Source organism: Micromonospora sp. B9E7 (genome assembly GCF_039871815.1).
Lineage (GTDB): Bacteria > Actinomycetota > Actinomycetes > Mycobacteriales > Micromonosporaceae > Micromonospora.
Window position 1 is genome coordinate 57,672 of sequence record NZ_JBDPLX010000012.1, and the last position, 115,343, is coordinate 173,014.

Sequence of the window (115,343 nt, forward strand, 5' to 3'; positions counted from 1 at the left end):
CTATGTCGGCCGCCATCCAGGACTCCAGCGATCGCTGGTACGTCTCGCCGTCGGCCGACGCCGCGGAATCCTGGGCGCTCGGGGTCGGGCGCCCGTGGTAGGCCGCCTCGGCGTCGAATTCGGCCGCCCCGGGCAGCTCGGCGAGTTCGTCGAGGCGCCCCTCGACGGCGGCCGCGCGCGCACGGAGAAGAAATGCCTCCGCGTCCTGGGCACCCGCCTGTTGCAGGAGCGCCGCCCGCCGGTACGCCACCCGTAGTTCGAGCAGGAGCAGCGGCAGAACATCGCGGTCGAAGTCCAGTTGCGGCGTCCGGGTGCGCAGCCCGTCGACTGCCGACCGCGTGAACGCGACCGGCTCGTACGACACGACTGACGACGGCGCGGGTCGCGCGCGATACGGCAGGCCGGAGCGGGAGAACACGACGATGCGGGGCTCACGACCGCTCGCCACATACCGCTCGGGTAGGACCGTCCGGTCGAATCTGCCGCCCCGCCCCACCGTCAGCGCGAGGATCGCGTCCGTTGCCGTCAGACCGAGGCCCGCGATGGCGACGGTCTCGGACGGCTGTACGGACGCGAGTTGTCCAGGCAGCGGGTACGGCGAACCGATCAGTCGGTCGGCAGAGGCATCCTGATCGCGCTGCGGTTGGGAGGGGCGTTGGCCGACTGTCACGAAGACGTGATCCGCCTCGACGCGGTCACCGTTGTCGAGACACAGGATCGAGGTGTCACCCTTCTGCTGGAGGTCCACCGCGTTGGACGCGTGCCCGATCAGGCGCACGTTGTCCGGAGCGTTGTCCCGCAGATACTGTTGAAACCACAGCAGATACTCGCCGAAGACCCGCCGCGGCAGGTTGTCGTTCGGCCTGACCGGGCGCCCGTCGGCTCCTACCGTGAAGCCGTCGGCTGCCACCCGCATCCCGCGTTCCCGCGCCCACTCGAAGAGGTTCGGGCCGCGCATCGCGGGCGCGTGCGAGACGGATCTGGCGGAGGGAAACATCGAGGCGTACGCGCACGCGTGATTGAGCAGAAGATAGTCCGGCTGATGAATGTCGTACTGCCGCGGCTGGGCCGGGTTGGAGTCCACGAGGTGCAGGTCGAACGTCAGATTCTGATCGGCGAGGGCCGCGTGGCTGATGAGACGCTCCAGAACACTGAGCCCTCGGACACCGAGGCCCACGATCGCAACAGTGACCGATTTTCTCCGTTGGTCCGGCGCGTAGTACTCACCCATCGAAGACCCTCCAGGTAGGCAGTGATGGGCCAACGACCGCATACCGCACCGACGGCCCTCACTGACGATTTCAGTCCCGCACGACCTGTCACACCTTCGCGATTGCCGCCGTCAGCTCCGCTGATCGCGGCAGAATCGTGACTACGTCCCCAGATCAGCGGCTATCCGCCCCAGCACCACCGGGGAGTTCTCGAAAATCGCGAAGTGATCGCCGTCCAGCACGAGCTGCGCGTACCGGTCGCTCGTCTCCTGCTCCCATCCGGCGACCTGGTCCGGTGCCGCGAAGTGGTCACGTGTGCTGGCGAAAGCCGTGATGGGGATTGGCAGGCGGGGTTCGGGGTGGTAGCTGTACATCTCGTTGACGTGGAAGTCGGCGACGAGCAGCGGCTGGATCAGCTCCAGCATGAACGGCTCCGCCAGGATCTCCTCGGGTGTCCCGCCGAGCCGGCGCAGCACCACCGCCAGCTCGTCGGCCGGCAGCCCGGCAAGCTCGGTCCTGATCATCGGCATGCTCGGCGGACGCCGGCCGGCGACGAAGAGGTGGACCGGCAGCGGTCCGTTCAGACGACGGATCTCCCGCACGACCTCGAAGGCACACAGGGCGCCGGTGCTGTGGCCGAAGATGGCGTACGGCGGTCGCACCGTCCTGATCACCTCCGGGGCCAACTGCCGGGCCATCTCCACCGCCGACGTCAGCGGTTGTTCGGAGCGCCGGGTCTCCCGCCCGGGCGGTTGGACGGGGCAGGCGGCAACCGTCGCCGGCAAGCCGCGACCCCAGGCCCGGTAGACCGTCGCACCCGCACCGGCGTGCGGCAGGCACAGCAGGCGGACCGAAGCCTCCTCGCCCGTCTCGAACGGGAACCACGGGTTTCTGGGACGTACCCGCCCGGTGCTCCGCCCCGCGCCGCTACGCATGGCGAGGCCCGGCGGCAGCGGCAGCGGGAATGTCGGTGGCCTCGTCGGCGTCGAGCCGCGGGCGGGTGACCGCGAGCGAGGTGCCGTCCGCTTCAGCGCTCACGGCCGCGTCCCGATCTGACTCGACCGGCGGGCCGCGACTGCCGGGCGATCTCGTGCAGTGCCGCGCGGTCGACCTTGCCATTGGCGGTCACCGGATACTGCGCCAGGCCGCGGACGATCTGCGGCACCATGTACGCGGGCAGCAGTTGACGCAACTGGGCGTGCACGCCCAGGGGGTCGTCCTCCGGTGGCCCCGACGGATGCGCGTCCGATCTCGGGACCTGATACACCAGCGCCAACCGCTGTGGCAGGCCCTCCAGGTTGGTCATCGGGAAGGCGATGCAGTTCCGGACGCCCGGTAGCGAGCCGGCCACCGACTCGATCTCGGCGAGCTCGATCCGTTGTCCGCTGATCTTGATCTGGCGATCACGCCGGCCGCGGTAGTGCAGGACGCCGTCGTCGTCCCAGACCCCCATGTCGCCGGTGCGGTAGAGACGCACCAGAAGCCCGTCGAGGTCGATGGTCGGGAACTTCTCCAGGGTCAGCTCGGGCTGCCCGAGGTAGCCGGTCGCCAGGCCCTGGCCGGCGATGCACAGCTCGCCCTCCTGACCGGGTTCGCAGCGTTGATCGCTCTTGTCGAGCAGCACCACGCTCGTACCCTGCACCGGTGTGCCGACCGGAATCCCCCCCGGCACATCGCAGTCCGCGGGCACCAGCCGCCGGAGAGTTGTGATCATGCAGCTCTCGGCTGGCCCGTACGCGTTCCAGAGCGGGAGGTCGGGATGGCGGCTGAGGAAAGCGCGCATGTGCTCCGGCGACGCCTTCTCGCCGCCGGTGTAGACGCGGGCGAGGCCGCCGAAGCAGTCCGGGGCCTCGTCGACGAACATGTTGAACACGGACGTGGTGATCCACAGCGTGTCGACGCCGTGCCTCGACACGATCTGGCGCAGCGTGTCGGGTAGCAGGTAGTTCTCCGGGATCAGCACCACGGTGCCGCCCGTCGTGAGCTGCCCCCACAGCTCGAAGGCGTACATGTCCCAGGCCAGCGCCGCTACCTGCGGGGTCGTGTGGCCAGGCCCAAAACCGTCGAGGCCCGGGGACCCGAAGAGCCGGGTCACCGCCTGGTGCGGTGACAACACACCCTTCGGTACGCCCGTCGTGCCGGACGTGAAGAAGACGGTCGCCGGCGCGTCCGGTGGCACCGGTGCCGGGTGGAACGGTCGTGCGCGCCGGGCCGCGCCGTCGATGCCGCCATCCGACGGTTGGTAGCGGTCGAACCGGCCGTCCCACTGGTTGTCCGTGCTGACGACCACCGCGGGCGCGATGAGGTCGAGGATGATCCTCTGCCGCTCCACCGGCCAGTTCGGGTCGAGATTCGTGTAGGCCGCCCCCGTCTTGAGCACACCCAACTGGAGCGCCACCATGTCCGGCGACCGATCCAACAGAATCGGCACGACCTGCCCCGGCCGGACACCGCGATCATGCAGGTCTACGGCGTAGTCGTTCGCGGCCGCGTCGAGCGTGCCGTAGCTGATCGTCCGGTCGTGCCAGACGAGTGCGGTGGCGTCCGGGTCACGCGCGGCCTGCCCGGCCACGGCGGCGTGGATCAGCGGCTGAGGGCTGGGATGACCGGTCATGCGTCGGCTGCCAGCTCTGGGCGCCAGCCGCGTCCGTCACGGTCAACCAGCTGTTCCGGATATCTGCTCATGGGGTTCCTCCGAGATAAGGGCGCGAATCCGCGCTTCGGCAACACGACAGCGAGAGGTGCTTCCATCCGTCATCGTCGGAAGGCGCCCCCGCCGGTGCTACTCACCCGTTGCGGCCGGCCCGACCCGCTCGCCAGTGGAAACATCGCTCAGGTATTCGTTGACAGCGCCGACCGAGGGGTTGCTGAAGAACTGTTTGAGAGACAGCTCCACGCCGAAGCGCTCGGTGATCTTCGCGATGAGAACCGCTGCCAGCAGAGAGTGGCCGCCCAGATCGAAGAAGCTGTCCCCGACTCCCACCTGGTCGACACCCAGCACCTGCGCGAACAACTCGCACAGACGCTCCTCCTGCGGCGACGCCACCCCGTCACGAACTGGAGCGCCGGAGTCCGGAGACGGTGACGTCAGCTCGTCCAGTTGCCCCGCGAACTCCAGGGTCCCGTCCGGACGCCACCGCACCAGGTCGCCGGTCCGGTACATCCGCTCACCCACGCCGAACGGGCACGCCACGAACTGCTGGGCCGTCCGCCCTGCCTGGCCCAGATATCCTCGCGCCAGCCCCGCACCCGCCACGTACAGCTCTCCGGAAACACCCGGCGGGACCGGCCGCAAGAGGTTGTCGAGCACGAAGACGCGCGTGTTCCAGATCGGACGTCCCATCGGCACGACAGCACCCGACTCATCGCCGACGCGGTGCGCGACGCTGCCGACGGTGCACTCCTCCGCTCCGTACTCCCGGTGGATCTCCGCACCGCCGTGCGACCAGTCGCGCGTCACCGAGGTGGGAAGTGTCTCGCCACCGATGACCAGCACCGTCTTTCGGTCCGCCGCCCGGTCCTCGTGCCCGGCCATTGCCCGCAGATCCGACGGCTTCAGCCGCACGGGAGACACCGGGCCCGCCGCGCCGTCCAGGAAGGCGGTCAGCGGCTCGCCGCCGACACCCTCCGGGATCAGCACGACCGTGCCCCCGGCCAGCAACGGCAACAGGATCGAACTGATGGCGAGGCCGGACGACAACCCGGGGCGAACCGGGGCCGCACTTTCCCCGTCGACCCGATAGGTGGCGCTCGCCCAGGCGCAGTAGTTGATGACGCCCCGATGGGTGACGGTAACGCCCGCAGGGGCACCCGCCACGCCAGAGGTGTAGACCACGTACGCCGGGTGGGTGTGCCGCAGCGCGGCGGTCCGCTCGTCGTCGCAGAGGGCAGTCCCCGGCACACTCGTCAGGGCGTCGCGCGTACCGGCGGCATCCAGGATCATGACCGGGGGGCCACCGGCCGCGGGCAGCCCGGCAGCAGTGGCGTGGGTATCGGTGATCACCACCGTCGGGCGAGCGTCAGTGAACATGAACTCGACCTCGCCCGCGGGCCGGTCCGGGTCGACCGGCAGGTGGGCCGCACCGGCCTTCAACACCGCCAGCAGCGCGATGACCAGAAGCTCACCGTGCGGCAGTGCGATCGCCACCGACTTCTCCGGGCCGGCGCCGAGAGCGACCAGATGGCGAGCGAGCTGGTTGGCCCGGTGGTCCAGCTCGGCGTAGGAGAGCTGGTTCCCGCCGCAGACCACCGCCGTGGCATCCGGCGTCCGGGCCGCCTGTTGTTGGAACAGCTGCGGCAGGGTGAGCCCGGGCACCGCCCGGCCGGTGTCGTTCCAGTCGTGCAGGATCCGCTGCCGCTCGTCATCCGCCAGCACCTCGTATTCGCCGACCGGGCGGGACGGGTCGTCGACGACCTGGCGCAGCAGTCGCGTGAGTCGTTCGGCGAGAGCCTCGACGGTCGATTCGTCGAAGAGGTCCTGCGCGTACTCGAAGGTGCCCCGGATACCCGCGGGCGAGCCGTCGGCGTCGTACAGCGGGCGGACGAAGAGCGACAGGTCGAACTTGGTCGTCTCGTGACCGAGCGGCGTGGGCTCGATCCGCAGGCCGGGCAGCTCCCACCTGCCCGTGTCCGCGTTGTCGGAGACGAGCATCACCTGGAACAACGAATGCCGGGACACCGAGCGGGCCGGATTGAGGATCTCGACCAGGCGCTCGAACGGCACGTCCTGGTTGGAGTAGGCGGCGAGGTCGGTCTCGCGGATGCGGGCCAGCAGCTCGGCGAAGGTCGGGTCGCCGCTCAGGTCGGCTCGCAGCACGAGGGTGTTGACGAAGAACCCGACCAGATCGTGGACCGCCTCGTCGGAGCGGCCGGCAACCGGCGTGCCGATCGGGATGTCGGTGCCCGCGCCGCAGCGGGACAGCAGCGCCGCCAGCCCGGCATGGAGCACCATGAACAGGGTCGTCCTGTGTTGGCGCGCCAACGTTGCCAGGTCGCTGTGCAGTTGGGCGTCCAGTGTCACCACGACCATGCCGCCGTGGTCGGTCGGTTCGACCGGCCGCGGGCGGTCGTACGGGAGTGCCAGTTCGTCGGGCAGGTCACGCAGAGCCGACGTCCAGTAGTTCACCTGTCCGGACAAGATGCTGCTCGCCTCACCGCTGTCGCCGAGCAGGCCGCGCTCCCACAGGGTGTAGTCCGCGTACTGCACCGGCAGCTCTGGCCACCCTGGCGCGTGGCCGCCCGTCCGGGCCCGGTACGCCTCGGCCAGATCGCGCACCAGGATGCCCATCGACCATCCGTCACAGGCGGTGTGATGGGTCATCAGCAACAGCACATGCTCCTGCGGCGCCAGCCGGAACAACCAGGCCCGGACCGGCAGCTGGGTCGCCAGGTCGAAGACGTGTCGCGTCGCCTGCTCCAGAAGGCTGGGCAGGGTCGCCTGGTCCGTCTCCACCACCGTCAGTTCCGGCGCCGCCTCGGCGGCGTCCACGATCTGCTGGTACGGCTGACCGGCCACCACCGGAAAGATCGTCCGCAGCGACTCATGTCGCCGGACCACGTCCCGCAGCGCCGACTCCAGTGCGCCCACATCCGGCGAGCCCTCAAGCCGCCAGGCGAACGGCATGTTGTAGACCGGGCTCGGCCCGCTGAGCCGGTCCAGGAACCACAGTCGCCGCTGAGCGAACGACAGCGGCAGACGCTCCGGCCGCGTCGTGGCCACCAGCCGGGGCCGGGAGTTGCCGGCCTCGTCCAGGGCTCTGGCCAGCTGCGCGACTGTCGGATTCGAGAACAGCGTACGGACCGCGACCTCCACGCCGAGCACCGCGCGGATGCGGCTGATCAGCCGGATGGCCCGAAGGGACTGGCCGCCCAGGTCGAAGAAGCTGTCCTCGACCCTCACCCGGTCGACGCCCAGCACCTGCGCGAACAACCCGCACAGGATCTCCTCCCGCGCGGTGGTCAGGTCCCCCAGTACGCCACCGGCGTCGAAGCGATTTGCCATGCTCATTCCCATCCTGGCTGGAACGAATCGATCCGCGCCGGCCACGCCATAGGTGGAATCAGCTGCCCGCTCATCGCGCGCAGCACTCTGGGAGCGTCACAGCCGCGCTACCGACGGCCATCTCCGCTCTTGCTCGACGACCGCCGCGCCGACCACTGTGGTGGGAAGCGTGGCCGGGCAGCGTGGCCGGGCAGCAAGCGCGAAGACGCGGCAAGCCGGCCGACCTGGAAATGTCGGCATAGCCGCTGATTCCGATATCGGCCCCTATGACGCAGCGCGGCCGCGGGACGCCTGCTAAGGAGAAACTCGATGGAGATTACGCAAGCGCCGCCCAGGGACGAGCTGGTCCGTCGCGCCTCTGAGCTTGTCCCGCTGCTGCGGGACAAGGCCGTCTGGATGGAGGAGAACCGACGGATCCACGACGACGTCGTCGACGCGATCACCGACGCCGGCATCCTGAAGATGCGGGTCCCGGTGCGCTACGGCGGCTACGAGTCGGACATGCGAACTGTCGTGGATGTCGTGGCGGAGCTCGGACGCGGCGACGGCTCGACCGCGTGGACGGTCGCGGTGTGGTCGATCAGCACCTGGATGACGGGGCTGTTCCCGGACGAGGTGCAGGACGAGGTGTTCGCAACCCCGGACGTGCGCATCAGCGGAATTCTCAGCCCCGGCGCGGTGGCCGTTCCGACCGAGGGCGGCTTCGTCATCAACGGTCGGTGGTCGTTCAACACCGGGGCCCAGCAGAGTACCTGGAACACGAACGCCGCTGTCACGCCGACCGGTGACGGCGGCTTCGCACCGATCATGGCGGCCATCCCGATCGCCGACCTGGAGATCGTCGACGACTGGCACACGTCGGGGCTGCGCGGCTCCGGCAGCATCACCACGATCGCGAAGGACGTCTTCATCCCGGCCGAGCGGGTCCTCCAGATGGGGCCGGTGCTGCAGGGTCAGCACCAGTCCCGGCTGAACGCCGACGCGAGGATTTTCAAGGCCCCCTTCATGCCGACCGCCTGCGCCACCATCAGCGCGCCGGCCCTTGGCCTTGCCAGGGCGGCGAAGGACGCCTTCCTCGAGCGACTGCCCGGCCGGAAGATCACCTACACCGCCTACGAGAACCAGGCCGAGGCACCGGTCACCCACCTGGAGGTCGCCGAGGCGATCACCAACATCGACGAGGTCGGCTTCCACGCCCACCGCGCGGCCGACATGATCGACAGCAAGGGCCAGGCGGGCGAGCCGTGGACGCTCGAGGAGCGGGCCCGCATACGGCTCGATCTGGGCGCCGCCTGCCAGCGGGCCAAGGAGGCGGTCGACATCCTGCACGGCGCGAGCGGCGGTTCGTCCATTCACACGGACGTGCCGATCCAGCGCATCCAGCGGGACGTACAGGCGCTCAACCTGCACGCCATCCTGCACCCGAAGACCAACCTGGAGCTGTACGGCCGGATTGTCTGCGGACTGGACAGCAACACGCCCTTCGTCTGACCGTCGCGTTCACCGGGGCCCGCACAGGGTGGCCGGTGACCGCGACCAGGAGCACCGCTCCGGAGTGCCGTCCGCAGCTCACCCACGAGGCCTGCGGATCAACCGTGGACAGCGGACGGCCTCCGGAGGCGTTCCCCGGCTCGGCCAGCCCAGTGTGCGTTTCCCCTGACTTGGGTCCGACGGTGGCTGGTCGACGATCCGGTGTCCCAGGCGTGCTCGACCCGCCGCTGGGATCCGGCTGAGGACTTCATTCATCAGGATCGGCCGCCTCAACCGCCGGTCATACTCGGAAAGGCGTCGTCGTGATGCTGGCATCAGTGTGTCCCGCAGCCGGTCAGACCTGGGAGTTGACCGAGGTTCCCAAGCCCGTGCCGGGTCCCGGCGAGGTGCTCATCCGCGTGCACGCGAGCGGTCTGTGTCGCAATGATGTGTGGCTCACCGACGGTACGTATCCGTTTCCGCCGATCGAACCGGTCATCGTCGGGCACGAGCCTGCCGGTGAGGTCGCCGAGGTCGGTCTCGGGGTGACCGCGCGCAAGGTCGGTGACCGGGTCGGCGCCACCTGGATCCAGAGCGGCTGCGGCTCGTGCGATCACTGCCGGCTCAACCTCCCGGTCACCGGCATCACCGGCATGAACTGCGACAACCCGGAGATGACCGGGCTGACCAGGGCCGGTGGCCACGCCGAGTACCTGGTGGTACCCGCGTCCTCCACGGTGCTGCTGCCGGACGAGCTGCCGTACGAGATGGCCGCGCCGCTGCTGTGCGCCGGGTACACCTCGTGGTCGGCGTTGCGGGCCGCGAATCCCCAGCCACACGAACGGGTCGCCGTGCTCGGCATCGGCGGCCTCGGCCACCTGGCCGTGCAGTTCAGCAAGGCCTGCGGCTTCGAGACCGTGGCCGTGACCCGTACGCCGGACAAGCACGAGGTCGCCCGCGAACTTGGGGCCGACCACGTGGTGTCCGACGGGGAGGCTCTCGCGGGCATCGGCGGCGCGGACGTCGTCGTCGTCGCAGGCACCTCGTACGAGGCCGCCGCCGAATGCCTCACGGGCCTTCGGGTCAATGGCCGCATGGTGCTCGCGACAATCGACCCGTCGGGTTCCTTCGCCATCGACCCGTCGCGACAGTTCTTCGCCAAGGGTCAGTCGATCCTCGGTGCCACCCACAACGGTCTCCCCTATCTCGTCGAGGCCCTCGACCTGGCAGCTCGCGGGGCCGTCACCCCCCATATCGAGGTCTTTCCCAAGGAGGAGATCGCCGAGGCGGTCGACCGGGTGGCCGCTGGAGAGGTTCGTTTCCGCGCCGTCGTCACCTACTGAGCGGGCGGCCGTTCCCCGCGCGGTGACCTCTCGGAACGTCGATCAGAACAGCATGCCCGCAACGGCGGACCACCACGCCTGCGGCAGCATTCAGCAAGAGGTGTCCCCGGGGCAGGTCATGCCATCGTCATCGATGAAGGTCGGTCATTTTCCGGCACGAGGCTGGTCTCACTGAGCAGCGAGGACGGCGTTATGCAGAACGAAGACCCTCCGGTTGTCATCGACACGTCCGGTGCCGATATCCACGGGGAGAATGCGCAGATTCGCGAGCGCGGGCCAGTCGCCCAGGTCGAGCTACCCAATGGCGTACGGGCGTGGTCGATCACCGGCTACGAAGCCGGTAGGCAGGCGCTGGGAGACCCGCGGATGTCCAAGGACGGGCATCAGCACTGGACCGCGTTCGTCGACGGCGAGGTCGACCCGAGCTTCCCCCTCATCGACTGGGCGCTCATGGACAACATGAACACGACGTACGGACAAGCGCACAGCAAAATGCGTGGGCTGGTGGCAAGAAGATTCACGCCGCGACGGATCGAGGCGATGCGGCCGACGATCGACGCGGCCGTCGCGGGCCTGTTGGCCGGTCTTTCCACCAGCCAGACCGGCTCGATCGTCGACCTCAAGGCGAGGTACGCGTATCCGCTCGCCGCCCACGTGATATTCGATGTCCTCGGTATTGCCGACGCGGCCCGGGGGACCATTCTGGGCGACGGCGAGGCGCAGGTCGACACGACCAAGACCGGCGAGGAGATAGCGGCGAGCGTCGAGCAGGGCCTCATGGAGATGGCCGATCTGGTCGAGGCAAAGCGCGGAAACCCGGCGGACGATCTCATGAGTGATCTGATCGCCGCCCAGGAGAAGGATGGCTCAGGGCTGCGCGACGCCGAGATTGTCGGCACGTTGTCGTTCCTGCTGGGGACCGGCACCGAAACCGTCACCAACCTGGTGATCAACTCGATTCTCGCACTACTCACCCATCCCGACCAGCTCGAGCTGATCAGGTCCGGGAACGCCTCGTGGCAGGACGCGATCGAGGAGACACTTCGCGTCGAGGCTCCGGTGGCACATCTGCCGTTTCGCTTTCCCACCGAGGATGTCCAGCTCGGCGACGTGACGATCGGCGCGGGCGAGCCGGTCCTCATGAACTTCGCCGCCATCGGACGCGATCCCGCCATCCACGGCGCGAGCGCCGGCTCCTACGACATCACCCGGCCGCGCAAGGACCACCTGTCCTTCGGTCACGGCGGGTACAGCTGCATTGGCAAGGCCCTGGGGCGGCTGGAGGCCGAGATCGCGGTCCCTGCGCTGTTTGCCCACTTCCCCGATCTTGCTCTCGCGGTTCCGGCGTCGGAGATCAAGCCGCAGAGCACATTCATCATGAACGGTCGGGACGAGTTGCCAGTCCTGCTGTCCGCGCCCGCTGCCGAGTCAGCGTGACTCCACCAACCACTCCCCTGGTGCGGGACCGCCTACGGGCCGCGGTGACGGATGCCGCGGCCCGCACGGCCGACCTGTTGTCGACGTTGCCCGCTCCCGCCGACCGCAACCCCGACCAGCAGAGCCGAGCCAGTGCGGCACACGGACACGCGCGCGCAGCGAGGCGCCAACTGCTGGACGCCCGAGCGGACCAGCTCTGTCGGGACATCGTCGGAGAGAGCCCACAGCGGCGGTCCCTGGCTGACCTGTCGTACCGGCTGGCCGACCTGGTTCCCGGCTTGACGCCGAACCGGGCGGAGATGGAGCGGGAACGTGGCCGTCGTCAAGCCGCCAAGGAGGGCTTCGAGATCGACCAGGGCATCGCGTACTCCGCGCTGCTCCGATCCGGTGCGGGCGGCGACCTGCTGCGCTCACAGCGACTGCCGACGGACGAGGCCCGCTCGCGGCTGCCGAAGTTCCAACGGACCGGCGTGGTCGAGATGCCGGTGGTGTCCGTGCGACGTACGGACGGGGTCGCCGAGATAACCGTCGCCAACCAGCGCTATCTCAACGCGGAGGACGAGCCCCTCGGTGAGCAGTTGGAGGTCGCTGTCGACCTGGCCCTCCTGGATCCGGGCGTACGCGTGGGCGTCGTGCGGGGCGCCGTCATGGAGCACCCGAGGTACGCCGGCCGTCGGGTCTTCAGCTCGGGAATCAACCTGACACTCCTGTGCGCTGGGCAGATCCCCTTCCTGGGCTTCGTCATGCAGCGGGAGATGGGCTACCTGAGCAAGATCCAGCGTGGCCTGTGGGACCCCCGGCAGGAGGTCGATCCGACGGCTCGGGGCGGCAAGCCATGGGTCGCCGTGGTCGACGGGTTCGCCATCGGCGGCGGCATGCAGCTGATGCTGACCTTCGACTACGTGATCGGCCTGGACACGGCCTACTTCACGTTGCCGGCGGCACGGGAGGGCATCGTGCCCGGTGCGGCCAATCTCAGGCTCGGCCGCCTCCTCGGCCCGAGGCTGGCTCGACAGGTTCTCCTGGGCGGAAGGCGGATAGCGGCCCGCGACCCGGTCGCCGCGCTGCTGTGCGACGTCGTCGTGGCGGAGGACGGCGTCGACGACGCGGTCGACGACGCGGTCCACGCCATGGACAACCCGGCCGTGGTGGCCAATCGGCACATGCTCACCGCCTTCGAGGAGACCGAGGACCAGTTCCGGGGCTACCTCGCCGAGTTCGCGGAAGTCCAAGTTCAGCGGCTGTACAGCCGGGACGTACTGCATCGGTTGGAGCAGCAGTGGATGCAACGGCAACGCTGATCACCGGGACGCACCTGCACGCTGATGATCTGCATCGCAGCGTGTCCAGCCGACAGGTCGCCGCCATGACCTTCCTCAACGAGATCGTGGCCGAGTTCCCCGACGCCATCTCGTTCGCGCCGGGCGCCCCCTACGAACCGTTCTTCGCCGACGTCGCGGTCGGTCCGCTGCTGGACACCTTCGTCGAGGCCCGACGTGCCGCCGGTTTCAGCGAGGAGGCGGTGCGCCGACACCTGTTCCAGTACGGCCCAAGCAAGGGGATCATCAACGACCTGGTTGCCGCCGCACTGCGGGCCGACGAGGGCATCGACGTCTCCCCGGAAGCGATTGTCATGACGGTCGGGTGTCAGGAGGCGCTGTTCCTCACCCTGCGTGTCCTTCATCCGCCGGGTGCCAGCCTGGCGGTCACTGATCCGTCCTACGTCGGCGTGGTCGCGGCGGCCGGTTCCCTGGACATCGCGGTTCACCCGGTGCCGGACGATGGCACCGGTCCCGACCTGGCGGCCCTCCGTACGGTGTCGGAGCGGGAGAGGGCAGCCGGCCGTCGCCTCCGCGCGCTGTACGTCTCCCCTGACTTCGCCAACCCGTCGGGAAACCGGCTCTCGCTCGCCGCCCGACATCGTCTGCTGGCGGAGGCGTCTGCCCTCGACCTCATCCTGATCGAGGACAATCCGTACGCGTTCACGGCCGCTTCGGACGACCGGCTGCCCAGCCTCAAGGCGCTCGATCGCGACGGTCGGGTGGTGCACACCGGCACCTTCGCGAAGGTGGCGGTGCCGGGTGCCCGGGTGGGCTACGTGGTGGCTGACCAGTGGGTCGAGTCGCGCTCGGGTCCGCCGGTGCGACTGGCGGCCATGATCGCCGCTGCCAAGAACGCGGTCACCCTGAACACGTCGCCTCTGGCTCAGGCCCTGATCGGCGGGCTTCTCATTCAACATGGGGGTTCCATCGCCGCCCTGGGCCAGCGAAAGGCGGCGCACCTGCGCGGCAACCGAGCCGTCCTCCTCGATCGGCTTGTCCACCACTTCGGCGAACCCGATCAGCCGAGCACCAGGGTTCGCTGGTGGGCTCCCGAAGGCGGCTACTTCGTCCAGGTCGAGCTCCCGGTCGAGGCCGATGACGCGCTGTTGCGGCATTCCGCGGAGACGTACGGCGTGCTCTGGACCCCGATGCGCGGCTTCCACCTCGGCGGGGGCGGCGAGCGCCGAATTCGGCTGTCGTGCTCCTCGCTCGAGCATCAGGAGATCGTCGAGGGCACCGGTCGGCTGGCTGACTTTGTCAACGCGTTGTAGAGGACACGCCGATCGCGCTCGGCGCGAACATGCCGCTGGGGCGGTCACTCCGGTCGCTCGGTTGCCGCGTCGATCACGACACAGGCGCCGAGGCTGGCGACGACAGCCGGTGACGGCGACGACCGGCGCCCAGGCGAAGGAGGAGCAATGAGCAACGACGTCTCGTCATCCGAGCGGCGGCCGACCGCCAGCCAACTCGCGTTGTATCTTGCCGAGCAGACGGCCTTCTGGGCCGGCGGCCTGCAACACTGCCGGGCGGTCCTGGTAGCGGGTGACGTGGTCCTTGCCGCCCTGGCCGCCGCATGCGCAGATCTCCAGCGTCGACACGCCGTGTTGCGACGCCACTTCCGTGACGTCGACGGAGAACCGCTGCTGGTTTCCAGCGATGGATGGCCGGTGGAGTTCATCGCCGGTGCTCCACGATCGTTGGGCGCCGCGCTCAGGGTTGCCGCGGTCGACGCGAGCCGTCATTTCGACCTGGACGACCGACCTGCGATCAGGGTTGGCGGGTATCCGGTGGAGGGCGGCAGGACGCTGGTGGTGCTGACCATCCACGCCGCGGTGGGCGGCCGGTCCGTGGCAGCGCGGCTGCTCGACGAGCTGGGTGAGCGGTATCCGTCAGCACTCGCCGGCCCGCCCTGGCCGTCGAACGACATGCCTGCCGTGGAGCAGGGCAGCCCGGGCCGCGTCGTCGGGAGTGTCGCCACGCTCGACGGCGTCTCTCGTGCCGTGCTGGCACACAGGCCGATCACGTGGCCCGTCAGCCGTGGCCGCGGGCGCGGTCATGGCCGGTCGATCACGACGGCCTGGTGGCTGGAGGAGAGTCACACCGCCCTCCTGCGGGCGTTTGCCGACCGCGTGGGCGTCTCCGTGGCCACAGTCCTGCGGAGTGCCCTACGCATCCTTCTCCTCCGGGAGACCGGCGAGCGGGACATCCTGCTCGGCTCACCCAAACCCACCCGCATCGGCGACGTTGCTGTCGCAGCCGACGACATCCAGATCTTGCGACACGCTCTCGACCCGCACACCTCGGTCGTCGACACGCTCCAGGCCGAGCACACCATGGCGGCGCAGCCGGTCGACCACCCCGACGTGCTGAACGCGGTGCTCTCGCGGGCGCTGCGACCGGAACAGAGCGACGGGCTCGAAGTCCAGGTCGGCTTCCGGTGCGACACCGGAGCCGAACCGCCCACCACCTGGGCCGGAATGGTGGCACGGGACATCGACCTGCCGGTGGCGCACTCACCGTACGAACTCGAATTTGCCGTTGCCGTCGGTGACGACGGCATTGTCGGCGAGTGGCGAGGCGCGGTCGGGCTGTTCGACGAGCAGACCCTCGATCGGATGGGGCGCAGCTACTCGACCCTGCTGCATGGCCTCGTACAGTGCCCGGCCAGGCCGATCGGCGAACTCGACGTGATCCATCCGACCGACCGGACGCGGCTGGCCAAGTGGGAGGCCCCGACCTCGGGCGCCAGCGGTGAGGACACGCTTGTCGAGCTGGTCGGTCGTTGGATCCGGCGGACGCCCGACCGGCCGGCGGTGGTGATGGCCGACGTCGTGCACACCTACTCGGAGCTGGACGCCGCGGCGACCCGGATAGCAGCCGCGTTGGGCACGCTTCGACTTCCGCCCGAATCACCGATCGGCATCCTCGTCGCCCGTCGTGTGGAGCTGCCGGCGATCCTGCTCGGAGTTGCCCGAGCCGGTCTGGCCGCCGTACCCATGGATCCGGACCATCCCACCGAGCGCCTGTCCTACATCGTCGGCGACAGCGGATGCGGCGGGGTGATCACCGATGACGCCCTGCCGATCGAACGGGTGACAGCGCTCGGCGTACCGGTGGTGTCGCTGTCCGACCTGCTGGCGGCCGACCCGGCACCGCCCGGCCGACCGCCGCACCCGGATTCACTGGCCTACGTGCTGTACACCTCCGGATCCACCGGACGTCCGAAGGGCGTCGCGGTGACCCATCGCGGCCTGGCCAACTGCCTGGTCGCCACCCGGCAGCTGCTCGACTTCCAGCCGGCCCAGTCGCTGCTCGCGGTGACCACGATCTCCTTCGACATCGCGATGCTGGAGACGTTCCTCGCCCTGACCAGCGGCGGACGGACGATTCTGGCGACCAGCGCCCAGGCACGCAACGGAGCGGAGTTGCAGGCTGTCCTGGCACGGCATCGGCCCGACGTCATGCAGGCCACGCCGATGACCTGGCGCATCCTCTTCGCGACGGGTTGGCCCGGCGACCCGGAGTTGATCGTGTCGTGCGGAGGCGACGTCGTCTCGCCGGAGCTGGCCAGCCGGTTGGTCAGCTGTACGAAGGAGTTCTGGCACACCTACGGGCCCACGGAGGCCTCGATGTACGCGGTGTGCGAACGGCTGCCGCGAGACCCGCAGATGTCCATCGTGCCGGTCGGTCGCCCGTTGCCCGGTGTCTGGCTGCGCATCCTCGATGCCGCAGGTTCGCCCGTGCCGCCTGGTGTGGTCGGCGAGCTCTATCTCGGCGGTGTCGGTGTGGCGCGGGGTTACATCGGTGCCCCGGCGCAGACCGCCGAGCGCTTCGTGCCCGATCCGACCAGCGAAGGCGGCCGGCTCTACCGCACCGGTGACCTCGCCCGGTGGCGCGCCGACGGTCGGCTGGAGCTGCGAGGACGCAACGACCGTCAGGTCAAGATACGCGGGCATCGCATCGAACCGGACGAGATCGAGAGCGTCCTCAGCGGGCACCCGGACATCGCGTTCGCCGCGACCGTGGTGGCCGGCCACGATCGCGACAGCAGGAACATCGTGGCGTTCCTCCAGCCACGACAGTCAGGGGCCGTCCAGGACCTGGTGAGCCGGGTCGCTGCGCATGCCCGCCAGGCGTTGCCGGCGTACATGGTGCCGTCCTCGTACGCCCTGCTCAGCACGATGCCACTGACCGCGACCGGCAAGATCGATCGGGCGGCACTGGCCCGTATCAAGCCACCACGACGCAACGTCGTCGAGAGCGATCCGGAAGCACGCTGGATGTCCGAGGCATGGCAATACGTTTCCGGGGGCAGCGCCAGCCGCGACGACGACCCTGGTCAGCTCGCCGGAGACCTGCGACTCGCCTGGAAGCTTCGCGCCCACGTACGGCGCGAGTTGGGCGTCCAGCTTCGTCTGGACGACATCGTAGCCGCGGCCACCGCAGCCGATCTGGCACAGCGGATCCGGCAGCTTCGGCTCGCCGCCGGCGTACCGCCGCTGCGCTGGTCTGGTCGTGCGGATCGGTCCGCGCTGGTGCTCCTGCAGGGTGACGAGGCCTGGCCGGCGCAGGCCGTGGCGGATTTCGAGCGCTGGTTCAAGGTGTCGATCCTCGACATCGCCGACGGGCGGTGCCCGCAGGACGTGCCGGCACGGCTGGCGACGATTGATGCTCCGGGCGCGGCCGTGCTGGCAGCGCGCGGTGAACTGGTGACAGTGGCGGCCGACATCGCCCACACCGTCCGCGAGCGGATCGGCGTCGGGCCGAAGGTGCTCGCGGTCGAACCATCCGCGCCGAGCGAACCGCACCCGCCGGGGCATGCGCCGCAGTGGGTGGTGAGCCGCGACCACGCCCTGCTCCGCTCCTGGCGGGCGGCGGCAGAGGACACCGACCTCGTGCTGTTGGCGGTGGAGCCGGATGCGCCGACGGACTGGACGATGCTGGCATCCGTGGTCACCGGAATGGGTTGATCTGCACCGCTGACGCAACCTCCGGCAGCGGCGTCGCGACCACGACAATCGGCCGGGATCAGGCAACCGCGAAGTGGTCGACGGCGGCACGGAGGGACGAAGGTGGAGGCGTGGAGGCGACCAGTCGTCCGCGTTTCGAACGGATGGGCGGAAGACTCCCTTCACCCCCGTACGAGGAACTCCGCACCATTACATCCGGCAGCGGCGATCGTCGGTAAACCAGAGATGGATGGTCAATGACCGCGAACATGAAAACCGCCGAACCCGACCTCCCCACTCCGCCCGAACCGGGGCTCACGCCGGATCAGGTGATAGCGAGGGCCGAGGCGATGGTGCCCGAACTCGTGAAACGCCAAGGTGAGGCGGAGGAACGCGGTTTCTACGCCGAGGACATCCACGAACGCTTCGCCCGAAACGGCTTCTACCGAATTCTGGTGCCCCGTCGTTACGGCGGATACGAATTCGGCGTGGAGACCTTCCTGCGCGTCGCCATGACCCTGGTACGGGGATGCGCCTCGACCGGCTGGATGTACAGCCTCGGGGCCTCGCACGCGCTCATGGCCGCGACGTTGTTCGACGAGCGGGCGCAGGCGGAGCTCTTCAGCGGCGGCGACTTCATCTGCCCCAGTACCGCGGTCCCCAGCGGATCAGCCGTCCCCGCTGCCGGTGGCGGATGGACGGTCAACGGCACCTGGTCGTACTGCTCCGGAGCGCCGTACGGCACCCACTTCATGGCACACGCGATGATGCCCGCGGACAATGGGAACCCCCCGGAGACGCTGCTCTTCGTCGCGCCGCAGGACCAGTGGGTGCGACTGGACGACTGGGGACAGCTCATGGGCCTGCGGGGCAGTGGCTCGCACAGCATCACGATGAGGAACAGCCACATCCCCGACCACCTGGCGCAACCTGGCGTGCGGATCGTCGACCACGACGCGACGTCGGGCACGCCGGGCCGGACCCTGCACGGCAACCCGGAGTACGGCGGCACGCAGCATGCCTTCATCAGCCTCCTCAACTGCTCCATGGCGGTAGGCATGGCGCGGGGAGCGCTGGACACGTACGAGGACCTGCTCCGCGACCGGACGACCCTGGTGCCACCGGTGGTGCCCCGCTATCAGGACCCGGACTACCAGATGTGGTACAGCGAAGCCGTCGGGATGATCGGCACCGCCGAGGGCGCCCTGCTGAGCGCGATCCAGCAGTGGCATCGCACGGCGGCCCAGGGTCCGGCCGCGGCGACCAGGGAGTCGGATCTGCGCCTCTCGGCCGTCTGCCGACACGCCGCCAACCTGTGTTGGGAGGCGATGTCGAAGTACATCATCCCCACGGCGGGCTCGAGTGCGCTGCGGCAGGGTGAGCGCCTGGAGCGGGTGTGGCGGGACATGTCCACGCTGCGCACCCACGCCGGGCTCTCGATCCTGTTGCCCACGGTCGCCCTGCGCGAGCTCGCCAAGAGCCTGGCGAGCTGACACCCCACTGCCGCTTCGCCCGTCCGCACCGGTGACGCCGGGCGGACGGGTCGTCCTCCGCCCAGCACGGACGATCCCCGCTCAGCGCGTGGAGGGTTGTTCGAGCGTGCCACCGCCGCCGTTGGGGCGCGCCCGAACAACCTCGCGGTGTCCGCTGGTGGGAGTGGTCGGGTGCGGGCCACGGCATGCAGGGGTCGACGGCCGCCGGGCAAACCCGGCTTCGCGGCGAACCCGACGTGGTCGGGGACGCCGGCGGCGAAACCGTCGGGCCGGTCGCATCCACGACGCCGTCGGCAGGTCGAGCCGACGGCGGTCCACGCGCTGGCAGACAGCCCTCGCACGATCTTCGAACGGCCCAAAGCCGCCCCTGGCGGCCGCGCCGGCGGAGCGCGGGAATGGGTCAGCACCGCCCGGCGGGAAACTCCCAGCGCCTGGCGGTGCTGTCCATCGAGGTCAGAGTCGGACGCGGTCGGTTTCAACCGCAGGCACCTGATCAGGATCTCCGGCCGCCCCCGCTGTGACAGCCACGATTGTCAGCCCCGGTCACGACGTCCCCCGTTCAAGTCGCTCGGGCCCGTCGCGGATGATGTCGAGGAAGTGTTGCTGGATGTCGTCGACAAGGCTGGCGTCGTGCTTGTCGGTCCGCACCTGGAAGCCGATGTGAAGCCCCTCCGGAGTCGGCGTCACCATGAGCATCACGACGAAGAAGGTCTTCGTGGCAAACGCGGTGCCCTCGGTCACGAGTGCCCCGTCAACGCCACCGAGGCTGAGGCTGGGTGTCGAGTTGTAGTTCAGAGCGACCATCCGGTCGAGCGGGATCACTCCCTCGGATCCGCTGAGCGCGTCTGCCAGATCCTTCGGGGCGACGAGAGCGTCGCGGGCAGCCATCGCCTGCTGATACGACCCGCGGACTCGCGCGAGGAGGTGCGAGCCTGACCGGGACGGGGCATTCGGGCGCAGCAGAATCGTGCCGACCCGGTTGGTGATGGTCCTGTCGATCACCTCGCCGGAATTGTTCGCGATCGGGACCATCACCGCGAAATCTGGCGACGCACCCGCCCGGACGAGGGACTCCACGTACACCGCCGCGATACCCACGGATGGCGGCATGCCGTTGGCCCGGGCGTAGTCGTTCCAGGACCGCAGGTCCGACTCCGGTACCCGGAAGCTGCGCAGGACGGCCGGACCTGCGGCTGAGTACCGCGAGCCGTCATGCATGAGGGGCACCGTCACCGCCCCGTCGCGATGGCTGGGAAACTGGCAGGCCGGTAGTTCACGGAGCTCGTCGCGCCAGTACTGGCGCTGTGCCTCGATGTCCGACGACGCGAGCTGGTGCCGGAAGTCGCAGGCCATCTCGGCCAGCGAGGCGGTTCGGCCCGGCCACTGCGGCGCCCTCCCGGCCACCCGCGCCGCGTAGGCAACCGGCAGCTCTCCGGTCAAGATGTCCCACGAACGACCATCGAACCCCGAGTGGTCCACGGCCACCCCGAACAGGGTGCGCCCGGTCTGCCCGTTGCGTACGAGCACGCACCGCCAGACCTTCCCCTCGTCGACCCTGAGCGGCGTCCGCATCGCCCGCCTGAGCGCTTCGGTCGCAGCCTTGTCACTGGCCTCCTCGGCCAACCGGTGAAACTCCACCCGTCCCGGATCGGCCGGCACTTCCGCCAGGCCGAGATCCGGCCCGCTGAGGTACCGGGCGTGCAGCGCCTGGTGACGGCGATGGACATCGGTCGCGGCACTCTCCAGAGCCGCCGCATCGATTTCGCCGTCGAACCACCAGGCAATCTCGACCACGATCTTCTGCGGAACAGACTCCGCCTGAATCGGCGAGATGGCCACGAGTTCGTCGCCTTCGGCCCCGGAAGGCCCGGCGGGGACGTCCTGCTCGTTGCTCACCGAGCCGCGAGCGGAGTCGATCCACGCTGCGAGCTGGGCAACGGTGGGAGTCCGGAAGACCTGGGTGAACCTGACACGTACCCCGGTCATCTGCTCCAGCCGGGCACAGGCGACTGTCACCCACACCGAGTCGAGTCCGAGATCGAAGACGGAGGCCGTGCGCGGCAGGCCGGGGACATTGAGCATCTCGGCGAAGAGGCGCTCGACCATGACCTCCGTCTCGCCTTGCGGGCGCTCGTCCCCGACAACGCCCGACCACGGAGCGGTGTCGGAGGTTTCCAGGGCTTCTTGCTGCGTCATTTCCACTCCTCGGAGGGGATAGGAAGGGCCGGCAACCACGGTTGCCCAGAGGCTGAGGATCGCTCCACCTGCTGCGGCCTCGCACCTCTCTTGTTGCCCAGCGGCCTGCACCGTGCGGTCGCTGACCGAGGCGAGGGCAATCCCTGAGGTGCACCCGGTCGAACCGACTGCCACGTTGGGTTCCGCAAAGCACCTTCAGCTCCGGGCTCACGAATGGGGAAAGGTATGGATTCCAGCTCCGCCCGGGAACAGCTCGCCACGCAAGCCGCTCAGGCACCGTGCGCGGAGTTGCCCGAACCAGTATTCGCCAACCCGTCGGCCTACCGGGCGCCCGGTACGCGCCGGCAGGAGACGCTCTGTTCGCTGTTCGCGGAGGCCCTCGGCGTGACGAGGGTGGGATTGGACGACAGCTTCTTCGACCTCGGCGGCCAGTCACTGAACGGGGTCCGGCTGATCAACCTCATCAACAACGCCCTCGGTTTGGAGCTGACGATCGACGAGTTGTTCGACTTTCCCACCGTCGCCGAGTTGGACCAGCACCTCGGGGCCGATCCGGATCGAGCCCCCACTCAGCAGCAGATCGCGACCAGCAGGAGGCAGGCGTGACGACAACCGACGCCGAAGGTCAGGCCGTGACCGTCCCGTTGTCACTGAATCAGGAGTTCAACAGCCTCTTCGACGGGGGCGGCGACGACGGCCCGTTCGGTTGCCGCAACCACGCCGTTTCCGGCTGGCGCATCACCGGTGGTCCCGTCGACAGCGACGTCCTGCGCGATGCGCTGCTCGACGTCGTGACCCGGCACGAGGCGCTCCGGACGCGCATCGCCGGGCCGCCCCACGACCGGTACCAGGAGATTCTGCCGCCCAGCCCGGTCCGGCTGGATGTCCGTGACTTCCCGGCCGCTCCCGAGGCGTCCCGCGCGGAGCTGGCCGAGGCGCTGATCCACGAGATCGAGACGGAGACGATAAGCGCGTACGAGGCCCCGTTCCTGCGTGCCACGCTGGCCAGGTTCGATGAGCGCGATGCGGTCCTGATCCTGATGGCGCATCACATCAGCGTCGACGGACAGTCCCTGACGGTGATCATCCGGGACCTGGCCAATCGCTACGCCGCCCGGATCGGCCACAGCGTTCCGGACCTACCAGCGTCCCCGCAGTACCGCGAGTACGGCGTCTGGGAACGTACGGCGGCCGAATCGGCCGCGGCCCGCGAATACTGGCAGCGCCAACTTGACGGCGCCCTCTTCACGGCGATCCCGACCGACCTGCCGCGCTCGTTGGGCCTTGCGGAGTCGACCGCCCGGCATCGCTTTCTGATTCCGGGCGACGTGGTGTCGGCCATCGACCGCATGGCCAGGTCGAACCGAGCCACGCGCTTCATGGCCATCGCCGCGGTCTACCAGCTGCTCCTGCATCGGCTGACCGGCGTCACGGACGTGGTGATGGCGACGTTCACTCCGGGCCGCGGCGGAGGGCTCTTCGACGAGACTGTCGGTTCGCTCTACAACTTCATCCCGCTGCGAACGGACCTCGCCGGCTGCAAGACCTACGAGGACGTGCTCCAGCGGACCCGCCGAACGTGTCTCGAGGCCTTCGCGCACGACATCCCGTCTATTCAGATCTTCACCGAAGCGCCCCAACTGATGGGCCCGGTGATGACCGACAACGCGACCGCGATGGTGCTCCAGAGCGTCCCCCTGAACCCCATCGTCGACGCGCCGGGTGACCTGAGATTCGTGCAGATCACCCGACTGCTGAAATCGCAGGAGCTGGCGTCCGCGGTGCCGGACGGCGCGCTGTGGGACATAAACAAGGATCCGTCGGGCGATGCCATCGGCTCCGTCGCCTACAAGCGAAACCTCTTCCGCGAGGACACCATCGTCTCAATGGCCGCGGAGTTCGGCGAGATAGCGCGCCTCTTCAGCTCGTCCCCTGGCGCTTCGGCGGGTCTGCTCTGACCTCCGGCCGGGGGACACCTCGGCCGTGTCTTCCTCGCTCACGACAACGACAGCTTCGTGCAGGGCGAACCGGCACGATGCCAGGAGAGGACATGCTTCGTGACCAGTAATCCGCACAGCATGCGGTTCGGCATGTTCATCCCCCAGGGGGGTGATTTCGAGCTCGCGGGCATACCGACGACCGAGCAGTGGAACGTGCTGCGTGATCTTGCCCAGGCAGCCGACGCCGGGCCGTTCGAGTCGATCTGGGTGTTCGACCACTTCATCACCGACCCGCCGTCCGACGAGTCGACGTTCGAGGCATGGTCGATGATGGCGGCGTTCGCCGCCTGCACGTCGCGGGTGCGGCTGGGGCAGCTCTGCACGTGCATGGGCTACCGCAACCCGGCCTACCTGGCCAAGGTGGCGGCCTGCATCGACGTCATGTCCGGCGGCCGGCTGGATGTCGGCATCGGCGCCGGTTGGTACGAGCACGAGTGGCGCAGTTACGGCTACGGCTTCCCCAGCCTCGCCGACCGACTGGACATGCTCGACGAGGGCGCCCAGATCATGCGGCAGATGTGGAAGACCGGCACGGCCACCCTGATGGGGAAGCACTACCAGATCGACGGTGCGATCAGCCGTCCGCTGCCCTTGCAGGAGGGCGGGATCCCGTTGTGGATCGGTGGTGCCGGCGAGAAGAAGACCTTGCGGACCGCGGCGAAGTACGCGCAGTACACGAACTTCGGGGCCTCACTGGACGGGTTCGAGCACAAGTCCCAGGTCCTGGCCGCGCACTGCAAGGATGTGGGCACCGACTTCGACGCGATCGTCCGCTCGGTCCTCCTCAACGTGACCATCGGTGAGACCGAGAAGGAGGTTGCCGACAGGTTGGCCTGGGTGCGCGCCCACTACGAGCCGCTGCTGCCGGCCGCGCAACTGGAGCCGCTTCTTCGTTATTGGACGGAGGGCCTGATCGGCACGCCGGAACAGATCGTGGAACAGCTGACCAAGGCCGGTCAGATCGGCGTCGGGTACGTGATCGGCAGGTTCATCGACGCGGCCTACGACCGGAGGAGCATGGATCTGTTCGCCGACAAGGTGATACCGGAACTGACCCGCTGACTCGTGGGTGGAACGTGGGTGAGGTTATTCAGGCTGACGCCGGGCACGCGCCTGACCTACGGCGATGGCATCACCTGAGTAACCTCGCCCACCCGAGCACCCACGGCGCACGCGCTCGAATCGGCAGGTCGTCGCGGTCAACCGCGAACAGCCCTCAGGATGCCCGTTCAACGGCCTGAGGACGACCGGTCGCGCGATTCGCGCCGAACGCGCCGGCGTCCGTCGGACACGGCCGACGTCGGGCGAGGGCTGCTGCCGCCGTAGGCCTGGTCGTCGACGCCCTGCCGCCCTGACGCCGTGTGGCACGTGGCCGCGGCCCTCTCGCTGATCGGGATGCTGCCAACCGAAGATTTCCGGCACAGCGGCTATCATCCATAGCTGCTCCGGCCTCGCCATCCCAGGTGGATCGTGCGGTCGGACGGGCGAGCTGGGTCTTCGATTGAGTGGGGTGAGGGGGCGGCGCGTGTCGGCTGGCGGGTTTTCGGCGAAGCGGCTGGTCCGGGTACGGGACCTGCTCGAGCGTCTCGTTGGCTCCGGCTTCGTTCCGGGCGTCCTGGTAGCCCTTGCCCGCCACGGTGAGGTGCGTGTCGAAGCCACGGGGACCCTCGCGTTCCAGGGTGCGGGCGCGGGGATCCCGATGGCCGGAGACACCATCGTTCGGATGGGGTCGATGACGAAGCCGATCGTCGCCGCGTGCGCGATGACCCTGGTCGAGGAGTGCACGCTGCGTCTGGACGACCCGGTGGACGACCTGCTGCCGGAGCTGGCGGAAATGAGAGTGCTCGCCGATCCCGGTGGGTCGCTGCAGGACACCGTTGCGGCGAAACGCCCCGTAACGCTGCGGGATCTGCTGACCTTCACCCTGGGCACCGGTACGGTCATCGCCAAACCGGGCACGGTTCCGATCGCCGAGGCGCTGGACTCGATCGGCAGGCCAGACCTGGACGGGTGGGTGCGCGGCCTGGGCGCGCTGCCGCTGGTTCACCAGCCGGGTGAGCGCTGGATGTACGACACCGCCGCGGACGCGACAGGTGCGCTCATCGCCCGGGCCACCGGCAAGCCTCTCGGGCAGGCCCTGCGCGAGAGGGTCTGTGATCCGCTCGGGATGAGGGACACCGGTTTCAGTGTGGACACCGCACGTCTCGGCCGGCTCGCGACGGCGTACGCCCGTGACGATGGCCCGACCGGCGAGGCGGTCGTCGAGGACCCTCCGGACGGACGGTTCAGCGGGCCGGTGGCCTTCGAGGGCGGTGGTGGTGGACTCGTCTCGACCGCCGACGACTACCTCGCCTTCGCTTCGGCTCTACTCGCCGGCGGCACCCATCACGGCCGGCGGTTTCTCTCCCGGTCGTCGGTGACCCTGATGGCAACCGACCATCTGAGCCCCGCGCAGAAGGTCGTCTCTGGATTCGAACCGGGATATTTCGACAATTTCGGCTGGGGTTTCGGGATGTCGGTCGTCACCCGGCGTACGCACCTCGGTCCCTCGGTCGGCAGCTACGGATGGCCCGGCTTCTACGGCACCGCCTGGTACAACGACCCCGCCGAGGACATGGCGACGGTCGTCGTCATGCAGCGGGCGCACATGGGTAACCAGAAGCTGCCGCTGTGGAGCGACGTCTGGACCACCATCTATCAGGCCATCGACGACTGAGTCGGTGATCGGCGAGAAGGCCTGGAGAGTGGGGCGTGACCGGCTCCCACGAACCGGGCCCGCAGCTCTCGTCCGCCCCGGCCGGGTCATCCGACCGCCACGGCAGCCCGTTGGCGACCAGCCGACACAGCCGCTCGGCAGGGTGGTGGTTGATCGGTACTTCCCGATCGATCGTGTTAGCGTCTCCCAACCACTTTCGTTATGCGATCAGTTTCGGAGGGCTGATGAAGCCGAGCGAACGCATCGACCGGCGCTACAGCGACGACGAGGGCCGAGTGGTCCCGTGGGCCGACGCCGAGGCGAGGTTGGCAGCGACGGAGCTCGCCTGGGTGGTGACCGTGCGGCCGGACGGCCGTCCGCACGCGACGCCGATGGTGCCGGTGTTCCATGACGGAAAGGTCTACTTCCACACCGGCAGCAAAGAGGTGAAGTACGCCAACATCCAGGCCAATCCGCAGGTGCTCGTGCTCGCTGGCGACACCGCCTGGCAGCAGGGCCTCGACGTGGCCGTCGAGGGGACGGCCGTGCCGGTCACCGACGACGCACTGCTGCGCAAGCTCGCCGAGCTCTACCGCGACCGCTGGGACGGCCGCTGGCAGCTCGACATCAAGGACGGCGCCATAGTCTCCGAGCTGCCCGACAGCGAGGTCGTGGCCTTCGAAGTCACACCCAACATGGCGTTCAGCCACTCCAAGGGCGACCCGTTCAGCCAGACCAACTATCGCCTCTGATCCGGCGACGTCGACGCGACCGGGCAGGGGCATCGTCCGGCTCCTTCCCACGCCGGAAGCACCGACCTGAGCGCCCAGGACCGCGGACGCTGTCGGTCAGGCCGATCTGCCGGCGCCCCCGGACACACCGAGCCACTGGTGGAGTCCCGAGGCACCGGCAGAAGTCTGTGGGCCGAGCCCGGCGCCATTCACCCGCACTGCGGGTAACCGCTCCTCGACGAGATGGTCGCGCTGCTCCGCGATGTCGTCCGCTGCGTACGGTTCTGCGGGTTCGGCAAGCCTGCCCCGGCAGCCACGAGGATCATCTTCCCGAATTCCGCGGACTCGGATTGCTGTTGCGCGCCTTCAACCCTTTCCGGTGACGCCTCAGCTGGCCTGACTCCGACGTTGGCCCCGGTGTCGGGGAATTTCAGCTGACGCCCGGCAATCTCCAAGATGCCGCGTCCACGGCTCGAGCCGCATTGTCGTAGAACGAGCACAATGCTGCTTTGGCCAAGCACGCCAAGGTGGCTGAGATGCGGAAGGAAGATCTGCGCGTGACCGTTGACATCGCCAACACCCAGAGGCCATACGATCGGGCACTGGCGGCAGAGTTTCCCATTCTCCCACCCACACCCTACGAATCCACGATTGTCGGGGTGGGCACGGCCTCGTCCGCCTCGTCCTTCTCCCAGCAGGACCTGTTGGACACCTTCGCGATCTCCGATCCGAAGATCCGCTCCGTCTTCCTCAACAGCGCGATCCGTCGGCGGTTCCTCGAGCTACCGCTCCCGGCACCTGACGGCACTCGTTCTCCGGAGACACAGGCGGACCTCCTCGATCGGCACAAGAGGCTGGCCGTGGACATGGGGATGCGCGCCCTGCAGGCGTGCCTGGACGACGCTGGTGCGACGATCTCCGACATTCGCCACCTGTGCTGCGTGACATCCACCGGATTTCTCACGCCGGGGCTCAGTGCCCTCCTCATCCGTGAGCTGGGCATCGACCGGCACTGCAGCCGGACCGACATCGTGGGGATGGGATGCAATGCGGGGCTCAATGCCCTGAACGTGGTGTCGAGCTGGTCCGTGGCCAACCCGGGCGAACTGGCCGTGGTCTTGTGCACCGAGGCTTGTTCGGCTGCCTATGTCCTGGACTCGACCATGCGCACCGCGGTCGTGAACAGTCTGTTCGGCGACGGCGCCGCCGCGTTGGCCGTGGTCGGCCGCCCCGCCGGCGACTCCCTGGGCACCCCTGGTCGTCCGCGCATCCTCAAGTTCGCCAGTTGCATCATCCCCGACGCCGTCGACGCCATGCGCTACGACTGGGACAGCGTCCAGAATCGGTTCAGCTTCTTCCTCGATCCACAGATCCCGTATGTCGTCGGCGCGCACGCGGAAATCGTCGCGGATCGTCTGCTGGCGAACACCGGCCTGCATCGCAGCGATATCGCGCACTGGCTCGTGCACGCCGGCGGCAAGAAGGTCATCGACGCGGTGACGGTCAATCTGGGACTGAACCGTCACGAGGTCCGGCACACCACCGGTGTCCTCCGTGACTACGGCAACGTGTCGAGCGGCTCGTTCATTTTCTCGTACGAACGTCTCCAGCAGGAGCTAGTAACCGCCCCGGGCGATTATGGAGTACTGATGACCATGGGTCCTGGTTCCACGATCGAGACGGCGCTGATCCAGTGGTGAGCGCCGAAACCGTCCGGAGAGGCCGGGGCGAGCATTACGCCGCTGACGGCACGCGAAGTGACGTCACGCTACGCATCGACGGCTCGAAACCCCTGACGATGGAGGCCGTCGCCGCGGTGGAGGCCGCCTGCGCGGCGGCCGAGTCGGACGAGTCCACCACGATGCTTCCGGTCCAGGTCACCGGTACGCCCGGCAAGGACTGGACCCACGGCTTGGACGTGTCGCTGGTCAGCAAGTGGGAGCGGGCACTGCGCCGGCTCGAGCGTCTCAACGTCACCACGGTCGCGGTGGCCTCCGGCGACTGCGGGGGCCTCGCCCTGGACGTCCTGCTGGCGACGGACTATCGCATCGCCACACCCGACGTCCGGCTGTCGTTGCTCGTCGACGCTGAGGCCACCTGGCCGGGCATGGCGGTCTTCCGACTCGCCCAGCAGTCCGGCGGCTCCCGGCTGCGCCGGGCGATCCTGTTCGGTGCTCACCTGGATGCCCAGGAAAGCGTCGACCTGGGCCTCGTCGACGAGTTGACCGACGACCCAGCCACGGCCCTGACCGCCACAGCCAAGATGGTGACCGGTCTCTCCGGCAGAGAAATGGCCATCCGCCGACAACTGATGTTCGATGCGACGACCACCAGTTTCGAGGATGCCCTCGGTCGCCACCTCGCGGCCTGCGACAGAGCCCTGCGGCGGTCCGCCGACGCCGGGACGCCCTAGCGGATCCCCCGTCCCGCGTTCGCGCCGGAACTCCGGGTGATCGGGGCCGTGGCTCGCCGGCAGCCACGGCCCCAACTCCCTCGCCATCGCGCCACCGAGGTGGGGATCCCTGCGAGAGCGAGTAACGCGAGCCGTCACCGCTCCCTACTGCGTAGCCGTTTCACAACGACCCGATCCGAGGCGGTCGACTCTCGATCCGCTGATCCAGGGAGTCCCGCTCCTACAGGGCAGGTGGCTGGGCGTCGGCCTACTCGGCGTGCGCGTCCGTGACCTGCTCGAGCAACGGGGCGGACGCGGGATCCCGTTCGACGTCGCAGCGACCCGGACCAGCGCCAGGACCACCTGTCGACGTGTCGGTAGGCCGACCCCAGTGAAGCCGCACCTCGGGCAGGACCGCGTCCCGCAGCAGCTTTCCGGCAACGGCGTTGCCCGCCGCACCGAAGGCTGCCCCGACCCGGGAGAGCAGCGAGAGTGGACCGGCGCCACCACCAGACGGTACGAGCCGCGGGAGCGGGCAGCGAGGCCGACGCGGCAGGGCGTGTTGACGGATCGCGGAGCGGCAGGCCAGGACGGCCCCAGCTGATCGACAGTTTCGCCGACAGCGTCCACGACGGGCGGACATCACCTTGGATCGCGAGCAGGGTGACAGCGTGGCAGGCCAACCGACCGCAAACCGACCACCCCGCGGCCGGTCCGGTGACAGCCACCGGTCATGCGACGGGCGACCGGCGCTCTGGTGAGCACCGGTCGCCCGTTGGTCGGTCAATGAGCTCAGTCGCGCGGACAGTTCTGGTACACCGCCAGCTGCCACCGGCCGTCGCGCTTGACCAGGATCCAGGACGCCCGGATCGCGTCCCGGTCGGCCAGTTCGGTCTCGCCGGGCGCGATGACGCCGCCCGTGGTCAGCAGCGCCACGGCGCCTGCCGCGAGAGGCTTGAGGCCGATGGGCGTCCCGGTGACGCGCGTTCCCTGGTAGGGCCCGGCGTACTGGCTCGCCATGAACTCCCGGATCTCGTCGCGGCTCTTCTTGTACACCCCGGGAAGGATCAGCGTTCCGTCCTCGGTGAACAGGTCGGCGAAGGCGTCGGCGTCGTGCGCGGCCCAGGCCGCGACCATCCGCGCGGGTACGGCCGCAATCTCGGCCTGTTCGGCGTTGGGATCGGTCGGTGCGGTTGTCGGGGAAGAGTTCGTCGACATGGTTGTCTCGCTTTCGTGGTGCCGATAGGACGCGGTGCCTTCACGGTCGGTTGGTGCGGACGCTCGCGGGCGCCTCGCCCCAGGGCTGAGCGTGGCGCAGTCAGCGCGAGAGGGAACGGGCGAACGTGCGGATGTCGTCGACGAGAAGCTGTGGCTGCTCCAGCGCCGCGAAATGCCCACCGCGGTCGAACTCCGACCAGTGGGTGAGGGTCGGCATGATCTGTTCGGCGAATCGGCGTACCGGCCGCACCGCGTCCCTGGGGAAGGACGCGACCCCCACCGGCATCGCCAGCGGCCACGGCCCGGCCCAGGTCCGGACGAAGTCGGCATCCAGGTGGCTGGATTCGTAGTACAGCTGGGCGCTGGACCCGGCCGTCGCCGTCAGCCAGTAGATCGAGACCGCGGTGAGGATGTGGTCGCGGCTCACCGCGTCCTCGGGCACCTTCGCCGAGTCCGTCCATTCCTTGTACTTCTCGGCGATCCAGGCGAGCTGCCCCACCGGCGAGTCGGTCAGTGCGTAGGAGAGCGTCTGCGGACGGGTGGACTGGATCCGCTGCCACCCCGTTCCGTCCTGCATGAACCGGCCGGTGAACTCCAGCCGGGCCAGGTCGGCCTGGTCCAGACCGGCCATCGCCGCCGGATCGGGCGGCGGGAACGCCACGCACATGTTGAGGTGGATGCCCGCGACGTGCTCGGGGTCGGCCAGGCCGAGCCGCAGCGAGATCGGCGTTCCCCAGTCGCCTCCCTGAACCGCGTACCGGTCGTAGCCCAGGCGGCCCATCAGTTCCTTCCAGGCGCCGGCAACCCGGCCGGTGTCCCAGCCGACCTGACCGGTCGGACCGGAGAACGCGTACCCAGGAATCGACGGGATGACCAGGTGGAACGCGTCGGCCGCGTCACCGCCGTGCTTGACGGGATTGGTCATCGGCTCGATGACCTCCAGGAACTCCGCCACGGTGCCCGGCCAGCCGTGCGTCATGATGAGCGGCAGCGCGTCGGGTTCGGGCGACCTGATGTGCATGAAGTGCACGTTCGTGCCGTCGATCTCGGTGATGAACTGCGGGAACTCGTTCAGGCGTGCCTCGGCTGCCCGCCAGTCGTAGCCGCTCTGCCAGTAGTCGGCCAGTTCCTTGAGGTACCCCAGAGGTACGCCTCGGTCCCACCCGACCCCGGGCATCTCGTCCGGCCAGCGGGTGTTGGCGATCCGCTGCTTCAGGTCGTCGAGCTGGGACTGCGGAATCTCGATACGGAATGAGCGCATGCTGCACCTCCAGAATTAGTCACGGACCACTGCGAGCGGCGCGGGAGCCGGCGCCCGACGACCGGACTGCCGCAACGTCCGAAGAACCCTGCCGGGACGGAGGAGAGCCGTCGGCTCGTCGACGAGGCCAGCGACCCTCATGAAGGCGTTGGTCAGGCTGTCGTCGTGCACCGCCGCCCGCTGGAGCCGAGCGACGTAGCCGTTGATCATGCGGACCTTCGCCGTTCGGCGGCCCTCGACGCCCCGGTAGCCGAGGTCCGCGGTCGCCGCGAAATCCCAGGGTGAGTCGATCTCGCGGGAGATCGCCTGGAAGAAGTCACGCGCCGGTGGCAGGTGAGCCTTCCGGAGCTGATCGGCCAGGACCTGTGACTCGATGGCGGCGACAGCCATGCCCTGTGCGTACACCGGGTTGAAGCTGCACACCGCGTCCCCCATGACCAGCAGGCCTTCCGGGAACCGGGTCAGCCGCTCGTAGCGACGGCGGACGCTCGCCGGGAAGCGGAACATCACCGGGTCGTCGATCGGCTCAGCCTCGCGGATCGACTCGTAGATCTCCGGGACGGGCAGGGAGCGGACGAAGTCGAGGAAGCCGTCCGGGTCGGTGGGCGGGTGGTCGCCGAGTACGCCGGTGAGGGACAGCTCGACGCGGCCGTCGTCCCCGGGGAGCCGATAGTAGAAGGCACCGCGCGGATGCGAGGGCGTCGCCGCCGCGATGATGGCGATGTCGCTGCCGAACGGATCGCGAGGTACCCGGTAGTGCCGCGTGGTGTAGGCCAGATCGACCTTCACCCGGTCTTCGGACGGCCGGGAGTAGCCGAGCTCCTCCAGCCAGGCCGGTGTCCGTGAACCCCGGCCGGTGGTGTCGATGACCAGGTCGGCATTCAGTACCTCGGGGCCTGCACTCCCGTCGCGGGTCTGGATGCGCACCCCGGTGACCCGACCGGCGTCGGAGGTCGTCTCCAGTCCGACGATGTCGTACTGCTCGATGAACCGAACATTGGGGACCTTCTCCACCCTGCCGCGCACGAACCGCTCGATGACGGGCCGAGTGCACGGCACCGAGAGCAGGCCCGTCTGCGCCGGGCGAAGTTGCATGCCGTTGAAATACCAGCGAATGTCGCCGCTGAAGTCACCCGGTCGGACACCGGCGGTTTCCAGTTCCTGCATGAGGCCGGGGAACCGCTCTTCGAAGATCTGCTGGCCGCGGCCGACCAGACCGTGAGCGTGGCGGCCGTGCGGCACGCCGCGCCGAGGGCCCTCCACCCCGGCCAGTTCGTCGCGATCCACCACGAGTACTTCCGCGTAGACCTCGGCGAGTACATCGGCGGCGAGGAGGCCAGCCAGGCTCCCGCCAAGTACCACCGCCCGGTTACCGAGCTGATCAGGCATCGAGATCTCTTCCTCCCCTGTGGGCCCAGAAGCGTGCGCCCTCGCGTACCGGCAGCCGCTGCGTCGGGCCGGCGAGGGTTTCCCTTCGCCTCATGGCCGCGGCAGAGCCAGAGTCAGAATCGAGGATGGCGATGGGCCGGGCACCTTCCGCTGTGCTACGGAACCGGGGCCGGACACCGCCCCGCGAGGGCTCCTGATTGAGCACCGCCGGACAAGGATCCGGACGCTGGTCGGCGAAGGATGGTCGTCGACGACGGCCAGTCGGGTCGATCATGAGCCGGCGATGACCTGGCGGTACCGCTCCCGGGTGGTGGTCAGCCCTCGGGCGGCAGGGCCGCCGGCCGCATCGGCGGCGCGAGTGCTTGAGGGAGCGGCATGACGCATTCGGGCGACGAGCGGATTCTCCGGCGGTTGAGCGGTGGCGACACCGATCCGATCCTGGTAGCCGACTTCCAGGCGATGTCCATGTCCCCGCGCATGAGCGAGATGCTCAGCAAACGGATTCCGGACCGCGCGGTCTTTCAGATCGATCCCATCGGCGTGCTGTCCGAGGACCGCAGGTACGTTCCGTTGCCGGAGCTGGCCGCAGCCTGCGTGGACGAATTCCTCGGCTCCGGCGCGGACCACGGCCACGTACACGTCATCGGGCACTGCAGTGCCTCGCCGCTGGCCCTGCGTGTCGCGGGCCTGCTGGCATCCACCCGCTCGGTCACCGCCGTCCTGGTGAACCCGATGTGGCCCGTCGGCGAGGATGTGACGCTGAAGTTCAGCGAGTTTCTCGGCAAGTTCGGCCCCGCCACCCACACCCCCCCGGAGCTGACCGCGGACCCTGACCTCGACATGTCGAGGATGGAGCAAATCCTTCTCGACAAGGTGAGTGCTCTGGCGGCCAGCACGGGGCTCAGCGGCTCGGCGGGGGCTTTCTCGGACCTGATCGTGTGGTACCGCGCGTGGCTGGCCTTCCTGCTGGCCGGTCGCAACGACAGCCAGATCGGGCTCGCCGCCGGACGATCGACGGTGACGGTGCTGTCCGACTCCCCCTCGACCGTCGCCGTACCGGGCCGGGACGAGGATGCCTATCTGGTGCGGGAGATGCCGGCGCAACCGGTCGGCACGGTCACGCCCGAGCTGGCCGAGATCGTCGCCGCGACCATCGTGCCGGATCTCCGGAGGGCGTGAACGACCCAGTCCGAGACCGACAGCCACCGGTCCTGGCTGCGGAGCCGCCTGGGCTAATGCGGGTGCCCCGCGTCAGTCGACGATCGCCCGGCCACGAGCAGAGCCGGGGCGAGCGCGGAAAATCGCCGGCGGATCCCTGACGAGACCAGGGGCACCTCTCGCGCCTGTGCCGTGACGCCCGCGCCGGCGACGGCAGGGCCGGCCGGACCGATTCGGCCCAGCCGGCCCTGCTCAGATCCGTGCCCTGGCCGAGGCTGTGGCTAGCACCGGCCAGGGCGGGCCCGGATCACTTCACCGCATCGACAGCCTGCAGGTCGAGGGCTTCCTTTACCTGCGGCCTGGTGCGCTCACCCCAGCGCGTCACGGCCGGCATCAGCAGGCTCGGCAGGAGGAAGAACACGCCGAGTCCGATCAGCCCGGGCACGCCGAGGCTCAGGACCACCCCGAGGAGCAGCGCCGGAGCCGCCGCGTTACCGGTGCCGGCGAAGATCCCGCTGAAACCGTCGTACTGTGCCTGCGCGTGGGCCGGCGGCAGGTTCAGGGCGATGGAGAAGATGCCGGCCGTGTGCATGATCTCGCCGTAGCTGTGCAGAGCGACGGCCCCCACCACCACGACCAGCGCAGCCCAGCTGGGCAGCCCGGCCGCAAAGGCCAGCACGCAACAGCTGAGGAGGAAGGCCAACCCGGCACGCCGCCACGCGAGCCCGCCCTGCCGGACAGTCTGCACCTGACCGCCGAGGCGGACCTGGAGCAGAATGATCATGACGGTGTTGATCGCCAGGGACACCGGAATTGTCCAACGCGGAGCGTTCGTCTTGTCGACCACCCACAGCGGGAGCAACAGCGTGAGAACGTAGAACTGCGGGTGGATCGCCGCCTTCAGAAGCGCGAACGTGACGTACGGCTTGTCCCGTATCGCGATCCAGCGTGGGCCGGTGGCCGGCTTCGGGAGTGGCTTGTACCGCGGCAGTTTGCTCAGAACCACCCAGGTGACCAGGAAGCTGAGCAGGTTGATGACGATGAGCGTGCGATACGCGGTCGGGGTGCCGAGCTGAATCGCGATGCCGGAGGGTATCAAGCCGACCGACAAGCCCAGGTTCGTGACCGCGTAGATCGAGGATCGGAACGCGGGCGCGTCCTCGCCGGCCACCCGTCGCAACAGCGCTCCCTCGACGGTCCCGAGCGCGTTCGACGCCACCAGGTGCACCGAGGCGGCGACGAGGAAGCTGATGAAGTCACCGATGAAGAGGATGCCCAGCATCGCTGCGGCCTCCACCAGCAGCAGGGCCCTGATCACCTGGACCGGGCCGCGCCTGTCGGCCAGTTCACCGAGCGGGAGAGCCATCGCCAGTGCGACCGTGGCCGCGATGGTGAGACCCAGCCCGACCCGCGCGGCGGACAGGTCCACGACGCGGGTGAAATACAACGGCAGGCTTCCAATCAGCAGCCCACTTCCGAATGTGTTGATGAGCGTGGCCAGCACGTAGAGGCGCTTGGGGCCCGGCTCACTGGGGAATAAGGAGCTGACAACGCGAACTGGGTTCCATCGCGGCATGCTCCGCCTCCGATCTCTGTGTCGGTCGCTGGCAGCACGATCTCGGATCCGGCCTCCCGGTGACATCTTCGGGATTGCCTGGCCGTACGAGGGCGTGGGTACGCGACCCGCAGACGAACGCGGAACGGCTGGCCGGGCGCCCGCGACGGCCGGTGAAGTCGTTCCGCCGCGGCGTGGGACCCGTCCGTGGCCGACGCGCTCGGCCGGCGCCGGTTACGTCTGGCCGCCGAGGGCGGTCAACTCGAGCAGACTGTCGGCCTGGCTGAGCTCTTCGACGCCGCGATCGTAGGTGGAGTAGGTGTGGAAGACGCTTCCGTTGTCCTGGATGAAGCAACTCAGGCCGACGATCTCGACCGGAATCTCGCTCACGACCAGTTCGATCGGCGAACCGGCCGCCAGGATCTCCTCCTTGGACTCGAAGTTGTACATCACCGGGGCGACCCGCTCGTCCAAGGTGACGTGGAAGTCGTAGTTGAAATCACTACCAAATGACGAATACCAGGGGAAATGCCACCGCTGCCAGCCCCTGCTGGCCTTCAGCTTTGCCAGTGACGCGCGGGACACGGCGACGAACGCCGTGTCCCGCGCCCGCATCGCCGCGAGCGGCCCCGGGTGGAGCCTTCCCGAGAATGCCGAACAGCTCGGGCATGCCTCGTCCCAGGCGGGATCGAACATGAAGTGGAAGACGATCAGCTGGCGACAGCCCTCGAACAGCTCCGGCAGGGTGGCCCGCCCGCGTTCGCCCTCGAAGACGTAGTCCTTCTCGATCCGCACCATCGGCAGGCGACGGCGAGCGGCGGCCACCGCGGCATGCTGCCGGGAGAGCTGCTCCTCCCTGGCAAGGAGCTCTCTACGGGCCGTCAGCCATTGATCGCGGGAGACCACCTGCGGCAACACCATGAGCATCTCCTCTTCGGTTGATGGGCCATCAGAGGCGCCGAACCTCGACTGCTGCCCACATCGTCGCCCCGGCGCCGCTCTGCCGTTGCCCGTCAGAGCCCGCGGGAGAGGCGTGCGATCGTCTGGTCCGGCGTTAGGGTGCCGTGTGCCTGAGGGGGTCGGGTCCGATCCGGGCGCGCCGCTTGGGCAGAAGTCAGCCGCTGTGCAGGGCCTTACAGCATGCCGGATTCCGGGCCCGTGAGTCCACAGTAGACCTGTGGGCTGGTCTGTTACGGACATCGACGCCGGGCTCTAGTCGGCCTCGACCACGGACCCATCCGAGCCCCACCGGCTCTCGAGTTCCCCGGGGCAGAGTTCTAACGGATCGTGTTGCTGCGAACACGGAGGCCCACATGAACAGTGCTATCACATCCGCCATAGCGCGCATCTGGGAGGGCTACAGTGAGCCCTTGTCGCTCGACGAGATCGCGAAGAGCGCAATCCTCAGCCGGTTTCATTTCTCCAGGGTGTTCCGGGCCGCTACCCGCGTCTCCCCCGGGAGGTACCTCTCGGCGGTCCGCATCTACCAGGCAAAACGCCTGCTGGCCACCACCAAGCTGAGCGTCACGGACATCTCCCTGGCCGTCGGATTCAACAGCCTGGGCTCGTTCACGAACCACTTCACCGACAGCGTCGGCGCGTCACCGAGCCGATTCCGACGGATGTGGACCGAGGGCATGCGCGGGACGCCCCAGCCGGAGAAGCGCGCACTGCCCGAGTCGGGCACGGTGACCGGCACCGTCACCCTGCCGATCGGGTACGCCAGGGCCAGGGTCTACATCGGTGCCTTCGACACACCGATCATCCAGCGCCGACCGGCGTCCTGGACCGTCGTCGAGGCGGAGGCCGGCACCAAGGCACGCTACTGCCTGCCCGATGTGCCCCCCGGGCAGTGGTTCATCAGAGCTGTGGCAACGGCGGACAGCGTCGACCCGGAACCCTGGACCCGGCGGTCACTGCTCCTGGGCGACGTCGACCCGGTGACCGTGACGGACCGGTCCACGAGCATGGTCGGTGTCGCGCTGCGGCCGAAGCAGATGACGGACCTACCCATCCTCTACGCGATCCCCGACCTGGAAGCCCACAACCTGGGCCGTTCCGCGCGGTCGGAGTCGAGCCGCACCGCAGAGCTGGCGTCCCGAGGCAGGTGACGCGACGCGGGCCCGGACCCGTCGCCACGCCGGAAGCCCCCAGCGCCTGCGGCGGCCGCAACCCGCCGACCTGGTGGCTCGAACCACGTCGAGCCCGTCGCCGCCGGGCAGACCCAGGTCGACGAGGACCACGGTGCTGCGGACACACAGCGAGGTCCGCCCCCGCGAGCCCTCTCCAGGCGCTCGCGGGGGCGGACCTCGGCGTGGCTACCGCTTGGCGAACTGGCCAGGTCGGCGACCGGCCCCGGCCGGCCCGCGGTAGGCCTGCGCGATGTCGAGCCAGCGGTCGGCTTCCTCGCCCTGCGCAATCAGGGACAGGTCGTCGCGGTGTCGACGGCGGCTGACCAACAGGGCGAAGTCGACGGCTGGTCCGGTCACCCGTTGGGTCGCGTCCGCCGGCCCGAACTCCCAGACCACACCCGAGGGGCCGGTCACCTCGACCCGGAACTCCTCGGTCGGCGGCGTCAACCCGTGCGCGTGGTACCCGAAATCGCGGGTACGGAAGCCGAACCAGGCCAGGTGGCCGATCCGGTCGGTCAACTCGCGGGTCTGCCCGAGCGCGTCGGCGATGTCCTGGCCGTGGCCGAACAGCTCCATCATGCCGGCCGCGGCCAACACCGACGGCGGCAACGGCGTGACCAGCCAGGGCACGGTGGCCGTGGGCTCGACGGCGGCCAACGCCTTGGCGGCGGCGTTGCGTTCCTGCCGCCACTTGTCCACCAACGAGTCCGTGGACAGCGCCAGATACGCGGTCAGCGCGTTGTTCACCGCCGCCTGGAAGTCGCGCTTGGCGTCGGCCACGTGGTCGGCGAAGGCCTCCGGCTGGCTGGCCGACAGGGCGGCCAGGTGGGACACGAAGGCCAGGTGGGCGATCTGGTGCTTGATGGTCCAGCCCGGCGCCGGGGTGTCCAAGGACCACTGCGCTGGACTCAACCCGGTCACCAGTGTCTCGATGTCGTCTCCGTCAGCAATCAGATCATCGTAGGTATTCATCTGATCCGACACGTTTCCTCCTTGATTCGCCTATATCGAGGGGACTGTCACGGGCTGGCCGTCACGGCCGGTCACCGTGACCGGTGCCTTACGACTGACCCGGGCCGTCGCCGGCAGTGACCCGAGGTAGCGCACGTCGACGCCGCGGGCCTGGGCGGCCCGGACGATGTTCGGCACGGCGCGCTCGGCGATCGCGGCGATGGTGAACGCGGGGTTGACCGTCAACGCACCGGGCACCGCCGAGCCGTCGGTCACGAAGATTCCGGGGTGGTCGCGCAGCTCGTTCGTGTCGTCCAGAGCCGAGGTCTCGGGGTCGTCACCCATCCGGCACGACGCCAGCGGATGCACGGTGTACGCCCCGATGACCTCGTTGGTCCAGGGCATCACCCGGGCCAGGCCGTCGCGCTCCAGGATGTCGCGGATGTCCGCGTCGGCCAGAGCCCACCCGTGCCGGGTGTTGGCGCTGGGTTCGTACCGCAGATTTCCCCGACTGAGCATCTGCATGGAGATGCGTTCGGCGTTGCCGGTCTCCGGAGGAGGACCGAAGACTCCTTCGTTGTCGTCCTCCGACATGATGAAGATGGTCAGCCACGACTGCCAACGCCGCAGGATCTCCTTCTTGTCGACCCCGAACCAGCTCGGCCCCTCGGCGTCGGGCGCCTGCGCGAGAATCGTGCCGAACCCCGGTGGGAAGTACAGCTGTTCCAGGGAGTAGCGACTGAACTCCGGCAACGCGCCGTCGAGGCGGTCCCAGCTGGCGGCGGACGGGCCTCGACCGATCTGGTTGGCCGCGTAGGCCAAGCCGTCGCCCCGATCCAGGCCGAGGACGTCGCGAACCCGGTCTTCGTTGAGGATGGCCGTGTTGAGCCGCTCACCATTGCCGGAGAAGTAGCGCCCGACCGCGGGTGGCATCGCCCCGAGATTCTCCTCGGACCGTTGCAGGATGACCGGCGTCGCGGCCGCGCCGGCTGCGACCACCACGATCTTCGCCTCGATGACTCCGGCGTCGACCTGTACGCGGTAGTCGACCGGATCGACCACCGTGTAGTGGACCAGGAAGTCGCCCTCGGGCGACCGCTCGATGCGTTGCACCTCGTGCAGAGGTCGGATCTGTGCACCGTGGTCGACCGCCGCCGGCAGGTAGTTGAGCAGAAGCGACCGCTTCGCGTCGAACTTGCAGCCCGACATCATCCAGTTGCAGTTGGTGCACAGCTCCGTGTCGATCGCCGCCGCGACCGGGTTGGCCGTGCGGCCGGCATGGTCGCAGGCTGCGGCGAACACACCGCCGGCGTACGTGACGTCGTCCCAGGTGCTCTGGGTGATGGGCAGGGCCTGGGCGACCCGGTCGTACCAGGGCTCCAGTGATTCCCGGGTGATGGACTTCGGCCACATCCGGTGGCCGAGGCTGCCCTCGCGCTCGAAGACGAACTGCGGGGCGCGGGGCATGGCCGCGAAGTAGACGACGCTGCCACCGCCGACGCAGTTGCCGCCCAGCACGTTCATCCCCTCGCCCATGGTGAACTCGAACACCCGGGTCGACGACGAACCGAACTTGAAGTCGTGGTCGAACTCGTCGGCGGTCAGCCACGGGCCTCGTTCGAGAACGACGACCGAGGCGCCGCCGGCCGCCAGGTGGTACGCGGGAATCGCACCACCGAAGCCGCTGCCGATGACCAGGACATCGGTTCGATCGTGGGCTGTCACTGCGGATCTCCTCTCGGGGTCGTCCGCGGATGGATCGCGGCGAGGGCACGGCCATAGGAAAACCTCGGGAAGCGCCAGACGCCGTCCGGCTCGGGCGGCATGAAACCCATCGAGGTCAACCCTGGATGGCCCGACGCCAGGGCGTCGGACGTACTCATGTGGGCCCCGGTGTCCCAGGCCATGGCGCTGAACATGGCCAACGCGACCCACAGCTCCTGCTCCGGGTGGCCCGGCGCCAGCAGCTCCTGGGCGAGGGCGACCCGGTCGGCGAATGCCAGCGCCACGAAGGGCGGCACCGTGGGGTCCGGGTCGAGGCCGATCCGGGCGGTGTAGTGGCGCGCGTGCTCGTTGAGCCCTTCGGCCAGGCTGTCCAGCGTGCCGGCCAGACCGCCCTCCGGGGTGAGCATCAGCTCCACGGCGCCGGAGGCGACCGCGCCTCCCCCGCTCACCTCGCCGGCGACGGCCCGATCGGTCGGACCACGCTTCTCGCCGGGAATGATGGTGTCGGCGTACGCCTCCAGGGTCATCACCTGGTCGGCCGTCAGGCCATCGTTTGTGTCCACATACCTTCCTTTACGGCCGCGGCGTGTCGAACAGGGTCGGGAATCGCGTGGTGAGGCCCAGATCGCCGCGGGCCTTCATGCGGCCCCGCAGGAAGAGGATCTTGGGGTTTGCGTTGCCGGTGACCATCCTCAGGAAGTCGACCGGCCCGAGGGTCAGCGTCAGACGGGGCGTGTGGGTCGGTTCCAGGGACGCCGTCAGCGTTCCCTGCCTGATGACCAGTTCCAGCGTGTCGGTGCCGCCGTCAGAACGCCCGGTCACCTTCCAGTGCACCACTGCCTCGAGGCCGCCGGCCCGGTCGGCCCGGAAAACCGCGGGCAGGTCCTGGAGGATGTCGTGCACGATCGAGGCACGGCGTGGTGACTGCATCAGCGCCAGCAGCTCGCCGTTGGAGGCGGCCTTGACCTGTCGGGCAAACTCGAGCCGGTCCTGAAGAGGGCTCGTGTCGACTGGGCTCATCCGTCGAATCTCCTGTCGCGTAACGGTTTCCGGCAGTGCGGGCCACGCGGATGCCCTTGACCATGGCACCGCTGGCCACCCTCGGCCCTCTTCCCCCGTGCCGTTCGCCGGCAGCGCGACACCTGATCGGTGACCAGTGGCCGTGTGTTCCGAGCGGCGGACACCGCTGACGGATCGGCAGGGACGACAACGAGTGCCGGACGCCTGGGCGCCCGGCACTCGTGTCTCGTACGAAGGGAATACCGCCCTATCGCACTGCGATCCGTGACCGGTCGCGGACGAGCTCGGCTGCGGCGGTGAACGCGTCGGCCCCGTCCAGCTGCCAGACCCGTACGGGCCGGGTCGACAACACCGTGACCGCCCCGACGTATCCCGGTCCGGATTGCAGATCGACGATCTGTGTCGCCTCGACCAGCTCCGGACGGTTGGTGAAGCCGGCCAGTCGTACGTGCCCGTCTGGTGCCTCCAACGTCACGTTCGACATCGGGATCCGCAGCCCGTCACCGGTCGCCTTCAGCACCGACTCCTTGCGGGTCCAGCACTGGAAGAACGCCTCGAGTCGGGCCTGCCTGCCGCGAATCTCGTCGAAGAGGCCACGCTCGGCGTCGCCGAACACGAATCGCATCATGCCGTCCATGTCGACATCCGGGTTCACCTGCTCCACGTCCACCCCGACCGGCCCGTCCGCACACACCGCGGCCGCCAACAGGTCCGCGCTGTGCGACAGGGAGACGTTCGGTGTGCCACCCACCACCTCGGGGCGCCCGTGCAGCCGTCGGCAGTCCGGGCACTCCCGACGCAGCTTCACGTCGAAGGGATCGCAGCCCACCGATCCCGCCACGGCGACCTTGAGCAGAGCGGTGGCGGCCGCGAACTGTCGTCGTCCCGGAACCTGTCGGAAGGAGTCGGCGCGGGCCCGTTCCGGTTCGCTGAGCAGTTCCTCGCACCAGTCGGGAGCATCCGTCGCGTCCATCCACCACACGTGACAGTCGATGGCGTCGACCGCCCCGTCCGTCGCGACGCCCGAGACCGCAGCGCTCACGCGTCAGCCCGCCGGCGCGGCGGCGACCGTCTTCTGGCCGCGTTCGCGCCACCACTTCAGCCACCAGAACGCACCCCGACCCAGGCACACGAGAGTGGTCGCGAAGAAGAGGGTGTACACGATGTTGAACTGCATCAGCACGCCGTACACGAGACCGACACTCATGCCGAACATGAACTGGTGAAGCGGCCTGCTCGGGGTGGTGCCGGGGTCGGTCACCATGTAGTTGGTGTAGAGCAGGAACGCCACACCGGTCATCGGCACCAGCGCGGCCCACAGGGAGACGTCCCAGACCCAGTGCCGCACCAGGGCCTGGATGACGAACGTGCCGACCCAGCCCAGGATCAGCGGCACCTTCTTCGTCAGTACGGCGTTCAGCACCGTACCGGCGGTCAGCAGGACGACCGGGATGATGATCCGGAAGACATCGGGCACGTGTTCGGTGAAGTGGTAGGGCGGGGCGATGTTGACCCAGGTGAACAGGAGAAGGCACATCGTGATGCCGAAGTTCGACGGATTCATGAAGTGCCGCATCCGCCCCTTGATCGGCGCGACGAGCACCGCCTTCTGGCCGACACCGATCACCACCGCGAGGGCGATCGGCCAGAACCGGTCGTTCGCGTAGAGCAGCATGTTGACCGCGAGCGTGGTGATGTAGGCCGGTAGGAGGAAGGTGAAGACCCCCCAGGCTCCGTGTCCGGCGAAGGCGGGTGTGCTCCGGGTGGCCCAGGCCGCGATCAACGCGATCACGATCTCCAGGCCCAGGCCGATGGCCAGCGCGAAGAACGGCCAGGCCCATGGCTGCTCGAACCCGAGGACCGTGTAGCCCAGGATGTTGAAGATGCTCATGGAGATGGCGAAGTTGCGGAGCGCCAGGTAGCGCGGGTCGCGGCGGTCCACCCGTGGTGGCTTGGTGGCCTGCCGGTCCGCCGCAGCCTTCAGCGCCGGCGGCACCGGCACGTCCTTGGCTGGCGACGGGAGGGTCGTGGTGCTGGAGAGGTGATTCGGGCCGCGTCCGTCACTGGTCGCGACGCTGTCCGTCGCCGTCATTTCGCTGCTACCTCCTTGACCTGGTCGGTCAGCATCAGGTCGTGCCAGCCAGCGGCCAGGTCAACCGTCTGCACATGGGCGGTCCCGTTCACGTCCCGCCAGCTGATCTCGGCCGACACGGGCTGCGAGCCCTGGTCGCCGAGACCGAAGAACACATCGAAGCTCCGCTTGCCGGAGTGGCCGCCGCCACCGTCGAGCTGGGCGATCTGCCGTTTGCCGTCGGCGGTGGTCACCAGGACCTTGGCGCCGTACGCCGGGGTACCGACCGGTCCGCCCGCGGCGCCGCCGCTGACTGGCCGGTGGAGGCGCAGGCCCAGGTAGTCCCCACGACCGGCACTGTCGTTGCGGTAGAAGGCCGGTGGGCCCCACTGGCGGGCGATGGCGAACTCCTGCCCGCCGTCGCCGTCGGTGTCGGCGACCGCCACACCCCGGGTCGGGATCGGCACGTCCAGGCCCAGCTCGGCGCTGACGTTCACGTAGCGGCCGCTGCCGTCGCGTACCCAGAACGCCATGGGCTCGTGCCCGGCGATGTCGTCACCCGGCTCGGCCTTGGGCCACATGTCGGGGTTCTCCAGCAACAGGTCGTTGCTCATGGCCAGTTCCTGCAACCAGTTGAACCGGTTGATGGTGCCCTTGACGAATCCGCAGGCCTGCACCACGGACAGGTGACCGCTGTTGTTGAAGTCGGCCATCTTGGAATCCCAACCCCAGCCCGTCCAGGCCATGTCGAGGTCGGCGGCCTCGTTGCGGAACGGCGCGATGCCCTTGTCCAGCTTCGCCTTCGCCCCCGCCGCGCTGCTCTCGGTGTTGATCCAGGTCAGGTTGCTCTCCTCCAGACCCCACGCGGTGGTGATGTTGCTGACGAACGCGTCGAACTGGCCGTTGCCGTTCAGGTCGCCGAACTCGATGGACATGCCCTTGAACGAGTCGTGCCCGACGACCAGGGACTTCGGCGTGAGCGCGTCCCGCTCGCCCTCCACCAGCTCGAACTTGATGTCGCCCGGCGTCGACCGGTTGTGGAACATCCGGTCCTGGCCGAAGTCGTTGGCGAGGTAGAGCTCGGGGAGCAGGTCGCCGTCCAGATCGGCCGAGCTGGCGCCCAGCGTCCAGCCGGAGGCGAAGCGCGGGTTGAGGGCCGGCTCCTCCTCGAAGGAGACGGACGTCGCGGTCGCCCCGGTAAAGCGCAGAATATGCGCGCCACCGGCGTTGGTGGCCCGCGACATGGAGTGGTTCATCTGGACGTTGGGCTGCCCGTGCGGGTCCAGCACGCCGCTTTCCGGGAAGTAGTTGAACACTCCGATGTCCGGGTGCCCGTCCCCGTCGAAGTCCGCGACCGCCACGGCGTTGGTGTTCCACTGCTTGCCCTGGTAGGTGCCACCGGGCCCGGTCGACGGCGCGATCAGCTCGGTGGGCTGGTAACTGGCCAGGGTCAGCAGGCCCGGTTGGCCGCGGTGCAGGAACACCACGGGGGTACGACCCCAGTAGTAGACCAGCAGATCGTTCCAGCCGTCACCGTTGTAGTCGCCCGGGACGCAGCCCATCGGTGCGATGACGTCACTCATCGGCAGTGGGGCCGGATCCAGCACGAACGGCTGGTAGGAGTCGCCACCGACCGGGGCCGGGGTGACGATGGCCGCGTCGGAGCGCGTGTCGACCAGGCACAGGTCGTTGGCCACACCACGACCGTCCAGGTCGTTGACGGAGATGGCGGCACCGACCGACGAGATCCACGACCGAATGTGCTTGTACCGCGGGTTGACCACCCGGACGGACTTCTGCGGCAGGTTGGCCGGCAGAGCGATCGGGACTTCCGTGAATCGGTACTGCGAGGCCAGGGCGGCCTCGTGGGCCGCGGAGATCGAGGGCCGCTGGGCCACCACGAACAGCGTGCTGGCCAGGACGAGAACAAATAGCGCTGGGGCGAGTCTGCGGACCACCGCGACTGGGCTGGATCGCATTGGATCCTCTCATCTCGACGGAATGGCGTCACCCGACGCCGAACGGCGGCAGCAATGCCTGCCGAAGAAATCCTGATTTCTGCGCTGCGGCACGTCTTCTCGTGACATGCGCAATGGTTTGGGGACGGACGCGCGAAGACCCGGCGAGCCACCAGGACGGCCGAGCCGGGTCCGCGCGATCCGTGGACGAGACAATTGTTCCGAACAACCCGGCGGCTGCGGCCGCCCGGGCGTGAAGACCCGTCCTATGCGGCGTCGGTCGACCCCGGCTGGGCCGGCACCGGCTCCGGCTGGTCGTCGGTACGCAGGAACTGGCCGTTGAGGAACAGCAGTGCGTCATCACCGGGCCGACGCCACAATGACAGCACCCGACCGACATAGATCGTGTGGTCGCCCGCCTCGTGGCGTTGCTCCAGTTCGCATTCGAGATGGGCCAGCGACCCGTCGATGAGGGGCGCACCGCTGTGTGCCCCTGGGGACCACGACACCGCGTTGAACTGGTCCCGGCCGACCGGCCGCCGCTTGTCGGCGAAGTACCGCGCCAGCTGGGTCTGGTCGGCGGCCAGGATCGACACCGCGAACGCGGGCTGCTGCTCCATGACCTCGTGCATGAGGGCGTCCCGCCCGACACAGACCAGAATCAGCGGCGGGTCGAGGGAGACAGCGGTGAAGGAGTTGGCAGTCATGCCGTGAGCAATTTCTCCACCCACTGTCACCACGGTGACACCGGTAGCGAAAGCGCCGAACACACGGCGTAGCGACGCCCTCTCGTGGACCACACCCTGAGCTGGTTGGAGCTTTTCCACATTCGCCTCCGCGGGCCGTCTAGGCATAGGGCTGCAGGGCCTTGGCCAGTGCCTCCGGCACGCGAGCCGGAATCGTCCGGGTGTTGGGTCCCCGCATGCAGGCGACTCGTTGACTACCGCGGGCGACAAGGGTCTCCCCGCTCTCGTCCAACCGCACGTAGTCGAAGCCGAACTGCACCTGGGTCTGTGCCAGCTCGGTCAATCGCATGCGGATGCACAACTCGTCGAACGCGGCCAGCTCGGCGAAGAATTCGCAGTCGACCCGGAGGGTGAACAACTTCAGATCCTGCTGAAGATCCTCGAGGACCGCCGGTGCCCGGTCCTTGAGGAACATCTCCCGGCACCGGCCCTGCCACCGCAGATAGTTGACGTAATAGACGTTGCCGACCATGTTGGTTTCCTCGAACCCCACGGTGTGGCGGTACTCGTAGTATTTGCTCATCGCCTATTCACGCCCTCCGCTGAGAATGGCCAGGGCAACCTTGTCCTGTCCTCCGGACATCCGGGTGACAAAGGTGGCGACCCGCCGGTCACCGCACCCGAGCACGACCCAACCGATCGGTTCGGTCGCGATCAGACGCCACTCACCGGCATCGGGCAGGCAGTCCAGGGCGGCCTGGACCCGGCTTGCCGCGGCGTCGAGCGGTTCCCCGACGGCCTGGACGACCAGGTGTGCCACCTCCGCGTGTGAGCCGAGGTGATCGGCCCACTCCTGCGCGGTCCGGCGGGTCACCGGCGCGAGCGCGCAGCCGACCCGGTCCGAAGCAGCGACGGACAGGGCAAGGCCGGCCGCCGAACTGACCGAGACGTGCCGTCCCCCGGCGACCCGAGGTTGGCCGTCCTTGCCGTAGCGGACCTTGACCGGCGCACCCAGGGCCCGACCGACCGCGACCGTGGTGGTCGACTGGGCCGGCCCGGCCGGCGCGGGTTCGACCCCGACCGCGACCGCCGACCCCAGCACGTCCTGCATCGCCCGCTCCAGGTAGCAACCGAGCAGGACCGGATGCCAGGGCCCCGAGCCGTCCTGCTTGCGTACGGCGCGCAGCCGCAGGCCTTCCCACCGCTCGACCACGGTGCCGGCCGCGTCGCGCAACGCGATGTCGTAGACGTAGGTGTCCCCGTCCCGCGAGCGTTCGGTGGCCCGGAACCGGAGCGAGTCGGCGTCGAACATGGCCGCACCCGCCGGCACGATCCGCTCGATTCCCTGTGGCAGCAACGTCGCGTCGGGTACGCAGACCTGGTTGCCGTGCATCATCGCGTCCCGCACACCCGGATCGCCGAGCAGCAGGGTGGACGGCAGGTAGGAGGCGAACCAGTCGGTCGACGCGTCCGCCGCCACGGTGGCGTCCACCTCGCGCGCCGCGGCCAGATGGTACGTCCGCAGGCGCTGGAACCGACGGCCCTGGAACAGGACCGGGCCGTAGAGGTCGGTCGCCGGGTCCAGCGGAACCTCGGGCAGACCGGGCTCGATCTGCTCGGGAGCGCCAGCCGTCGGGCTCGTCGGCGCGAAGCTCAACCGGGCCCGGAAGTGATCGGCGTTGAACCCGGTCTCCTCGCTGTGCAAGGCGACCTCGACGGTGTCCGGACCGGTGACGACGGCCGCGATCCGAATCCGGGTGCTGCCGTGCACCGGCACGACGATCGGCCGGAGGAACTCGGCGTTGTCGACGACCGGTGCGTTGACCGCACCGGTGACGGCCGCCGCGACCTGAGCCATGGCTTCCATGCCGAACACCGCCGGGAAGAGCTGGTTGCCGTCGAGCAGGTGATCGGCCAGGTAGAGGTCGGTGCCGGAGCTGATCTCGACCTCGCAGATCAGCTCGACCCCGTGGTAGCGCACCAACGGGCGGTCGACGAAGCGCAGCAGTGGCAGCTCCGGCGCTTCGTAGCGCATCGTGTCGATGCCATGGGTCCGGCCGCTGATCACCACGGTGTTCGGGCTGTCCGGGTCGGCCAGCAATCGCCGGAGCACGGCGATCCCCTGCTCCGGCGGGATGGCGCTCACCCCGTCGCGTTCGAGCTTCTCGACCACGTCCAGCCGTTCGCCCATGCCGACGCCCGACCACACCGACCACTCCAGGCAGAGCGTGCGGCAGTGTGGGTTCCGCCGGCCGAACTCGGAGGTGGCGTCGTCCAGCCACTCGTTCGCCATGGCGTAGTGGGCCTCGCCGGGCAGCCCGGCACGGCCGATGATGCTGCCCAGGGTGACCAGCAGTCGCACCTGTTGCGGGTCGACGGCGGCCAGCACGGCACGCAGGCCACCGACCTTCGGCTCGAGCGTACGGGCGACGGTTTCCGGCTCCAGTGTGAGCAGCGATGCCGGCTCGTTGCGGCCGGCGCCGTGCAGCACCGCGGTGACCGGGCCGAGCGTTGCGGTCAGGGTGGCCACCGCACGGGTGACCGACCGAACGTCGGTGACATCGGCCCGCACGTACTCGACGGTGATGCCGGCCTGCGCCATCCGCTGGAGGTTGGCCGACAGCTCGGCGTCGTGGGCCGGGTCGGATCGTCCCAGCAGTGCGAGCTTGGCCCCGCTGTCCTGGGCCATAGCCAGGGCGCACTCGGCCGTGATGCCCTTGCCGCCCCCGGTGACGAGCAGCACGTCCTGTGCCGCGAGGGCCGGGACGGATCGGGCCGGTTCGAAGGGCAGCACCCGAAGTCGCGGGGTCCGCCTGGTCCCGTCCGCGTCGTAGAACACCTCTGCGAAGGTCTCCGTCACGGCGGTCTCCGCCGTCACCCGCCCCACCGCCTGATCGGCGTCGGCCAGATGAACCACGGTGACCCGGGTCTGCGGCGACTCCAGGTGCAGCGTCTTGGCCAGTCCCGCCGCGCCCCGGCCGTGCTGGACCAGGACGAACCGCCGGTTCGACGGCCCGGCCAGGACCACCTTGGCCCCGCGCAGGGCCAGTTCGAGGTCCTGCTCGGTGCAATCCGGTGGCAGGCAGACCAGCACGCCCGCGCCCACCCCGGCCGTGGCCAGGACGGCGCTCAGATCCCGGGCGAACGGGTGACCGGCCGGCGCGAAGACCTGCCACTCACCGTTGGTGTCCTTGGCCGCCGGGGGCGGCATCGGCGTGACGTCCAGGTCGACCGACCATGGGCGGACCCAGGGCGCCGCCCCGGTGGGCGCCACCGGCGCACCCGCGTCGAAGGGCTCGGCGTTGCGGGCCAGTGCCTCGTAGGCGTCCGCGAGCTCCCGCACCGTCGAGGTGGCGAAGTTGGGCGGCGTCTGCCCGGCCGGGACCCCGAGCTGGGTCGCGACCTGGTTGACGATCTGACCGACGGTGATGGAGCTCAGGTGCAGGTCGTCGAGCAACCGGCTGTCCGGACGCACCAGCTCCAGCGGCAGCTCGGCCCGTTCGGCGGCCAGCCGCCGCAGCAGCTCCAGGCTCGAACCCGCAGGGTCGTCGCTGACTACGGGCCTCGACACGTCCGCCTGGGCCTGGACCGACGGCGCCGGTCCGATCGGTTGGCTGGGAATGTCGATGTCGAGCGACGGGGCCGCCTCGCACGGGTTGGCGAAGAACGACTGCGGTGCGCCGACCTCCAACGGCTTGAGCAGCCGACCGTGGAACAGGCTCGGGTCGACCTCGGCCGCACCGACCACGAACGCCGCCCCGACCACCCGCAGCACGCCGGTCAGCGACTCGTCGTCGGTGTCCAGGGCCACCGCGCGCAGATCGGCCGCCGCGGCGAGTCCCGTGAGCACGCGACCGGGACCGACCTCGATCAAAAGGTCGACCTCCTTGCCGACCAGGGCGAGAGCCTGCTGGAACAGCACCGGATCGGTCATCTGGTTGCGCAGCAACCCGGTGAGGTCCGCGTCGGCCGGCAGCAGCTCACCGGTCACCGAGGACATCACCCGACCGGTCAGCGGCGCCCAGGCCTGGCCGTCGAGCGCCGCCCCGAACACCCCGGCCGCCTTCGCGACCAACGGCGAGTGGAACGCGTGCGACACGGGCAGCCGGCCCGCGTCGAATCCAGCGGCCCGGGCCCGGTCACAGGCCGCTTCGACGGCCTCGACCCGCCCGGCGATGACCGTCTGCTGCGGGCCGTTGTAGGCGGCGATGACGACGTCCGAACCGTCGATGATCTGGTCGATCTCCACCGCCGGAGCGCTGATCCTGGCCATCGTGCCGGTCATGCCGTGCTCACCCATGGCCTGACCTCGCTGGGCGGCGAGGCGCAGCAGCGCATCCTCGTCCAGTGCCCCGGCCCAGTGCAGGGCCGAGAGCTCGCCGAGGCTGTGGCCGAGGGCGACCGTGCCGTGCAGCCCGAGCGAAGCCAGGACCCGCAGGCCGGCGATCGAGCCGGTGACGATCCGCGGTTGCGCCACCTCGGTGGCCACGGTGTCGCGGCTGACGGGTAGGGCGGCCTTGGCGTACACCGCGTCCGCTTCCGCGAAACGGCGTCGCATCGCGCCGCCGCTGGTTCCCTGGCCGGATCCCTGACCGGGGAACAGGAAGCCGATCTGTCCGCGCTTGGCGAAGTGGCCGAGCAGCGTCCGTCCGTCGGCGCTGAAGCTGGTCGTCTCGCCGGCCTCGACCTTCTCCAGCAGGCTGCGTAGCCGGCTGACGGCGTCGGCGGGCGAGCTGGCCACCACAGCCGCACGGAAGGGTAGGTCACGCAACCGCTGGTGCAGGCTCGCGGCCAGGTCGCCGAGCTGGGCGTACGAGATCACCGGCACGAAGTCGACCAGCTCCCGCAGCCGACCCGACAGCTCGGTGGCCGACGCCGCGTCGACCAGCAGCAGCTCGTGGTCCTGGATGGCCGTGGCGATGGCCCGGGTCCGGACATCGAATCCGTTACGCCGCTTGGTGTTCTCCAACACCACGTGGGTGTTGATGCCACCGAACCCCATGGCGGTCACACCGGCACGGACCGGTCCGGTGGCCGGCCACGGCTCGGCCTGACGCAGCACCCGGAGCGTCGCGTCCGGTGCGGTCAGCAGATCGTGGGGATCACCGCAGCCCAGGGCCGGCGGCAGGACCTGGTGGTGCACGGCCATCGCCGCCCTGATCAGACCGGCCACGCCGGCGGCCGCCTTGGTGTGGCCGATCATCGCCTTGACCGAGCCGACCACGGCCGGCGTCCCGGTGGCCCCGGCAGCCCGGCGTGCCTCGGACAACGCTCGCAGCTCGGTCGCGTCGCCGACCGAGGTGCCGGTGCCGTGGCCCTCGAACAGGCTCACCGTCTCCACCCCGAACCCGGCCCGCTCGTACGCACGCTGCATCGCCAGTTGGTAGCCGCTGAATTCGGGCCGGGTCATGCCACCCTTGCCGTCGGAGGACATGCCCCAGCCGGCCACGGTGGCAATCACCCGCTGGCTGCTGCGCAGGGCGTCCTCCTCGCGCATGAGGACGACCATGCCGCAGCCCTCACCGGGCCAGAAGCCGTTCGCGCCACGGTCGTAGACCTTCATATCGCCCCGGGCCAACGCCCCCGTCTTGGCGAAACCGATCATCTCGAACGGATCGATCGACAGGTCGACCCCGCCGGCCACGGCCACGTCCACCACACCGTCGACCAGGTTGTTGCAGGCGGTCGCCAGCGCCAGCAGTGACGAGGAGCAGGCGCCGTCGACGGTGAAGCCACCGCCGTTGAGGTCGAAGTAGTTGCAGATGCGACCCGCGATCGTGTTCGACAGACCGCCAGCGAGAGTGTCCTCGTCCACCTCGGGGAAGGGTGCCTTGTAGACGCCCTCCAACTTCGCGATGAAGGTGCCGAGCCGGTCGTCGTCCCAGCCCTCGCGCTGCAGCGCGGCGGCGACCGTACGCCGGACGAACGGCCATCGCAGCCGCATCTGACTGGCACGCGAGAACTCACCGGTGAGGCTGTTGCCGACGACAACGGCCGTGCGCTGGCGGGGCAGGCCTTCACCCCCGGGGAAACCAGCGTCGGCCAGTGCCTGCGACGCGACGTCCAGAGCGAGCCAGTGGGTCAGGTCGGTGGACCGGTACGTGCTACCCGCGACCTTGAAGGCCAGCCGGTCGAACTCGTAACCCTCGATGACCGCGGCCATCCGGGAGTAGAATTTGTCGGGTTCGTCCGGGTCGGCCGACCAGTAGTCGTCGAGGTTCATCCGCTCTGACGGGAGTTGGCGGAACGCGCGCCGCCCGGCTACCGCGTTCTCCCACAACTCGCGGGGACTGTTGGCATCGGGGTAACGGCAGGCCATGCCGACAATAGCGATCCGGGTCATTTTTGCTCCGTGGCGGTTAGTGCGTAGTGTCCGGAACGAGCAAAGGCGTCCGAGATCCGTTGGCGCCAGACCTCGAACGCCGGTACCTGGTCGTCGCCCGGAAGGTCCACCTTCGCCTCATCGGTGACCTTCTGCGCCAGCGCCACCGGCTGACCGCAGAAGATCCGGGTGGCCACCTCGTTGTGCGGGCAGATCAGGTTGGCAGTGGCACGAGCGCCGGCCGCGAAGGCAGCGCCCTGGGCCAGCTGCGGCCGGTAGTCCTCGGCGTGATCCCACAACGCGGTCAGCTCGGCCTCGGTGGCACCGCCGGCGTAGGTGGCGGCGAGCCCGATCCCGCTGTAGAGGTCGGGCCACCGACGGCGCGGAAAGCGTTCGACCAGGCCGGTCACGACGTCGACGTCGGTGCCGCCGATGAACCACAGGGCTCGGCCGATGCCCTGGTCGGTGGCGCGGGACGCGTAGTCCCTGGCGGCCGTGTCACGCCACGGCAGCGAGCTGTCCTCGTACAGGTCGTGGACGTAGCGCGCGGTGCGGAAATACGCCTGGTGGAACCCGTAGCCGTCGAGCACCAGCCATCGCAGCAACGGGTCGGGTGAGTGCAGCGTCGACCACCGGATCCGGGGCAGCCGTGCCATCGCCCATCCGACGCCGACGTACGCCATGTAGATGTGGTCGGCGCCGGCGCCGGCCAGGAAGCGTTCGACGTTGCGTCCGCCGGGGCGCAGGCCGTCGCGGACGGCGAAGGCCATGGCAGCGCCCTCGTGGGCGAAACCGCGGAACCGCATGGGTACGCTCGCCAACGGCGCCTCGGCCGCAGCCGGTGTCCGTGCTTCGGCGGCAATTCCATAGCCGTCAAGGAAAGTGCCACCGACGGTCTCCAGCAGAGTGCGCGCCTCGGGGCTCTTGACGTGGAATCCGCGGACATCCATCCTGGTGGCGGATCGGTTGGGTGTCATTATCTTGCGGCGAATCACTCGAAGAGCGTTCATCGGTGGGCTACTCCTGTGCCGCTAGTTCGACATTGGGAAGCTTTATACGCCTCGCCATCTCCCTGAGCCTGGCAAGGCGTCGACAACCTGTCTTCTTTGGAATTGCCCAGGGTTCAACAGAAAAGGCCCCTAGACGAGTTCAGACGGTGGCCCGGAAGAACGAAACTGGTCCGGATGCGGTGTCGCATCCGGACCAGTTTCCACAATGCGGCCGGTCATCGTCGGTACCCCGCGGCACGGCGGCCAGGGGACGGACCGACGCCTCAGGACCGCCGGGGCTGGGGCCGGTGAATGAGCATGACCAGCAGAGCGATGACAAATCCTCCGGCGACGACGGTGAGCCCGACGCTGAGCGGATCGCTGCCGAAATGATCGTGGCCGCCCGTGGCCGGCGGTGCCGCGTCGGCGGGCGCCGCCGCCGGGGACGCGAGCGACGAGGAGACCCGGAACCGGTTGGTGCCAGTGAAGGTGCGGCCATTCTCGAGAACCACGTGATAGGCCAGCGCGTAGTCGCCGTCGGCCTGGATGGTCACCGGCTTGTTGATCGCCGTGCCGTCCACCACGGGCGCACCCGAGGACACCAGGTGGCCGCTGCCGTCCGAGACCCCAATGTGGATCTGCTCGGGCCGCACGGCCGCGTCGAAGGTGAGTGACACCTGGCGGGGCGGCTCGCGCAGGGCCGCGCCGTTGGCCGGGAAGACCCGCCCCAGGGCGACCTCCCGACCACCGGCGAATATCAACACGCCGATCGCGACGACGACAGCCGCCCCGGCTGCCGCGACCAGCCGTCCCCACCGGGTGCGTGGGTTCATGACCGTCAGACCTTGACCAGCTCGCGGGCACACGTGCAGGCGGTCAACTCCCGCTCGGCATCCTTGGGTCGCAGGTGGAAGTACATGGCGACCACCATCGGGATGAAGACGACGGTGTTGTAGAACAGGTGCAGCTCCACGCGGGGATAGAAGTGCTGCAGGATGCTGGTCGGCACCGCGGCGCCGAACAGGAAGTGGTGCGTCTGCGCCTGGATCAGCAGCAGCAGGTGCTCGATGTGGTGCCAGAACTGGATGGCCAGCGCCACGGTCCACCAGGTCCTGGCGCGGCCGGCGAACCCGTCGCGCAAGGCGAACAGGCCGACCAGCATGACGATCGCGTAGGCGTAGTGCAGGATCTCCGACGAGACCAGCCACGGGTAGAACTGGCCGAGAACGCCCCGCGCCTGCGGTCGTGGCTGGTTGAAGGCCCAGATCTGAGCAGCCTGCACCAGGTGCTCGGCCCAGTGGGCCAGCACAATGAACATGAACACACCGAGAACAAGTCGATGCCCGGCCCCGTTGGCCCAGCTGACTGAGCGCTGGCTGCTTCTCCTGATCGTGGCCACAAGCCCCTCCGCACCATTTTGAAGGCACCCGACGGCGCCGATTCCACGATGGGATCGTACCGGGCGTGGCCCATCTCGTACATTGCTGAGTTGGGGGCGGCAAGGACCGTCGCATTGTCCATCATAAGTCTCATTGGTGCATCATCGACCAGCTTACGCAGGCTGCACCCGCACCCGCGATCGCAGGGCACGCAAGACTGGACCGAGTGTGCATAATCGCCACATAGCCCGCCATCACGTACGCTCTGCGGCTGGATGTTCTTCCAGATTGCGGGCCTGCATTCAGGAGGAGCAATCTGGAACAGCCGAGCCGCAGAATTCACCCCGACAATGACTCGCATGACTCTCTACGGTCGCGAACAGATAATCACCACACCGCCAGACAGCAGGCCCGCTCACCAGGGCCGGATCATCCTCGGCAGCGTCGTGGCCGGCGTGCTCCTGGCCATCCTCTGGTCGTTCGAGCTGGTCGACCACGTCATCGGCGACAACGTCGCCAACACCCTGCTCGGCCACGACGCCAAGGCCACCGCCATCGGCGGCACCCTGGCCGGTCTCGCGTTCGCGTTCGTCTCCGGCCTGGCCGGGACCTTCACCGCCTGCAACATCGCCATGGCGGCGTCCATCGGACCGATGAGCCAGGCCAGTGCCGGCTCCTCCACCCGCCGGGGTCTGCGCGCCATGCTGAAGCCGGTCGGGTGGCTGACCCTCGGCATGGTGACGGTCTCCGGGGTCTACGGCTTCGTCGGAGTGCTCATCGGTGACCGGCTGCCCCAGCTGTCGACCGCAACGGCCGGCGGCATACCCCTACGCCTCTGGCAGTCGATGGTGGTCTTCGGGCTCGTGGGTCTGATCTTCGTCTATCTCGGGCTTGCCGCTCTCGGAGTCCTGCCCGACCCGTTCGCCCGACGCCCGGTCGCCCGCGTGGTCACCCTCGGCGCGCTCGTCGGCGCCTTCCTCATCGGGCGCCCGTATCCGTTGTTCAACAAGCTGTTCCACTGGGCCGTCGACAGTGGCAACCCGCTGTACGGCGCCGGGGCCTTCATCCTTCAGTCACTGGGCAACATCGTCATCGTGACGGCCCTGTTCGGTTTGGTCGTGCTGCTCAGCCGGGGACGTGCCATCGACTGGCTGTCCAGCAGTCCGGCCCGTACCGTCGCGGTGACGGGCGCACTGCTGATCGCCCTGGGCGTCTTCACGTTCGTCTACTGGGACGTCCGGCTGCCCGCGATGTTCGGCCACGGATGGTTTCCCACGATGCCGTACAACCGCTGACACGGTGAACGCGAGCCGGCGAAGCGTCGCGGGGAACGACTACGAGTTGGGCATGTGGACGACCCGGAGAAAACCGGGCAGCAGCCACGGCCGGGGCCCGCCGATGATCACGTCGCGGTGCAGCACCGCCGAGAGCAGTCCGATGCGCCCGAACAGCATGAGGTTGTAACGCGCGGGGCGGTAGGTGATGCGCGCGTCCGGTGCGGTGCCAGGCGGAGCGACGGTCAGTCGGCCGTTTTCCAGGACGGTCGTCGTCTGCGCCGTGTACGCCGAACGGAACGCCACCGCGATTCGACCTGCGGGCTGTCGCGCACCGGTGTCGATGAGGACGCCGTGGTCGTGCCGCACCATGTCGAGGAAGAACAGGTCGAAGAACAGTGCCGCGTCGGCCTGCGGCATGGGCCACGGCTGGCCGGTCGCCCGGGCGATGTCCCAGCCGTGGATGAAGAGCTCGTTCGTCAGATGGGCGAGCAGACCCGCGACGGTGACCGACGCACCGCCCAGCCAGCGCACGGTGCTGCCCGGATCGCTCTGCGCAGTGGCACGGAGCAGGTGGTCGACGGCGGCCGACAGCTCTCGGCACAACACGTCGGCGTCACGCTCGGTCAGGTGGCGTAGGACGAGCACGTTGAGTGACGATACGGTGTCCACGGTCGTCCGTTGCAGGGCGCTGTCGAGGCCGGGCACCGGCACGGATTCGGCGTCCGGGTCGACCAGCGAGACGTAGAGCATCGCGATGGACATCACGTGCACGGTCGAATCCGACACGGTCCATTCCTTGGTGGCCATGGTTCGCGTCGGCGTCGCGCATGATCTGACCAGCGCGGTGAAGCGCTGGGTCGCCTGGTGCACGGCGACTCGGACATCGGGCCAGCGATCACGGGCGTTCTTCGTCACCGCCCCACTCTCACATCGGATCGCGCGGCGGCGGATCCTCCAGCGTGCGCAGTTCCGGCATCTGTAGAACGGGACGAGACGGACCCATGGGACGCGTCCGTCCCGGTCGGCAACACACGAGGTGGACGCTTCCGCAGGCGGTGCGAGGCTGGCGGCATGACCGAGTTCGACGCCGACGCCGGTCGACGAGGGTCCGCACCGACACCCGTAGTCGGCACCCCCGCCGACAACGACCCCACGGCGGTGGCCTGATCCAGCGCCGCCGCTACGCCGGACGACCCGGTGTGGCGGCGGTGCTTCCCACCGGCACCGACCCAGGCACCGCCTGACGCAGAGACGGGATCGGCATGACCACACTGTTCGCGCATGCGACGCGCCGAATCGGTCACTCGCATGTCCGGTACGTGCGCCCCGTGCCGATCGCCGCGGCCACCGGTCTCGTGGACACGGTGTACCGGCGGATCGAGGCGGAGTTCGGCATGCTCGCCCCTCCGCTGACCCTGCACGCTCCCGCACCGCCGGTGTTGGCGGCCAGCTGGTCGATCCTGCGTGAGGTGATGGTGGCGCCCGGGCTGGTCAGCCGCCCGGAAAAGGAGGCGGTCGCGGCGGCGGTATCGCTCGCCAACAACTGTCCCTACTGCGCCGAGGTGCACGGCACGACGCTACGAGGGCTGGTACGCGGGAAGGATCCCGAGGCGATCGCCGCGGGCCGCATCGCGGACGTGGCGGACGACCGGTTGCGGGCGCTCGCCGGCTGGGCGGCCGCCTCCGCCGAAGCTGCCGGCCCAGCCCCCTTCCCCCGGGCACAAGCACCGGAGCTGGTCGGCACGGTCCTGACCTTTCACTACATCAATCGCATGGTCAACGTCTTCCTGCAGGAGTCACCTCTGCCACCGGTCCGGGGCTTCGCACGGGAGGTGGTGCGGCGGGGTGCCGCCCGGGTGATGCGGCGCCTGGCTTCCTCCACTCCCCGGTCCGCACACGACACCGACGACCTCCTCCCCGCCGCGGAACTGCCCGACGACCTGCGTTGGGCCGCAGGTCGCCCCACCATCGCCAACGCCCTGGCCCGCGCCGCCAGGGCCATCGACGAGGGCGGCGAGCGGCGTCTCACGACCGCGGCACGCGAGCTCGTCCGGGCGGCTCTGCGAGAGCCCGGCCGCGACCCGGGAACAGCCCCGTGGCTCCGGGAGCGACTCGCCACACTGCCCGAGCGCGACCGCCCGACCGCACGCCTCGCCCTGCTCACCGCCGTCTCGTCCTACCGGGTCACCGACACCGTCATCGCCGACGTACGTGGCACCGGCGCGGACGACGCGGCGCTGATCGAGATCACGTCGTGGGCGAGCATGATCGCAGCCCGCCACATCGCGGCACGTCAGGACACCGGAGACGACCTCAGCGGCCACCACCGGGGGTAAGGCCCGCGACCTCGCTCGCCAGGTCGACCGGGCGCATCGGCTCCGCCACGCCCGGTCTCGCCGACGTCTACTCCCAGGCTGCTTGAAAAGAAGTTTCCGGGATGGTGTCGTATCAAGGTGCGCCCGTTCGTGGAACTAACGTACGGCGGCCTGCCGGGCCGCCGGACACGAGGAGTCGGGAGAGGGCCCTCGTCCGGGCATTGAGAGGAGACGACCTTGACGGAATATCTGATCGCCTTCAACGACGAGTGGGTGGGTCGGCACACGGCGGAGGAGATGGGCAAGAAGGGCGTGGCCGTCCTGGCCGTGATCGAGGAGATGCGGTCCCATGGTGTCCTGATCTCCAGCAACGGCGGGCTCGACGAGTCCACCGTGGTGTGCAGCGTCGAGTCGGTCAACGGTGAGCCCGTCTTCAGTGACGGCCCGTACGTCGAGACCAAGGAGCACCTCGGCGGCTTCGCCGTCGTCGACGTCGCCGACGACGCGGCGGCGCGGCACTGGGCCGGAAAACTGGCGACCGCGCTCGAGTGGCCGCAGGAGGTGCACCGGTTCCCCAATCCCGGGCAGAACCGGTTCAGCAGTTCTGGAGACAAGTGAGCCTGGTGCCCAGGTACCTGCTGTCCGTCTACGGACCGGCAGAGCGCACCGAGCTCGGCACCAGCACCTCCGGAAAGGCCATGCCGCAGACGACCGCCGACGTCGGCGCCTTCACCGAGAGGCTCCGCCGGGACGGTCACTTCGTCTTCGCCGACGGCCTGGAGCCCGTGACGACCGCCACCACCGTCGACGGCCAGGGTGCGAGGCCGGTCCTCACCGACGGGCCCTACCTGGTGACGGAGGAGCAACTCGACGGCTTCTGGGTCGTCGAGGCGGCCGACCTCGACGTGGCCCTGGTGCTTGCCGCCGAGGGGTCGAGAGCGTGCGGTGGTGCGGTCGAGGTACGTCCCTTCCGTACCGAGGGATCCGAGGGGACACTGCTGCAGCCGTGACTGGCCCCACCACTGTCGCGCAGGCGATCACCGGTGCCCACCGCGAGGAGTGGGCACCGGTGGTCGCCGGCCTCGCGCGCCGTTTCGGTGACCTCGACGTCGCCGAGGAGGCCGCCGCCGAGGCGTTCGCAGCGGCTGCGGAGCGATGGCCGCGCGAGGGCGTACCGCCGAACCCCGGCGGTTGGCTCGCCACCACCGCGACCCGCAAGGCGATCGACAGGCTCCGTCGCGAAACGCAGCGCGACGCCAAGCACCAGGAGGCCTTGATCGTGTACGACGACACCCCTCCTGAGCCGACCGGCCCGGTCGAGGACGACCGACTCAGGCTGATCTTCACCTGTTGCCACCCCGCGCTCGCGATGGAGGCCCGGGTGGCGCTCACCCTGCGCCTGCTCGGTGGTCTCACCGTAGCCGAGATCGCGCGCGCCTTCCTGGTGCAGGAAACGACGATGGCGCGACGGATCACCCGCGCCAAGACAAAGATCAAAGCGGCACATATCCCCTACCGGGTGCCCTGGGCCGCCGACATCCGTGAGCGGCTGGCCGGCGTGCTCGCGGTCGTCTACCTCATCTTCAACGAGGGCTATCTCGCCAGCGAGGGCGACGACCCGGTGCGCGTCGACCTCAGCGACGAGGCGATCCGCCTCGTTCGTCTGCTCCGCACCCTGCTCCCGGACGACGGCGAGGTGGCCGGGCTGCTCGCCCTGATGCTCCTCACCGACGCCCGTCGGCCGGCGCGGGTGTCCCGCACCGGGGAGCTGGTGACCCTCGACGAGCAGGACCGCGGCGCATGGAACCGGGCCCTCATCGCCGAGGGCAACGCCCTGATCCGCGAACGGGTCGAGGCGACGGCGACCGCAGGTGAGCCACCCGGGCGCTACCAGCTGCAGGCCGCCATCAACTCGGTCCACACGGATGCCCCCTCGGCCCGGGACACCGACTGGTCCACAGTGGTGGCCCTCTACGGGCGCCTGATGCTGCTCGACCCCTCCCCGATCGTGCGGCTCAACCGGGCGGTCGCGGTCGCCGAAGTCGACGGCCCCGCGGTCGGGCTGGCCGAGATCGACCGGCTCGCCGATGTTCTCGACGGCTACCACGCCTTCCACGCCGCGCGCGCCGACCTGCTGCGGCGAGCCCGACGCGGCGGCGAGTCGCGGGCTGCCTACGACCGAGCCATCGGTCTCACGGGCAACTCCGCGGAGCGGGCGTACCTCACCCGCCGCCGCGACCAGCTCACCAGCTGACCCACCGGCCGCGCCGGCCGCTCGCGGCACCGCTCGGGGCGATCCGTGCCGCTCACAACCTGCCTCCTCCACCGGTGTCCGCTGCCGGCCCGGTCCACCTGGCGCCGGCTCCCGACGACGACCACGGCGGTCTCCCCGCGGGGTGATGTCCCCGGCCTTGGTCGTCCGTCCGGCCGGAGTGACACAGAGGGCACGATCGATGAAGCGCAACCGGCGGTCGGTGTGGGATCGTGGCTGCACGGCGTCAGACCACGCCGTCCCGCACGGCCTGTCACGTACGGCAGAGGCGTGGCCCGGTCGGGCCACAGTTCACGGCTGGAGGCAGAAAACCATGGCACACATCGATCTCGGTGTCGACGAGAAGCAGTTTCCCGGCGTCACGGGTCCGATGCAGTACCGTCCGGAGACGGCGAAGCCGCTCAACGAGCTGGCCGAGGTGCTGTTGCGCGCGCCGCACTCGCTTCCGGCCGGGGAGCGGGAGCTGATCGCCGCGTACGTCTCGGGGCGCAACGAGTGCACCTTCTGCTGCGCGTCGCACTCGGCGTTCGCCGCGGCGCAGCTCGACGAGGGCATGGACCTCGTCGACCACGTACGCGCGGACCTCGACAGCGCGCCGATCTCGGCGAAGCTGCGCGCGCTGCTGCGCATCGCCGGCGCGGTACAGATCAGCGGCCGCAACGTCACCGCCGAGCTTGTCGCCGACGCCCGCGCGGAGGACGCCACCGACCTGGAAATCCACGACACCGTCCTAATCGCCGCCGCGTTCTGCATGTTCAACCGGTACGTCGACGGTCTCGGCACCTTCGCGCCCGAGGGCCAGGACGCCTACGCCGAGACCACCCGTCGGATCATCGACGTCGGCTACGGGTCGGCGGCCAGAACTCCGGCAGCCTGAGCACAGACGAGGATGACCCCAGCTCGGTGCCTCTGCAACGGTTGATGGAGAAGGCCCGGCCAGGCCATCAGCCGCGCCCCTGGAGTTGCCGCAGCCGTTCGTGGCCCACCAGGACGCTCCGGTCGGGGTTGGTTGTTCCGCACCGGTTTGATGGAGGCATCGAAACCTGGGAGGAACACGAGCGATGCCCGCACCGAAGAAGTACCCCGACGACCTGCGTGAGCGTGCCACCCGGTTGGCGTTCGAGGCCCGCCGAGACCCTGTCGGCGCGATCCGGCGGATCGTTGGTCAGCTCGGGGTTCATCCGGAGGTGTTGCGCGCGTGGGTGAAGAAGGCCGAGACCGACGTCGGTGACCGGCCGGGCACCACCAAGGGACGTCTCGTAACTGGGTGAAGGCGTTGTCCGAGGCGGGGTCGGTGGTCAGCCGGTGAGCTGAGCCTCGTCCGCAGCCCCCGAGATCGCCTTGCCCGGACGCTCGACCTGATAGCTGCGGTGCGGCAACAGTCCACCGAACTCGTCGATGTCGCCGGGCGTCCGCCACAGGATCCGGCCGGCCAGTGCTCAAGATCGGCTCTCCCGCCCGCATACTCGCCTGAACCTTTCGCCCCGGCGGCTGCTACCCATTTGGAGTAGGGGGTGAGCGGATGGATCCGGGCAGTGACGACGCGTTGCTGCGGTCGGTCGCGGCCGGTGACGCCGCCGCGCTGTCCCGGCTCTACGAGCGGTACTCCGGCGCGCTCTTCGGCTATCTGCACCGGCTGGCCGGCGACCGGATGACCGCCGAGGAGATCCTGCAGGACACGATGCTTGCGGTCTGGCGGTCGGCCGGCGCCTTCGAGGGGCGGTCGAAGGTGACGACGTGGCTGTTCGGCGTTGCCCGTCGCCAGGCGCACAACCGGTTACGCGGCCGGCCCGCGCCCGAGCCATCCGGCGCCGACCTGCCCGACCGGCCCGATCAGGGCGCCGGCCCGGAGGACCTCGCGATCGCGGCGGCCGGCGGGACCCCGGTGGCCGCCGCCATCAATGTGCTCCCCGCGCATCACCGGGACGTGATCGCGCTGGTGTTCGTGGCCGGCCTACCTCTCGCCGACGTCGCCGAGGTGCTCGCGATCCCGGTCGGCACGGTCAAGAGTCGGCTGTATCACGCTCGGGCCGCCGTCGCTGCGGCGCTCACCGCTCAGGAGGTGCCCGAATGAAGGACCTGTTGCCCGCGTACGCCGCCGGCTCGCTCTCCGGATCGGACCGCGACCGGGTCCGCGCGCATCTCGCCGGCTGCCCGCGCTGCCGTGCCGACCTGGCCTCCTGGCAGGCTATCGCGCTGGCCGCCGCGCCGGCCGCGACGCCGCCGGACCCGGCGTCGCTGGTGCGGACGGTGCTGAGCCGCAGCACCCTCGAACCCACCGTCCGCCGGCCCCCGCGGCGGTTGCGTCACCTCGTCGCGCTGGTCGCGGCCGAGGCGCGGCTGATCCGGCCGGCCGCGCCGATCGCCTCGGCGCTGGTGATGGCCCTCGGCGCGGGACTCGTGCTGCTGCGGACCACAGCCGGCGCGGACCTGATGCTCTCCCTGATCGCGCCGATCGTCGCCGCCGCGGGGGTCGCTGGCACCTACCGTTCCCGCCGCGATCCGGCCGCCGAGTTGCTCGCCGCCACACCCACCTCTGGCAGGCTGCTGCTGCTCATCCGCATCGCGCTGGTGTTCGGCTACGACCTGGTGCTCGCCCTGGGCGCCTCGGCGGTGCTGACCGCCACCGGCGCGGCGGGCGCGGACGGCCTGAACGAGCTCGTCGGCGCCTGGCTCGGGCCGATGGCGCTGCTGTCCTCGGTCAGCCTGTTGATCGCCGTCTTCCTCGGGCCGGACGCGGCGCTGGGCACGGCCGTCGGGTTGTGGGCGGTGCGGGTGCTGGCGGGCAGCGTGCTGAGCCCCGACGACTGGCCGGCCTGGTCCATCATGAAGGTCTGGTCGACGAACGCGCCGGTGCTCTTGGCCAGCGCCGCCCTCGCGATCGTCGCGGTGGCGATGTCCGGCCGCGGTGAACCTCACGGCGGCGGACGCGCTACCCACCCGATGTGAGACCACTGACCCTCTGGCGGTACGAGATGCGCCGGGCGGGCTGGACGGCCTTCCTCGGCCCGCCCATCGCCCTCGTCCTCGGCATCACGGCCGCGATCGCGAATCCGCAACCGAGCGACCCGACCACCGCCCGCATCCTGCTCGGCGCCCTGGAGATGGCGATACCGCTCGCCGCCGCGGTCGCCTGTTCCTCCCTCGTCGGCCGGGATCCGGCCCGCGAGCTCCAGCTCGCCTCGCCGACGCCGTACCGCGTCACGCTGCTGCGCCGGATGATCGTGACGCTCGGCTGGACCGCGGCGGTCGCCGTGCCGGCGGCGGTCGTGCTGATCGCGACCGGCTGGTGGGCCCGCTGGCCGGAGAACCACGGCGCGTTCGCCGGCCAGCTCACCTGGCTGGCGCCGACCCTGGGCCTGAGCGGCCTGGCCTTCGCCGCGGGTGCTGTCTTTCGCAGCCCGGGCGCGGCCGGGGCGCTGGTCACCTCGGTGTGGGCGATCCAGCAGTTCTTCGCCGGCTCGGCGCAGGCGCACCTGCCGGGCCGGCTGCTCTACCTGTTCGCGACGACCCGGGGCGCGGCGCCCGGCGACTGGACCGCGAACCGCCTGACGTTGCTCGGCGCGGGCGCCGCGCTCATCGTGTTCGCCCTGGTCCTGCTGGGCCGCTCGGAACGCCTCATCGGCGAGGAGGACGAATGACCACCTTTGTTGCCAGCCTGCGGTACGAGTTTCGGATGCAGGTCCGCAAGCCGACGGTGTGGATCGTGCCGGCGCTGACCCTGGTGCTGTTCGTGCTGATCGGGGGCAGCCTGCTGCGGGACCTGTTCGATCCGGGCGAACGGTCGGTCGATCCGCGGACCGCCGTGGTCGGCCTGGCGGTCCAGCTCCACGCGCTGCTGTCGATCGGGTTCGGCTGCCTGCTCGCCGACCGGCTGATCCGCGACGACCGACTGCGGGTGGCCTCGATCCTGGACGCGACGCCCGCCTCGCCGAGGGCGCGCCTGCTCGGCAAGTACGTGGGCGCCGGCGCCGCGACAGCCATCCCGGTCGCGGTGGCGTACTTCGGCCTCGCCGCGGCGTACGCGGTGGACACCGGGGAGCCCCGGGCGCTGGGCTGGGCGCTGGCCATCTTCGGGGCGGTGTTCATCCCCGGCCTGCTGTTCGTGGCCGCCTTCGCGCTGGCCGCGCCGCTGGTCATGCCGGCGCCGCTGTTCCGTGTCCTGTTCGTCGGCTACTGGCTGTGGGGCAACGTGGTCTCGCCGGACATGATGCCGACGCTCGCACGGACCCTGGTCCACCCCCTGGGCGGCTATCCGCTCGCCGCGCTGTTCGACTTCCACGGCATCGACGGCCAGGACACCTGGGCCGGCCCGATACCCGGCGCGACGCTCAACGCCCTGCGGCCCGACCCGACGCCGGCGCTGGCCTGGCTGTCCATCGCCCTGCTGTCGATCATTGCCGCCGCCGTGCTCGCGGGCGGCCACGCCCTGCGCGCGCGCCGCGTCCGATAACGAGCCCGCGTCCGACAACGAGAAGGAACTCCCATGCGAATCGAGATCTCCGGCCTGACGAAAACGTACCGCGGTGGGGTGGCCGCCATCGACGGCCTCGACCTGGCCGTGCCCACCGGGATGTTCGGCCTGCTCGGCGCGAACGGCGCCGGCAAGACCACGCTGATGCGCATCCTGGCCGGCATCGTCCGTCCGACGTCCGGCCGGATCACCGTCGGCGAGCACGACCTCGGCACCAGCGCCGGGCGGACCGCCGTGCAGCGTGACCTCGGCTACCTGCCGCAGGACCTCGGCGTCTACCCCGACCTGACCGCCCGGCAGTTCCTCGACTACGTGGCGCTGCTCAAGGGCATGGACGACCGGACCGTCCGGCGCCAGCGGGTCGGCGAGCTGCTGGAGGTGGTGGCGCTGACCGAGCACGCGGACCGGCGGCTGCGCGGCTTCTCCGGCGGCATGCGGCAGCGGGTCGGCATCGCCCAGGCCCTACTCGCCGACCCGCAGCTGCTGATCGTGGACGAGCCGACCGCGGGCCTCGACCCGGAGGAGCGGATCCGTTTCCGCACGCTGCTGTCCCAGTTCGCCGGCCGGCGCACGGTCCTGCTGAGCACGCACATCGTCGACGACATCGGGCAGACCTGCCGGGAGGTGGCGGTGCTCGCCAAGGGGCGGCTCATCTTCCGTGGCACAGTCGAGGAGCTGACCCGCCGCGCCCAGGGGCAGGTCTGGTCGGTCGTCACGGACGGACCGGTGCCGACCGAGGGGACGGTGGTGTCCGCGCTGCCGCACGACGACGGCATGCGCTACCGGATCGTGGCGCCGTCCGCGCCGAGCCCCGGGGCGCGTCCCCTGGAGCCCGGCCTGGAGGACGGCTACCTCGCGGTGGCTACCGGTCGCGGTAACGCTTCGCGGCAGCCAGCTTCGCCGCCAGGACCTCGGCCGTGACCTGGGCCTCCTGCTTGTAGACCAGGACGTAGCCGGGAGAGTCGCGCTGGAAGAGCCTTCGCCACGGTGGCCCAGTTCCCCCGCGATCTGCTCGCCGCGGCGTCGGCCAACGCCCGCAACAAGATCCACTTCACCGTCGCGCCGGAAGACGCGAAGGTCCTGTCCCGGCACACCCTGCCGGAACTGGGCGAGCACGACCTCGCTCACCTCGACGCGTACACCGCCGCCGCGCGGCTGGTCGTCAACGGCCGTCAAACCCCGGCGTTCACGATGAAGACCCGGCCGCCGAAGCCGGTCGTCGGGGAGGCGACCGCCATCCGCCGGGCCGCCGCCGCGGCGGTACCGAGCCAGGACACCAGCGCCGTCGACGACCTCGTCGAACGGCTCAGCCGCAAGCCCGAACAACGTCGGTCCCCTCCCAAGAGCGACCGGACCTGAGAGGGCGATTCGGAAGACGAGGTCTGGTTCTGGGCGAGTGTCAATGTTCCGGGCTCGTCTTCGGTGAGGACCTGGCGGTTGACCGTGCGTATCAGCTTCGCGCGGGAGCCTTCAACATGTTTCGGTGGGGGTTCGACGCCGAACGCGAGGCCGATGCCCTTGCTCGCATGCGGGTGGGGGTGGTGCCGAGGATGTGCGGGATCTGCTGGTCGGGGCGCTGACTATCGTCGGGTCGGCATGAGGTTCCCTCGCAGTCATATCGCTCGCGGGGAGATGTCAGCTTTGGGCGTGGCCGACCCCAGGCGGCGTCGGCCGTTACGGCACCGCACAAGCGTTCGCGACGACCACCGGGTCAGATGGTGATGACGATCTTCCCCGCCGGGTGCCCGTTCCGGAGGTGCCGCATCGCGTCCGCCGCCTGGCTCAGGGGATAAGTGCGGCCAACCGCCGGGGTGAGCGCCCCCGATTCGATGAGGGTCCCCAGTTCGCTCAGGTCCTCGGTCCGCTCGACCGCACTCACGCTACGCAGGCGTTGACCGACGAACAGGGATAGCAGCGGCGCGCGGAACATCTGCCGGTCGTAGCCGCTGAGCACGGGGCCCTTGGTGTACGTGCCGCCGACCAGCGCCAGTGTCCCGTGTGGGGTGAGGGCGCGGCGCAGGAGAGAGACCGGCCGATCGCCGCCGGTGTCGATGACCACGTCGTAGATCGGGCCACGGCGGTCGACCTCCTCGCTGGTGTAGTCGAGGATGTCGTCGGCACCGAGAGAGCGTACGAACGCGGCCCTGGCCGGCGTGCAGACGCCGGTGACCGTCGCCCCGTACGCCTTGGCGATCTGTACGGCATGCGACCCGACACCGCCGGATGCGCCGATGACCAGCACGCGGTGCCCCTTGCGCACCGCGCCGCTGTCGCGGACCGCACGCAGCGCCGTCATACCGGAGACCGGCGCGGCGGCGGCCTGCGCGAACGACAGGTTGGCCGGTTTGTGGGCCAGCCGCCGCTCCGGCGCGCTCGCGAACTCGGCGTACGAGCCGCGCAGACAGGTGCCGAACACCTCGTCGCCGGCCCGGAACCGGGTCACCCGAGCGCCGACCGCAACCACCACACCGGCCAGGTCCCGCCCGCGCACCGGAACCCGGGGCCGGCGCAGCCCTGCGGCCAGCCGCGCCAGGTAGGGGCGACCGGTCATGAAGATCCACACTCCGGGGTCGACCCCGGCGGCGCGGACCTGGACGAGGACCTCCTCGTCGTTCACGGCCGGTTGGTCTATGTCGCGGAGGTGGAGCACGTCGGCTGGACCGTAGCTGTCCTGGACGATGGCCTTCATGGTGCCGCCTCCTCGGGGTACTGGAACACGTCGTCGAGACGTGCGTCGAACAAGCGCGCGATCTTGAATGCCATCTCCAGCGACGGCGAGTAGCGGCTTTGCTCGATGGCGATGACGGTCTGCCGGGTCACGCCGATCCGCTCGGCGAGCTCGGCCTGGGTCATCTCGCCGTGCGCGAACCGCAGCGCGCGGATGTTGTTCGTGACGCGGGTCGGCTTCACCACTGCGGGACACCCTTGCGGTAGACGATCACCTTGGCCAGGGAACCGACCGCCGCCGACAGGACGAAGCACAGGTAGATGACGTTGGCGATCCAGAACCAGTCCCACTCGGCCAACGCCATCAGCATCGCCGATACGGCGCCGACGACCACGAACGCCTGGCCGACGTGGTCACCGAGCCGTCCGATCTCCCGGTCGCGTACGTCCTTGACCCGGGAAGCACGCGGGTTCACCACGCCCACCCCGATCTCGGCCACGATGCTCGCGACGATGGCCCCGCCAACCGTCCACAGCAGAACCCCGGCGTACGGGGCGGCGGTGACCGGCCCACTGTCGGCCCGATTCAGGACGACGGCGGCATAGACGGCATACCCCACCACGCTGACTACCAGCATGATCCAGGCGCGTTTCTCCTCGTGCGTCACAGCCGCCCCCCTTGTAAAGAATTCTTGACACGGTCATAGTATGGCGTCTTTGACATCGTGTCTAGAAAGTTTTACATGGAGGTCGACCCCCTGGTCGGGTAGCAGGGATCTGCTGGTGCGCGACACGACTCTCAGGCATCAATTCCTGACAGTCTTATCGCTCCTGAGGAGACACCTGGCCCCGGTGACTGCGGCCGCGGCGAGGAGTTGGGCCACGAGAGTCGGGTTGAGATCGGTGAACTCGCGGTGGCGAGGGTCGGCAGGTGGTTCGGGTGGTCGTCAGGTCGGCCAGTTCGCCGTCGATGCGGCGAGTTCGCCGGTCAGCGCCGGCGATCTGCTCGCGTAGCTGTTCGGCGTGCTGGCGTGTGCCGTAGCGCCACCACCGCGGTCAGCCGTGACTACGGGGTTCTCGGTCCGCTGGCGAGGACCGGGACTGCGACCGGCCAGGTCTCGGCCGCCGGGGACCTGGCGCGCACACCGAATGGAATCCGATCTAGATCAGCGACATCTGCTCGTGGTCGGGGAGGTCGAAGCGCACGACACGGGTGGGGTCAATGGCACCGGTGGCGGCGAGTTGTTGCGCTTCCCGGGCGTTACGCACGTAGACCGGGACCGCAGGGCGCAGCCGATGCAGTGATGCAGGGCTGGGCCGGAGTACCCCGGAGCCGCTGGCGAACGCGAATCGCGATGCCGTAGGCGCGGTCTGGGGTAGGGCCTTGGGCATCGAACTCGGGGCGGGCGGCGTGCGTCTTCCACAGCGGATCCGCGACGGCCTCGCGGAATTCGTGGATCTGCTCGGCAGGCAATTCCCCCACCATCGGTCCGCGGCCAGTCGCCGTTGATGGCTCCTACCCACCCGATCTGTGACGGGGTGGTGCCGAAGCGATTCATCGATAGGATTGCCTCTCGCGCTCATACCGACGGCGGGGGCTGGTTTGCATGGCGACGGAACTGCTACCGCTGGTAGCGGCGGTGCCGAGGGCGACGGCCCAACCGGAGCCTGAGCCGCCACCGGCCCGGTCACTTCGGGTCGCGCTGGTCAACATGCCATGGGCCCGCGTCGATGCGCCGTCCATTCAGTGTGGGCTGCTCCAGTCCGTCGTCCGCGCCGCGGGCCACCAGTGTGACGTGCACTACCTGAACCTCGACTTCGCCGCGGAGGTCGGGGCCCAGACCTACGACGGGCTGTCGGGGCTTCCCAGTGAGCGCCTGCACCTTATCGGCGAGTGGCTCTTCTCGTACGCCGCCTTCGGTGAGGTGCTGCCTGAGTCGGCCTACTACGAGGACTTTCCCGAGGTCGAAAAGCAGTGGGCGAAGCTGACTGGCGGAAGTCTCGACGAGCTGACCGAGCTGCGCCGGGCCATGATTCCGGAGTGGCTGCGCGGGTGCGTGCGTCGTATCGACTGGGCCGACTACGACGTCGTCGGGTTCACCTCCACCTTCCTGCAGAACACGGCTTCGTTGGGGCTGGGCCGGATGCTGCGTGCAGAGCATCCCGACCTGGTTCAGGTGTACGGCGGCGCGAACTTTGATGGCACCATGGGCGCCGAGTACGCAGGCACCCTGTCCTGGCTCGACTACGTGGTGACCGGCGAGGGCGACGTTGCGTTTCCCCGCCTGCTGGCGCAATTGGCCGCTGCCGAGCACCCCGCGGCGGCCAGTTGTCGGGTGCCCGGCGTGCTCGGTGCCTCCGGCGACGCCGCACAGACCCGCGACGCGCCCCGCACTCAGGATCTGGACCGACTGCCGGTCCCGGACTACGCGGACTACTTCGCGGCGTTGGAGCGCCTCGGCCGGGCGACGATTCTCGGCGACGATCCGGTCAAGTTGCCCATCGAGTTCGCCCGCGGTTGCTGGTGGGGCCAGAAGCACCACTGCACGTTCTGCGGGCTGAACGCGCTCGGTATGGCCTACCGGTCCAAGAGCCCGGACCGCGCCATGTCGGAGCTGTCCACGCTGCTCAGCGCCTACCCGACGGTGCACGTCGAGGCGGTTGACAACATCCTCGACATGTCCTATCTCTCGTCGTTCTGCACCGAACTCGCTAACCGCCGGTGGGACATTCACGTCTTCTTCGAGGTTAAGGCGAACCTCACCCGAGAGCAGTTGGCGGTGCTGCGCCGGGCGGGGATCCTGTCCATTCAGCCCGGCATCGAGAGCCTCAGCAGTCACGTGCTGAAGCTAATGCGCAAGGGCTCCACCAAGCTGCTGAACATCCGGTTGTTGAAGTGGGCCCGCTACCACGGAATCCGGGTGGCCTGGAACCTGCTGACCGGTTTTCCGGGTGAGACCGACGAGGACTACCGCGAGCAGGTCGAACTGATCCCGCTGCTGCACCATCTCTATCCGCCGGATGGGTGCAGCCGGTTATGGCTGGAACGCTTCAGCCCTTACTTCACCGACCCCTCGTTCCCGATCTCGGACGTCCGGCCACGGTCGAGCTACCGGCACATCTACCCGGACTACCTCGACCACTCACGGATCGCTTACTTCTTCGACTACACGGCGGAGGGGACCGGCAGCGACGATGCGTTCGGCGCGCTGTCCGCCGCCGCCCGACAGTGGCGGCAGCGCTGGTCGGAACAACGACCGTCCCTCATCTACCAACGACTGCCGGGGCGGCTGGTGCTGGTCGACACCCGTACCGAGCAACCCCGCCGGGCCGTCCTCACCGGCTGGGAGGCCGAGGCGTACGAGCTGTGCGGGGACCGGCCGCACTCGGCCGACCGGGTCCGGGCCGGGTTGGTGTCCGCCGGGCACCGGGTCACCACCGCCGAGGTCGGCGCCTTGCTGGACAGGTGCTGCCGCTCCGGGGTGATGGTGTCTGAGGACGGCCATTACCTCTCCCTAGCGATCCCGGAGAACCCCGGATGGTGGTGACGGCGCCCGAGCGGCTCGCGCTGGCCCGCAAGGTGGCCGCGCGGCTGGCGACCCGGCCGGGAGTGACAAGCGTTTTCATCACCGGCAGCATGGCCGTGGGGTTGGGCAACCAGACCTCCGACGTGGACGTGTACGTCGCCGGGCCGGAGGTTGAGGCGAGTCGGGAGCAAATCTTCGCCGGCCCCGTTCGGATCGACGTGCACCGCCTGTCCAAGCAGGCGCTGGAGGCGACAGTATGGCGGGTGGTGGGGGCGACCCTGCGCAGCGATGACGGCGCGGACGTGGTCCGCGAGCAAGACGTCACCATCGCGCTGCGGCTGCACATCGGGGAGATCGTGGTCGACGGCGGAGCGACCGCCCTGCAAGAGACCCTCAGCAAGCACGAACTCACGCTCCGCCAGCTGTTGATCACTCGGTGGCTCAACCTCGCCCACTACGGCCAGGAGGACCTAGCCGGGTTGGTCGACGTTCCCGAGGACGGTGACAGCGCCGTGATGATCGCCCGGCTGCTGCTGCGTACCGCCGGCAAGGCTCTCGCCGCGGCCTGCGGCGATCTGTTTCCAGGGGAGAAGTGGGTCTGGCGTCAACTCGACCGGTCCGCGCCGGCCACCTTCCCACATGCCCACTACCGTCATTTACTGCGCGCCGACCCACTGGCCACCGGGCAGGGCGCAGTAAGCCTGACCGATCTACGCCGATTCGCACAGACCTGCCTCGCCGCCACGGCCACTTTCGGCTGGCACGGAGTGCCGCTGGCCTACCAGCCGCGCTGGCGCGGCGGCGACGGACCGTTACGGCGGATGCCGGAATTGTCCGTCCGGACCTACCGGGACGGGGTGGTGATCACGTCGCCGGAGAGCCGCCGGGTCCGATTGAGCCACGAGGCTGCGCTGATCTGGGCGCTGTGTGACGGAGTCGACGAGTCGACGGTGCAGCGCGACGTCGAGCGGCTGCGCGCGGTACACACCGCCGCCCGCCGGTTGGAGCCCGAACGGGTGGCCGTGCTCGCCGACGAACTGCTCGCAGCGCGATTGATCCACCGGGGGCCGGCATGAAGGTGACCTATGCCCGCAGCGACACCCTCGACCTCTGCCTGGCCCTGCACCGGGAACTGGTCGGTCGTTGCTCGTGGGAGGTGTGCCTGCTGCCCCGACCGGTCGAGTCGGCGATCGCGGCGTTCCGGGACGGGCTACGGGGCTGGCAGAAGAACGGCGTGACGATCCCGCCAGCCGCCTTGGCTGCACCGGACGAACCGGCGGTCAACGACGAGGCGACCCGGACGGTGCTCGCCGCTATGGAAGCCGCCCGGCCCCGTCTCGCGCCGGCAATCGCCGCCTTCGACGAACGTCGTGCCCTCGCCGAGGTCGACCTCGACCAGCGCCTTTGCCTCCCCCAGGTGGGCGACACGCTAGCAGCGGCCATGGGAGTCCCGGGGAGCTCGCTGGAACTACCGGTCTATCTGGTGCCGTTCGCGCCGTACCCGCCCTCGGTGGGGCTACTCCTCGACGGTTCCCGGGTGGCAGGCACCTACCTGGACTTCCGGCGGTACGTCGGCGCCACCCTGGCAGACGCGGTGCTGACCCAGCTGGGCTGGGCGTTGCTGCGCAGCGAGCATGGCCCGGGCCACCTGCTGGGCCGGTTGCGGGCGCTGCTGCCCGGCACCGGGCCGTACCAGAGGCGGATGCGCCTGCTGCTGACCAAGACGCTGGTGGAGCTGACCGCCGGGCACCTCGTCCGGACGACGGACCCGACGCACCGCCCGTGCGTGGAGGTGCTCGGCACGGCGTTCCGCTTTCCCCGCCTATACGACCTGGCCCGCCGCCACTGGATCCCCTACCTCAACGGCCACCTGGACCGGGAGCTGGCGCTGGCCGCGATCACCGAGGAGGCCGCCGACTACACCCCCCGGTGGTACATAGAAAACATCGACGGCGCGGCCCTGGCGGCCGACTTCTACCTACTCGAGTGGTTGGCGGCGCAGGGCGACGCGGGGGCTGCGGAGCGGCTGGCCCAATGGGCACCTCAGGTCAGCGCCGACTTCGCCGGCCAGCTCGACCTCATCATCGGCACCGAACTCGGTCACTACGAGTGCGCTCGTGTCGACACGTTCCCGCCGGACCTCGCCGGGTTCCTGAAACGGGTCAACCTCGGTGACAGCCGGGTGGGTTGGTGGCGGACCCGCCGCGAAATCGGCGAGATCCGCGCGCTGGACCTCGCGGTGGACGCGTTCGCGGGGCCTGGCATCGAATACGGCGGCGAGGCGTGGGCCCCGATCGCGGCCATGCTACGGCGGCACGCCGCCGGCGAGCTACCCGCCCGCGTCTTCATCGACCAATGCTTCACCTTGCAACACAACAACGGCTGCCTTTTCGACAAGTACTTCGAGGCCGAGCACCTGATGCCGGTGCTCGAGGCGCAGGCCGCCGGGGATCTGGCAACGCTCGCCCGGCACTCGTCCGCCGAGGTACGCCGCCGCTGGCAGCGCCACCGTTACCAGCTGGAGCGCGGCTACTCCTCGGAGTGGCTGGGCGACGACCGGGCGGCGGACGTGCCGCCGCCGGATCGGCCTCGGACCACCCGGCTCGTCCTCGGCGCCCCACCCCCGGGCAGCCTCGGCTGCGGATCCGCCGCAGAGGCTGAGCAGCTAGCTGCGTCACCTGCGGACGCCACCGCGGCTATCCACCCCCGTACCTGGCAGTTCCGCCGACCGTGGCCGGCGGTGCCGCGCCGCTACACCGCCGTGACCGCAGTCCTGCACACCGACCTAGGCGAGGTGAAGCTAGAACTGTGGCCGACAGTGGTGCCGCACACCGTCGACAACTTCATCGCGCTAGCCAGCGGGTCACGGACGTGGCGGGACCCGGTCACCGGTGCGCGGCGCGACGACCCGTTCTACGACGGCGTGAAGTTCCACCGTCGGGTGCCAGGGTTCGTAATCGAGGCCGGCGACCACTCCGGCACCGGACAGGGTGGCCCGGGATACCGGATCCCCGACGAGTTCCAGGCCGACACCGTCTTCGAACGGCCGTTCCTGGTGGCGATGGCGAACAACGGGCGGGACAGTGCCGGATCTCGATTCTTCGTTACCCTGGCCGCCGCCCGCCACCTGAACGGCGCGTTCGTGCAGTTTGGTGAGGTAGTCGACGAGGGCTCCCGGGCCGTGGTGACGGCGATCGCGGAGGCGCCAGGGCCGGTCCGGCTGCGCCAGGTGACGATCGACGCCACGCCGGCCTGAGATCGAGTCGCCCTTCGCCGACAACATGCAACGCGACGGTGCCGCGCATGGTCTTCTGCTCAGGCGAAGTCGTCGTGCCCGTGCCGGCGTGCCCGGCGGATCTGCACGGCGACGACGGCAGCGGCAACGCCCAGCCAGGCGATCCCCACCACGGCCTCGACAACCACCTGTGAAAGCCAGGGGTCGCCGCGCAGCCAGGCGCGCACTGCGGCGAGCCCGTGCCGGCCAGGCAGGAACGCCCCGACGAAATCCAGCACCGGCACCCGCCCCGGCGGCAGGAACGCTCCGCTGCACAGCATCACCACATAGCCCATCAGGTTGCTGGCCAACGTCTCCGCCCGGCGGCCCACGGCGAAGGCGGCGGCGGCCAGGCCCGCCGCGGTCGCGGTGAAGGAGATCAGCAGGTAGACCATCGCCATCGGGGCCAGGCGCACCGCGAGGTCACCGAGCCCGGCGGCGGGAGCCACCACGACAGCGGCGACGAGAACCACGCCGAAGCCGACGAGCGGGTACGGCAACGAACGGGCGATGAAAAGGGCCGTCGGGTGCAACAGCCCGGTGCGCAGCCGCCAGAACGTGGCGGACTCCTTGTCTGCCACCGGAACCTGCGAGACGTAGAGGATGTTGGTCATCGCAAGTGCGAGCACCAGTCCGCCGACGTACGCGAACTCCTGGTGCTGGGCACCCGCGACGACGCCGCCGAGCAGGGTAAAGAACAGCGTCTGCAGCACCACGCGGGGCAGGATGCTGCCGCCCACCACGCTCGGCGGGTTCATAGCGAGGAATTCGCGCCAACCGAAGCGGACGGCCTCGCCCAGCCGCCACAGCAGCGGGATGTCGAAGAGGCTAGACGAGCTCAAGGGTTCCCCTCCGGCGACCGGCGTCGACGGCGGCGCGCAGGCACGCGACCCCTGCGATCAGGTAAGCCACGGTCAGTGCCACCGCGACAGTCAGCGGCGTCGCGCGTACCGCGCCGGAGCTGATGCCAACCACGAACTCGTGGACCCAGTGCAGGCTGAGCAGCGTCGGCACCCAGCGCAGCCACTCCGGCAGCGCCTCTGGCGGGATCAGCAGCCCGCCCAGGATGAAGACCGGATAGATTAGCGCGCCGGACCAGGCCAGTCCGTGTCGGGTGACCAGGAACAGGCAGGCAAGTAGCATGCCCAGCGCGGTGCCGGAGGCGACGACGACGAGCAGTGCAACGAGCAACCAAAGCGGATGCGGCACGGCGATGCGCAGTTCCAACAGCACGATTACGACGGCCGAACTGGCGAGGATCACCGCGGCGCTGTAGAGCGTCGCGCCTAGGCTCCGGCCGAACAGCACCAAACTCGGCGAAAATTGGCTGGTGACGCTGCGGGCCAGGGTGCCGTACGTGCGTTCGCGCCGCAGCACGCCACCGGCGGTCCATACGGTGGCGCTCCACATCGCGGTCAGCACCACGGCGGAGACGACGACACTCGTCTCATCGGATGTGAGGCGACGGGTCCCCGCCACGATGGCCAGCAGCGCGACCGGCTGCACGACGGAGACGACGACCACCATTGGTCGGGTGCGCATGCCCTGTTGCTCGGCGCGCAGGGCCGTCCAGACCACCCATGCGGCGGTGAGCACGCGCTCGTTCACTGCGCCCTCATCGGAGTGGGTTCGTCGGCCGCCAGGCGGTCCATGATCGTGGCGTAGACGTCCTCGAGGCGTACCGGCGCGACGTCCACCGCCAGCACATCGAGGCCGGTCAGCGCGGTGCCTAACTGATCGAAGGTCCCGCTGCCCCATTCCGGTACGCGAAGCCGAACGGTCCAGACTCCGTCCTTCTCCTCGATGTCGTCCTGCGCTGCCCCCGACGAGTCGAGGTGCCGCGGCACCGGACCGCGACCCCGCACCGTGACCGTGGCGGCGAACCCCGCCGAGCGGGCGAACTCACCCGCCGTGGTGTCCATCGTCACCGTTCCTCCGGACAGGATCAGCACCCGGTCCGCCAGCCGCTCGATGTCCAGCAGGTAGTGGCTGGTCAGCAGGATCGACACTCCGGTGCTGCGCAGCCGCGCGACGGTGGTGCGCAGTCGTTCGGCTTCGACCGGGTCGAGGCCGACGGTGGGCTCGTCCAGCAACAGCAGGCGCGGCTCCGCGACCAGGCCCAGCGCGATGTGCAGTCGCTGGCGCATGCCCTTCGAGTAGGTCTCCACCGGGCGGCGGGCGGCCTCGGCGAGCCCGACGTCGGTCAGGGCATCGTCCACTTTGCTGCGAATGGCCCGCTGTCCGATGCCGGCGAGCATCGCGAAGTAGCGCAGATTCTCCTGCCCGGACAGGGCACCGTAGAAGCCTCGGTCACCGCCGAACACCACGCCGGTCAGCCGCCGGACCGCGCGCAGGTCCCGTCGGACGTCGTGACCGAAGACCCAAGCGCTGCCCGTGCTGGGCTCCAGCAGGGTGGCCAGGATCTTGGTCAAGGTCGTCTTTCCAGCGCCATTGCTGCCCAGGATCCCCAGGATCTGCCCTTCGGCGACCTGGAAGGTGACGTCGTGCAACGCAATCACCTGGTCTCGGCCGCGGCCGAACACCCGCCCCACCCCGGCCACCTCGACCGCTGGTGCGCTCATTGCCCCTCCATCCCTCGCTTCATCGCGACCGTCACCTGCCCGGTGGTCAGCCGGGCCACGGGTAGGCGCGCAGGAGAGCACGAGACGTAGTCGGCCCCTAGCTCGACCAGAAGCCGGACGGCCGCTGGGTCGAGCGCGTGCTCCCCACAGATACCGACGCCAATGTCCGGCCTCACCCTATACGCGGCGGTGACCGCCTGCCGGACGAGCTCGCCGACCCCGTGGTCGTCCCAGTGGTCCGCCGGCGACTCGTCGATCAGTCCGAGATCCCGGTAGCGGGGGATCAGCTCCCGTTCGGCATCGTCCCGGCACAGCCCCCAGCCGAGCGCCGTCAGGTCGTTGCTGCCGATGGAGAGGAAGTCCGCCCGCCGCGCCAGGTCACCGGCGACGAGCGCGGCGCGCGGTGTCTCGATCATCGCACCGATCGGCATGGTTTCCGCTTTGGTCCCGCCGAACTGCTCGTACGCCTCGGCCAGCCGGTCGCGCACCAGGTCCAGTTCGGCCGGCACGGTCACCATCGGCACCAGCAGTTCGGGCTGCGGATCGCCGCCGTCCCGGCGCACCAGCCCGGTTGCCTCGACCAGCGCGGTCAGTTGCGCCTCCAGCAACCGCGGATTGAGGACACCCAACCTGATCCCCCGGACGCCGAGCATCGGGTTGGTCTCCTGCAGTCGCCGGGCGGTGGCGAGCGTCACCGGGTCGGGCCCGACCCCGCCGCCGACCCGCGCCTCGGCGGCGGCGATCTCGAGTCGGGCCAGGTCGGGGAGGAACTCGTGCCGGGGCGGGTCGAGCAGCCGAATCGCCACAGGCAACCCGTCCATGGCCCGCAGCATGGCGACGAAGTCATCCCGTAATACGTCCCGCAGGCGGTCGAGCGCCTCGGACGTCTCGGCGCTGCCGGTGCCGGTCAGCACCTTCGCCAGCAGTGACTGCCGTTCGCCGAGCAGCATGTGCTCGATCCGGCAGAGCCCGATGCCGGTGGCGCCCGCGCGCCGGCCGGCCTCGGCGTCGGCGGGCGAGTCGGCATTGACCCGTACGGCGAGGCCGGCGTGCCGGTCCGCGGCGGCCAGGATCGCGCGTACCGCAGGTGCCACCGGCTCGGTGCCGGCGCCACCGGTGCGGGTGGTCCGCGCGGTCGGCAGGCCGCCCCTGTAAACGGTGCCGACCGAGCCGTCCACGGTCACCCGGTCGCCCGGCCGTACCGGCTCCCCGCCGTCGGGACGCAGGCAGGGTTCGTCTAGGTCGACCCGAGCGTCGCGCAGCGCGGTCACGCAGACCCGGCCGAGCCCACGGGTGACCACGGCCGCGTGGGAGGTGCTGCCGCCCTGCTCTGTGACCACGGCGGCGGCGGCGAGTAGGCCGGGAAGGTCCTGCGGCTTGGTCACTGGAAGGATCAGCACGGGGTCGGCCCCGCCTTGCCGGGCCGCCACCGCGGCATCGGCGCTGAAGACGGCGACGCCGTCGGCCACACCGGGCGCCACGCCCTGGCCGTGGCAGAGCACCGGAAGGTTTGGCGCCCGGCCGGCCGGCGTCAGGGCCCGGGTCAGGTCCTCCGTGTGGATCAGGCCGAGAGCGTCCCGCTCGGTGAGCACACCGTCGTCCACGAGACGTGCCACGTGGGTGAGCAGCGCGGCGCCGTGGAGTACGGCTGGGGCTACGGCGGCGACCCTGAGCCGATGGGCCTGGACGATGAACTCAATGCATACCGGCTGGCCGGCATCGCGTTGGGCGGATTCCACCAGCGCGGCGATTTCCTCGCCCCACGGCTGGTCGGCGGCGATCGCGGCGAGATCCCTGCCGCCGCGCAGGAGCAGCTGGGCGCCCGTGACTCCGAACTGAAACTGACCCGAGAGTCCGGGCTGCCCGGTGATCGGATCACATGAATAGGCGAGACCAGTACCGGAATCGGTGATCAGCCTGCGTCTCCCGTCGTGGACGTGGAGACTCCGGCGAGCGGACACTCGCCGGATCCCCCGTGATCTGGTGCTGTGCCGTCAGCCTCGGACGGCGTCTACGTGGACGCCGAACAGGTACGTCCGGTCCTCCACCTTGATGGCCTCCTCGTTGCTGATCGGGGCGAAGTCGAGCTCCGCCAAGTCCTCCTGCATGTCCTTCGGAAGCGCGTTCTCGCGCGTGTCGCTCACCATATCGGCGACGATACATGCGTGCATGCGTTCCGGTGACCCCATGACAACCGTTCACCATGGTTCTCCGTGCGGCACCGACGCATTTATCGGACCGGTTCCGACGCCGGCAGCGAAGACGCTGGGCTGCGGCTTCAAGGGCTCCGAGTGCACGTCCGGCGGTTGCACCGATTCTTCGAAGCGGATTCCTCACATACTGAACAACTTCCTGATTACGGCGGCGTACCTCCGCGGGAGCGCCTCCAGCCCCAGCCGGCTCCGAAGCCCGCATCGCCGAGTGGAAGGCCACCGGCGAACGGCCGACGGTCGCCGTGTGGACGTCGGCGCAGCTCGCTAGCTTTCTGGACTACGTCCGCGACGACACCCTGTACCCGCCGTGAGCGCCAACAGCTTGCCTATCCGAGACACTCCCGAACACGGCCGAATAAGGGTCACCATGTTGCACCCGCCGCCTGCGACGCGGACAGTCTTCGGACACCTCGGGCACGTCGGGCACTGGTGGCGTGGGTGCTCAACTCCGTGGGGCAACACGAACCATTGCCCCACCACCGATGCTGATCGGCACGATATTGAAGCTCACCTAGCCGGCAGCAGGTAACCACCGCTCCATCAAAGCGGGGGGAACTCAACCAGGCGCGGAGTCAGGCGAACCGAGACGCCGGCGCCAGCACTGGGGAACATCTCCCGGATCCGGTTGAGGACCTCAAAGCAGCGTGTGCGTGGGACACGAAGACCTCCTGGTTGGCGGAGCAGCCGAGGGGCGCAGAGCGTTACGACCTCGGTATGGATCGGAAACAGTGCCCGGCAAACATCGGACGGGTGAGCGCATCGTCCATGATCGATACGCATTGTCCCTACTGCGCCATGCAGTGCGGGATATCCCTGACGATCGGCGACGGGCCGCCTCTGCTGGCACCCAACGACTTCCCGGTCAACAGGGGCGGCCTGTGCGCCAAGGGATGGACGGCTGCCGACCTTCTCGACCACAGTGACCGGCTGCTGAGCCCGCTCGTCCGTAAGGATCCCGCCGACCGCACCAGCCCGTTGCGACCGGCAAGCTGGGACGAGGCCCTCGACCGTATCGTCGACGCCATCCGCACCAGCCAACACCGGTATGGCCCCGACAGCGTCGGGGCCTTCGGTGGCGGCGGGCTGACCAACGAAAAGGCGTACGCGCTGGGCAAGTTCGTCCGGGTGGCGCTGCGGTCGGCGTCGATCGACTACAACGGCCGGTTCTGCATGTCGTCCGCGGCGACCGCTTCGAACCGCTCTCTCGGGATCGACCGTGGCCTGCCTTTCCCCCTGGCCGACATCGCCCAGGCGCAGGCCGTGCTGCTGGTGGGCGCAAATCCGGCTGACGCGCTGCCGCCGTCCATGCAGTACTTCGACGCCGGACGGGCCGCCGGCGCGCGGCACGTCGTCGTCGATCCCCGCCGTACGACCACCGTGGGGGGAGCTCATCTCCACCTGCAGCCACTGCCGGGCACGGACCTCGCACTGGCGAACGGGCTGCTGCACGTCGCGATCCGCGAGGGCCTGGTCGACGAGACGTACGTGCGCGACCGTACGAGCGGCTTCGACGCGGTCCGGGCCACCGTCGCGGCGTACTGGCCGGACCGGGTGGAGCGGATGACCGGCGTACCGGAACGGGACCTGCGGGAGACGGTACGGCTGCTGGCGACCGCGACGTCGGCGATGGTGCTCACCGCTCGCGGCGCCGAGCAGCACAGCAACGGCACGGACACCGCGCAGGCGTACCTCAATCTGGCCCTCGCCCTGGGCCTGCCCGGACGGCCCTTCTCCGGCTACGGCACGGTCACCGGGCAGGGCAACGGGCAGGGTGGCCGCGAGCACGGGCAGAAAGCCGATCAACTGCCCGGCTACCGGCGCCTGGACGACCCCGCGGCGCGCGCACACGTCGCGGCCGTCTGGGGCATCGACCCGGACGAGCTGCCCCGGCCGGGCCGGTCGGCCTGGGAGATGCTCGACCGACTCGGGACCGACGACGGAGTACGCGTGCTGCTCGTGTTCGCCAGCAACATCGCCGTGTCGGCCCCGCACACCAACCGGGTGATGGACCGGCTGCAGGCCCTGGACTTGCTGGTCGTCTCCGACATCTTCCTCTCCGAGACCGCAGCCGTGGCCGACGTGGTGCTGCCCACGGCTCAGTGGGCGGAGGAGGAGGGCACGATGACGAATCTGGAGGGGCGCGTCATCCGCCGTAAGCGGGCCCTGTCGCCGCCGCCGCAGGTCCGCACCGACCTGCGGATGCTCGCCGACCTCGCCGGTCGGCTCGGGCGCGGCCGCTACTTCGACGACGATCCGCGCCGCGTCTTCGACGAGTTGCGCCGGGCCAGCGCCGGCGGGACGGCCGACTACGCCGGAATCACGTACGAGCGCATCGAGGCGGAGCAGGGAGTCTTCTGGCCGTGCCCGAGCGAGGACCATCCCGGTACGCCGCGGCTGTTCACCGACCAGTTCCCGACCGCCGATGGGCGGGCGAAGTTCTTCCGGGTGGAGCACCGCGATCCGGCGGAACTGCCCGACGCCGACTATCCGTACGTGCTGACCACCGGCCGCAACATGCAGCAGTACCAGAGCGGCAACCAGACCCGCAGGGTCGGCGCCCTGACCATGGCGCTGCCGGACGCCCGGGCGGAGCTGCACCCGGACCTCGCCCTCCGGCACGGCATCGCCGACAACGACGTGGTGGAACTGCGCAGCCGACGCGGGCGGGCTCTCTTCCGGGCGCGCCTGACCAACGGCATCCGCCGCGACACCATCTTCGCACCGTTCCACTGGGCCGGCAGCTCCGCCGTGAACGCGCTGACCGACCCGGCGCTGGACCGCCATTCGCGGATGCCGGCCTTCAAGTCCTGCGCGGTGTCGATCGCCCGCGCGGGCGGCCCGGACGACACGGACCTGTTGACCACCCGACCGCCCAATCCAGCACCTCAATGAGCAAGGGAGCGTCGCTGTGCACACCACTCCCCGTTTCTTGCAAGGCGTCTACAGCTTTGAGGGCAAGGGCCTCGACCGGCCCGGCCTCGTCGACGGCACGCTCAGCTACGTGGTGCCGGGCGGCGTCGTTGCCCAGCCGGTCTACTTCCGGGGCGGCAATGCCAGTGATGAGCTGATCTGTGTCCTGCTCATGCGCGACGGCCAGCCGATGCGGTACTTCCCGATCGGCGCCAAGTCCGACGTCCACGTGCCGCTGCGGGTGGTCGAGGACCTCGACTCCGGCACCGGTATCGAGGTGCACGTGGCGGCGCCCGCCGGGGTGTCCGGCACCGTGATCGTCGACCTGGGGCTGGTCGAGGTCTGATGGAGGTCGTCGACCAGCGCCGGCGCCTCGTCGTGGTGGGCAACGGGATGGCCGGCGCCCGCACGGTCGAGGAGATCCTCGAACGCGGCGGGGGCGACCAGTTCGCCATCACGATGTTCGGCGAGGAGCCGTACGGCAACTACAACCGCATCCTGCTCTCCAACGTGCTCTCCGGGGTCGACGACGAGGCGGGCATCTTCCTCAACGACATGTCGTGGTACGCCGAGAACGGCATCACCCTGCACGCCGGCACCCGGGTCACCCGCATCGACCGCTTCGCGCGACGGATCTACGCGGACGACGGCACCGAGACGCCGTACGACAAGCTGATCATCGCCACCGGCAGCCGGGCGTTCGTCCCGCCGATTCCCGGCATCCACCGCCCGGGGCGCGGCTACCACCAGGGAGTGTTCGCATTTCGCACCATCGACGACACCCGCAACATGATCCGGTACGCCCGCGAGCATGAGCGCGCGGTGGTGATCGGCGGCGGCCTGCTCGGTCTGGAAGCCGCCCGCGGCCTGCAGAATCACCTGGCCCACGTGACCCTGGTGCACGCCGCCGACCATCTGATGAACGCTCAACTGGACGCTCAGGCGGGGGCGGTCCTGCGGCGCAGCATCGAGCGACTCGGCATCGAGGTCGTCCTCGGAGCGCACACCACCGAGGTGCTCGGCAAGCACGCCGTGACGGGAGTCAAGCTCAAGGACGGTCGGACCGTGGCCTGCGACGTCGTCGTCGTGGCCGCCGGCATCCGGGCGAACGCCGAGATGGCCGCGACCAGCGGGCTGCCGGTGGAGCGGGGCATCGTCGTCGACGACCAGATGCGCGTGCAGGACGAGGTCGACATCTACTCGGTCGGCGAGTGCGTCCAGCACCGCGGCGAGACGTACGGCCTGGTGGCTCCGCTGTGGGAGCAGGCGCGAGTGCTCGCCGACCACATCACCGGGACGAACCCGAACGCGGCGTACCACGGCTCTCGGCTGGCCACGAAGCTCAAGGTAGCGGGCGTGGACGTCGCTTCGATGGGCCTGAAGGAGGCGGAACGCGACGACGACGAGACCGTCGTCTTCGCCGAGCCGCGCAAGGGCGTCTACAAGAGCATCATCATCCGCGACGACCGGCTTGTCGGCGCGACCCTCCTCGGCGACGTGCAGAAGGTCGCGTTCCTCATGCAGGCCTTCGACCGTGGGCTTGCCCTGCCGAAGGAGCGGGTCGAGATGTTGTTCGACCTCGGCGCGCCGTCGGCCGACGTTAGTGCCGCGGAGCTCGGCGACGACGTGCAGGTGTGCAACTGCAACGGCGTCACCAAGCGTGCGCTGGTCGGCACCGTGCAGGGTGGCGTGAAGACGCTCACCGGCGTCATGGACGCCACCCGTGCCGGCAAGGGCTGCGGGTCGTGCAAGGGCCTGGTCGCCCAGATCGTCGAGTGGGCCGCTGACGGCAAGGTCGAGGACGACCCGGCCGCGAGCTGGTATGTCCCCGGTGTGCCGATGCCCAAGGCGGAGCTGATGGCGGTGATCCGCGAGCACGGCCTGAAGTCCGTCTCCGCAGTGTTCGCCACCCTCGTGCCCGGCGGCGAGGAGGACGCGAAGAGCAAGATGGGCCTGGCCTCGCTGCTGCGGATGATGTGGGGCGACGAGTACGTCGACGAACGCGACGCCCGCTTCATCAACGACCGGGTGCACGCCAACATCCAGCGCGACGGCACCTTCTCGGTCGTCCCCCAGATCAAGGGCGGCGTGACCACACCGGCGCAGCTCAAGCGGATCGCCGAAGTGGCCGAGAAGTACTCCGTACCACTGGTAAAGATCACCGGCGGCCAGCGCATCGATCTGCTCGGCATCCGCAAGGAAGACCTGCCGAGCGTGTGGGCGGACCTCGACATGCCGTCCGGGTACGCGTACGGCAAGAGCTTCCGGACGGTCAAGACCTGCGTCGGCTCCGACTTCTGCCGCTTTGGCGTCGGCGACTCCACCGCTCTCGGCATCGCGATCGAGGACCGGTTCAAGGCCATCGAGGGCCCCGGCAAGATGAAACTTGCCGTCACCGGCTGCCCCCGTAACTGCGCCGAGGCGTACGTGAAGGATCTTGGTGTGGTCGCCATCGACGGCGGCAGGTGGGAGATCTACGTCGGCGGGGCCGCCGGCGCCCACGTGCGCAAGGGGGACCTCCTCGCCGTCGTCGACTCGCCCGACGAGGTCATCACGCTGACCGGCCGGTTCCTGCAGTACTACCGGGAGAACGCGAACTGGTTGGTACGCACGTACGCGTGGGTGCCCCGCCTCGGCATCGACCACATCCGGGCGGTGGTCGTCGACGACAGCGACGGCATCGCGGCGCGGCTCGACGCGGCCATGGCTGCCTCCGTGGCCGCATACCGGGACCCGTGGCTGGAACGGCGCGACCCGGTCACTCCAGGGCAGTTCCGCACCTCCCTGCCGTTGGCGGTCCTGCCTCAGGTGCCGGTCCGCGAAGCCGTACCGGTCTCTGTCCCGGGGCCGGTGGTGCCGTCGATCGGCTCCGCCGTGCCGGAGGGCGGCTCGGCCGACAACGGGCACGGCGGCAACGGCCACAAGGGGCGCGGCGACAACGGGATCGGTGCCGGTCCGGCATCCGCAAGGCGGGCGTGATGGCCAGGCTCATCGCCGTGGAACACCAGCTCGGGCCGGTCGAGGAGATCCCCCTCGGGGAGGGACGTGCCTACGCCGTGGGCGACGACATGATCGCCATCTTCCGGCTGCGTGATGGCAGCCTGCGCGCGGTGTCGGCGGTCTGCCCACACGCCGGCGGGCCGCTCGCGGACGGCCTGGTGGATATGAGGGTCGTCGTCTGCCCCCTGCACCAGAACACCTTCGAGTTGGCGACCGGCTCTTCGACCACCGGACAGTCCCCACTCACCGTGTACCCCGTCCGTGCCGACGCCGACGGACGCCTGGTGGTGGGTCTGCCGCCGGCCTGAGGAACGAACCAATCAAGGTGTCAAGCGGACCGAGGACTCACCTGGGAGGAACCATGACCACGGTCGTGCCCGGCAGCATCGAGCAGGACCGGCGCAGCCTGACCCTTCGCGGACACTGGATCGACGACTGGCGGCCCGAGGACCCCATCTTCTGGGAACGCCGGGGATCCCGCATCGCCCGGCGCAACCTGATCTTCTCCATCTTCTCCGAACACATCGGCTTCTCCATCTGGACGATGTGGTCGGTACTGGTGCTGTTCCTCGGGCCGCAGTACGGCATCGATCCGGCCGGGAAATTCCTGCTCACCGCCGTGCCCGCACTGGTCGGGTCGGTACTGCGGATCCCGTACACCCTTGCCGTGGCGCGGTTCGGCGGCCGCAACTGGACGATCATCAGCGCGTCGCTGCTGCTGATCCCGAGCCTGCTCGGCGCCTTCCTGATCCAGCCCGGAGTCTCGTACTCGACGCTGGTGCTCATCGCCGCGCTGGCCGGCGTCGGCGGCGGGAACTTCGCCTCCTCGATGGCGAACATCAACGCGTACTACCCCGACCGGCTCAAGGGCTGGGCGCTCGGCATCAACGCCGGCGGCGGCAACCTCGGCGTCGCCGCGGTCCAGCTCGTCGGCCTGTTCGTGCTGGCAGTCCTGGGGACGGCCAGTCCCGGCATCGTCGCCGGCATCTACCTGCCGGCGATCGTGCTGGCCGCACTCGGTTCCGCGATGTTCATGGACAACCTCAGCCATGCCCGCAACGAGAAACGGGCCATGCGTGACGTCACCCGCGAACCGCACACCTGGATCATGTCCCTGCTCTACATCGGCACGTTCGGGTCGTTCATCGGCTTCGGGTTCGCCTTCGGCCAGGTGCTTCAGGTGCAGTTCGCCGACACCTTCAACACCCCGGTGAAGGCCGCGTACCTGACGTTCCTCGGACCGCTGCTCGGCTCGCTCATCCGTCCCGTGGGCGGTGTCCTGGCCGACCGGCTCGGCGGGGCCCGGGTCACCTTCGTGAACTTCGTGGCGATGGCGGCCGGCGCGTCGATCGTCCTGCTCGCCTCCCAGCAGCGTTCGCTGCCGTTGTACCTGGTCGGCTTCATCGCGCTGTTCGTGTTCAGCGGCATCGGCAACGGCTCGACGTACAAGATGATCCCGGCGATCTTCCGGGCCAAGTGCGGTGTGCAGTTGACCGCCGACGGCGCGGCCGACCCGCACGACCGGGCGGCGGAGCACGAGGCCCGGCGCCTCTCCGGCGCGCTCATCGGCGTCGCCGGTGCCATCGGCGCGTTCGGCGGAGTCCTCGTCAACCTTGCCTTCCGGCAGTCGTTCCTGGCCTACAAGACCGCGGACGCGGCCTACATCGCCTTCATCGCCTTCTACGCGATCTGCTTCGTCATCACCTGGTTCGTGTACATGCGCCCGTCGCCCGGGAGACTTGAGGGGGTCTGACAGCCGGCAGCCGGGGCATTGGCAGCGGCCGGCGCGGCCGAGGCAGCGACCTCGCTACGGCTTGAGCGACGTTGTCGGGAAACGCGGTGGACGGGGAAGTTTCGCCTCGCCCACCGCGTGTCGCGATTGTTCAGTGCGCTGACGTGGCCGCCGACTCCGAAGGGCTGGCCCCGGCCGGCGTTGCCGACGGGTCGGAGCGGGTGGCGTCGCGACGGCCCGGCCACCAGGCGTGGCCGAGGAGCGCGGTGACCCCGGGGACGAGGATGGCTGTCGAGCCGTACGCGAGCGGCGCCCAGACGACCGCGGCCACCGTGACAGTCACAGCCCGAACGTCAAGGCCGAGTACCTCGGCTTCGACTACCTGAAGGCGTCGGTGGGTACGGCAGAGTTCGGGGTGCCCTCCGGCCCGGCCGCCGTCAAGGTCCAGGCGAAAGCCGCACCGGCATCGGTTGTCGCCGGGGGGCACGTTCAGATTGAACGTGCCTGTTGGGCCGGCGGGCGGGCGGAAGCACCACGCTCCGACCCGACCGGCGAGGTCACCGTCACCTTCGGCGGCACCGTGCAAGTCCTGCCGCTGGCGGCCGGTAAGGCCGTCGTCGAACTGCAGACCGCCAATCTGCGGCCCGGGGCCTACCGGGTCCACCTTGCCTACTCTGGCAACCCGACCTACCAGCCCCACGCCGCCAACTACCAGAAGCTGACGGTACGGAAGCCGCATCGGCGCCCCTAGGCGTGCTGGGATGCGCCACAGTAGGAGCGGGCGAGATCTGTTGATCTCGCCCGCTCGCTGCTGCACGGCCCGGCAACCGGACTATGGAGTGATCATGCCCTTCTCGACGGCCAGGTTGTAGTTCTCGCCGAAAACGTTCAGTTCGTGGACCCCGACCTTGACGGTCTCGGTCGTACCCAGGACCTTCAGCCTGACTGCGTTCGTCAGCACCCGGTCGAAGGTGACGTAGTCAGCCGTGTACGCGGTGGAGTTCGTACTCCTATCGACCAGGGGCCGCCACGTGTTGGTGGGGATGTCCTTGTACTCCAGCGTGTACTGCACCGCGTTGTCCTTGGTAAACGTGCGTCCGAGTTCCTTCCACTGGATCTGCGCAGCGGAGATGTGGAAAATGGTCCCGAAGCCCCTGATATACGTGGGCACGGTATCGCTGTCAGCCGGCTCCCACCAAGTGGATAGGGAGCGGTCCCCTCCGTAGTACGGGTTGCGCCCGGGCGCATAGCTGCTTGCCCAGTACGCCTGGCTGTTGGTGGCCACATTGTAGAGCCCGGTGTCGTCCCTGCCCGAGATCTTCTTCCCCGGGGCCAGTTGCGGCGTGTTGGACAACTCGCAATCGATTGCTCCCCGTTTCGGACCGGCGGGAATCACGTTGCAGATGTCCATCCCCAGTCGCCGCTCGAAGAACTCCTCGTACGCGATGACATAGGTGTAGAAGAACACCAGGTTGCCGTACCTGTCGAGTACGAAACTGCCGTGCCCAGCGTTCGGATATATCGCACTCGGATGGTTGTTTCCGTAGCCGATCGGGTTCTGCTGAGTAACTTTGAACCCGGACAGCGGTTTATTCGACGTCATCACGCCGGTCGCGTACGTGGTGAACTCCGTGCCACCGGACGCGACCGATAGGTAATACGTGTCCCTCACCTTGAACAGCTGCGAACCCTCCACGTACCCATGTGTGTAGGTCGCCTTGTTGTCCCCGATGTGCTGCCACTCCTGGCGCGGGTCAAAGGTCCAGAGCACGACCGGGTCGCTGATGAGCTGCCGAGGGTTGTTCGGGTCGAGTTCGGCGCCCATGATCGGCGAGCCGATGTTGTACGTCAAGTACAGCCGGCCGTCCGTGTCCGGGAAGAACTGCACGTCGCCAACGCTCAGGGTCTGGCCGGTCGGGCGCAGGAAACTTCCCATGCTGGTCCACGGCCCGGTGGGCGAGTTTGCTTGATAGACCGGCGTGTTGTTGCCGGCCATGTAGAACTTGTCGCCGAGCTGCACGACGGTTGGTGCGACCAGGCCCAGGTTCATCTGATGGGGCGTCCACGTTAGGTAGTCGGTGGTGGACCAGACAGTGCGGTTGTTGTTCGGTGCGTTCTGCATGGCACCCGATGCATAGAGATAGATGGTCCCGTCGACGTTCAGCGCGGACCAGTCCGCCCCGGTCCGTGCAGAGTTCTCGGAAATCCTGGTGAACCCGGCGGTGGATCGGCCCGCGAGGGTCCGCCCGGACGCTGCCGTCCACGTCTCCAAGTTCAAGCTGGCCGGGATTTGCGAGGTGTCTGCGACATTCTCGTCCGTAGGCGGCATCGTCCCTACGATGTTGCGCACGGCCATCCCGGGCAAATTGATCGGGTTCACGTACGTCTGAGCCATGTCGACGCCGGCCAGTGGCACCTTGGCGGACGGGGTTCGAGGTCCGACGCCGGGTGCCACCGGCGGCACGGGCTTCTCCGCCGAGGCCGGCACGATCGGTGTCAGCTGACCCACGCCCACTCCTACCGCGAGAGCAAGGCCAATAGCCGCCAACCCTCGACGTCGATTGCCGGAAGTCCTCTCGATAACCATTAGGTCCCACCTTCCGTCTGGGCGTGCTTAGCGCTAACAACGGGCAGAAGTGTGCGATCTTACGGATAGCCGACTGACATGGTTGATTGCTGGATGTGAGGTATCCTTCGACGGTGATCACGAAGGGTGGGAGAAAGCTTTTCCGCTCGACCAGTTGGGCTTCCAGCGCACACGCCCATCGACTCGGTCTCGTCCAGCGCGGATCAGCGACCGGCGACTGTTAGCGCTAACAACGTTTCGGTGATGTTAACGGTGCTATCTGGAGCGTGTCAAGAGCATCAATGCGATGCGACTAACGACCTCGTGCACGGTTGTCGGGAGGGCCAGTCACCTCATCGGCGGTGGATGCCCTCGACGCCCGGCTCCACGGCCACCCAAAACTGCACCCTCAGGGTCACAGTCGAGCTCCGCAGCGCTCAGGATGTCCGCCAGCGCGTCCAGGTCGGCTGGAGTCTGCTGTCACACCTCGATTACCCGGCCACCGTACCGAATGGCCACGACTTTGCTCTTGGCCTGAGGCACCTCCCGAGCGGGACCAAGTCACCTTCCTGAGACCCCGGCATCCGGTCGGCCGATCACCGCCGCCGATCAGCCCCGGCACACTCGCGTAGGTGAAGCCCTTGAGCCCGCGCAGACGCTCGCACTCACCGCCGCCGCAGTCATCAGCATGATCATCTGCGGGGCAAACATCGGCGACGACAAGCCGGCCGCCCAGAGTCAGCCCTCAACTGTCCGCGTCGGCTCAGGTGCAGCGCATCACCGCCACGAACGCCGGCACCAACGACCCCGTGCCGATGCCGCGACCCACCGCCGTCGCTGTCGCGCCCACCAGCACGGCGTCGGCCCGGAAACCGGCACCCCAGCCGTCGCGCACCAGCAGTCCACCCAAAACGCCGTACTACAAAAAAGGTCGTTCAGGGCACCCCGCTGCTCCCAGCCTGCTCCCCTAACCGGGCTCGCACCGGGCCGCCGGCGGATCGTGAGCTGCCGGCCCAGTGCTTAGATGGCGCCAACGCTTACATCCGTAGCCGCATCAATCGATCGGTGGACACTGGCGGGATCGCCCCGCCCTGTCCGCGGCATCAGCGTGCACGAGTCGCACTGGCCGCCGTTCCTGCCGAAGCATCTTCCGTTAAAGCCCTTCGGCGAGCCTTCCCGTCCGAGACGCCGGTTTGCCGCAGCCGGTGAAGTCAGCCAGGAACCGAGCCCGCCGCAGTCGCAGCCGCAGCCTTGGATTTGCGGCGGTGGAGCGTGAGAGTCATGACCAGCACGACCAGCGCTCCGACGATCAGCCCGAGGATCGCACTGGCCACCGTGTTGACGAGCCAGCCGACGAGCCCGCCGAGAACACCCGTGGCGTCGTGGGCGGCGGCCTCCACGTGGTGCACGGCCTCGTACAGGAAGTGCAGGTTCAGCTCGTTCGTGCCTAGCAGCAGGATGTGCCCGCCCACCCACAGCATCGCCGCGGTGCCGACTACCGTCAGCACGCTGAGGACAACCGGCATCGCCCTCACCAGACCCCGGCCGAACGTGGCGACGGCGCCGGAACGTTGCGACAGGCGCAGCCCGGCGTCGTCCATCTTCACGATCAGGGCCACCACGCCGTACACCAGGACGGTTATGACGACGGCGACGACAGCCAGGATCGCCAGGCGGGACCAGAACGCCTCATCGATCACCTCGTTAAGAGTGATGACCATGATCTCTGCCGAGAGGATCAGGTCGGTTCGTACCGCCCCGGACACCAGTGTCGTCTCGTCCTGCACCGTTTCCTCGCCCGCGCCGTGGGCATCGTGATGGGCGAACTTGGCCCACACCTTTTCCGCGCCTTCGTAACAGAGGTAGGCGCCGCCGAGCATGAGGATCGGAGTGAGCAGCCAGGGCACGAACTGACTGAGCAGCAGCACCGCCGGCAGGATGATGAAGAACTTGTTGCGCAGCGACCCCAGGGCAATGCGCTTGATAATCGGCAATTCGCGCTCGGCCGCCAGGCTCCGCACGTACTGCGGCGTGACGGCAGCGTCGTCGACGACGACGCCCGCAGCCTTGGCGCCGGCCTTCGCGGCGCCCGCCCCGATGTCATCGATCGACGCGGCAGCGGCGCGAGCCAGCGCCGCCACGTCATCCAGCAGGGCTACGAGTCCACTGGCCAAGGGAGGGTCCTTCCAGGGTTGCGCAGAGTTCGAACTGGCCCATTCTCGCTCAGGTCCCTGTGCGCGGCATGCCACCGCCCGGTCGCATCTGGGGCGGGAAGCCGGGCGAGAGCTCGAGGTGACCGGCTATCGCGCTCAGCCGACGACCCACCACCACCGCGCCCGGCCCGCGCCAGCCATTGCGGAACGACACGCCTGACCACTTCGACCTCTACCGGGAGGTCACGCCGCAAGGCTCGACCTCCATCACCGCAGGTCAAAGCCCCTCATCTCCGTCCGGCATCTGTGAGTACTTCGGGCGCGGAGACCTCTTCGCCAACCTGCACCCAGTCTGCTCCCAGCTGCGAGGCTGGGCCAACCAACGACTCCTTACCGCCTTGACCTGCGCACACTCCCCCGCCAGGCGACATAGAGAGTTGTCGACTGCTGCGCAGAACTGCGGAGCACTCCGCAGTACAACAGGACGCCGGACCGACTCTGACCTGCGGCAACGTGGAGCCGCAGGCAGGGGTGGGTGCAGTTGAGCGCCGTTCGTCGCCGTTGGACGCGGTTCAAGGCCGTTCGGCACACCCTGCTGCTCCCAACCTGCCCCCCTAAACCGGGCTCGCACCGGGCCGCCGACCGATCGTGAGCTGCCGGCCCAGTACCTTGGTTGGCACCAGCGCTGCATCGGTCGATCGGGGAGCAGACTCACGGGCCTTGTCAGCGGCAGATGCACGCACCGTCTCGACAGCCCCGGGCGTCGTTGTCGCTCACAGCAGCCGAGCCCTAGCCGGGTAGCCGAGGGCCGAGCACCTTCTCAAGGGCAAAGATCGCCCAGGTCCTACGGCACTGGGGGTATCGCGTCCGCGTCGCGTCGGGCTCCACGGATGTTGGCTATCTCGACGGCCCCGCGTGAGCTGACTGGCACGAACCCACCGCCCAACGGCTGTCACACTCGGATGGCGCCAGATGAGCGCATGCGGGACCACTCGTGCGCGCCCCTTCGGGTGGCCGAGCCGGCCGGGTCGACGCGTGGCTCGCCGCGAACACCCTGCAACCACGATTGGCGAGGAGAAGACCATCGACAACTCCGACATCATTGGCTGGCGCGACCGGAAGCGTCGACGTCTCCGCGGCCCGGCGATCCAGCCCGATGATGCTAACTAGGACGAACTGCAACGTGGCGACCCGATGCGGGACTGCCTGATCATCGCCACCATCAGCCGCTCGCACCTGCCGCCGCTTCGCGGTGGGGCAGCCCGCGTAGACGTCCGGGAACTACGTGCCAGGCAGCTTCTTCCGTCTATTCGCCCGCGGTGACCTGGCCGCACAGTTGAGGCGTTCCGGACGGAACATCCGGACGGACGAAGCCGAGGGATCTGGTGATCAAAATGAAGAAGAATGCGCTTTTCGCAAGCACGCTGGCCGCCATGATCGTGATTCTCTTCCCGGCCGCCGCGAATGCCGACGCCCCGACGGACCCCGCCGCTCCCCCTGTCACTGTCGTGGACAGCAGCAACTCGACGGCCTGGGACTGAACGCAGCGATCAAGACTCGCCCTGCCGGCCTTGGCGGTCCGCAGTCGTGGGGATTCACCCGCCGGAGAACGCCAATGGAAGGCAGTTGACCGATGACTGAAGCAGTACCGGTCACCCCCATCGCGGGATTGATCGTCGTCGGACCACGTTCAGAACACCCTCAACTGCACGATCTGCTGACCGAGCGCACCGCGCTCTGGCGGCGGGCGCAGATCCCGACCGGTTCGGTGAGCGGCAAGCCTTGGACCGCCGGATCGGTCGAGGCCGCGGTGCGCGACGCCGTCCTATCTGTGGACTGGGCCGACGACAGCACCGCGGCTGTCGTGGACCCGGAGCATCGGGTCACGACACTCCTCGTACTGCCTGGTGAGGGCCGGACCCGCTGGACCGGAATTCGGAGCTTGACGGATCTCGAATCGATGCCGACGACTACCCACGTGCCAGGTGACGCCCTCGCGATATTGGCACCGTGGGCGGGACTGCTTGCTCCCGAACCGCTCGCGGCACACGATTCGACGCGAATCTCCGCGGCTGCGGTGCGGACGTCCGACCCCGCGCAGCCACACTGGGGGCTGGGCTGGGCGACTCGAACGGACCTGGCGCTGCGGCACGCGGTCCTGGACAGTCTGCGGTCGATGTCGTCGGACGCGGTCCCGACATCTGGCCGCGAGGTAGTCGGCGCCTCGGGCTCGACGGAGTGGACGTGGCTTCTCGACGGCTCGCTCAACCTCCTGAGCGCGTACAGCCGGGATGCCCAGCGGCACTCCCTGCCGGACACCGGCTTCGACGTCATCACCCGCTACGTTCCGCAGTTCAGCGGGCCGCTGCGGCTCGCCGCAGTCGTACGTCGGTCGTCCAGTGCCGTCGTGGCTGCAGCCTGGGGCCGGCAGAGCGAGGAGGCGATCGACTACGCCCTCACTACGGCCCGGACCCGAGACCTGCTGCTCCCCATGACTTCCCCAGCAGCCGTCCCGAGCCCGCCGGAGACCGCTCCCCTGATCAGCGCCCTGTCCCCGGGCGACGTCCAACGCCTGCTACACGACATCCACGCCACCGTCTTCGGCACCTCCGGCCAGCGGGTCCTCGGGATCCGGGTCGCCGCCGACGCGCTACTCGGTCCGCAGGACCTGGCCTGGGGGCCGGTCTGGCTCGGCTGAGCCAGTCACCAGTGATGTCAGTGGAGTGACAGCGAGACGTAGGTCGATCGGTTATCGGCACCCGATGGAATGGTCTTAGTCACCACGGCGGGCCGAACCGGAGACGGGCAGCCCAGACATCGCTGAGGAGTAGCAATGAACATCGACGACAAGACCAACCTGGCCGACCTGGCGAACGAGATCCTCGAGCTCGAGTCGGAGACCTTCGAGATCTCGGACTACGCGGACGCGAGCGGCGTCCTGCTGGCCGTGGCCGCCTCGTGCAGCACGAGCTCCACCAGCACCTGCTCCAGCACCACCAGCACCACCTCCTGCTCCGCCTGATCGTCCCCCGATCAGCCGCCTGAGGACCTGTTCTCTCCCGAACGGCCCGCTTGGACGAAGACGTCCATGCGGGCCGTTCGGCATGTCGCCCCGCAACAGATTGCGACAGGAACAACGTGGCGCCCCGCCGAAGGTGGACCGGCGGGGCGCCACGCGTCGAACGAGGCTCATGGGAACGGGTGCGGGATCGCCCGAATGTCGTGATCGGTGAGGTCGCTTGTGCGCAGGCCGGCCCGCCGCGGCGCGGTGCGCAGCCGAGGCATCTGCAGGACCCGTTGCCTGGTCCAGCCGAAGTCGATCGGCAGCAGGCCGGGGACGATCGTCGACACCGTGTGCAGGCCCATCCGGTGCTGTTCCGGGGTGGTCTGGTCGACCACGATCACGTCGTATCCGGCCCGTTCCAGCTCGTGCTGGCAGGCACGGAGGTCGAGCAGGAGGTCTCGGGAGTCCGGGTCGCCGGGGGGACGGATGTCCTGGATCGCGCAGTGGCCGGCCGGTTCGAGGTAGTTGCGGGCGTGTTCGGTCATCCGTGGCAGGCCGAACAGTTGAGGGTGGTCGCCCAGGTTGGCGCAGAGGGTGTAGTCGTCCGCCATGGCGTCGAGTTCGTCCCAGCGCTCGTTGACCTGCCGGGACAGGTGCGGAATGTAGGTGAGCACCTCCGACAGCGCACCCTCGACGGCCGTCTCCGGGTTGAGGCTGGCGCCGGCGGCGAAGGAGAGGGCGCCCGCGCCGCCGTCGCGGCGGACCGCGAGGCCGGTGACGACGGGTACGGCCAGGTCGACGCGGCTGTCGAAGGCGTGCACGTCGTACCCGCGGAAGGCCGCTCGGTCCACCATGGCGCGGACGGCGGGGCTGCGGCACGAGTCGAGGTCGATCTCGGTGAGCGCCAGGTTGCCGTACCAGCCGAGCAGGAAAGCATCGCGTTCGATGAGTTCGAGCAGACCGAAGAGGATCGCCTCCTCCAGGCAGCTGCCGATCGCGCAGCCGTTGGAGGATTCATAGACGAAGTTGTCGGCGGCCTGCCCGGAGGCGTAGTACGTGAGGCGGGCTGGCACGAGCACGGGCCGGTTGTCACGCAGGGAGTAACCCCACACCCACGGGATCGGTCGGTCCGGGGCGAACGGTTCGACCATCGGGTCGGTCCGGTACGTCTGCGCCGAGTACTCCCCGCAGCTACGCGGGTCGAGCGCGGTGTCCCCGAGGTCGGTGTACGCGGCGACGATCGGCTCGGCCCGGCGTCGCTGGTGGGTGCCGGCGTACCGTTCGAGCCCCTCCAGATACGCGAGGTCCTTGCTGGTGCGGAAGGAGTTGGCCTGCCCGCTCCAGCTGAAGTTGACGAGCCCGGCGTACCCGCGGATGAAGACGCTGCCGGTGACCGGGGAGGTGGTGGGCGAGGTGACGTCGAGCCAGGTGCCGGCGCCCAGGCTGCCGCAGACCGGGTTGGCCATCGCCCCGGTGGCCAGCGGGTATGACGTTGTCGAGGTGAGCCGGTAGCTCTCCGGGTCCGGCTTGGGGCGGGACACCAGGTCGAGGGTGGCAAGTTGCGGGGTGGCCTCTTCCAGCGGCGCGCAGTTGGGGCAGAGCGGATCGGTGAGCAGCGGGAAGGTCAGCACGTGCAGCGTCTGGAGGTCGATCCGGGTGACCTGCGGCAAGCTGAGGTCGGCAGTGGCGTGCCAGCCGCCGGCGGCCCGCCGGCCGACGGCCCCGGATCGGCCGAGGACGGCCGCCTGGTACACCGACCAGACGGCGTCCACGACGTAGTCCGGGACGACCGGCCAGGTGCCGGCCGGGATGACGGTCCGGCCGTGTTCGAGGGCCTCCCGTTCCGATCTGGTCCGCAATCGCTGCCACCGCATCGCAAGGCACTGGCCGCAGGCCTGGGCGTCGGAGACGCCACCCCACGGGCCGATGAGTACGGCCTGGGCGCTGAGATGCACGTCCGCGACGCCGCGTACGGGTGCGAGGCGGGTGGCGGGCGCACCGAACACGTCGATCGCGCCGACGGTCTGCACCGCCGGGCCGGGGCCGTTTGAGGCGTCCCCGACGTCACGCCGGAACCGGTCGGTGAGCGCTTGCTGCAGGGTCAGCCGGGCGAACTCCAACGGGATGGGGCGAGTGTCGGCTCGCGTCGTCGTGCTCACGAGTTGTTGCTCCAGCGAAAGGTCCGCACCGCGAGGAAGCCGAAGACGACGGTGAAACCGGCCAGGGCCGCGCTGCTCAGGCCGATGGTCGCGAGGTCGCCGCTGCCGGTGAGGGCGGTCGAGATGCCGTCGTTCATGTAGCGCAGCGGCAGGGCTCGGGAGATGTTCTGCAGCCACGTGGGCATGAGATCGATCGGCAGGAACGAGCCCGACAGGAACGCCATCGGCACCATGATCGAGTTGGCGATGGCGGCGACGGCCTCGGGGGTGTTGGCGCGGGATCCGACGACGACGCCCATGGACAGGAACGCCGTGACACCGAGCAACAGCACGGGCAGGGCGAGCGGCCAACTGCCGGCGAGGCTGAGGCCGAACACCGGCAGCAGGGCCACGCCGACGAACAGCACGGCCTGCACCAGGCCGATCACCAGCGCGCCGGTGTATCGCGAGGCGAGCACCGTGGTCAGCGGTGTGGGCGTCATCCGGATCAGGCGCAGGATGTCGTCGTTGCGCCACTGCATGAGCGTGAACGCGATGCCGAAGAGGGCGGCGTTGCCGACGCCCCAGGAGAGCACGCCGGGTGCGATGTAGTCGATGTAGTTACGCCCGGAGCCCTCCACCTCCTGCCCCGCGAAGATCAGGCCGAAGACCACCAGGAAGAGCAGCGGGAAGGCGAAGGTGAAGAACACGGTGGTCTTGTCGCGTACGGATGCCTTGTAGTTGGCCGTGCTCAGCGCGGCGAATGCGGTCATGAGCGCGTCTCCGATCCGGTGAGTTCCAGGTAGACGTCCTCGAGGGTGGCGGTGCGGGTCTGCACCTCGTCGAGGCCGATGAGGTCGCCGACGGCGGCCAGGGTGGCGCCGGCGGCGGTGGTCTCCAGCACGACGGAGCCCCCCTCGACGGTGACCCGCATGACGCCGGGAAGAGCCCCGGCCTGGTCGGTGGAGAGCTGGCCGACCGGCACCATGACGCGGGTGGGTACGTGCGCCGCGCCGACGAGTCGGTGCGGGGTGTCGAGCGCGATGACGGCGCCGGAGACGACGATGGCGACGCGGTCGCAGAGCGCCTCGGCCTCGTCGAGGTGGTGGGTGGTGTAGACGATCGTGCGGCCCTGCGCCTTCAGCTCGCGCAGCACCTGCCACAGGTCGCGGCGAGCCTGCGTGTCGAGTGCCGCGGTGGGCTCGTCGAGGAAGACCAGCTCCGGCTCGTGGATGAGGGCGCCGGCGATGGCGAGCCGCTGCCGCTGACCGCCGGAGAGATCCCCGACCCGCTTGTCCGCGTCCCCGGTCAGCCCGACCAGCTTCAGGGCGGGGCCGGCCGCCGTGGCCGGCAGTCCGTACAGGGCGGCGACCGTGGCAAGGTGCTCGCGGGCCGTCAGCCGGGCGAAGAACGCGCTCTTCTGGGTCTGCAAGCCGAGGCGGGGCAGCAGTGCCACGTTGCGGGGCCAGGGCGACATCCCGAGCACCTCGATGGTGCCGGCGTCCGCCTGGCGCAGGCCCTCCATGATCTCGATCAGGGTCGTCTTGCCGGCGCCGTTGGGGCCGAGGATGCCGAAGAACTCTCCGCGTCGGATGGTCAGCGAGATGCCGTCGACGGCCTGCACGTCGCCGTAGCGCTTCCGGACGCCGTCCAACACGACGGCCGACTCCGTGCCTGCCTCCACGATGGGCTCCTCACTGCTCAGTGTCGACGATTCGAATGCGTGCGTCGTGGTCATTTCTGGACCTCTCCTCTGCGGCCGTCGGCCGGCTTGCGGGTCCCCGTGAACGAGGTGCGGGGCACCACGAAACACATCCCGATCAGTACGGCCAGCCCGGCCGAGACGGCCCCGGCGACCGGCCCGAAGTGGTCGGCGGCAACACGTTGCGCGACCAACGCGACGATCGTCACGATGCTCACGACCAGAGCCGCCCCGCCCAGGGCGTACGCGCAGTAGGCGATCCGGGCGGCCCGGGGGTATCCCGCCAGGCCCGGGCCGCGGCCGACCATGCCGGCCAGCGCCCGGCCGGCGAAGCGCCGGCTGCCACTGGCGTAGCGCAGCATGCCCAGCGAGTGGGCGAGCATCTTGTAGCCGTCCATCGGTGGCAGCGGCAGCAGGAACAGCGCGGCCTGGGCGAGCCCCAGCAGCAGGAACGCGCCGAGCAGCGCCCGGGCCGGTTCGTCCGCCGGCAGCAACAGCCAGGCCGGCAGCACCGGCAGCAGCAACAGCAGGTTCACCAGGATGCCGGCCGACGCGGTCGTCACCTGCTGCCGGCGGGTTCGCAGGAACAGGTAGTCGTCGACTCGGCAGTACATGACGACCATGGGCAGCTGCCAGCGGATCCCGATCTCGCCGACCGTGCCGCCGAAGTGGTGCGCCACCACGCCGTGCCCAAGCTCGTGCAGGCCCATGGTGACCCACAGCGCGGTGGCGACCGCCATCAGCGCGAACGGGTTGTCGAGCACCCGGGCGGTGTCGGCGACCAGGGCCGGCCCGTGCCACATCACAGCGGCCAGCATCAGCAGAATCGCCGCGCACGCCGGAACGAGGAATCCGCCCCGGAATGTGAACCCGAAGAAGCGGTGCAGGCTGGCCGTGGTGGCCGTGGCGTCACTGACCAGCCGCAGCGAGCCGCCGAGGAGTTTGCGCCGGGCTGCCGGCGGCGGATCGGCCGCCGGCGCCGGGCACCCCTCGATGAGGCCCCGGGCGGCCAGCAGTCCGAGCAGCTGCTGCCAGGCGGCCGGCCCGAGCGAACGACCGAACGTGCGGCCGTACGCCTCAGCGATCTCCTCACGCGACGTCACCCCGTCGAGCCGAACGAGGACGAAGTGCTCCTTCACCCCGATCTCGAACGTCTTGTCCGCAGCGGGATCCCGCACCAGGTGCACCGACGTAGCGTCACGCAGGTACCGCCCGCTGATCTGGATGTCGGCGCGCACCGCCGGCCCGGCGGCGACGGCGGTGGTCATGCCCGCTCGCCATGCTCGCGTAACGCCCGGCCCAGCATGTACGACAGGTACGCCTCGTCGGTGATCGTGACGTGCAGCCGGTTGTTGGTCATGTGCATGTACGGCGACAGCAGCAGCGGCAGCGAGGTCTGCGGGTCGGTGGGGATCTCGTCGCGGGTGTCGTCCCAGGAGCGGAACACGAGCTGCCCGCGCTCGGTCAGCTCGGCGGCCCGACGGCGCAGCTCAAGGCAGTGTTCGGCCCAGCCGCGCAACAGCCCGGGTAGGTCTTGGCCCCCGGTGGTCCGCAGCGAATGCCGGATCTCGGCGAAACGCCGGCCGATCTCGGCGCCCGTCGCGGCGTACTGCTGCTGGTATTCGTCGTCGCCCGCGTAGTTGGTGTCCGGGAACGCGCTGCGCCAGAACTTGTGGTACCGGTTCAGATAGTCGACGAGGTCGTCGGTCTCTGGCAGGAAGCACGCCGACATCACCATCATCAGCTGCGCCGACGTGCCGAGCAGCACGGTGCGCAGGTGCAGGTTCTTCGTGCGGATGGCGTCGACGACCATCTCGCTCGAGTGCGCGAAGTGCCACTCGGCGAGCTCGATCCCGGCTGCGCCGCCGTACTTGCCGTACTCCGGCTCGTACGGCTCGTAGCTGTAGGTGTTGTTCTCGCGCAGGTTCATCCGGCCGTCGCCACGCAGGTAGCTGGATTTCTCGTCGGCGGAGAACTCCATGTCGAACAGGGAGTTGTAGAAGTCCTCCAGGAACCCGGCGTCGACCTGGTACAGCGCCGGCCGGACCCGCAGGTACTCGGTAATGGCCGCCTCTGCTCGCCGCTTCACCTCGGCGGTGGCGGCCACGGTCACCGGCTTGAGCCGCAGCCGTACGTGCGGACCCTCCAGCCAGTAGTTGATGAAGAAGTGGCCGGCGATCAGCCCGTCGGCCTGGAGCCCGCCGATCAGCGGGCGCACGCACTGCACGAGCAGCGGCTGCGGGTTGGCCGCGTAGTAGATGTGGATGGCCTGCCACTCGCCGGCTGCCACGTCCGTCACGGGGTCGATGAGGGTCTGCGTCATGGCTGCCCGTCCTGTCGCGTCGCGGGGGGAAGGATCGAAGGGGAACGGAGGGTCTCGACGGCCAGCTCGGCGACGTGTTCGCCACGGCTCGACCGCACGTGCAGCGCGTCCTCGTCGGGGAGCATCTCCCGGAACACCACCCGCGCTCCCGGGCTCTGCAGCAGTCCGTCGAGGGCGTACAGGGAGAGGTAACTGGCGAAGTCCACGTACTGCGGCTTGCCGCTGCGCGATCGGCCGTCCCCGGCGGTCTCGGTGACCGTGGCGAACGTGCGGTTCGGCAGGCCGTGCGTCCGCCGCCAGCGCTGCCAGGCCAGGAACCAGTCCTCGTCGGCGACCTGCGGCGACAGCCGAGGCAGGTCCTGGCCGGCGACGGTCCAGGCCCGGCGGCTCAGCACCAGGTTGCGATGGCGCACCCGTGGCCGGTGCCGCACCCCGTCGCGCGGCTCCGCTTCGGGCACTCCGCCCCACAGGTTCACCGGGGCCAGCGCCGTCGGCGACAGCAGCAGCAGGGTCCGGGGGATCTCCGGAAGCGCCAGCGGCACCAGGTAGCCGAGGTAGACCGGGATGACCTCACGGCCCAGCCGGTGTGACCGCAGCACCAGGCGCTCCTCGGCCACGTCGTGCTCCAGGTAGAGATCGTCGAGGTGGAGTTGGTCCTCGGCCGGCACGGAGCTGGTCTCGCCCGGGCAGACGATCTGGTAGCGGGTCAGCCGACCGTGCAGGTTGAGGTTGGTGACCACCGCGCCACCGGTGATCTCCGCGAGGACCGCGCCGTCCGGTTCGATCTCCCCCGCCTGCCGCAGCAGCTGTTGCGCCAGCCCGTCCGGCTCCAGCTCGTCCGGCGGCGCGTCGAAGCAGTGCGTGAAGCGGCTGAACGGGAAGGACAACCCGCCGTACGACTGGTTCAGGACCGCGACCGGGTCATCGGGCCGGTCCGCGAGCTGGACGAAGTGGCTCTGCGGGGCGAACCGGGTGATCACCGGGGTCAGGTGCGCGGCGACGGCGTCGACCGTCGCCTCGTCGAGCCGCACCTCCCCCGCGTCCGCGGCCCCGGCCCAGACCTCGCGCATCCGGACGACCAGCTCGCGGCGGGCGTCGTCGAGGGCCGTGATGCTGGGCAACCGCAGCCAGTTCACCTCCGGGACGTACTCGCCGTCCACGAACGACTTCGGGCGCCCGTTGAACGACAGGTACTGGTCGAAGAAGTCCTCGTGGAAGTCGTGCACCAACTTCAACAGGTCGTCGCAGCGCCCGCCGCGGCCGTACCGGGCCAGGAAGTACCCGTTGAACGTGATGCGCTGGGGCAGGGTCACGTCGAAGGCCGGCAGGATCCGTTCCACCGACCGCAGCGAGTCCGCGAGCAGCCCGGTCCACGCCTGCCGGTCGAGCACGAGGGCCTCGGCACCGGCTCGGACGTCCTCATAGAGCAGGGTCCGGGGCAGCGTCGCGGCCTCGTCACCGAGACTGGTCTGCAGCTCGTGCAGACTGGCGCGCAGCCGCCCGAGCAGCTCCCGGCGCTCGACGTGACCCGCGAGCGCGTACCTGTCGACGCACGAGATCGGCTCGGTCAGCCCGTCGGCCAGCTCGTCCGCCCAGGGGCGCTCGATCGCCCGCAGGGCCTCCTGGAAACCGCGCAGCGGGTCACGGCTGTGCACGTCGGTCAGCAGCAACGGGAACTGCAGCATGCCGAGTTGCAGGAGCGCGGCGAGGTACCTGTCGCACTCGTCGGCGCTCGCCCGCTCGGTGGCCCCGAGCCACTCGGTGAGCTGCCCGAACGACAGACCCGGGGTGCTCTCCATCATCCGCAGCATGCGTTCGAGAACGCCCGTACGCTGCAGGAAGTAGAGCCGGTCGGAGGCCGCGTCGAAGGTCACCGCGGCGTTGTCGTCGCCCGTGGTGACCCAGCGGCGGACGAACCTTACGCGGTCTTCGTCGTTGCGCCATCCGGTGGCCGCCTGGACCGGCAGGTCGGCGCGTCGCCGCTGGTCGGCCAGGACGAGTTCGGCGAGCCGACCCAGCACGACCACGTTCAGCCGGGGATGGCTGGACCAGTCGTCGGCCACGGCCACCCGGTGCCCGGCGCCGGCGGCCTCGGCGAGCTGACCCACCCCGACCGCGGTGAACGTGCTGAACGGGCTCGGCTTGCACGCGGTCCGGTACAGGTAGGACAGCACCGAGCGGGTGATCCGCCGCTCCTTCTTGCCGGGTCGGTCGGCGCGGCCGTCGATGAACGCGTCGAGCTGCGCATCAAGCGACGGCGAGGCGAGCAGCACACCTCGGCGCAGCCGGTCCTCGGCGGCCAGTTGGCGCAGCCGTGCTGTCGTGTCGGTCACCTCCGTGCCGACGACCCGTCCGCCTTCGGCGCGCAGGTCGTCGAGCCTGCGCCGGGCCGTCAACCAGCTGGTGAGTTGCTCGGCGGCGGGGGCGTTGCGCCCGGCCAGCAGGCTGACGGCGGCAGCCGCGTCCTGGGGCAGCCGGTTGTTGAACACCTGTCGGCGCAGCCGCAGCAGATGCCGGCGGACCAGGTCGTCGTCGTTGTCGTTGACCATGCCGTGGAGCAGGTCGCTGAGGTGGCTCGCCGACTCGGCCAGCGACTCCTCCTCCTGCAGCATCTCCTCGGCCCAGCGGCAACTGTCCGGGCAGCGAAGGGCGCCGACGGTGGCCAGGGGCAGGCCCGCGACCCGGGCCATCAGGCGGTCTTGCAGGCTCCAGCGGATCTCCGCCGGTCTGCCGGCGACAACTGCCGGTTGGAGGTCGGGTTCGGTGGTCAGGGTCATCACGGACTCCGTTCGACTCGATTGATCAGGCGATGTCATAGCGAAAGTCCGCGGGACGGGCCCGTTCGTGGCCGAGCAGCATGATCAGCAGGGGCGCCTCGCCGGTGGCTCCGAGGTCGAGCTCCTCGATGAAGGAGATGTTGTCGAAACCGAGCGCCACACCGCCGCCGACGTCCAGCGCCGACGCGGCGGTGTAGAAGCTCTGTGCGACCGCGCCGATCGTGGCGTTGACCAGGCGGTAGCCGCGATCCCCGACGGCATCGAGCACCGCTGTCGTACGCACGGTCGGCACGATCACCACGCCGGCCTGCTCGAGGTTGTAGTTGGACAGGAAGTAGTTGCGCTGCAGGAACGGCCCGGGCCGGCCCGCCTTGACCAGGTACAGGGCGTGTCCGTCCGGGTCGTACTCGTACGCCCCCGGGGGCACGCCGTCGACGTGGTTGACGAAGGCGTAGAGCTTCGCCAGTCGGGCTGCTCCGGCGCCGCTCGCCCCGTCGGTGAACGGCGTGCGAGCGCTCGCGGCCAGCCCGGTGCCGAGCTGCGCGGCGGTCAGTGGCACCTTCGCGTCGAAGCGGCCGAAGCTGCTGCGCCGACGGCGCAGCGCGGTACGCACCGGAACATCGAGCGCGAGCGTGGGCGGCAGCTCGACCCGCGCGCGGCCCGGCTGCGGCGGATGGGCCGCCGCGGTCACCAGTTGCCCGGGTGCGGGTGCCACGGTCGCACCCTGCACCGTCCCGGCGTGAATCTTGGTCATCGTGTCGAAGGTCAGGACGGTCCGGGACCGCTCCTGGTCGCGGTGGCGCACCGACACCCGCGCCGGCGCGCTGCCGGGCCGTCGCGCCGAGTCCCAGGCCAGCGGTACGACGGCGAAGATGCCCTCTTCCTCGTTCGCCACGCCCAGCAGCTCCGCGATCCGCGGCTCGTCGAACCAGAGCTCCGGCTCCACCACGCGACCCCGGGCACCGGCCCACAGCCGCCAGGTCTGCACGATCGTGCCGATGTCCATGGTGACCGCGTGGAACGAGAAGCTGTTGTACTTGAAGGCGTTCTGCCAGTACTTGACGCCGAGTAGGAGGAACTGGTCGTCGTCCTGGCCCGCGCGGGCGCCGAGCGCCTCGCGGACGACAGGTGTCACGTCGCCGGTGAGCAGGCGCTGCATCGCGTGGTGCTTCGTCGAATAGTGGTAGACGCCCGGCGGCATCGGGCCACTCGGCCCGCAGACCCAGTAGACGGTCACCGGGTAGAGGCCACCGCCCGACGCGGTGCCACGGTTCCAGTTCGCCGTGGTGTACGTCGGCAACGCACGCAGGTCGGTGTTGGCCTGGACGCCGAGGCGACGGCCGACCAACCCGTACGAATCGTGCAGCATCGCGCCGAGGAACGGCAGGTCGAAGGGGCGTGCCTCGTCCCGCTGCGCGCCGTCGAGCCCGTCCTGGACGGTGGCGTCCCCGGGTGGGCTCCCGTCGTGCAGGGGGAAGGTCTCGACGCCGGGGAAGTACTTCCCCTTGCGCGGCTGGTCGGGCCAGTTTGGGACGAATTCCTTCGGCTCCATCAGGACACGGCCGCGGTGCATGATGGCGGTCGCGTACTCATATGCGTAACCCATGTCGGTCCTTGTCTGTCGCGTGGTGGCTCGCGCACTCACGGGAACGGATGCGGGACGAGGTGCAGGTCCGCGACCTCGAGGTCGTGATCCCGCAGGCCGGCGGCGGCCAGTGCGGCGCGCATACGCGGCAGGTGCGGCGCGCGCTGCCGGTCCCAGCCGAAGTCGATCGGCAGGAGCCCGGGCGCCAGGACGCTCACCGTGTGCAGGCCCAGGTCCCGCTGCTCGGGCAGCGTCTGGTCGACCACCACCACGTCGAAACCCTGCGCGGCGACGTCGGCCACGCAGCGCCGCAGGTCCACGGCGAGGTCGTCGGAGAGCAACTCGGCGCGGTCGGCGGCCGGGTAGACCTCGGACATGGCCCGGGACTCCCGAGGGGCCACGAAGAACGCCGCGTGCTCGGCCATCTCGGGCAGGCCGTACACGAGCGGGTGGTCGTGCAGCGCCTGGACGTTGGCGAAGTCGGCGACCATCGTCCGATAGCGCGCCTCCTCCCGCTCGGTGCGGCTGCGCAGGTTGACCGAATCGGTGGCGATCTCGCAGAGGGCCGCCGCCATCGCCGTCTCCGGGTCGAGGCTCGCGCCGGCCCCGAAGCAGATGGCGCCCAGGCCGCCGCCGATGCGGGTCGCCACCCCGACGACGACCGGGATGCCGAAGGTGATCCGGGCGTCGAAGAACCGGGCCCGGTATCCGCACATCTCCAGTCGGTCGACCATCCACCGGGTCTCGGTGCGGGCACTCGTCCGTGGGTCGATCTCCGGCAGGGTCTTCCGGCCGTACCAGGAGAGCAGGAACGCGTCGCGCTCGACGACCTCCATCAGGCCGTGGTAGATCGCCTCCTCGGCGCTGCCGCCCGACGCGCAGCCGTTCGAACTCTCCTGCACGAACCGGTTCTCCAGCCCCGGCGCGTGGTAGTAGGCCAGGATCTCCGGCACCAGCACCGGCCGGTCGTCGCGCAGCGAGTGACCCCAGACCCACGGGATCGGCCGATCCGGCGCGAACGGTGTCACCCGTGGGTTCGCCGCGTAGAACGCGTCCGAGTAGAGACCGCAGACCCGCGGGTCGACCGCCGCGTCGCCGAGTTCGTCGTACGACGCCGACACCACGGTCCGTTTGGCCTTGGCGCGCATGCCGGCGATCCGTTCGAGCCCTTCCAGGATGCCGATCCGGGCGCTGCGGGCATAGCTCTCGGCGTGCCCACCCCAGTAGGTCTCCCGCAGGTAGCTGCCCGAACGCAGCAGGAATCCACCGCTGACCGCCGACGTGGAGGGCGACACCGGGTCGTAGGCGACCAGGGGACCGACCGGCCCACACAGCGGGTTCGCGAACGCCTCCACCGTGAACGGGTAGTCGTCGACCGACCGCAGCCGAAACGAGTCGGGCGCTGACTTACGGGTGCTCCCGATGGTCGGGCGAGCGGCCTCCGGGGTGTCCGGCACGCTGCGGCCGCAGGACGGGCACTCGGCGTCCGGCACCACCGGGTAGCGGCGTACCGCCAGCACGGTGAAGTCGACCACGTACACCGAGGCGTACGCGTCCCGGGCCGTCGTCGGGCCGGCCGCACGATCGAGATGCGCGTCGACGAGCGCCGCGATGGCGTCGCGGTTGAAGGCCAACCGGAATGGTGACGGCCCAGCCTGCCGGGTCGGGCCGCCCAACTCCAGGGCGTCACGCAGGGAGCGCTGCCGAACCGCCTGCCACCGCCGGGCCAGGCACCGGGGGCACGCCGGGTGTTCGGCGTTGCCCGGGAACGGCCCGACGAGGGCGTACTGGCCGTACAGGTGCACGGTCACCGACGCGGCTTCCGGGCCGTCCGACACGGTCAGTTCATCGCGTACGCCGAGCGGCGCGACCGAGATCGTCAGGTCCCCGCCGAGTCGCCTGCGCAGCCACTTTTCGAGCTCGGCGCAGTCGAGCGCCCAGTGCTCCGGGCAGTCGACGAGGTCAGGCCGCATGGACCGAACCGCCCGTCAACACGATCCGGGCCGTGTGGAGGCCACCGGCGAGCAGGTCCGGCGGGGTGGTGCGGATCAGCAGCACGTCGCCGCCCGCGTTGCGGACCCCGTCGAGCAGGTCGTCCCACGTCACGTCCGGTACGTCGGCCGGGACGCCGGTCACCGCGAGCACGGCCGGGTCGAAATCGGCGACCAGGTCGTCGCCCGGGTCGACGTCGGCGTCGCGTTCCCGGCCCAGCTGCACCCGACCGAGCAGGTCTCGCACGGCGGTCATCACGGCGGCGTTCCAGGTCAGCTCACTCCCGGCCGCCCACAGGACGCCCCCGGTCCGCGGGTCGGTGGCGTGGGCGATAGCCACGGGCGAGGTGCCGAACCGTCCGCCGCGCACATTCAGCACGGTGACATCCACCCCGGCGTTCGACGCGGACCGGCGCAGGAAGACGATCTCCGGGTTGTCGATGTCGGAGAGCCGCGCCGGGGCCACCTCGGCGCGGCCACGGAGCGCGTCGATGATCCGGGTGTACGCGACGGCCGACAACAGGCCCCGCGCGGCGGCTTCGGCTGGGGATGTCCCCGCCCCGGCACCCGCCGAGGTGGCGATGATCGGCCGGTGGGCGTTGTGCTCGCCGAACGGCCGGACAGCGGCGGCCGGCACTCCGATCTCCTCCTTCGTGAGCAGCGACGTCGCCGTCACGACCGGCCCGGTTGCGGGTGCCGTGCCGCTGGACGTGACGATCTCGGCGACCGGCACCGTCCGGTCCGGCGCGGCCTGTTCGGCGGGTAGGGGGACACCGTGGTCCACGTAGCTGACCGCGGCCGTGCGCAGGGCTGCGAGCCGGGCGCCGGCCAGGGTGTGCAGGTCGAACGTCGCTACCTCCCGGGTGCGCCCAGGGCCGGGCGAGAACCGCAGGGTGCTCACCTTCAGCGGGGTCTGGGTCCACTGCTCGTCGCTGAACTCGGCGAAGACGCCGACGTTGGGCTGGATCAGGACCTCGCGGTTGGTCAACTCGGCCAGCAGCTCCGACGCCTCGACCTGCGCCTCGACGATCCGGGTCTGCCCGATGGCGAGGTCCGTCGTGACCGGCTCGTCGAGCACCGCGTCGCCGGAGCAGAACCCGCAGGCCGGGTGCGGCAGCAGCGGCTCGGTGACCACGTCGAGCGACTCGAGGTCCTGGATGATGACGCTGCCGGCCGTCTCCGCCGGTAGGGCGCCGGTCAGGGTCCGGAACACCTCGTACCCGAGGAGGTTCCCGATCATCGCGGCGAGCGGCCGGCCCACCGCGGCGTCCCGGCGGGCCGTGGCGAGGGAGACGCCCTGCCACAGGTCGGCGGCGGCCGCCGGGTCGCCGTTGGCGGCGAGGCGCAGTGCGGCGCAGAGCCAGCAGCCGGTGCTGCCGGCCGTCATGTGCGGGCCGATCACGGCACGCCGGCCGAACGTCCACGCGGTGAGCAGGTGACGCCCGGCCGGCACCCGCTCGCTCAGCAGGTCCAGCGTCTGTCGGGCACCGGCGGACCCGCCGGTCACGACGACGACGTCGTACGCCGCGAGTTCGTCCCAGGTGTAGCGGGGGCCGGCGGCCGGGACGACCTCGATGTCTACCGGGCAGCCCTCGTCGGTGAGCACCCGCGCCTCGGCGCGCACCTCGGCGAACATGTTGTCGGGGTGGTCCAGGCTCGGCATGATGCCGATGCCCGCCGACCCGTTGCGCACCAGGCTCAGGACGCACCAGCGTGCCACCAGGTCGTCGCCCAGGACCGCCACCCGGGCATCGCGGAACGTCATGAACCGGGCGTCCGCGCTGTCGGCGTAGTGATCCACGTACGCGATCTGTGGCGCGAACCGTCCGGCGACCGCCGCCTGTCCCTCGCCGGTGGCCCGGGTTGCCAGCGGCACGTCGCGGGCGAAGCCACGCTCGTACAGCGTACCGACCAGGTTGGCGACCATGGCCCGCTGCTCCGCGCCGAGCGCCGCGCCGAGGTCCGCGACCTGGTGGTCGCCGGTGAGGTAGGGGACGATCAGGGTGGCCAGCCGGTACGCGCTCCGGCCGGTCAGCTGGAAGCCGCCGAGGGAGTTGTGGAAGAGGACGCCGTCCGGCGTCTGGGTGTAGAGAACGTCCCGGCGGATGCGCGGCCGGGTCTGGGCGATGTCGTCGAAGGTCGCTGCGGCCATAGCGGAAGCACCTCTGTTTCTTGTGGATGACGGCAGACGCCGTCGGGACGGGTGGACCGGCAGTCACGCCGCGAGAGCGGTGCTCCGTTCGCCGTAGCCATCGACGGCGAAGGCCCGGACCAGTTCGTGCATGGTGTAGGTGCCGGAGCCGCCCTCGAGGGCGCCGGCGTCAGCCAGCAGGTCGAGGATCTGACCGGTGGCGGCAACGGGCCGGTCGAGGACGCCGGCGAGGTCGGCGAGGGTCATGGATTCCGGGAACGAACATCGGGCGATCCGGACGAGCGCGTCGCTGAGCCGGGGATCGAGCTCGTCGAGCCAGGCGCCGAAGGTCCCGGTGATCGACATCCGCGGGTCGTCGATGAGGGACATCCGGGCGAAGCGGTCGCCGCGCAGCCACGTGACACAGTCGGCGATCCGGGTTCGCGGGCGAACCTGCAGTCGAGCCGCCATGATCCGCAGGGCCAGCGGGAAGTTCCCGCAGAGCGCTGCCAGCTGGTGCACCGCGCCGGGTTCGGCTGCGGTCCGATCCGGTCCGAGTAGGACCGAGAGGAGTTCGAAAGCCTCGTCGTCGGTGAACGGGTCGAGCCGGTGCACCCGGCCACCGTGCGTCGCCACCAGGCCGGTAAGGCTCATCCGGCTGGTGATGAGCACTGAGTGCCCGCCGTCGAGCGACAACACCCCGCGGATCTGCTCGGCGTCGAGCACGTCGTCCAGGATGAGCAGGGCCGGGTCGGCCGCCCCGGCAACCTGGAGCCGCACCAGCTCGGCGGTCAGCTCCACGGGCGTCCGGGCCGTACCGTCGGGCCGGCGCATTCGGAGCGTGGCGTGGCCTGCCACGGACCTGGCCCGGAGTTGGTCCGCGACGTGTAGCGCCAGCGCCGTCTTGCCGATGCCTGGCGCGCCGGTCAGCACGACCGTCCGCGGGCCCGGTCGATCGTCACCGAGCCACCCGGTGAGCAGCGCGACATCCGCCGCCCGCCCGGTGAAGTCGCTCGTCGCCATCGGTGGAGGTGGCTCCTCCGTCCTCGCCGCGCCACCGGTGGTGATCGGGACATCGTTGGCCGTGCCGACGCGCGTCAACTCGTCACCGCGCAGAATCGCGGCCTCCAGCCGTTGCAGCGACGGTCCCGGGTCCAGGCCCAACTCGTCGAGGAGGTACCGCTTGACGTTGCGGTACTCGACCAACGCCTCGGTCTGCCGGCCGGTGCGGTACAGCGCCTCGATGAGCTGCTCCGCGAAGCGCTCGTGCCCCGGATGCGAGCGGGCGGCTCGCCACAGGTCGGGCAGCACCTCCCGGCAGCGGCCGAGCACCAACTTGAGGTCGTGCACCCGTTCGGACGCCCGCAGCCACTCCTCGGTCAGCCGCGGCGCCTCGTCCCGACACAGCGCGTCGGACGGCACATTGGCCAGCAGCGCGCCGCGCCACAGCCGCAGGCCCTCCGTCAGGCTGTGCAGCTCGGACTCGGGATCCGTCTCGTTCTCGGCCCTGCCCACCAGTTGGCGGAACCGCAGCAGGTCGAGCGTCTCGGCGTCCGCGACGATGCGGTAGCCGCCCGGAACTGACTCGATCACGTTGCCGGCGATGCCGTGCTTGGCGAAGAGTCGCCGTAGGCGAAGGACGCAGGTCTGGAGCGCGGCCTTGGCCGACGCCGGCTGTTGCTCGCCCCAGATCGCGCCGAGCAACGAGTTGATTGACACCACCGCGTTGGGGCGGAGCAGCAGGGCCGCCAGCAGAGTGGTCGGCTTGGATGGCGGGAGCACGGCGACGTCACGCCCGTTGGTCAGGTTCAGGGTGCCCAGGATTTGAAAACTCATGCGCCGAAATTGGGCTACGCCCACAGTTTCAACATTCGCGAGACTCGTCATTGCGTCGTCCTGCTCAACAGATACACACCGTTTCTCCCCCCACTCGACACCGATGACCATTGCGGGATGATTTCGACCGCGCTCCCCTCCTGCAGGATTAGCGCTTTCGCTCTGCGGTGCTGTAACAAGTTTGTTGAGTTGGCAATAGGAGGGTCAAGGAACAACCGGCGGTAAGAAGCTGCATGGCAGCTTTCCCACGAATGGCAGGGCCGCCTCGTCGAAGGATCGCCGCTGGTAGCGGGCGGTCGGCCGAGCCGCCATCCGCGGTCACCGCCGCAGGTGGGCGAGCGCGGCGAGCGTCATCGCCGAGATGCCGGTCGGCAGGGCCAGCGCCACGTGCGGGGCGAACGCGGGAGAGTGGTTGGCGGGCACCGGGACCGTCGCGGCCGCCGACCATTGGCGAGGGCTGGTGACGCCCAGCAGCCAGTAGACCGTCGGTATGCCCGAATGGCCGTGCACATCGCTGCCCTCGTCGCCGAAGAGCGGGAAATCCTCGGTCGCCATCGCTCGTGGCCAGGACGCGATCCGCGAGGCGCCAAAGGCGGCCTCGTGCGCCGCGCGGACCACGGCGGTCGCCGTGGCATCCGGCAGGTTCACCGGCGAGGAGGAGACCGTACGGATCTCGGGATCGGAGTCCGCTCCGGAGGCCGCGCACTCGGCCCTGACAATCCGGGTGACCGCCGCGACCACCCGGTCCAGGGTGGCGGTGGCGAACGCGCGGATCGTCAACCCGATGACGGCCTCGGCGGGGATGACGTTGCCCGTCTCGCCGGCTCGCAGCGAGCCGACGGTGAGCACGACCTGCTCAGCCGGGTCCACCTCCCGGGACACGACCGTCTGCAGTCGGAGCACGACGGCCGCGGCGATGACCACGGGGTCGATGGTGAGGTGCGGCGTCGCCGCGTGACCGCCCCGACCGAGGATCGTGATCTCCAGGGAGACGCTGCCGGCCATCACCGGGCCGGCGCCGAACGCCAGCATCCCCGCCGGAAAGGGCGCGCTGTGCTGGGCGAGGACGACATCGGGTCGACCGGTCAGGTCGTACAGGCCCGCCGCCAGCATGGCGCGGGCCCCCTCCAGGGTCTCCTCAGCGGGTTGCCCGACGATGCCGAGCGTCCCACTCCATTGCTCGCGGTCGGCGGCCAGCACGGTGGCGGCCCCGGCCAGACAGGCGAGGTGCAGGTCATGCCCGCAGGCATGCATCACCGGCACCCCCCGACCGTGCGGCCCGGCGGCCACCTTCCCGCTCGCGTACGGCAGGCGGGTCTCCTCCTTGACCGGCAGCGCGTCGAGTTCGGCGCGGAGAAGAACTGTCGGGCCGACGCCGTTACGCAGGACGCCCACCACGCCGTGGCCCCCGACCTCGGTGGACACTCGATAGCCGGCACGGCGTAGCCGCTCGGCGAACTTGGCTGCCGTCCGCGCTTCCGCGCCAGACAGCTCGGGATGGGCATGCAGGTCGGTGTAGAAGGCGGCGGCCTCCCGTGAGGCGACGCTCGGGCCAGACAGGGGCGCAGAGGCTGATTTCATCCAGACGTCCTTTCAGTACCGGCGTTTCCCGGGAACGTCGCCGAAAGAAGGTGACCACTTCCTGCCCTGTACGGAAAGAATTTCCCCAAACGAGTCGCGCCATCGGCGGACGAGCGGAATTGCAGTGGTCGAACGGATCTTGCATCAGCGCATGGCGGCTGATAACTTGCGGGTATTTCCATATGTTGAGCTGTCGGGGTGGTGAGGTGACCCGGTGAAGGCTGAGGACCACCGACAGGGAAACCGGCCAGAGGGCACAATCACTGTTGAAGCGGCCAATCTCTACCAGTGGATTCTGCAGCGGGGCCAGGTATCCAGTGGAGAGCTGGAGGACGCGACGACCGCCCTTGGGCAGTCCCCGGAGGAGTTGGCCGAGGCCCTGGCCTCGCTGCTGGCCCTGCGGCTGCTGCGGCACGCGCCCGACGAGCCCGACGTGCTGGTGGCGAACAGCCCGGATTCAGCCGTCGCGGAGCTCGTGGCCCCCCTGGAGTTCGAGGTACGTCAGCGCCAGCGCCGGATGGAGGAGCTGGAGGCGACCCTGCTGGCCTTCAACCCGATTTACTTCAACACCCGACAAGTCCGCAATCGGCGTGAAGCCATCGACATCATCGACGAGGTGGACCGGGTACGCGCCACTCTCGCCGGGATCGCCCGACGGTGCTCGGTCGAGGTCTTCAGCGCCCATCCGGGGGTGCTATCGGACGGCGCCATCGAGGAATCCCTGCCGAAGGACCTCGCGATGCTGGCACGCGGGATTCGTATAAGAACAGTCCACCAACATCCGGTTCGGGTCCATCCGCGCATGCGCCCTTTCCTCAAAGAACTCGTCGATGCGGGCTGCGATGTGCGCACCCGAGAAGAAATCACCGACCGGATAATCATCTTCGACCGTGAGATTGCGGTCATTCCCAACATGCTCGCGAGCGGTGCGGTCGTCCTACGGGAGCCGTCCGTGGTGGATTACCTGTACCGTTCGCTGGAGCAGGCTTGGGCGTCGGCCCTGCCCTTCGACGACGAATCCACGCCAAACGGCGGCTACGGAGTGGCCGGCGACGACCTGAAACGGGCGGTGCTGCACCTGCTGGCGGCCGGCCGGAAAGATGAGTTCATCGCTCGCAAGTTGAGCATTTCGGTGCGCACCTGCCGGCGGCACATCGCAGAAATCATGCATGACCTAAGTGCGGAGAGCCGGTTCCAGGCCGGGGTGCTCGCGCGGCAGCGCGGGCTATTGGACGATCTCACCGAGGCGGGGTGAGAACGGCCGCACCAGTCAGTCCCAACCCGTGGAGTTCCCGCCGCAGAGAATCCGCATCTCGCTCCCCCTTTCGGTGGCGATCATTGCCGGCCGTGTCAGCTGCCATACCCAAATTCTGCAGGGGCCAGGCGGCGGCGAACAGCCGCAGGAAGCTGCGTGACATGTTGTTCCGTGTCCGGTTGTCGGCATGCCCGTTGGCTCCGCGCCAACGGCATCACCCGGTCAGTACGCCGACGGTGGCCGGCGTTCGCGGTGCCTGCAGAGGTCAGGTGACGGGCTCAGTCGAGTACCGACTCACCACTCGGGTAGGCGAACGACGCGCGCGGTGAGTAGAAGCCGCAGACGATTTCCAGCGGATCGGCCGGACGCAGCGCGTACACCGGGTGGTCGGGTTCGAGGAACTCCAGCGACTCGACCTCGAACGGGTCGACCGGCTCCGCCACGAACGGATAGTTGCCGAAGTCGCCCTGCCCGTAGGCGAATCCCGGCAGGGCTCCAGATCTCGGCGTTGGGGCCGCCGCCGTTGCGCGCCTTGACGAGCAGGATGCTGCCGTCGGGCAGCGGCTGCACGAACGAGGGTTCGAAGCAGCCGTCGAGTCGAACGGACCGGACCGGACCGGTTGGCGGGCGCCGTCGTGGACCGTGACGAGATGCTGCCCCGACCCTGTGGATTCCGAGAATCCCGTCCGTGCTGTTCAGGCGGCGTTCTCGTATTCGTGGAGGAGGCCACGGAGTCGGTCGTGTCGGTGGATGCGCAGGCGTGTCAGGCGTTGCGGGGTCGGTGATCGGTTCGGGCAACAACGATCATCGATACTCAAGGGACTCGCAACCGTGCACGAGGTCGTAAGAGACGTCTCGTAACTCGCAGCACGGATGGCGGTCGGGTGCGATCCCCAGGTCATGAGAGGCCCGACGCAGGATGACGCCGAGGTGACGCACATGCAGCAGGTCACCGCGTTGGCCAGGGACCTCGTCGCCACGGACGAACCCTACGAGGTCGGGCT

90 protein-coding genes and 1 pseudogene (2 of these 91 cut by a window edge) are annotated in these 115,343 nt (G+C 69.4%); 44 read left to right on the top strand and 47 right to left on the bottom strand.

Annotated elements, in window-relative coordinates; genetic code table 11:
* From ABGB10_RS20140 to ABGB10_RS20155, 4 genes are all read right to left on the bottom strand, one after another.
* Positions 1-1,177, bottom strand: the 5' portion of a protein-coding gene (locus ABGB10_RS20140; RefSeq protein ID WP_347662397.1) for an FAD/NAD(P)-binding protein. It extends 686 nt beyond the left edge of the window; 1,177 of the gene's 1,863 nt are visible here — the first part of the coding sequence; the start codon lies at positions 1,175-1,177; its stop codon lies beyond the left edge, outside the window.
* 195 nt (positions 1,178-1,372) lie between these two features.
* Positions 1,373-2,146: an alpha/beta fold hydrolase gene (locus ABGB10_RS20145; protein ID WP_347662398.1), complete on the bottom strand. Its 774-nt coding sequence runs from the start codon at positions 2,144-2,146 to the stop codon at positions 1,373-1,375.
* A gap of 92 nt (positions 2,147-2,238) precedes the next feature.
* Complete coding sequence (locus ABGB10_RS20150) at positions 2,239-3,825, bottom strand: amino acid adenylation domain-containing protein (RefSeq protein ID WP_347662399.1); 1,587 nt, start codon at positions 3,823-3,825, stop codon at positions 2,239-2,241.
* A 168-nt stretch (positions 3,826-3,993) separates the two neighbouring features.
* The gene (locus ABGB10_RS20155) at positions 3,994-7,212 is read right to left on the bottom strand and encodes a condensation domain-containing protein (protein ID WP_347662400.1); all 3,219 of its coding nucleotides are present in this window, start codon (positions 7,210-7,212) and stop codon (positions 3,994-3,996) included.
* Positions 7,213-7,521: 309 nt separating this feature from the next.
* Here ABGB10_RS20155 and ABGB10_RS20160 point away from each other — a divergent pair, with 309 nt between their 5' ends.
* The 7 genes from ABGB10_RS20160 (at position 7,522) to ABGB10_RS20190 (ending at position 19,226) form a co-directional block, all read left to right on the top strand.
* On the top strand, positions 7,522-8,703 hold the full coding sequence (locus ABGB10_RS20160; RefSeq protein WP_347662401.1) for an acyl-CoA dehydrogenase family protein: 1,182 nt from the start codon (positions 7,522-7,524) through the stop codon (positions 8,701-8,703).
* Between the two features lie 305 nt (positions 8,704-9,008).
* Positions 9,009-10,025 (top strand): alcohol dehydrogenase catalytic domain-containing protein, encoded by a 1,017-nt coding sequence (locus ABGB10_RS20165; protein ID WP_347662516.1) that lies wholly within the window; start codon positions 9,009-9,011, stop codon positions 10,023-10,025.
* Between the two features lie 192 nt (positions 10,026-10,217).
* Complete coding sequence (locus ABGB10_RS20170) at positions 10,218-11,462, top strand: cytochrome P450 (RefSeq protein WP_347662402.1); 1,245 nt, start codon at positions 10,218-10,220, stop codon at positions 11,460-11,462.
* Positions 11,459-12,763 (top strand): enoyl-CoA hydratase/isomerase family protein, encoded by a 1,305-nt coding sequence (locus ABGB10_RS20175; protein WP_347662403.1) that lies wholly within the window; start codon positions 11,459-11,461, stop codon positions 12,761-12,763. The genes ABGB10_RS20170 and ABGB10_RS20175 overlap by 4 nt, the downstream gene beginning before the upstream one ends.
* Entirely contained in the window at positions 12,742-14,055 is a 1,314-nt protein-coding gene (locus tag ABGB10_RS20180; protein ID WP_347662404.1) for a PLP-dependent aminotransferase family protein, read from the top strand. Before ABGB10_RS20175 ends, ABGB10_RS20180 begins: the two co-directional genes overlap by 22 nt.
* Positions 14,056-14,202: 147 nt before the next feature.
* Entirely contained in the window at positions 14,203-17,754 is a 3,552-nt protein-coding gene (locus ABGB10_RS20185) for an amino acid adenylation domain-containing protein (protein WP_347662405.1), read from the top strand.
* A 236-nt stretch (positions 17,755-17,990) separates the two neighbouring features.
* Complete coding sequence (locus ABGB10_RS20190; protein WP_347662406.1) at positions 17,991-19,226, top strand: acyl-CoA dehydrogenase family protein; 1,236 nt, start codon at positions 17,991-17,993, stop codon at positions 19,224-19,226.
* Between the two features lie 543 nt (positions 19,227-19,769).
* On the opposite strand, the gene ABGB10_RS20195 is transcribed toward ABGB10_RS20190, so the two are convergent.
* Positions 19,770-21,422: a condensation domain-containing protein gene (locus tag ABGB10_RS20195; RefSeq protein ID WP_347662407.1), complete on the bottom strand. Its 1,653-nt coding sequence runs from the start codon at positions 21,420-21,422 to the stop codon at positions 19,770-19,772.
* A gap of 225 nt (positions 21,423-21,647) precedes the next feature.
* Here ABGB10_RS20195 and ABGB10_RS20200 point away from each other — a divergent pair, with 225 nt between their 5' ends.
* The 7 genes from ABGB10_RS20200 to dpgB all read left to right on the top strand — a co-directional run bounded on the left by ABGB10_RS20200 (position 21,648) and on the right by dpgB (position 29,261).
* Positions 21,648-22,028 carry a phosphopantetheine-binding protein gene (locus ABGB10_RS20200; protein ID WP_347662408.1) on the top strand — a complete coding sequence of 127 codons (381 nt, stop codon included), beginning with the start codon at positions 21,648-21,650 and terminating at the stop codon, positions 22,026-22,028.
* Positions 22,025-23,380, top strand: a complete 1,356-nt coding sequence (locus ABGB10_RS20205) for a condensation domain-containing protein (protein WP_347662409.1) — start codon at positions 22,025-22,027, stop codon at positions 23,378-23,380. Before ABGB10_RS20200 ends, ABGB10_RS20205 begins: the two co-directional genes overlap by 4 nt.
* 99 nt (positions 23,381-23,479) lie before the next feature.
* Positions 23,480-24,484, top strand: coding sequence for an LLM class F420-dependent oxidoreductase (locus ABGB10_RS20210; protein ID WP_347662410.1), 1,005 nt, complete (start codon positions 23,480-23,482; stop codon positions 24,482-24,484).
* A 463-nt stretch (positions 24,485-24,947) separates the two neighbouring features.
* Entirely contained in the window at positions 24,948-26,138 is a 1,191-nt protein-coding gene (locus ABGB10_RS20215) for a serine hydrolase domain-containing protein (protein WP_347662411.1), read from the top strand.
* Between the two features lie 35 nt (positions 26,139-26,173).
* Positions 26,174-26,869: a pyridoxamine 5'-phosphate oxidase family protein gene (locus ABGB10_RS20220; RefSeq protein ID WP_347662412.1), complete on the top strand. Its 696-nt coding sequence runs from the start codon at positions 26,174-26,176 to the stop codon at positions 26,867-26,869.
* A 515-nt stretch (positions 26,870-27,384) separates the two neighbouring features.
* Complete coding sequence (gene dpgA / locus ABGB10_RS20225) at positions 27,385-28,548, top strand: 3,5-dihydroxyphenylacetyl-CoA synthase DpgA (RefSeq protein WP_347662413.1); 1,164 nt, start codon at positions 27,385-27,387, stop codon at positions 28,546-28,548.
* Positions 28,545-29,261 carry an enoyl-CoA-hydratase DpgB gene (gene dpgB, locus ABGB10_RS20230; RefSeq protein ID WP_347662414.1) on the top strand — a complete coding sequence of 239 codons (717 nt, stop codon included), beginning with the start codon at positions 28,545-28,547 and terminating at the stop codon, positions 29,259-29,261. Before dpgA ends, dpgB begins: the two co-directional genes overlap by 4 nt.
* Before the next feature lie 771 nt (positions 29,262-30,032).
* On the opposite strand, the gene ABGB10_RS20235 is transcribed toward dpgB, so the two are convergent.
* The 3 genes from ABGB10_RS20235 to ABGB10_RS20245 all read right to left on the bottom strand — a co-directional run bounded on the left by ABGB10_RS20235 (position 30,033) and on the right by ABGB10_RS20245 (position 33,108).
* On the bottom strand, positions 30,033-30,458 hold the full coding sequence (locus tag ABGB10_RS20235; RefSeq protein ID WP_347662415.1) for an SgcJ/EcaC family oxidoreductase: 426 nt from the start codon (positions 30,456-30,458) through the stop codon (positions 30,033-30,035).
* Positions 30,459-30,558: 100 nt separating this feature from the next.
* Entirely contained in the window at positions 30,559-31,719 is a 1,161-nt protein-coding gene (locus ABGB10_RS20240; RefSeq protein ID WP_347662416.1) for an epoxide hydrolase family protein, read from the bottom strand.
* Positions 31,720-31,734: 15 nt separating this feature from the next.
* Complete coding sequence (locus ABGB10_RS20245; protein ID WP_347662417.1) at positions 31,735-33,108, bottom strand: FAD-dependent monooxygenase; 1,374 nt, start codon at positions 33,106-33,108, stop codon at positions 31,735-31,737.
* Between the two features lie 411 nt (positions 33,109-33,519).
* On the opposite strand from ABGB10_RS20245, the gene ABGB10_RS20250 reads away from it, so the two are divergent.
* Positions 33,520-34,287: a hypothetical protein gene (locus ABGB10_RS20250; protein ID WP_347662418.1), complete on the top strand. Its 768-nt coding sequence runs from the start codon at positions 33,520-33,522 to the stop codon at positions 34,285-34,287.
* Positions 34,288-34,573: 286 nt separating this feature from the next.
* Here the strand turns inward: ABGB10_RS20250 and ABGB10_RS20255 are convergent, their stop codons facing one another.
* Together ABGB10_RS20255 and ABGB10_RS20260 are read right to left on the bottom strand one after the other, a co-directional pair.
* Positions 34,574-35,842 (bottom strand): MFS transporter, encoded by a 1,269-nt coding sequence (locus tag ABGB10_RS20255; RefSeq protein ID WP_347662419.1) that lies wholly within the window; start codon positions 35,840-35,842, stop codon positions 34,574-34,576.
* A gap of 213 nt (positions 35,843-36,055) precedes the next feature.
* Complete coding sequence (locus ABGB10_RS20260; RefSeq protein ID WP_347662420.1) at positions 36,056-36,742, bottom strand: DUF899 family protein; 687 nt, start codon at positions 36,740-36,742, stop codon at positions 36,056-36,058.
* Between the two features lie 449 nt (positions 36,743-37,191).
* Between ABGB10_RS20260 and ABGB10_RS20265 the strand changes: the two genes are divergently transcribed.
* On the top strand, positions 37,192-37,932 hold the full coding sequence (locus ABGB10_RS20265; RefSeq protein WP_347662421.1) for a helix-turn-helix transcriptional regulator: 741 nt from the start codon (positions 37,192-37,194) through the stop codon (positions 37,930-37,932).
* Positions 37,933-38,139: 207 nt separating this feature from the next.
* On the opposite strand, the gene ABGB10_RS20270 is transcribed toward ABGB10_RS20265, so the two are convergent.
* From ABGB10_RS20270 to ABGB10_RS20330, 13 genes are all read right to left on the bottom strand, one after another.
* Positions 38,140-38,925: a TIGR03084 family metal-binding protein gene (locus ABGB10_RS20270; RefSeq protein ID WP_347662422.1), complete on the bottom strand. Its 786-nt coding sequence runs from the start codon at positions 38,923-38,925 to the stop codon at positions 38,140-38,142.
* 30 nt (positions 38,926-38,955) lie between these two features.
* Positions 38,956-40,629 (bottom strand): GMC family oxidoreductase, encoded by a 1,674-nt coding sequence (locus tag ABGB10_RS20275; RefSeq protein ID WP_347662424.1) that lies wholly within the window; start codon positions 40,627-40,629, stop codon positions 38,956-38,958.
* On the bottom strand, positions 40,626-41,156 hold the full coding sequence (locus ABGB10_RS20280) for a DUF5987 family protein (protein ID WP_347662518.1): 531 nt from the start codon (positions 41,154-41,156) through the stop codon (positions 40,626-40,628). Before ABGB10_RS20280 ends, ABGB10_RS20275 begins: the two co-directional genes overlap by 4 nt.
* Positions 41,157-41,202: 46 nt before the next feature.
* Complete coding sequence (locus tag ABGB10_RS20285; RefSeq protein WP_347662426.1) at positions 41,203-41,649, bottom strand: SCP2 sterol-binding domain-containing protein; 447 nt, start codon at positions 41,647-41,649, stop codon at positions 41,203-41,205.
* Positions 41,650-41,896: 247 nt separating this feature from the next.
* The gene (locus tag ABGB10_RS20290; RefSeq protein ID WP_347662427.1) at positions 41,897-42,691 is read right to left on the bottom strand and encodes a 4'-phosphopantetheinyl transferase superfamily protein; all 795 of its coding nucleotides are present in this window, start codon (positions 42,689-42,691) and stop codon (positions 41,897-41,899) included.
* Positions 42,692-42,694: 3 nt separating this feature from the next.
* Complete coding sequence (locus ABGB10_RS20295) at positions 42,695-43,741, bottom strand: enediyne biosynthesis protein (RefSeq protein ID WP_347662428.1); 1,047 nt, start codon at positions 43,739-43,741, stop codon at positions 42,695-42,697.
* The gene (locus tag ABGB10_RS20300) at positions 43,738-45,699 is read right to left on the bottom strand and encodes a CRTAC1 family protein (protein ID WP_347662429.1); all 1,962 of its coding nucleotides are present in this window, start codon (positions 45,697-45,699) and stop codon (positions 43,738-43,740) included. Before ABGB10_RS20300 ends, ABGB10_RS20295 begins: the two co-directional genes overlap by 4 nt.
* Before the next feature lie 245 nt (positions 45,700-45,944).
* The gene (locus tag ABGB10_RS20305; protein WP_347662520.1) at positions 45,945-46,478 is read right to left on the bottom strand and encodes a flavin reductase family protein; all 534 of its coding nucleotides are present in this window, start codon (positions 46,476-46,478) and stop codon (positions 45,945-45,947) included.
* A 46-nt stretch (positions 46,479-46,524) separates the two neighbouring features.
* Complete coding sequence (locus ABGB10_RS20310) at positions 46,525-46,947, bottom strand: acyl-CoA thioesterase (protein ID WP_347662430.1); 423 nt, start codon at positions 46,945-46,947, stop codon at positions 46,525-46,527.
* 3 nt (positions 46,948-46,950) lie between these two features.
* Positions 46,951-52,707 (bottom strand): type I polyketide synthase, encoded by a 5,757-nt coding sequence (locus ABGB10_RS20315; protein ID WP_347662431.1) that lies wholly within the window; start codon positions 52,705-52,707, stop codon positions 46,951-46,953.
* Positions 52,704-53,696 carry a DUF1702 family protein gene (locus ABGB10_RS20320; protein WP_347662433.1) on the bottom strand — a complete coding sequence of 331 codons (993 nt, stop codon included), beginning with the start codon at positions 53,694-53,696 and terminating at the stop codon, positions 52,704-52,706. The genes ABGB10_RS20315 and ABGB10_RS20320 overlap by 4 nt, the downstream gene beginning before the upstream one ends.
* A 263-nt stretch (positions 53,697-53,959) precedes the next feature.
* Entirely contained in the window at positions 53,960-54,508 is a 549-nt protein-coding gene (locus tag ABGB10_RS20325) for a copper resistance CopC family protein (protein ID WP_347662435.1), read from the bottom strand.
* 5 nt (positions 54,509-54,513) lie between these two features.
* Entirely contained in the window at positions 54,514-54,993 is a 480-nt protein-coding gene (locus tag ABGB10_RS20330; protein WP_244236103.1) for a hypothetical protein, read from the bottom strand.
* Positions 54,994-55,413: 420 nt separating this feature from the next.
* On the opposite strand from ABGB10_RS20330, the gene ABGB10_RS20335 reads away from it, so the two are divergent.
* Positions 55,414-56,349, top strand: a complete 936-nt coding sequence (locus tag ABGB10_RS20335; protein ID WP_347662436.1) for a hypothetical protein — start codon at positions 55,414-55,416, stop codon at positions 56,347-56,349.
* A gap of 39 nt (positions 56,350-56,388) precedes the next feature.
* On the opposite strand, the gene ABGB10_RS20340 is transcribed toward ABGB10_RS20335, so the two are convergent.
* Positions 56,389-57,246: a maleylpyruvate isomerase N-terminal domain-containing protein gene (locus ABGB10_RS20340; RefSeq protein ID WP_347662437.1), complete on the bottom strand. Its 858-nt coding sequence runs from the start codon at positions 57,244-57,246 to the stop codon at positions 56,389-56,391.
* A gap of 347 nt (positions 57,247-57,593) precedes the next feature.
* Between ABGB10_RS20340 and ABGB10_RS20345 the strand changes: the two genes are divergently transcribed.
* The 12 genes and pseudogenes from ABGB10_RS20345 to ABGB10_RS20400 form a co-directional block, all read left to right on the top strand.
* Positions 57,594-58,667: a carboxymuconolactone decarboxylase family protein gene (locus tag ABGB10_RS20345; protein ID WP_347662439.1), complete on the top strand. Its 1,074-nt coding sequence runs from the start codon at positions 57,594-57,596 to the stop codon at positions 58,665-58,667.
* A gap of 216 nt (positions 58,668-58,883) precedes the next feature.
* Positions 58,884-59,264 (top strand): YciI family protein, encoded by a 381-nt coding sequence (locus tag ABGB10_RS20350; RefSeq protein ID WP_124773906.1) that lies wholly within the window; start codon positions 58,884-58,886, stop codon positions 59,262-59,264.
* Between the two features lie 5 nt (positions 59,265-59,269).
* Positions 59,270-59,656 carry a YciI family protein gene (locus ABGB10_RS20355; RefSeq protein WP_347662440.1) on the top strand — a complete coding sequence of 129 codons (387 nt, stop codon included), beginning with the start codon at positions 59,270-59,272 and terminating at the stop codon, positions 59,654-59,656.
* Complete coding sequence (locus ABGB10_RS20360; RefSeq protein ID WP_347662441.1) at positions 59,653-60,900, top strand: DUF6596 domain-containing protein; 1,248 nt, start codon at positions 59,653-59,655, stop codon at positions 60,898-60,900. Before ABGB10_RS20355 ends, ABGB10_RS20360 begins: the two co-directional genes overlap by 4 nt.
* 331 nt (positions 60,901-61,231) lie before the next feature.
* On the top strand, positions 61,232-61,795 hold the full coding sequence (locus ABGB10_RS20365) for a carboxymuconolactone decarboxylase family protein (RefSeq protein ID WP_347662442.1): 564 nt from the start codon (positions 61,232-61,234) through the stop codon (positions 61,793-61,795).
* Positions 61,796-61,979: 184 nt separating this feature from the next.
* On the top strand, positions 61,980-62,189 hold the full coding sequence (locus ABGB10_RS20370; protein ID WP_347662443.1) for a transposase: 210 nt from the start codon (positions 61,980-61,982) through the stop codon (positions 62,187-62,189).
* 251 nt (positions 62,190-62,440) lie between these two features.
* Positions 62,441-62,992, top strand: a complete 552-nt coding sequence (locus tag ABGB10_RS20375; RefSeq protein WP_347662444.1) for a sigma-70 family RNA polymerase sigma factor — start codon at positions 62,441-62,443, stop codon at positions 62,990-62,992.
* Positions 62,989-63,867: a zf-HC2 domain-containing protein gene (locus tag ABGB10_RS20380; RefSeq protein ID WP_347662445.1), complete on the top strand. Its 879-nt coding sequence runs from the start codon at positions 62,989-62,991 to the stop codon at positions 63,865-63,867. Before ABGB10_RS20375 ends, ABGB10_RS20380 begins: the two co-directional genes overlap by 4 nt.
* Positions 63,864-64,559 carry a hypothetical protein gene (locus ABGB10_RS20385; protein ID WP_347662446.1) on the top strand — a complete coding sequence of 232 codons (696 nt, stop codon included), beginning with the start codon at positions 63,864-63,866 and terminating at the stop codon, positions 64,557-64,559. Before ABGB10_RS20380 ends, ABGB10_RS20385 begins: the two co-directional genes overlap by 4 nt.
* A complete protein-coding gene (locus ABGB10_RS20390; RefSeq protein WP_347662447.1) occupies positions 64,556-65,371 on the top strand; it encodes a hypothetical protein in 816 nt (271 codons plus the stop codon). The genes ABGB10_RS20385 and ABGB10_RS20390 overlap by 4 nt, the downstream gene beginning before the upstream one ends.
* A gap of 33 nt (positions 65,372-65,404) precedes the next feature.
* Positions 65,405-66,313, top strand: coding sequence for an ABC transporter ATP-binding protein (locus tag ABGB10_RS20395; protein ID WP_347662448.1), 909 nt, complete (start codon positions 65,405-65,407; stop codon positions 66,311-66,313).
* 66 nt (positions 66,314-66,379) lie between these two features.
* A pseudogene (locus ABGB10_RS20400) lies at positions 66,380-66,751 on the top strand (type VI secretion protein); the annotation flags it as partial.
* Positions 66,752-67,103: 352 nt separating this feature from the next.
* Here ABGB10_RS20400 and ABGB10_RS20405 read toward each other — a convergent pair.
* The 3 genes from ABGB10_RS20405 to ABGB10_RS20415 are packed head-to-tail and all read right to left on the bottom strand — an operon-like array spanning position 67,104 to position 68,727.
* Entirely contained in the window at positions 67,104-68,081 is a 978-nt protein-coding gene (locus ABGB10_RS20405; RefSeq protein WP_347662449.1) for an NAD(P)-dependent alcohol dehydrogenase, read from the bottom strand.
* Complete coding sequence (locus tag ABGB10_RS20410) at positions 68,078-68,275, bottom strand: helix-turn-helix transcriptional regulator (protein WP_347662521.1); 198 nt, start codon at positions 68,273-68,275, stop codon at positions 68,078-68,080. Before ABGB10_RS20410 ends, ABGB10_RS20405 begins: the two co-directional genes overlap by 4 nt.
* Positions 68,276-68,298: 23 nt before the next feature.
* Positions 68,299-68,727: a hypothetical protein gene (locus tag ABGB10_RS20415; protein ID WP_347662450.1), complete on the bottom strand. Its 429-nt coding sequence runs from the start codon at positions 68,725-68,727 to the stop codon at positions 68,299-68,301.
* 939 nt (positions 68,728-69,666) lie between these two features.
* On the opposite strand from ABGB10_RS20415, the gene ABGB10_RS20420 reads away from it, so the two are divergent.
* From ABGB10_RS20420 to ABGB10_RS20430, 3 genes are read left to right on the top strand one after another with little or no spacing between them, the layout of a single operon-like run.
* The gene (locus ABGB10_RS20420; protein WP_347662451.1) at positions 69,667-71,607 is read left to right on the top strand and encodes a RiPP maturation radical SAM C-methyltransferase; all 1,941 of its coding nucleotides are present in this window, start codon (positions 69,667-69,669) and stop codon (positions 71,605-71,607) included.
* Positions 71,598-72,662 (top strand): nucleotidyltransferase domain-containing protein, encoded by a 1,065-nt coding sequence (locus ABGB10_RS20425; protein ID WP_347662452.1) that lies wholly within the window; start codon positions 71,598-71,600, stop codon positions 72,660-72,662. Before ABGB10_RS20420 ends, ABGB10_RS20425 begins: the two co-directional genes overlap by 10 nt.
* Positions 72,659-74,842: a peptidylprolyl isomerase gene (locus tag ABGB10_RS20430; RefSeq protein ID WP_347662453.1), complete on the top strand. Its 2,184-nt coding sequence runs from the start codon at positions 72,659-72,661 to the stop codon at positions 74,840-74,842. Before ABGB10_RS20425 ends, ABGB10_RS20430 begins: the two co-directional genes overlap by 4 nt.
* Before the next feature lie 59 nt (positions 74,843-74,901).
* Here ABGB10_RS20430 and ABGB10_RS20435 read toward each other — a convergent pair whose 3' ends face one another.
* The 4 genes from ABGB10_RS20435 to ABGB10_RS20450 are packed head-to-tail and all read right to left on the bottom strand — an operon-like array spanning position 74,902 to position 79,058.
* Positions 74,902-75,702 (bottom strand): ABC transporter permease, encoded by an 801-nt coding sequence (locus tag ABGB10_RS20435; RefSeq protein WP_347662454.1) that lies wholly within the window; start codon positions 75,700-75,702, stop codon positions 74,902-74,904.
* Complete coding sequence (locus ABGB10_RS20440) at positions 75,689-76,468, bottom strand: ABC transporter permease (RefSeq protein WP_347662455.1); 780 nt, start codon at positions 76,466-76,468, stop codon at positions 75,689-75,691. The genes ABGB10_RS20435 and ABGB10_RS20440 overlap by 14 nt, the downstream gene beginning before the upstream one ends.
* Positions 76,465-77,442, bottom strand: a complete 978-nt coding sequence (locus ABGB10_RS20445; RefSeq protein WP_347662456.1) for an ABC transporter ATP-binding protein — start codon at positions 77,440-77,442, stop codon at positions 76,465-76,467. The genes ABGB10_RS20440 and ABGB10_RS20445 overlap by 4 nt, the downstream gene beginning before the upstream one ends.
* Positions 77,439-79,058 (bottom strand): putative PEP-binding protein, encoded by a 1,620-nt coding sequence (locus ABGB10_RS20450; protein WP_347662458.1) that lies wholly within the window; start codon positions 79,056-79,058, stop codon positions 77,439-77,441. Before ABGB10_RS20450 ends, ABGB10_RS20445 begins: the two co-directional genes overlap by 4 nt.
* Between ABGB10_RS20450 and ABGB10_RS20455 the strand changes: the two genes are divergently transcribed.
* Positions 79,059-79,325, top strand: coding sequence for a hypothetical protein (locus ABGB10_RS20455; RefSeq protein WP_347662459.1), 267 nt, complete (start codon positions 79,059-79,061; stop codon positions 79,323-79,325). It begins immediately after the preceding gene.
* 111 nt (positions 79,326-79,436) lie between these two features.
* On the opposite strand, the gene ABGB10_RS20460 is transcribed toward ABGB10_RS20455, so the two are convergent.
* On the bottom strand, positions 79,437-79,589 hold the full coding sequence (locus tag ABGB10_RS20460; RefSeq protein WP_347662460.1) for a hypothetical protein: 153 nt from the start codon (positions 79,587-79,589) through the stop codon (positions 79,437-79,439).
* Between the two features lie 831 nt (positions 79,590-80,420).
* Between ABGB10_RS20460 and ABGB10_RS20465 the strand changes: the two genes are divergently transcribed.
* The 6 genes from ABGB10_RS20465 to ABGB10_RS20490 all read left to right on the top strand — a co-directional run bounded on the left by ABGB10_RS20465 (position 80,421) and on the right by ABGB10_RS20490 (position 88,048).
* Entirely contained in the window at positions 80,421-82,547 is a 2,127-nt protein-coding gene (locus ABGB10_RS20465; protein ID WP_347662461.1) for a molybdopterin oxidoreductase family protein, read from the top strand.
* Positions 82,548-82,563: 16 nt separating this feature from the next.
* On the top strand, positions 82,564-82,911 hold the full coding sequence (locus tag ABGB10_RS20470) for a molybdopterin oxidoreductase (RefSeq protein WP_196924121.1): 348 nt from the start codon (positions 82,564-82,566) through the stop codon (positions 82,909-82,911).
* Positions 82,911-85,544, top strand: a complete 2,634-nt coding sequence (gene nirB / locus ABGB10_RS20475; RefSeq protein ID WP_347662463.1) for a nitrite reductase large subunit NirB — start codon at positions 82,911-82,913, stop codon at positions 85,542-85,544. Before ABGB10_RS20470 ends, nirB begins: the two co-directional genes overlap by 1 nt.
* The gene (locus ABGB10_RS20480; protein WP_347662464.1) at positions 85,544-85,873 is read left to right on the top strand and encodes a Rieske (2Fe-2S) protein; all 330 of its coding nucleotides are present in this window, start codon (positions 85,544-85,546) and stop codon (positions 85,871-85,873) included. Before nirB ends, ABGB10_RS20480 begins: the two co-directional genes overlap by 1 nt.
* Positions 85,874-85,926: 53 nt before the next feature.
* On the top strand, positions 85,927-87,318 hold the full coding sequence (locus tag ABGB10_RS20485) for a nitrate/nitrite transporter (protein ID WP_347662465.1): 1,392 nt from the start codon (positions 85,927-85,929) through the stop codon (positions 87,316-87,318).
* A gap of 229 nt (positions 87,319-87,547) precedes the next feature.
* Positions 87,548-88,048, top strand: a complete 501-nt coding sequence (locus tag ABGB10_RS20490) for an Ig-like domain-containing protein (protein ID WP_347662466.1) — start codon at positions 87,548-87,550, stop codon at positions 88,046-88,048.
* A gap of 81 nt (positions 88,049-88,129) precedes the next feature.
* On the opposite strand, the gene ABGB10_RS20495 is transcribed toward ABGB10_RS20490, so the two are convergent.
* The 3 genes from ABGB10_RS20495 to ABGB10_RS20505 all read right to left on the bottom strand — a co-directional run bounded on the left by ABGB10_RS20495 (position 88,130) and on the right by ABGB10_RS20505 (position 92,037).
* Complete coding sequence (locus tag ABGB10_RS20495) at positions 88,130-89,806, bottom strand: family 43 glycosylhydrolase (protein WP_347662467.1); 1,677 nt, start codon at positions 89,804-89,806, stop codon at positions 88,130-88,132.
* Positions 89,807-90,626: 820 nt separating this feature from the next.
* Positions 90,627-90,773 carry a hypothetical protein gene (locus ABGB10_RS20500; protein WP_347662468.1) on the bottom strand — a complete coding sequence of 49 codons (147 nt, stop codon included), beginning with the start codon at positions 90,771-90,773 and terminating at the stop codon, positions 90,627-90,629.
* Positions 90,774-91,074: 301 nt separating this feature from the next.
* On the bottom strand, positions 91,075-92,037 hold the full coding sequence (locus tag ABGB10_RS20505) for a DUF808 domain-containing protein (RefSeq protein ID WP_347662469.1): 963 nt from the start codon (positions 92,035-92,037) through the stop codon (positions 91,075-91,077).
* A 1,373-nt stretch (positions 92,038-93,410) separates the two neighbouring features.
* On the opposite strand from ABGB10_RS20505, the gene ABGB10_RS20510 reads away from it, so the two are divergent.
* The 3 genes from ABGB10_RS20510 (at position 93,411) to ABGB10_RS20520 (ending at position 95,038) form a co-directional block, all read left to right on the top strand.
* Entirely contained in the window at positions 93,411-93,557 is a 147-nt protein-coding gene (locus ABGB10_RS20510; protein WP_347662470.1) for a hypothetical protein, read from the top strand.
* A 92-nt stretch (positions 93,558-93,649) separates the two neighbouring features.
* Positions 93,650-94,714: a hypothetical protein gene (locus ABGB10_RS20515; protein WP_347662471.1), complete on the top strand. Its 1,065-nt coding sequence runs from the start codon at positions 93,650-93,652 to the stop codon at positions 94,712-94,714.
* Between the two features lie 141 nt (positions 94,715-94,855).
* The gene (locus ABGB10_RS20520) at positions 94,856-95,038 is read left to right on the top strand and encodes a thiazolylpeptide-type bacteriocin (RefSeq protein WP_157562608.1); all 183 of its coding nucleotides are present in this window, start codon (positions 94,856-94,858) and stop codon (positions 95,036-95,038) included.
* Between the two features lie 167 nt (positions 95,039-95,205).
* Here ABGB10_RS20520 and ABGB10_RS20525 read toward each other — a convergent pair whose 3' ends face one another.
* From ABGB10_RS20525 to ABGB10_RS20575, 11 genes are all read right to left on the bottom strand, one after another.
* On the bottom strand, positions 95,206-97,179 hold the full coding sequence (locus ABGB10_RS20525) for a TOMM precursor leader peptide-binding protein (RefSeq protein WP_347662472.1): 1,974 nt from the start codon (positions 97,177-97,179) through the stop codon (positions 95,206-95,208).
* A complete protein-coding gene (locus tag ABGB10_RS20530) occupies positions 97,176-97,931 on the bottom strand; it encodes an ABC transporter permease (RefSeq protein WP_347662473.1) in 756 nt (251 codons plus the stop codon). The genes ABGB10_RS20525 and ABGB10_RS20530 overlap by 4 nt, the downstream gene beginning before the upstream one ends.
* Entirely contained in the window at positions 97,928-98,842 is a 915-nt protein-coding gene (locus ABGB10_RS20535) for an ABC transporter ATP-binding protein (protein ID WP_347662474.1), read from the bottom strand. Before ABGB10_RS20535 ends, ABGB10_RS20530 begins: the two co-directional genes overlap by 4 nt.
* A 50-nt stretch (positions 98,843-98,892) precedes the next feature.
* Positions 98,893-100,128: a hypothetical protein gene (locus ABGB10_RS20540; RefSeq protein WP_347662475.1), complete on the bottom strand. Its 1,236-nt coding sequence runs from the start codon at positions 100,126-100,128 to the stop codon at positions 98,893-98,895.
* Positions 100,125-101,183 (bottom strand): lantibiotic dehydratase C-terminal domain-containing protein, encoded by a 1,059-nt coding sequence (locus ABGB10_RS20545; protein WP_347662476.1) that lies wholly within the window; start codon positions 101,181-101,183, stop codon positions 100,125-100,127. The genes ABGB10_RS20540 and ABGB10_RS20545 overlap by 4 nt, the downstream gene beginning before the upstream one ends.
* Positions 101,180-103,960: a lantibiotic dehydratase gene (locus ABGB10_RS20550; protein WP_347662477.1), complete on the bottom strand. Its 2,781-nt coding sequence runs from the start codon at positions 103,958-103,960 to the stop codon at positions 101,180-101,182. The genes ABGB10_RS20545 and ABGB10_RS20550 overlap by 4 nt, the downstream gene beginning before the upstream one ends.
* 25 nt (positions 103,961-103,985) lie before the next feature.
* Positions 103,986-105,566 carry a nitroreductase family protein gene (locus ABGB10_RS20555; RefSeq protein ID WP_347662478.1) on the bottom strand — a complete coding sequence of 527 codons (1,581 nt, stop codon included), beginning with the start codon at positions 105,564-105,566 and terminating at the stop codon, positions 103,986-103,988.
* A gap of 35 nt (positions 105,567-105,601) precedes the next feature.
* Positions 105,602-107,518, bottom strand: coding sequence for a TOMM precursor leader peptide-binding protein (locus ABGB10_RS20560; protein ID WP_347662479.1), 1,917 nt, complete (start codon positions 107,516-107,518; stop codon positions 105,602-105,604).
* On the bottom strand, positions 107,508-109,688 hold the full coding sequence (locus ABGB10_RS20565) for a TOMM precursor leader peptide-binding protein (protein WP_347662480.1): 2,181 nt from the start codon (positions 109,686-109,688) through the stop codon (positions 107,508-107,510). The genes ABGB10_RS20560 and ABGB10_RS20565 overlap by 11 nt, the downstream gene beginning before the upstream one ends.
* Before the next feature lie 63 nt (positions 109,689-109,751).
* Positions 109,752-111,503, bottom strand: a complete 1,752-nt coding sequence (locus ABGB10_RS20570) for a BTAD domain-containing putative transcriptional regulator (RefSeq protein ID WP_347662481.1) — start codon at positions 111,501-111,503, stop codon at positions 109,752-109,754.
* 318 nt (positions 111,504-111,821) lie between these two features.
* Positions 111,822-113,084 (bottom strand): amidohydrolase, encoded by a 1,263-nt coding sequence (locus ABGB10_RS20575; protein ID WP_347662482.1) that lies wholly within the window; start codon positions 113,082-113,084, stop codon positions 111,822-111,824.
* Between the two features lie 214 nt (positions 113,085-113,298).
* Between ABGB10_RS20575 and ABGB10_RS20580 the strand changes: the two genes are divergently transcribed.
* Positions 113,299-114,339, top strand: coding sequence for a helix-turn-helix transcriptional regulator (locus ABGB10_RS20580; RefSeq protein WP_347662483.1), 1,041 nt, complete (start codon positions 113,299-113,301; stop codon positions 114,337-114,339).
* A gap of 278 nt (positions 114,340-114,617) precedes the next feature.
* Here ABGB10_RS20580 and ABGB10_RS20585 read toward each other — a convergent pair whose 3' ends face one another.
* Complete coding sequence (locus ABGB10_RS20585) at positions 114,618-114,782, bottom strand: hypothetical protein (protein WP_347662484.1); 165 nt, start codon at positions 114,780-114,782, stop codon at positions 114,618-114,620.
* Between the two features lie 496 nt (positions 114,783-115,278).
* Here ABGB10_RS20585 and ABGB10_RS20590 point away from each other — a divergent pair, with 496 nt between their 5' ends.
* A protein-coding gene (locus ABGB10_RS20590; protein ID WP_347662485.1) for a hypothetical protein crosses the window boundary here: on the top strand, positions 115,279-115,343 show its 5' end (the start). The gene runs 229 nt beyond the window's last position; 65 of the gene's 294 nt are visible here — the first part of the coding sequence; the start codon lies at positions 115,279-115,281; the stop codon falls past the right edge of the window.

Coding starts and splice junctions, on each gene's coding strand:
- ABGB10_RS20145 (WP_347662398.1), bottom strand. CDS start 2,146: ATGCGTAGCGGCGCGGGGCGGAGCACCGGGCGGGTACGTCCCAGAAAC.
- ABGB10_RS20150 (WP_347662399.1), bottom strand. CDS start 3,825: ATGACCGGTCATCCCAGCCCTCAGCCGCTGATCCACGCCGCCGTGGCC.
- ABGB10_RS20155 (WP_347662400.1), bottom strand. CDS start 7,212: ATGGCAAATCGCTTCGACGCCGGTGGCGTACTGGGGGACCTGACCACC.
- ABGB10_RS20160 (WP_347662401.1), top strand. CDS start 7,522: ATGGAGATTACGCAAGCGCCGCCCAGGGACGAGCTGGTCCGTCGCGCC.
- ABGB10_RS20165 (WP_347662516.1), top strand. CDS start 9,009: ATGCTGGCATCAGTGTGTCCCGCAGCCGGTCAGACCTGGGAGTTGACC.
- ABGB10_RS20170 (WP_347662402.1), top strand. CDS start 10,218: ATGCAGAACGAAGACCCTCCGGTTGTCATCGACACGTCCGGTGCCGAT.
- ABGB10_RS20185 (WP_347662405.1), top strand. CDS start 14,203: ATGAGCAACGACGTCTCGTCATCCGAGCGGCGGCCGACCGCCAGCCAA.
- ABGB10_RS20190 (WP_347662406.1), top strand. CDS start 17,991: ATGACCGCGAACATGAAAACCGCCGAACCCGACCTCCCCACTCCGCCC.
- ABGB10_RS20195 (WP_347662407.1), bottom strand. CDS start 21,422: ATGACGCAGCAAGAAGCCCTGGAAACCTCCGACACCGCTCCGTGGTCG.
- ABGB10_RS20200 (WP_347662408.1), top strand. CDS start 21,648: ATGGATTCCAGCTCCGCCCGGGAACAGCTCGCCACGCAAGCCGCTCAG.
- dpgA (WP_347662413.1), top strand. CDS start 27,385: ATGCGGAAGGAAGATCTGCGCGTGACCGTTGACATCGCCAACACCCAG.
- ABGB10_RS20235 (WP_347662415.1), bottom strand. CDS start 30,458: ATGTCGACGAACTCTTCCCCGACAACCGCACCGACCGATCCCAACGCC.
- ABGB10_RS20240 (WP_347662416.1), bottom strand. CDS start 31,719: ATGCGCTCATTCCGTATCGAGATTCCGCAGTCCCAGCTCGACGACCTG.
- ABGB10_RS20245 (WP_347662417.1), bottom strand. CDS start 33,108: ATGCCTGATCAGCTCGGTAACCGGGCGGTGGTACTTGGCGGGAGCCTG.
- ABGB10_RS20255 (WP_347662419.1), bottom strand. CDS start 35,842: ATGCCGCGATGGAACCCAGTTCGCGTTGTCAGCTCCTTATTCCCCAGT.
- ABGB10_RS20260 (WP_347662420.1), bottom strand. CDS start 36,742: ATGGTGTTGCCGCAGGTGGTCTCCCGCGATCAATGGCTGACGGCCCGT.
- ABGB10_RS20270 (WP_347662422.1), bottom strand. CDS start 38,925: ATGAATACCTACGATGATCTGATTGCTGACGGAGACGACATCGAGACA.
- ABGB10_RS20280 (WP_347662518.1), bottom strand. CDS start 41,156: ATGACCCTGGAGGCGTACGCCGACACCATCATTCCCGGCGAGAAGCGT.
- ABGB10_RS20285 (WP_347662426.1), bottom strand. CDS start 41,649: ATGAGCCCAGTCGACACGAGCCCTCTTCAGGACCGGCTCGAGTTTGCC.
- ABGB10_RS20295 (WP_347662428.1), bottom strand. CDS start 43,741: ATGACGGCGACGGACAGCGTCGCGACCAGTGACGGACGCGGCCCGAAT.
- ABGB10_RS20300 (WP_347662429.1), bottom strand. CDS start 45,699: ATGCGATCCAGCCCAGTCGCGGTGGTCCGCAGACTCGCCCCAGCGCTA.
- ABGB10_RS20310 (WP_347662430.1), bottom strand. CDS start 46,947: ATGAGCAAATACTACGAGTACCGCCACACCGTGGGGTTCGAGGAAACC.
- ABGB10_RS20315 (WP_347662431.1), bottom strand. CDS start 52,707: ATGACCCGGATCGCTATTGTCGGCATGGCCTGCCGTTACCCCGATGCC.
- ABGB10_RS20320 (WP_347662433.1), bottom strand. CDS start 53,696: ATGAACGCTCTTCGAGTGATTCGCCGCAAGATAATGACACCCAACCGA.
- ABGB10_RS20325 (WP_347662435.1), bottom strand. CDS start 54,508: ATGAACCCACGCACCCGGTGGGGACGGCTGGTCGCGGCAGCCGGGGCG.
- ABGB10_RS20330 (WP_244236103.1), bottom strand. CDS start 54,993: ATGTTCATTGTGCTGGCCCACTGGGCCGAGCACCTGGTGCAGGCTGCT.
- ABGB10_RS20335 (WP_347662436.1), top strand. CDS start 55,414: ATGACTCTCTACGGTCGCGAACAGATAATCACCACACCGCCAGACAGC.
- ABGB10_RS20345 (WP_347662439.1), top strand. CDS start 57,594: ATGACCACACTGTTCGCGCATGCGACGCGCCGAATCGGTCACTCGCAT.
- ABGB10_RS20365 (WP_347662442.1), top strand. CDS start 61,232: ATGGCACACATCGATCTCGGTGTCGACGAGAAGCAGTTTCCCGGCGTC.
- ABGB10_RS20370 (WP_347662443.1), top strand. CDS start 61,980: ATGCCCGCACCGAAGAAGTACCCCGACGACCTGCGTGAGCGTGCCACC.
- ABGB10_RS20375 (WP_347662444.1), top strand. CDS start 62,441: ATGGATCCGGGCAGTGACGACGCGTTGCTGCGGTCGGTCGCGGCCGGT.
- ABGB10_RS20380 (WP_347662445.1), top strand. CDS start 62,989: ATGAAGGACCTGTTGCCCGCGTACGCCGCCGGCTCGCTCTCCGGATCG.
- ABGB10_RS20390 (WP_347662447.1), top strand. CDS start 64,556: ATGACCACCTTTGTTGCCAGCCTGCGGTACGAGTTTCGGATGCAGGTC.
- ABGB10_RS20395 (WP_347662448.1), top strand. CDS start 65,405: ATGCGAATCGAGATCTCCGGCCTGACGAAAACGTACCGCGGTGGGGTG.
- ABGB10_RS20405 (WP_347662449.1), bottom strand. CDS start 68,081: ATGAAGGCCATCGTCCAGGACAGCTACGGTCCAGCCGACGTGCTCCAC.
- ABGB10_RS20420 (WP_347662451.1), top strand. CDS start 69,667: ATGGCGACGGAACTGCTACCGCTGGTAGCGGCGGTGCCGAGGGCGACG.
- ABGB10_RS20425 (WP_347662452.1), top strand. CDS start 71,598: ATGGTGGTGACGGCGCCCGAGCGGCTCGCGCTGGCCCGCAAGGTGGCC.
- ABGB10_RS20430 (WP_347662453.1), top strand. CDS start 72,659: ATGAAGGTGACCTATGCCCGCAGCGACACCCTCGACCTCTGCCTGGCC.
- ABGB10_RS20445 (WP_347662456.1), bottom strand. CDS start 77,442: ATGAGCGCACCAGCGGTCGAGGTGGCCGGGGTGGGGCGGGTGTTCGGC.
- ABGB10_RS20460 (WP_347662460.1), bottom strand. CDS start 79,589: ATGGTGAGCGACACGCGCGAGAACGCGCTTCCGAAGGACATGCAGGAG.
- ABGB10_RS20465 (WP_347662461.1), top strand. CDS start 80,421: ATGATCGATACGCATTGTCCCTACTGCGCCATGCAGTGCGGGATATCC.
- nirB (WP_347662463.1), top strand. CDS start 82,911: ATGGAGGTCGTCGACCAGCGCCGGCGCCTCGTCGTGGTGGGCAACGGG.
- ABGB10_RS20480 (WP_347662464.1), top strand. CDS start 85,544: ATGGCCAGGCTCATCGCCGTGGAACACCAGCTCGGGCCGGTCGAGGAG.
- ABGB10_RS20485 (WP_347662465.1), top strand. CDS start 85,927: ATGACCACGGTCGTGCCCGGCAGCATCGAGCAGGACCGGCGCAGCCTG.
- ABGB10_RS20510 (WP_347662470.1), top strand. CDS start 93,411: ATGAAGAAGAATGCGCTTTTCGCAAGCACGCTGGCCGCCATGATCGTG.
- ABGB10_RS20515 (WP_347662471.1), top strand. CDS start 93,650: ATGACTGAAGCAGTACCGGTCACCCCCATCGCGGGATTGATCGTCGTC.
- ABGB10_RS20530 (WP_347662473.1), bottom strand. CDS start 97,931: ATGACCGCATTCGCCGCGCTGAGCACGGCCAACTACAAGGCATCCGTA.
- ABGB10_RS20540 (WP_347662475.1), bottom strand. CDS start 100,128: ATGACCACCGCCGTCGCCGCCGGGCCGGCGGTGCGCGCCGACATCCAG.
- ABGB10_RS20545 (WP_347662476.1), bottom strand. CDS start 101,183: ATGACGCAGACCCTCATCGACCCCGTGACGGACGTGGCAGCCGGCGAG.
- ABGB10_RS20550 (WP_347662477.1), bottom strand. CDS start 103,960: ATGACCCTGACCACCGAACCCGACCTCCAACCGGCAGTTGTCGCCGGC.
- ABGB10_RS20555 (WP_347662478.1), bottom strand. CDS start 105,566: ATGGGTTACGCATATGAGTACGCGACCGCCATCATGCACCGCGGCCGT.
- ABGB10_RS20560 (WP_347662479.1), bottom strand. CDS start 107,518: ATGCGGCCTGACCTCGTCGACTGCCCGGAGCACTGGGCGCTCGACTGC.
- ABGB10_RS20565 (WP_347662480.1), bottom strand. CDS start 109,688: ATGGCCGCAGCGACCTTCGACGACATCGCCCAGACCCGGCCGCGCATC.
- ABGB10_RS20570 (WP_347662481.1), bottom strand. CDS start 111,503: ATGAGTTTTCAAATCCTGGGCACCCTGAACCTGACCAACGGGCGTGAC.
- ABGB10_RS20575 (WP_347662482.1), bottom strand. CDS start 113,084: ATGAAATCAGCCTCTGCGCCCCTGTCTGGCCCGAGCGTCGCCTCACGG.